The 111,630-nt window shown below is 73.9% G+C and carries 103 protein-coding genes, 5 pseudogenes and 1 riboswitch; of the genes and pseudogenes, 54 read left to right on the top strand and 54 right to left on the bottom strand.

The annotated features are described in order from the left end of the window. Positions 1-132 precede the first annotated feature (132 nt). Together ACVV2G_RS16335 and ACVV2G_RS16330 are read left to right on the top strand one after the other, a co-directional pair. Positions 133-1,313, top strand: a pseudogene (locus tag ACVV2G_RS16335) (aminotransferase class I/II-fold pyridoxal phosphate-dependent enzyme). A gap of 58 nt (positions 1,314-1,371) precedes the next feature. After that, positions 1,372-1,758 (top strand): PPOX class F420-dependent oxidoreductase, encoded by a 387-nt coding sequence (locus ACVV2G_RS16330; protein WP_453843409.1) that lies wholly within the window; start codon positions 1,372-1,374, stop codon positions 1,756-1,758. Between the two features lie 7 nt (positions 1,759-1,765). On the opposite strand, the gene ACVV2G_RS16325 is transcribed toward ACVV2G_RS16330, so the two are convergent. Together ACVV2G_RS16325 and ACVV2G_RS16320 are read right to left on the bottom strand one after the other, a co-directional pair. Further along, positions 1,766-2,179 (bottom strand): Zn-ribbon domain-containing OB-fold protein, encoded by a 414-nt coding sequence (locus ACVV2G_RS16325; protein ID WP_453843408.1) that lies wholly within the window; start codon positions 2,177-2,179, stop codon positions 1,766-1,768. A gap of 162 nt (positions 2,180-2,341) precedes the next feature. Then, on the bottom strand, positions 2,342-3,079 hold the full coding sequence (locus ACVV2G_RS16320; protein ID WP_453843407.1) for a TetR family transcriptional regulator: 738 nt from the start codon (positions 3,077-3,079) through the stop codon (positions 2,342-2,344). Between the two features lie 129 nt (positions 3,080-3,208). On the opposite strand from ACVV2G_RS16320, the gene ACVV2G_RS16315 reads away from it, so the two are divergent. Then, positions 3,209-4,069, top strand: coding sequence for an ATP-grasp domain-containing protein (locus ACVV2G_RS16315; RefSeq protein WP_453843406.1), 861 nt, complete (start codon positions 3,209-3,211; stop codon positions 4,067-4,069). Position 4,070: 1 nt separating this feature from the next. Beyond that, positions 4,071-4,559 (top strand): flavin reductase family protein, encoded by a 489-nt coding sequence (locus tag ACVV2G_RS16310; protein WP_453843405.1) that lies wholly within the window; start codon positions 4,071-4,073, stop codon positions 4,557-4,559. Between the two features lie 75 nt (positions 4,560-4,634). Here ACVV2G_RS16310 and ACVV2G_RS16305 read toward each other — a convergent pair whose 3' ends face one another. After that, positions 4,635-5,018 carry a hypothetical protein gene (locus ACVV2G_RS16305; protein WP_453843404.1) on the bottom strand — a complete coding sequence of 128 codons (384 nt, stop codon included), beginning with the start codon at positions 5,016-5,018 and terminating at the stop codon, positions 4,635-4,637. A 321-nt stretch (positions 5,019-5,339) separates the two neighbouring features. After that, positions 5,340-6,257, bottom strand: a complete 918-nt coding sequence (locus ACVV2G_RS16300; protein ID WP_453843403.1) for a MurR/RpiR family transcriptional regulator — start codon at positions 6,255-6,257, stop codon at positions 5,340-5,342. Between the two features lie 205 nt (positions 6,258-6,462). Here ACVV2G_RS16300 and ACVV2G_RS16295 point away from each other — a divergent pair, with 205 nt between their 5' ends. Both ACVV2G_RS16295 and ACVV2G_RS16290 read left to right on the top strand, forming a co-directional pair. After that, positions 6,463-6,624: a hypothetical protein gene (locus tag ACVV2G_RS16295; protein ID WP_453843402.1), complete on the top strand. Its 162-nt coding sequence runs from the start codon at positions 6,463-6,465 to the stop codon at positions 6,622-6,624. A gap of 248 nt (positions 6,625-6,872) precedes the next feature. Further along, positions 6,873-6,956 (top strand): annotated as a pseudogene (locus tag ACVV2G_RS16290) (ABC transporter); the annotation flags it as partial. 48 nt (positions 6,957-7,004) lie between these two features. Here ACVV2G_RS16290 and ACVV2G_RS16285 read toward each other — a convergent pair. Continuing rightward, on the bottom strand, positions 7,005-7,676 hold the full coding sequence (locus tag ACVV2G_RS16285) for a nucleoside/nucleotide kinase family protein (protein ID WP_453843523.1): 672 nt from the start codon (positions 7,674-7,676) through the stop codon (positions 7,005-7,007). A gap of 54 nt (positions 7,677-7,730) precedes the next feature. Between ACVV2G_RS16285 and ACVV2G_RS16280 the strand changes: the two genes are divergently transcribed. The 4 genes from ACVV2G_RS16280 to ACVV2G_RS16265 all read left to right on the top strand — a co-directional run bounded on the left by ACVV2G_RS16280 (position 7,731) and on the right by ACVV2G_RS16265 (position 13,068). Then, positions 7,731-8,471 (top strand): beta-phosphoglucomutase family hydrolase, encoded by a 741-nt coding sequence (locus ACVV2G_RS16280; protein WP_453843522.1) that lies wholly within the window; start codon positions 7,731-7,733, stop codon positions 8,469-8,471. Next, positions 8,468-10,822 (top strand): glycoside hydrolase family 65 protein, encoded by a 2,355-nt coding sequence (locus tag ACVV2G_RS16275; RefSeq protein WP_453843401.1) that lies wholly within the window; start codon positions 8,468-8,470, stop codon positions 10,820-10,822. Before ACVV2G_RS16280 ends, ACVV2G_RS16275 begins: the two co-directional genes overlap by 4 nt. Positions 10,823-10,987: 165 nt before the next feature. Then, positions 10,988-12,463, top strand: coding sequence for a hypothetical protein (locus ACVV2G_RS16270; protein ID WP_453843400.1), 1,476 nt, complete (start codon positions 10,988-10,990; stop codon positions 12,461-12,463). A 95-nt stretch (positions 12,464-12,558) separates the two neighbouring features. Further along, a complete protein-coding gene (locus ACVV2G_RS16265; RefSeq protein WP_453843399.1) occupies positions 12,559-13,068 on the top strand; it encodes a DUF5709 domain-containing protein in 510 nt (169 codons plus the stop codon). An 85-nt stretch (positions 13,069-13,153) separates the two neighbouring features. On the opposite strand, the gene ACVV2G_RS16260 is transcribed toward ACVV2G_RS16265, so the two are convergent. The 3 genes from ACVV2G_RS16260 to ACVV2G_RS16250 form a co-directional block, all read right to left on the bottom strand. Beyond that, entirely contained in the window at positions 13,154-13,375 is a 222-nt protein-coding gene (locus tag ACVV2G_RS16260; protein ID WP_453843398.1) for a hypothetical protein, read from the bottom strand. A 364-nt stretch (positions 13,376-13,739) separates the two neighbouring features. Continuing rightward, positions 13,740-14,912, bottom strand: a complete 1,173-nt coding sequence (locus ACVV2G_RS16255) for a PP2C family protein-serine/threonine phosphatase (RefSeq protein WP_453843397.1) — start codon at positions 14,910-14,912, stop codon at positions 13,740-13,742. 63 nt (positions 14,913-14,975) lie between these two features. Then, positions 14,976-16,187: a glycoside hydrolase family 64 protein gene (locus ACVV2G_RS16250; RefSeq protein ID WP_453843396.1), complete on the bottom strand. Its 1,212-nt coding sequence runs from the start codon at positions 16,185-16,187 to the stop codon at positions 14,976-14,978. A gap of 218 nt (positions 16,188-16,405) precedes the next feature. Here ACVV2G_RS16250 and ACVV2G_RS16245 point away from each other — a divergent pair. Together ACVV2G_RS16245 and ACVV2G_RS16240 are read left to right on the top strand one after the other, a co-directional pair. Beyond that, positions 16,406-16,645 (top strand): annotated as a pseudogene (locus ACVV2G_RS16245) (GNAT family N-acetyltransferase); the annotation flags it as partial. A gap of 75 nt (positions 16,646-16,720) precedes the next feature. After that, the gene (locus ACVV2G_RS16240; RefSeq protein WP_453843521.1) at positions 16,721-17,131 is read left to right on the top strand and encodes a hypothetical protein; all 411 of its coding nucleotides are present in this window, start codon (positions 16,721-16,723) and stop codon (positions 17,129-17,131) included. 10 nt (positions 17,132-17,141) lie between these two features. On the opposite strand, the gene ACVV2G_RS16235 is transcribed toward ACVV2G_RS16240, so the two are convergent. Beyond that, positions 17,142-18,023: a Gfo/Idh/MocA family protein gene (locus ACVV2G_RS16235; protein WP_453843395.1), complete on the bottom strand. Its 882-nt coding sequence runs from the start codon at positions 18,021-18,023 to the stop codon at positions 17,142-17,144. A 534-nt stretch (positions 18,024-18,557) separates the two neighbouring features. Between ACVV2G_RS16235 and bdeA the strand changes: the two genes are divergently transcribed. From bdeA to ACVV2G_RS16190, 9 genes are all read left to right on the top strand, one after another. Next, complete coding sequence (gene bdeA / locus ACVV2G_RS16230) at positions 18,558-19,478, top strand: bis(hydroxyethyl) terephthalate hydrolase (RefSeq protein WP_453843394.1); 921 nt, start codon at positions 18,558-18,560, stop codon at positions 19,476-19,478. A gap of 231 nt (positions 19,479-19,709) precedes the next feature. Beyond that, positions 19,710-22,598, top strand: coding sequence for a helix-turn-helix transcriptional regulator (locus tag ACVV2G_RS16225; protein WP_453843393.1), 2,889 nt, complete (start codon positions 19,710-19,712; stop codon positions 22,596-22,598). A gap of 118 nt (positions 22,599-22,716) precedes the next feature. Further along, complete coding sequence (locus ACVV2G_RS16220; RefSeq protein WP_453843392.1) at positions 22,717-24,003, top strand: RsbRD N-terminal domain-containing protein; 1,287 nt, start codon at positions 22,717-22,719, stop codon at positions 24,001-24,003. Positions 24,004-24,948: 945 nt separating this feature from the next. After that, entirely contained in the window at positions 24,949-25,731 is a 783-nt protein-coding gene (locus tag ACVV2G_RS16215) for an ABC transporter ATP-binding protein (RefSeq protein ID WP_453843391.1), read from the top strand. Then, entirely contained in the window at positions 25,728-26,528 is an 801-nt protein-coding gene (locus tag ACVV2G_RS16210; protein ID WP_453843390.1) for an ABC transporter ATP-binding protein, read from the top strand. The genes ACVV2G_RS16215 and ACVV2G_RS16210 overlap by 4 nt, the downstream gene beginning before the upstream one ends. Then, on the top strand, positions 26,525-27,424 hold the full coding sequence (locus ACVV2G_RS16205; RefSeq protein ID WP_453843389.1) for a branched-chain amino acid ABC transporter permease: 900 nt from the start codon (positions 26,525-26,527) through the stop codon (positions 27,422-27,424). The genes ACVV2G_RS16210 and ACVV2G_RS16205 overlap by 4 nt, the downstream gene beginning before the upstream one ends. Next, complete coding sequence (locus tag ACVV2G_RS16200) at positions 27,417-28,565, top strand: branched-chain amino acid ABC transporter permease (RefSeq protein ID WP_453843388.1); 1,149 nt, start codon at positions 27,417-27,419, stop codon at positions 28,563-28,565. Before ACVV2G_RS16205 ends, ACVV2G_RS16200 begins: the two co-directional genes overlap by 8 nt. After that, positions 28,562-29,842 (top strand): ABC transporter substrate-binding protein, encoded by a 1,281-nt coding sequence (locus ACVV2G_RS16195; protein ID WP_453843387.1) that lies wholly within the window; start codon positions 28,562-28,564, stop codon positions 29,840-29,842. The genes ACVV2G_RS16200 and ACVV2G_RS16195 overlap by 4 nt, the downstream gene beginning before the upstream one ends. A 147-nt stretch (positions 29,843-29,989) precedes the next feature. Then, complete coding sequence (locus ACVV2G_RS16190; RefSeq protein WP_453843386.1) at positions 29,990-30,808, top strand: SAM-dependent methyltransferase; 819 nt, start codon at positions 29,990-29,992, stop codon at positions 30,806-30,808. A 76-nt stretch (positions 30,809-30,884) separates the two neighbouring features. On the opposite strand, the gene ACVV2G_RS16185 is transcribed toward ACVV2G_RS16190, so the two are convergent. Continuing rightward, entirely contained in the window at positions 30,885-31,814 is a 930-nt protein-coding gene (locus tag ACVV2G_RS16185) for a helix-turn-helix domain-containing protein (protein WP_453843385.1), read from the bottom strand. Positions 31,815-31,958: 144 nt separating this feature from the next. Further along, positions 31,959-32,186: a DUF397 domain-containing protein gene (locus ACVV2G_RS16180; RefSeq protein WP_453843384.1), complete on the bottom strand. Its 228-nt coding sequence runs from the start codon at positions 32,184-32,186 to the stop codon at positions 31,959-31,961. Positions 32,187-32,542: 356 nt separating this feature from the next. On the opposite strand from ACVV2G_RS16180, the gene ACVV2G_RS16175 reads away from it, so the two are divergent. The 4 genes from ACVV2G_RS16175 to ACVV2G_RS16160 all read left to right on the top strand — a co-directional run bounded on the left by ACVV2G_RS16175 (position 32,543) and on the right by ACVV2G_RS16160 (position 35,986). Further along, positions 32,543-32,941, top strand: coding sequence for an ATP-binding protein (locus ACVV2G_RS16175; protein ID WP_453843383.1), 399 nt, complete (start codon positions 32,543-32,545; stop codon positions 32,939-32,941). A 28-nt stretch (positions 32,942-32,969) separates the two neighbouring features. Then, positions 32,970-33,515 carry a hypothetical protein gene (locus ACVV2G_RS16170; RefSeq protein ID WP_453843382.1) on the top strand — a complete coding sequence of 182 codons (546 nt, stop codon included), beginning with the start codon at positions 32,970-32,972 and terminating at the stop codon, positions 33,513-33,515. 152 nt (positions 33,516-33,667) lie between these two features. Beyond that, positions 33,668-35,437 (top strand): ABC transporter ATP-binding protein, encoded by a 1,770-nt coding sequence (locus ACVV2G_RS16165; protein WP_453843381.1) that lies wholly within the window; start codon positions 33,668-33,670, stop codon positions 35,435-35,437. Positions 35,438-35,722: 285 nt separating this feature from the next. Next, positions 35,723-35,986: a DUF5133 domain-containing protein gene (locus tag ACVV2G_RS16160; protein ID WP_453843380.1), complete on the top strand. Its 264-nt coding sequence runs from the start codon at positions 35,723-35,725 to the stop codon at positions 35,984-35,986. 68 nt (positions 35,987-36,054) lie between these two features. Here the strand turns inward: ACVV2G_RS16160 and ACVV2G_RS16155 are convergent, their stop codons facing one another. Next, on the bottom strand, positions 36,055-37,023 hold the full coding sequence (locus tag ACVV2G_RS16155; protein WP_453843379.1) for a GlxA family transcriptional regulator: 969 nt from the start codon (positions 37,021-37,023) through the stop codon (positions 36,055-36,057). Positions 37,024-37,278: 255 nt separating this feature from the next. Between ACVV2G_RS16155 and ACVV2G_RS16150 the strand changes: the two genes are divergently transcribed. After that, positions 37,279-37,791, top strand: coding sequence for a hypothetical protein (locus ACVV2G_RS16150; RefSeq protein WP_453843378.1), 513 nt, complete (start codon positions 37,279-37,281; stop codon positions 37,789-37,791). Between the two features lie 108 nt (positions 37,792-37,899). Next, the gene (locus ACVV2G_RS16145; protein ID WP_453843377.1) at positions 37,900-38,115 is read left to right on the top strand and encodes a hypothetical protein; all 216 of its coding nucleotides are present in this window, start codon (positions 37,900-37,902) and stop codon (positions 38,113-38,115) included. 49 nt (positions 38,116-38,164) lie between these two features. Here ACVV2G_RS16145 and tgmB read toward each other — a convergent pair whose 3' ends face one another. The 3 genes from tgmB to ACVV2G_RS16130 all read right to left on the bottom strand — a co-directional run bounded on the left by tgmB (position 38,165) and on the right by ACVV2G_RS16130 (position 39,811). Next, positions 38,165-39,160 (bottom strand): ATP-grasp ribosomal peptide maturase, encoded by a 996-nt coding sequence (gene tgmB, locus ACVV2G_RS16140; RefSeq protein WP_453843376.1) that lies wholly within the window; start codon positions 39,158-39,160, stop codon positions 38,165-38,167. 16 nt (positions 39,161-39,176) lie between these two features. After that, complete coding sequence (gene tgmA / locus ACVV2G_RS16135; RefSeq protein ID WP_453843375.1) at positions 39,177-39,368, bottom strand: putative ATP-grasp-modified RiPP; 192 nt, start codon at positions 39,366-39,368, stop codon at positions 39,177-39,179. A 119-nt stretch (positions 39,369-39,487) separates the two neighbouring features. Beyond that, a complete protein-coding gene (locus tag ACVV2G_RS16130) occupies positions 39,488-39,811 on the bottom strand; it encodes a YkvA family protein (RefSeq protein WP_453843374.1) in 324 nt (107 codons plus the stop codon). 207 nt (positions 39,812-40,018) lie between these two features. On the opposite strand from ACVV2G_RS16130, the gene ACVV2G_RS16125 reads away from it, so the two are divergent. Next, on the top strand, positions 40,019-41,509 hold the full coding sequence (locus ACVV2G_RS16125) for a hypothetical protein (protein WP_453843373.1): 1,491 nt from the start codon (positions 40,019-40,021) through the stop codon (positions 41,507-41,509). Between the two features lie 95 nt (positions 41,510-41,604). On the opposite strand, the gene ACVV2G_RS16120 is transcribed toward ACVV2G_RS16125, so the two are convergent. From ACVV2G_RS16120 to ACVV2G_RS16105, 4 genes are all read right to left on the bottom strand, one after another. Next, positions 41,605-43,734 (bottom strand): xanthine dehydrogenase family protein molybdopterin-binding subunit, encoded by a 2,130-nt coding sequence (locus ACVV2G_RS16120; protein ID WP_453843372.1) that lies wholly within the window; start codon positions 43,732-43,734, stop codon positions 41,605-41,607. Positions 43,735-43,759: 25 nt separating this feature from the next. After that, positions 43,760-44,752 (bottom strand): FAD binding domain-containing protein, encoded by a 993-nt coding sequence (locus ACVV2G_RS16115; protein WP_453843371.1) that lies wholly within the window; start codon positions 44,750-44,752, stop codon positions 43,760-43,762. Continuing rightward, positions 44,753-45,313 carry a (2Fe-2S)-binding protein gene (locus tag ACVV2G_RS16110; protein ID WP_453843370.1) on the bottom strand — a complete coding sequence of 187 codons (561 nt, stop codon included), beginning with the start codon at positions 45,311-45,313 and terminating at the stop codon, positions 44,753-44,755. It lies immediately after the preceding gene. 144 nt (positions 45,314-45,457) lie between these two features. Next, positions 45,458-46,606 carry a hypothetical protein gene (locus ACVV2G_RS16105; protein WP_453843369.1) on the bottom strand — a complete coding sequence of 383 codons (1,149 nt, stop codon included), beginning with the start codon at positions 46,604-46,606 and terminating at the stop codon, positions 45,458-45,460. On the opposite strand from ACVV2G_RS16105, the pseudogene ACVV2G_RS16100 reads away from it, so the two are divergent. Then, positions 46,605-47,240, top strand: a pseudogene (locus tag ACVV2G_RS16100) (SDR family oxidoreductase); the annotation flags it as partial. The gene ACVV2G_RS16105 and the pseudogene ACVV2G_RS16100 overlap by 2 nt on opposite strands. A gap of 117 nt (positions 47,241-47,357) precedes the next feature. Here the strand turns inward: ACVV2G_RS16100 and ACVV2G_RS16095 are convergent. Then, positions 47,358-48,428, bottom strand: coding sequence for a YihY/virulence factor BrkB family protein (locus ACVV2G_RS16095; protein ID WP_453843368.1), 1,071 nt, complete (start codon positions 48,426-48,428; stop codon positions 47,358-47,360). Positions 48,429-48,818: 390 nt separating this feature from the next. Between ACVV2G_RS16095 and ACVV2G_RS16090 the strand changes: the two genes are divergently transcribed. The 4 genes from ACVV2G_RS16090 to ACVV2G_RS16075 all read left to right on the top strand — a co-directional run bounded on the left by ACVV2G_RS16090 (position 48,819) and on the right by ACVV2G_RS16075 (position 51,076). After that, positions 48,819-49,220 (top strand): hypothetical protein, encoded by a 402-nt coding sequence (locus ACVV2G_RS16090; RefSeq protein ID WP_453843367.1) that lies wholly within the window; start codon positions 48,819-48,821, stop codon positions 49,218-49,220. A gap of 5 nt (positions 49,221-49,225) precedes the next feature. Continuing rightward, positions 49,226-49,996: a hypothetical protein gene (locus ACVV2G_RS16085; RefSeq protein ID WP_453843520.1), complete on the top strand. Its 771-nt coding sequence runs from the start codon at positions 49,226-49,228 to the stop codon at positions 49,994-49,996. A gap of 38 nt (positions 49,997-50,034) precedes the next feature. Then, complete coding sequence (locus tag ACVV2G_RS16080; protein WP_453843366.1) at positions 50,035-50,559, top strand: roadblock/LC7 domain-containing protein; 525 nt, start codon at positions 50,035-50,037, stop codon at positions 50,557-50,559. 142 nt (positions 50,560-50,701) lie between these two features. Further along, the gene (locus ACVV2G_RS16075; protein ID WP_453843365.1) at positions 50,702-51,076 is read left to right on the top strand and encodes a roadblock/LC7 domain-containing protein; all 375 of its coding nucleotides are present in this window, start codon (positions 50,702-50,704) and stop codon (positions 51,074-51,076) included. Positions 51,077-51,281: 205 nt separating this feature from the next. Here ACVV2G_RS16075 and ACVV2G_RS16070 read toward each other — a convergent pair whose 3' ends face one another. Beyond that, positions 51,282-52,646: an FAD-dependent oxidoreductase gene (locus ACVV2G_RS16070; protein WP_453843364.1), complete on the bottom strand. Its 1,365-nt coding sequence runs from the start codon at positions 52,644-52,646 to the stop codon at positions 51,282-51,284. A gap of 225 nt (positions 52,647-52,871) precedes the next feature. Between ACVV2G_RS16070 and ACVV2G_RS16065 the strand changes: the two genes are divergently transcribed. Then, positions 52,872-54,338 carry an MFS transporter gene (locus ACVV2G_RS16065; RefSeq protein WP_453843363.1) on the top strand — a complete coding sequence of 489 codons (1,467 nt, stop codon included), beginning with the start codon at positions 52,872-52,874 and terminating at the stop codon, positions 54,336-54,338. A gap of 32 nt (positions 54,339-54,370) precedes the next feature. Here ACVV2G_RS16065 and ACVV2G_RS16060 read toward each other — a convergent pair whose 3' ends face one another. Continuing rightward, positions 54,371-54,517, bottom strand: a complete 147-nt coding sequence (locus ACVV2G_RS16060; protein WP_453843362.1) for a hypothetical protein — start codon at positions 54,515-54,517, stop codon at positions 54,371-54,373. 155 nt (positions 54,518-54,672) lie between these two features. Here ACVV2G_RS16060 and ACVV2G_RS16055 point away from each other — a divergent pair, with 155 nt between their 5' ends. Further along, on the top strand, positions 54,673-54,846 hold the full coding sequence (locus tag ACVV2G_RS16055; RefSeq protein WP_453843361.1) for a CsbD family protein: 174 nt from the start codon (positions 54,673-54,675) through the stop codon (positions 54,844-54,846). Positions 54,847-55,131: 285 nt separating this feature from the next. On the opposite strand, the gene ACVV2G_RS16050 is transcribed toward ACVV2G_RS16055, so the two are convergent. Continuing rightward, entirely contained in the window at positions 55,132-57,882 is a 2,751-nt protein-coding gene (locus tag ACVV2G_RS16050) for a SpoIIE family protein phosphatase (protein WP_453843360.1), read from the bottom strand. Between the two features lie 88 nt (positions 57,883-57,970). Next, positions 57,971-60,520 carry a SpoIIE family protein phosphatase gene (locus ACVV2G_RS16045; protein WP_453843359.1) on the bottom strand — a complete coding sequence of 850 codons (2,550 nt, stop codon included), beginning with the start codon at positions 60,518-60,520 and terminating at the stop codon, positions 57,971-57,973. A gap of 225 nt (positions 60,521-60,745) precedes the next feature. Here ACVV2G_RS16045 and ACVV2G_RS16040 point away from each other — a divergent pair, with 225 nt between their 5' ends. Continuing rightward, the gene (locus tag ACVV2G_RS16040) at positions 60,746-62,086 is read left to right on the top strand and encodes an endo-1,4-beta-xylanase (RefSeq protein WP_453843358.1); all 1,341 of its coding nucleotides are present in this window, start codon (positions 60,746-60,748) and stop codon (positions 62,084-62,086) included. A 285-nt stretch (positions 62,087-62,371) separates the two neighbouring features. Next, entirely contained in the window at positions 62,372-62,758 is a 387-nt protein-coding gene (locus ACVV2G_RS16035; protein ID WP_453843357.1) for an ATP-binding protein, read from the top strand. A gap of 11 nt (positions 62,759-62,769) precedes the next feature. Here ACVV2G_RS16035 and ACVV2G_RS16030 read toward each other — a convergent pair whose 3' ends face one another. After that, a complete protein-coding gene (locus tag ACVV2G_RS16030) occupies positions 62,770-63,135 on the bottom strand; it encodes an STAS domain-containing protein (RefSeq protein WP_453843356.1) in 366 nt (121 codons plus the stop codon). Between the two features lie 162 nt (positions 63,136-63,297). Between ACVV2G_RS16030 and ACVV2G_RS16025 the strand changes: the two genes are divergently transcribed. After that, the gene (locus tag ACVV2G_RS16025; protein ID WP_453843519.1) at positions 63,298-63,564 is read left to right on the top strand and encodes a hypothetical protein; all 267 of its coding nucleotides are present in this window, start codon (positions 63,298-63,300) and stop codon (positions 63,562-63,564) included. A gap of 40 nt (positions 63,565-63,604) precedes the next feature. Here the strand turns inward: ACVV2G_RS16025 and ACVV2G_RS16020 are convergent, their stop codons facing one another. Both ACVV2G_RS16020 and ACVV2G_RS16015 read right to left on the bottom strand, forming a co-directional pair. Next, entirely contained in the window at positions 63,605-65,185 is a 1,581-nt protein-coding gene (locus ACVV2G_RS16020; protein WP_453843355.1) for a glycerol-3-phosphate dehydrogenase/oxidase, read from the bottom strand. Beyond that, entirely contained in the window at positions 65,182-65,799 is a 618-nt protein-coding gene (locus tag ACVV2G_RS16015) for a TetR/AcrR family transcriptional regulator (protein WP_453843354.1), read from the bottom strand. Before ACVV2G_RS16015 ends, ACVV2G_RS16020 begins: the two co-directional genes overlap by 4 nt. A gap of 69 nt (positions 65,800-65,868) precedes the next feature. On the opposite strand from ACVV2G_RS16015, the gene ACVV2G_RS16010 reads away from it, so the two are divergent. Beyond that, positions 65,869-67,464 (top strand): FAD-binding oxidoreductase, encoded by a 1,596-nt coding sequence (locus tag ACVV2G_RS16010; protein ID WP_453843353.1) that lies wholly within the window; start codon positions 65,869-65,871, stop codon positions 67,462-67,464. A 131-nt stretch (positions 67,465-67,595) separates the two neighbouring features. Next, the gene (locus ACVV2G_RS16005; protein ID WP_453843352.1) at positions 67,596-68,507 is read left to right on the top strand and encodes a diacylglycerol kinase family protein; all 912 of its coding nucleotides are present in this window, start codon (positions 67,596-67,598) and stop codon (positions 68,505-68,507) included. Between the two features lie 149 nt (positions 68,508-68,656). Here the strand turns inward: ACVV2G_RS16005 and ACVV2G_RS16000 are convergent, their stop codons facing one another. From ACVV2G_RS16000 to ACVV2G_RS15950, 11 genes and pseudogenes are all read right to left on the bottom strand, one after another. Then, entirely contained in the window at positions 68,657-70,936 is a 2,280-nt protein-coding gene (locus tag ACVV2G_RS16000; protein WP_453843351.1) for a catalase, read from the bottom strand. Between the two features lie 138 nt (positions 70,937-71,074). Continuing rightward, positions 71,075-71,332, bottom strand: coding sequence for a hypothetical protein (locus ACVV2G_RS15995; RefSeq protein WP_453843350.1), 258 nt, complete (start codon positions 71,330-71,332; stop codon positions 71,075-71,077). 179 nt (positions 71,333-71,511) lie between these two features. Then, a complete protein-coding gene (locus tag ACVV2G_RS15990; protein ID WP_453843349.1) occupies positions 71,512-73,404 on the bottom strand; it encodes a DUF2264 domain-containing protein in 1,893 nt (630 codons plus the stop codon). Further along, positions 73,401-74,381, bottom strand: a complete 981-nt coding sequence (locus ACVV2G_RS15985; protein ID WP_453843518.1) for a hydroxyacid dehydrogenase — start codon at positions 74,379-74,381, stop codon at positions 73,401-73,403. Before ACVV2G_RS15985 ends, ACVV2G_RS15990 begins: the two co-directional genes overlap by 4 nt. Positions 74,382-74,446: 65 nt before the next feature. Further along, the gene (locus tag ACVV2G_RS15980; RefSeq protein ID WP_453843348.1) at positions 74,447-75,310 is read right to left on the bottom strand and encodes a carbohydrate ABC transporter permease; all 864 of its coding nucleotides are present in this window, start codon (positions 75,308-75,310) and stop codon (positions 74,447-74,449) included. Continuing rightward, positions 75,307-76,293, bottom strand: coding sequence for a carbohydrate ABC transporter permease (locus ACVV2G_RS15975; protein ID WP_453843347.1), 987 nt, complete (start codon positions 76,291-76,293; stop codon positions 75,307-75,309). Before ACVV2G_RS15975 ends, ACVV2G_RS15980 begins: the two co-directional genes overlap by 4 nt. A gap of 25 nt (positions 76,294-76,318) precedes the next feature. Then, entirely contained in the window at positions 76,319-77,653 is a 1,335-nt protein-coding gene (locus ACVV2G_RS15970; protein ID WP_453843346.1) for an ABC transporter substrate-binding protein, read from the bottom strand. A 128-nt stretch (positions 77,654-77,781) separates the two neighbouring features. Then, on the bottom strand, positions 77,782-78,891 hold the full coding sequence (locus ACVV2G_RS15965) for a substrate-binding domain-containing protein (protein ID WP_453843517.1): 1,110 nt from the start codon (positions 78,889-78,891) through the stop codon (positions 77,782-77,784). 162 nt (positions 78,892-79,053) lie between these two features. Beyond that, positions 79,054-79,168: pseudogene (locus ACVV2G_RS15960) on the bottom strand (gas vesicle structural protein GvpA); the annotation flags it as partial. Between the two features lie 36 nt (positions 79,169-79,204). Then, positions 79,205-79,462 (bottom strand): gas vesicle protein GvpO, encoded by a 258-nt coding sequence (gvpO, locus tag ACVV2G_RS15955; RefSeq protein WP_453843345.1) that lies wholly within the window; start codon positions 79,460-79,462, stop codon positions 79,205-79,207. Positions 79,463-79,672: 210 nt separating this feature from the next. After that, a complete protein-coding gene (locus ACVV2G_RS15950; RefSeq protein ID WP_453843344.1) occupies positions 79,673-80,365 on the bottom strand; it encodes a class I SAM-dependent methyltransferase in 693 nt (230 codons plus the stop codon). Positions 80,366-80,806: 441 nt separating this feature from the next. Between ACVV2G_RS15950 and ACVV2G_RS15945 the strand changes: the two genes are divergently transcribed. From ACVV2G_RS15945 to ACVV2G_RS15915, 7 genes are all read left to right on the top strand, one after another. Next, on the top strand, positions 80,807-83,005 hold the full coding sequence (locus ACVV2G_RS15945; RefSeq protein WP_453843343.1) for a DUF1996 domain-containing protein: 2,199 nt from the start codon (positions 80,807-80,809) through the stop codon (positions 83,003-83,005). Positions 83,006-83,273: 268 nt separating this feature from the next. Further along, positions 83,274-83,954 carry a lytic polysaccharide monooxygenase auxiliary activity family 9 protein gene (locus tag ACVV2G_RS15940; RefSeq protein ID WP_453843342.1) on the top strand — a complete coding sequence of 227 codons (681 nt, stop codon included), beginning with the start codon at positions 83,274-83,276 and terminating at the stop codon, positions 83,952-83,954. A 166-nt stretch (positions 83,955-84,120) separates the two neighbouring features. Further along, positions 84,121-84,501, top strand: coding sequence for a BlaI/MecI/CopY family transcriptional regulator (locus ACVV2G_RS15935; RefSeq protein ID WP_453843341.1), 381 nt, complete (start codon positions 84,121-84,123; stop codon positions 84,499-84,501). A gap of 6 nt (positions 84,502-84,507) precedes the next feature. Continuing rightward, the gene (locus ACVV2G_RS15930) at positions 84,508-85,440 is read left to right on the top strand and encodes a M56 family metallopeptidase (RefSeq protein ID WP_453843340.1); all 933 of its coding nucleotides are present in this window, start codon (positions 84,508-84,510) and stop codon (positions 85,438-85,440) included. Positions 85,441-85,522: 82 nt separating this feature from the next. Next, positions 85,523-85,708, top strand: a riboswitch (cobalamin riboswitch). A 64-nt stretch (positions 85,709-85,772) separates the two neighbouring features. Continuing rightward, entirely contained in the window at positions 85,773-86,831 is a 1,059-nt protein-coding gene (locus ACVV2G_RS15925; RefSeq protein WP_453843339.1) for an ABC transporter substrate-binding protein, read from the top strand. A 314-nt stretch (positions 86,832-87,145) separates the two neighbouring features. Further along, positions 87,146-88,174, top strand: coding sequence for a FecCD family ABC transporter permease (locus ACVV2G_RS15920; protein ID WP_453843516.1), 1,029 nt, complete (start codon positions 87,146-87,148; stop codon positions 88,172-88,174). Next, complete coding sequence (locus ACVV2G_RS15915) at positions 88,171-88,986, top strand: ABC transporter ATP-binding protein (RefSeq protein WP_453843338.1); 816 nt, start codon at positions 88,171-88,173, stop codon at positions 88,984-88,986. Before ACVV2G_RS15920 ends, ACVV2G_RS15915 begins: the two co-directional genes overlap by 4 nt. A 49-nt stretch (positions 88,987-89,035) precedes the next feature. Here the strand turns inward: ACVV2G_RS15915 and ACVV2G_RS15910 are convergent, their stop codons facing one another. Further along, complete coding sequence (locus ACVV2G_RS15910) at positions 89,036-89,491, bottom strand: flavodoxin family protein (protein ID WP_453843337.1); 456 nt, start codon at positions 89,489-89,491, stop codon at positions 89,036-89,038. A 332-nt stretch (positions 89,492-89,823) separates the two neighbouring features. On the opposite strand from ACVV2G_RS15910, the gene ACVV2G_RS15905 reads away from it, so the two are divergent. Continuing rightward, complete coding sequence (locus tag ACVV2G_RS15905; protein ID WP_453843336.1) at positions 89,824-91,047, top strand: phospholipase D-like domain-containing protein; 1,224 nt, start codon at positions 89,824-89,826, stop codon at positions 91,045-91,047. Between the two features lie 324 nt (positions 91,048-91,371). Here the strand turns inward: ACVV2G_RS15905 and ACVV2G_RS15900 are convergent, their stop codons facing one another. Continuing rightward, positions 91,372-92,994 (bottom strand): MDR family MFS transporter, encoded by a 1,623-nt coding sequence (locus tag ACVV2G_RS15900; protein ID WP_453843515.1) that lies wholly within the window; start codon positions 92,992-92,994, stop codon positions 91,372-91,374. Between the two features lie 184 nt (positions 92,995-93,178). Next, positions 93,179-93,877 (bottom strand): TetR/AcrR family transcriptional regulator, encoded by a 699-nt coding sequence (locus tag ACVV2G_RS15895; RefSeq protein WP_453843335.1) that lies wholly within the window; start codon positions 93,875-93,877, stop codon positions 93,179-93,181. A 302-nt stretch (positions 93,878-94,179) separates the two neighbouring features. Between ACVV2G_RS15895 and ACVV2G_RS15890 the strand changes: the two genes are divergently transcribed. Further along, complete coding sequence (locus ACVV2G_RS15890; RefSeq protein WP_453843334.1) at positions 94,180-96,564, top strand: phosphoketolase family protein; 2,385 nt, start codon at positions 94,180-94,182, stop codon at positions 96,562-96,564. 123 nt (positions 96,565-96,687) lie between these two features. On the opposite strand, the gene ACVV2G_RS15885 is transcribed toward ACVV2G_RS15890, so the two are convergent. The 9 genes from ACVV2G_RS15885 to ACVV2G_RS15845 all read right to left on the bottom strand — a co-directional run bounded on the left by ACVV2G_RS15885 (position 96,688) and on the right by ACVV2G_RS15845 (position 104,327). Then, complete coding sequence (locus ACVV2G_RS15885; protein WP_453843333.1) at positions 96,688-97,140, bottom strand: hypothetical protein; 453 nt, start codon at positions 97,138-97,140, stop codon at positions 96,688-96,690. A gap of 240 nt (positions 97,141-97,380) precedes the next feature. Beyond that, the gene (locus tag ACVV2G_RS15880; RefSeq protein ID WP_453843332.1) at positions 97,381-98,643 is read right to left on the bottom strand and encodes an arginine deiminase; all 1,263 of its coding nucleotides are present in this window, start codon (positions 98,641-98,643) and stop codon (positions 97,381-97,383) included. Between the two features lie 51 nt (positions 98,644-98,694). Then, positions 98,695-100,149: a basic amino acid/polyamine antiporter gene (locus ACVV2G_RS15875; RefSeq protein ID WP_453843331.1), complete on the bottom strand. Its 1,455-nt coding sequence runs from the start codon at positions 100,147-100,149 to the stop codon at positions 98,695-98,697. A gap of 139 nt (positions 100,150-100,288) precedes the next feature. Further along, a complete protein-coding gene (locus ACVV2G_RS15870) occupies positions 100,289-101,152 on the bottom strand; it encodes a DMT family transporter (protein WP_453843330.1) in 864 nt (287 codons plus the stop codon). A 94-nt stretch (positions 101,153-101,246) separates the two neighbouring features. Then, positions 101,247-102,068 (bottom strand): hypothetical protein, encoded by an 822-nt coding sequence (locus tag ACVV2G_RS15865; RefSeq protein WP_453843329.1) that lies wholly within the window; start codon positions 102,066-102,068, stop codon positions 101,247-101,249. Positions 102,069-102,335: 267 nt separating this feature from the next. Continuing rightward, a complete protein-coding gene (locus ACVV2G_RS15860; protein ID WP_453843328.1) occupies positions 102,336-102,677 on the bottom strand; it encodes an SCO0607 family lipoprotein in 342 nt (113 codons plus the stop codon). Positions 102,678-102,754: 77 nt separating this feature from the next. Next, positions 102,755-103,048, bottom strand: a complete 294-nt coding sequence (locus tag ACVV2G_RS15855) for a hypothetical protein (protein ID WP_453843327.1) — start codon at positions 103,046-103,048, stop codon at positions 102,755-102,757. A gap of 93 nt (positions 103,049-103,141) precedes the next feature. After that, a complete protein-coding gene (locus ACVV2G_RS15850) occupies positions 103,142-103,708 on the bottom strand; it encodes a DUF488 domain-containing protein (protein WP_453843326.1) in 567 nt (188 codons plus the stop codon). Between the two features lie 127 nt (positions 103,709-103,835). Then, a complete protein-coding gene (locus tag ACVV2G_RS15845; RefSeq protein WP_453843325.1) occupies positions 103,836-104,327 on the bottom strand; it encodes an FBP domain-containing protein in 492 nt (163 codons plus the stop codon). 71 nt (positions 104,328-104,398) lie between these two features. On the opposite strand from ACVV2G_RS15845, the gene ACVV2G_RS15840 reads away from it, so the two are divergent. The 3 genes from ACVV2G_RS15840 (at position 104,399) to ACVV2G_RS15830 (ending at position 107,084) form a co-directional block, all read left to right on the top strand. After that, positions 104,399-104,968, top strand: a complete 570-nt coding sequence (locus tag ACVV2G_RS15840) for a TetR/AcrR family transcriptional regulator (RefSeq protein WP_453843324.1) — start codon at positions 104,399-104,401, stop codon at positions 104,966-104,968. 59 nt (positions 104,969-105,027) lie between these two features. Continuing rightward, entirely contained in the window at positions 105,028-106,218 is a 1,191-nt protein-coding gene (locus ACVV2G_RS15835; RefSeq protein WP_453843323.1) for a GDSL-type esterase/lipase family protein, read from the top strand. A gap of 125 nt (positions 106,219-106,343) precedes the next feature. Then, positions 106,344-107,084, top strand: a complete 741-nt coding sequence (locus ACVV2G_RS15830) for a class I SAM-dependent DNA methyltransferase (protein WP_453843322.1) — start codon at positions 106,344-106,346, stop codon at positions 107,082-107,084. A gap of 19 nt (positions 107,085-107,103) precedes the next feature. Here the strand turns inward: ACVV2G_RS15830 and ACVV2G_RS15825 are convergent, their stop codons facing one another. From ACVV2G_RS15825 to ACVV2G_RS15810, 4 genes are all read right to left on the bottom strand, one after another. Next, positions 107,104-108,225, bottom strand: coding sequence for a lipid II:glycine glycyltransferase FemX (locus tag ACVV2G_RS15825; RefSeq protein WP_453843321.1), 1,122 nt, complete (start codon positions 108,223-108,225; stop codon positions 107,104-107,106). A 319-nt stretch (positions 108,226-108,544) separates the two neighbouring features. Next, the gene (locus tag ACVV2G_RS15820) at positions 108,545-109,390 is read right to left on the bottom strand and encodes an RNA polymerase sigma factor SigF (RefSeq protein ID WP_453843320.1); all 846 of its coding nucleotides are present in this window, start codon (positions 109,388-109,390) and stop codon (positions 108,545-108,547) included. Between the two features lie 138 nt (positions 109,391-109,528). After that, entirely contained in the window at positions 109,529-110,458 is a 930-nt protein-coding gene (locus ACVV2G_RS15815) for an anti-sigma factor RsbA family regulatory protein (protein ID WP_453843319.1), read from the bottom strand. Next, positions 110,455-110,808, bottom strand: coding sequence for an STAS domain-containing protein (locus ACVV2G_RS15810; RefSeq protein WP_453843318.1), 354 nt, complete (start codon positions 110,806-110,808; stop codon positions 110,455-110,457). Before ACVV2G_RS15810 ends, ACVV2G_RS15815 begins: the two co-directional genes overlap by 4 nt. Positions 110,809-110,979: 171 nt before the next feature. Here ACVV2G_RS15810 and ACVV2G_RS15805 point away from each other — a divergent pair, with 171 nt between their 5' ends. Together ACVV2G_RS15805 and ACVV2G_RS15800 are read left to right on the top strand one after the other, a co-directional pair. Then, positions 110,980-111,336 (top strand): PRC-barrel domain-containing protein, encoded by a 357-nt coding sequence (locus ACVV2G_RS15805; protein WP_453843317.1) that lies wholly within the window; start codon positions 110,980-110,982, stop codon positions 111,334-111,336. Positions 111,337-111,368: 32 nt separating this feature from the next. Beyond that, entirely contained in the window at positions 111,369-111,536 is a 168-nt protein-coding gene (locus ACVV2G_RS15800) for a hypothetical protein (RefSeq protein WP_453843316.1), read from the top strand. Positions 111,537-111,630: the final 94 nt, after the last annotated feature.

Here is a 111,630-nt window from a genome sequence, read left to right as displayed (position 1 = left end):
TTCACCGGACCGGAGGTCCCGTACGGCCCGGGGCGGACGCGGCGGCCCCCACGGCACCGGCCCCGGCGACGGAGGCCGCCGTGCGCCGGCATGCCGTTCCCCGGCCGCCCCGGGGGCCCTGTCTTGTGCCCCATGACCAGCACCCCGCAGCCCCGGCACGGCGGACCGAACCCCCTGCGCGCACTCACCCTCGACCAGCTGCGCCGCCGTACGAGCATGAAGTGGCGCACCCACCCCGCGGACGTGCCGCCGTTGTGGGTGGCCGAGATGGACGTGCTGCTCGCCGAACCCGCCGTACGCGCCGTCACCGACGCCCTGCGGCTCGGTGACACCGGTTGCCCCGCCGGCACCGCCTACGCCGAGGCCCTGGCCGCCTTCGCCGCCGAGCGGCGGGGGCTGGAACGACCTCGCCGTGGAGCGCACCGCCCTCGTGCCGCACGTGATGCTGGGCGTCGTCGAGATGCTCGCGCTGGTCACCGGGGCCGGCGACCCGGTGGTCGTGACCCCCCCCGGTGTACCCGCCGTTCCACCAGTTCGTGGGGCACAGGAGCCGGCGGGTCGTCGAAGCGCCGCTCGGCGCGGACCTGTGGATCGACCCCGTGGCGCTGGAGGAGGCGTTCCGGCGGGCCGCCGGCGACGGCGGGCGCGCCGCCTACCTGCTGTCCAGCCCGCACAACCCGACCGGCACGGTGCACACCGCCGAAGAGCCGGCCGCCGTGGCCGCCCTCGCGGAGCGGTACGGCGTGCGGGTCGTCGCCGACGAGATCCACGCGCCGGTCGTCACCGGAAACGTGCGGTTCGTGCCGTACCCGAGCGTGCCCGGTGCCGAGCGCGGCCTCGCGCTGATGTCGGCGTCCAAGGGGTGGAACCTGGCCGGACTCAAGGCGTCGCTGGCCCTCGCCGGGCCCGGGGCCGCAGCCGACCTGGCCCGGATGCCCGAGGAGGTCGGCCACGGGGCGAGCCACGTCGGCGTCCTCGCCCACACGGCCGCCCTGCGCGCCGGCACCGCCTGGCTGAACGCGGTGCCGACCGGCCTCGACGAGAACCGGCGGCTGCTCTCCGGCCTGCCGGCCGCGCACCTGCCCGGGGCCGTGCACCGCCCCGGGGAGGCGACCTGCCTCGCCTGGCTCGACTGCCGCGCGCTCGGCCTCGGCGACGACCCGGCGGACGTCTTCCTCCGTCGCGGCCGGGTGGACCTCGGCTCCGGCATCCCCTTCGGCACTGGCGGGGCGGGACACGTGCGCCTCGACCTGGCGGCTTCGCCGGAGGTGGTCACGGAGGCGGTACGGAGGATGACGGCCGCCCTCGGCTGAGACGACCGGAGGCGAGGCGGACCCGTCGCGTACCGGGATCCGCCTAGACTGCCGGATCATGGACGACGCCCCACTGGACCGGCTCGGCGCCGGCACATACCTGTTGGTCACCACCTACCGGAAGAACGGCACCCCGGTCGCCACCCCGGTGTGGGTCGTCCGGGACGGGGACGCGCTCGGCGTCTGGACGGCGGCCGACTCCTGGAAGGTCAAGCGCGTCCGCAAGCGCTCCGGCGTCCTGGTCGGCCCCTGCGACGTGCGCGGCAGGGCGACCGGCGACCAGATCCCGGCGACGGCGGAGATCTGCGACCCGGCCACCACCGCCCGCTACCGCCGGCTCATCGCCCGCAAGTACGGCGTCCTCGGCCGGCTCACCCTGCTCGGCAGCCGGCTGCGCCGGGGCGTGGACGGCACGGTGGGGATCAGGATCACCCCGACGCCCTGACCGGCGCTCAGGTCCAGGCGCGGTACGGCTCGTCGACCAGCTGGAAGACCGGTTCGCCCCGCACCGGGTCCTTGGCCGTGGACAGTCGCACCCGGTCGCCGCTGTGGATGCCGATGAGCGGGCCCATCACCCGGCCGCGCAGCACGAAACCCTCGGCCATCTCGATCAGGGAGACGTTGCGCGCGGCGGGGGTGTTGCGGTGCACCACCGTGGCGTGGCGCACCGTCCCCGCGCCCGCGCTGCGCTCCGTCCGCAGGTCGCTGCCGCGGCAGACCGGGCACAGCACCCGGTGGTACATGGTCGTGCCGCACCAGGTGCAGCGCTGGAAGACGATGGCCTCGGTGTCCGGGGCTGCCGGGTCGAGCACGCCCGTCGCGGAGCCCGCTGCCTGCTGAGCGACGGTTCCTGAGTGGTGGTACACGCTGGTCAACTCCCTGCACTCGGGCCGGAATCACGCGTGCGCGAGGGGCGGGGCACGCGAGTGCGCGGTCGCCGTGCCACCGTGCACGCCGACAGGGTATGGCACTGAGTGTCAGTCGTAAAGGCACTCCGTACCCTCGATTTCGGGGCCGTCGGCTTCCCGTCAGCCGCGGGTGAGGGCGGTCTCGACCTCCCGCACGACCTGCCACAGGGGCGTCCCGCGCCGCGAGACGACGACCACCACGTCGTCGTCCGCCCCCTCGGCCGGGGCAAGGACGGGCGCGTCGCCGAACGTGGACTGGGCGAACCGCAGCGCGTGGTCCACCGCGGCGACCGCGTCGTCCCGTCCCTCCGAACGCAGCCAGGAACGCAGGGCGTTGTTGTGCGCCGCGACCACCGCGGCCGCTATCACGTCGGCCCGCAGGATGCCGTCCGGCAGTCCTCCCAGGCGCCCGCGCAGGAAGTCGGCGAGGGCGCGCTCGTAGCGCCACACCACCGAGAGCTCGTACGCGCGGAGCCCGGACACCTTTTTGGTGAGGTGGTACCGCTGCACCGAGAAGGCCGGGTTCTCGGCGTACATGCGCACCACGAGCCGGGCCGCGTCGCAGACCCGTCGCACCGGGTCGGCGTCCTGCGGGGAGGCGGCCAGGAAGGCCGTCATGTCGGCCAGGCACCGCTCGTGGTCGGGGAAGACCACGTCCTCCTTGGAGGGGAAGTAGCGGAAGAACGACCGCCGTCCGACGCCGGCGAGCGCGACGATGTCGTCGACGGTCGTCTGTTCGTAGCCCCGCTCCAGGAACAGCCGGAAGGCCGCCGCGACCAGTGCGTCCCGCATCGGCGGCCGGGTGTCCGCCGCGTCCGCACGGTCCCCGCGGCGGGGCGCCGCGCTGCTGGAACTCATGGAGGGGAACGTAGCAGCTCACCGGGGTCGATGGCACTCAGTGCAGCCCCCGGAGGGAACTGAGTGCACCCGCCGTTCCACCGCACCGGTCGCATACGATCGCCTCCGGTCAGCCCCGAGGAGTTCCCCATGCCGTCCGCCCGCCCCCGCCTCCTGTACGTCACCGACCTGTCCTACGAGGCTCGCGGGCGGCGGTACTGCGACGAGGACATCCTCCTGACCGCCCGACTGCGCGAGGACTTCGACCTGGCCCTGTGCCACCCCGGGCAGGCCGCGGCGCTGCTGGACGGCTTCGACGCCGTCGTCGTCCGCAACAGCGGCCCCGTGCTGGGCCACCGGGACGCCTACGACGCCTTCCGCGAGCGCGCGGCCGAGCGGGGGACCCGCGTCTACAACCAGCTCACCGGCCGGGCGGACATGGCCGGCAAGCAGTACCTGATCGACCTCACCGAAGCGGGTTACCCGGTCATCCCCACCGTCGGCGGTGCCGCGGACCTGCACCGGCTGCCCCCGGCGGACGAGTACGTCGTCAAGCCCAGGCTCGGCGCGGACTCGACGGGCCTGCGGACCGTGGCCGCCGAGCGCGTCCACGAGGCGGTGCGCGCCGGCGCCGGGGACCTCCTCGTCCAGCCGCGCGTCCACTTCGCCCACGAGATCTCCTTCTACTTCGTCGACCACGACTTCCAGTACGCCCTCTACGCGCCGCGTCCCGACCGGCGCTGGGAGCTGGTGCCGTACGACGCCACCCCGTCGGACCTGGCGTTCGCGCGGCGGTTCATCGAGTGGAACGGCATCGAGCACGGCATCCAGCGTGTCGACGCCTGCCGGGCTCCCGGCGGGGAGCTGCTCCTGGTCGAGTTGGAGGACCTGAACCCCTACCTGTCCCTGGACGCCCTGGACGAGGCGGGCCGGAGCGCGTTCGTCACCGCCCTGCGGGCCGCCCTGTGGCGGCTGCTGGCCGCCCGTCCCGCCCGGACCGACAGCCCCTAGCATGGCCGCCATGGACGCCTTCCTCACCCGGCTCGATCCGGACATGTGCGTGGTGACGGCCGCAGCGGGCGGGGAGCGGGCGGGCTGTCTGGTCGGCTTCTCCTCGCAGTGCTCCCTCGATCCCGTGCGCTTCGTCGTGTGGATCTCCGAGGTGAACCGGACCTTCCGGGTGGCCCGGTCCGCCGAGGTCCTGGCCGTCCACCTGCTCGCCCGCGACCAGCGCGCGACGGCCGAACTCTTCGGCGGGCGGACCGGCGACCGGGTGGACAAGTTCCAGCGGGCCCGCTGGCGTCCGGGACACGGCGGGGCCGTGGTGCTGGAGGACGCCGAGGCGTGGTTCGTGGGCCGCGTCGTGGAGCGGCTGCCCGGAGGGGACCACGTCGGGTTCGTCCTCGAACCGGTCGAGTGGGGCGGACGGGAGGCGTCCGGCGCACCGCTGCTCCGGCTCGCCGACGCCCACACCATCCGGCCGGGCCATCCGGCCGGCTGACGCCCGCTCGCGGCGCGGGCCGCGCGGCGCGAACGCACCGGTCGGGTGCCTGCCGGTGCCGCGGGAGCCGTCGGGTCAGCGCCCGGCGGCTCCCCGCCCGACCAGGGCCTCGGTGACCGCCCGCACGCTGCGCGCGATGTGCTGCAACTGCAGGACCTCCGCCGCGTACAGCTTGATGGTGTGCTCGATGACCGACTCGGGCAGACCCAGCCGGGGCAGGTCCGCCCGGGCGGTCTGCAGCGCGGTGCGGGCCACCCGGACCTCGTGCTGCACCTGGATCTGCGCATGGCGGGCGAGCAGCACGGGGTGGCGCATCAGCGCCGGGTACCCGGCGTACCGGGCCGGCACCAGTTCACGCAGCCACTTGGCCGCCGAGCGCTCCCAGTCGTAACTGCCGGGGGCCTTGACCTGGCAGGGCCAGTCGGGGCTGATGCGCGTGGTCGTGAGGGGCATGATCATCGCTTCCGTGTGCGGCGTCGTCGGGTGGGGCGACGGGTGGGGCGGTCCCGGTCCAGGGGACGACCGGGACCGCCGCGGGCGCTCGCGCAGGCGATGCCCGTCGGAACACCCCGGGCGCGCCGGAGCGGGCAGGAATCGGCGGCCAGGGATGTTCGCGCAGGTATGGACGCGCTCCGGGACGACCGGGTCGCGATCCGTGAGCAGTATTTATATATGCCATCCGCTTTGCAAGACGTATGAAAACATTCATGCCTGCTCTGTTGCGAGAGGTTCCGTTTGCACCACCCCACGGCGTGCCCGCTCCCGAGCCGAGGGGGCGGCTCAGTCCCGCAGGAAGAACTGGTGCTGGTCGGCGACCTGCTCGTACTCCTCCAGGCGGGCCTGCGTCCGCTCGGGATCGGCGTCGGTCATGGCCTGGAGCAGGGCCGCGCACATCACGCCCGGCGCCGCGTAGGAGTCGAAGACCAGACGCGACCCCGTGCCGGTGGCGAAGGTGACGTCGGCCTCGTCGACCAGGGGGCCGAGCGCCAGGTCGGTGATCAGCGCCACCTTCAGTCCGGCACCGCGTGCCACCCGGACGGCGCCCAGGGTCTCGTGGGCGTGCCGGGGCATGGAGAAGGCCAGCACCCAGGTGCCCCCCGCCTCCCGGGACTGGAGCAGGGCGTCGTAGGCGACGCTGCCGCCCAGGGTCACCAGACGCACGTCGGGGTGGATGCGGCGGGCGGCGTAGGCGAAGTACTCGGCGAGCGAGACGGAGATGCGCAGCCCGAGGACGGTCAGCGGCGCCGAGGCGGCCAGCTTGCGGCCGACGTCGATCACCCGGTCGGCGTCGGCGAAGTCGCGCCGCAGGTTCTCCAGGTTCTCGATCTCGGCGTCGACGGCCGCCTGGAGTTCGTTGCCCCGGTTCTCCTCGGCCGTGACTCCGCCGCGGGAGCCCAGCGCGATCGACTGGAGCCGCTCCCGCAGCGCCGGGTAGCCGCTGAAGCCGACCGCCGAGGCGAACCGCGTCACCGACGGCTGGCTCACGCCCACCCGGTCCGCGAGGTCGGTGATCGACAGGAACGCCGCCTCGGGGAGGTGCTCGATGAGGTACTGCGCGATACGCCGCTGTCCCGGGGAGAGGCGGGGCCGGTCGAACAGCGTCCTGAGCCGGGACGTGGCGGAGACCTCCGATTCCGGCGCCGCCCGTCCCGAAGTGATCGCCGATGCCTGCGCGCGTGTCTGCTGCGGCGATGGCACGGGTGCGCCTCCTTTGTCTCCCACGGAGGTCAACATAGCCCACCCTCCGGGTCCGTCAGAGCGGCGTCACAGGCCATTCCGGAGCCCGTGCGCACCGGAATCCGGCCCGCACGGAACCGGCGTCCGCGCCCGCGGGGATAGCGCCGCGCCGACCGGGAACCCGCGTTCCGGAACGCATTCGCAGCACGCACGAGGAGTGGCAGTCATGACCGTCCCGGAAGAGAACCGGCCGAAGACCGACACCACCGACGACGTTCTCGGCCGGCACGAGGACGACGCCCCCCGTCAGCCGGGGGGCACCGGCCGGACCCTGCGCGAAGCCCTGGAGGAGGCGCACGTCCGCCCCGACGACTACGACGAGAAGTGAGCACCCGGTAGCGGCTCCGCCCCGCGCCGCCCTCGGGCGATCGCCCCCGAGCCCCCTCGGCGGGCGACACCGCGCGGGCGCCGTCAGCGGCTGCTTTCCGGCCGTGCGCATCACCACGTCGGACGACGTCCCCGACGGCCGCTGCGACGAGGCGAGCAGCGTGGCCGGCGGCGGCAGGCGGTTCCTCCCGACGGCGTGCGCCCCGGCCTGGAACCGGTCGAGGAGCGTGCCTCCGCAGCGGGGACTCGGTGAACGCCCTCTCCGGCGGCCGGCACCAGCGGGTACTGATCACCCGCGCGCTCGCCGCCGGACCCGAGTTGCTGATCATGGACGAGCCGATGGCAGGCGTCGGCCTGGCCAGCCGGGACCTGACCCGCGCGCTAGCGGACCCGCCGAGCCGCGCCGGGCGGCAACGCCCCCGCCGGCACCACGAGGTCGGCGCGGCCCCGGGTCGCGGCGACCAGGCCGGCGTTGCGCTGGTCGGTGCCGAGCGCCCAGGCGACCGCGTCCTCGTGGGACTTGCCGTACCGCTCGTGCCGCGCCACCAGCCGGCGGACCCGCTCCGGCTCCGGCAGCTCGCAGAACCACACCTCGTCGAGCCGGGAGCGCACCCGCGCCCAGGCGCCGGTCTCCAGCAGCAGGTAGTTGCCCTCCGTCACCACCAGCCGCGCCGACGCCGGCACCGGTACCGCCCCGGCGACCGGCTGCTCCAGCACCCGTTCGAAGCCGGGCGCGTAGACGGGGTCGTCGTCCTCGTCCTCCTCGCGCAGGCGGCGCAGGAGCGCGGCGTAACCGGCGGCGTCGAAGGTGTCGGGCGCTCCCTTGCGGTCCCGGCGGCCGAGCCGGTCCAGTTCGGCGTCGGCCAGGTGGAAGCCGTCCATGGGCACATGCGCCGCCCAGGGCTCGCCGCTCCCGTTCAGCTCCCGCACCAGACTCACGGCCAGTGTCGACTTCCCCGCGCCGGGACCGCCGGCGATGCCGAGGATCGCGCGCCGCCCGCCCTTCGGAAGGGCGCGGGCACGGGTGACGAGGTCGCGGAAGGTCAGTGGCACGCCGACCAGTGTGTCACCCGGTCGGACCCGCCCCGGCGGGGAACTGTGTGGGGTATGACGACGAAGCTCGGTCTTCCCGACGACATCCAGGCCTGCCTCTTCGACCTCGACGGGGTCGTCACCAGGACGGCGGTGGTGCACGCCGCCGCCTGGAAGGAGACGTTCGACGCCCTCCTGCGCGAGCGGGACGGCGCGGACTTCCGCCCCTTCACCGACTCGGACTACGGCGAGTACGTCGACGGCCGCCCCCGCGCGGACGGCGTGCGCACCTTCCTCGCCTCCCGCGGCGTCGAGCTGCCCGAGGGCGGCCCCGACGACCCGCCGGACGCGCGGACGGTGAACGGGATCGGCAACCGCAAGAACGAGCTGGTCCTGGCGAAGATCCGCACCGACGGGGTCGAGGCGTACGAGGGAACGCTGCGCTACGTCGAGGCGGTCCGTGCCGCGGGCCTCGCCACCGCGATCGTCTCCTCCAGCGCCAACACCCGGGACGTGCTGCGCTCCATCGACGCCGAGCGCCTGTTCGACGTACGGATCGACGGCGTGGTGGCCCGGGAGCGCGACCTGCCGGGCAAGCCGCACCCCGGCACCTTCCTGGCCGCCGCCCGCGACCTCGGGGTCGCACCCGCCCGTGCCGCCGTCTTCGAGGACGCGCTCGCCGGCATGGACGCGGGACGCTCCGGTCACTTCGGCTACGTCGTCGGCGTCGACCGCGTGGGCCAGACCGACGCCCTCTACGCCCACGGCGCCGACCGCGTCGTCCAGGACCTCGCCGAACTGGAGGGCCGGGCGTGATCACCAACCGGACGTACACCGTCGAGCCCTGGTCCGTGCGCGAGACGGCCCTCAACCTCGACCTGCTCGCCCAGAGCGAGTCCGTCTTCGCCCTGTCCAACGGGCACATCGGCTGGCGCGGCAACCTCGACGAGGGCGAACCGCACGGCCTGCCCGGCAGCTACCTCAACGGCGTCCACGAACTGCACCCGCTGCCGTACGCCGAAGCGGGCTACGGATACCCCGAGTCCGGCCAGACCGTCATCAACGTCACCAACGGCAAGCTGCTGCGGCTGCTGGTCGACGACGAACCCTTCGACCTGCGCTACGGGCGGCTCGTCGAGCACGAACGCCACCTCGACCTGCGACGCGGTGTGCTGGAGCGGACCTGCGAGTGGACCTCCCCGGCCGGTACGACCGTCCGGGTGCACTCCACCCGGCTCGTCTCCCTCACCCAGCGGGCCATCGCCGCCGTGTCGTACGAGGTCGAGGCCGTCGACAGCCGGACCCGGGTCGTCATCCAGTCGGAACTGGTCGCCAACGAGAGCCTCCCCGACCCCGACGGCGACCCCCGGACGGCCAAGGCGCTCCAGTCCCCGCTGGAGCCGGAGGAGGACATGGCCGTCGGCTCCCGGCTGCGGCTGGTCCACCGCACGCGGCGCAGTGGATTGAGGGTCGCCGTGGCCGCCGACCACGTGGTCGACGGCCCGGGGGAGATCACCACCAGCAGCGAGAGCAACACCGACGTGGCCCGTCTGACCCTCACCTCCGTGCTGGAGCCGGGACAGCGGCTGAGGGTGTGCAAGACGGTCGCCCACGGCTGGTCGGGAGCCCGTTCCCGGCCCGCGATGAGCGACCAGGTCGAGGCCGCGCTGGCCGCCGCCGCTCACGGCGGCTGGGACGGCCTGGTGGCCGAGCAGCGCGCCTACCTCGACGACTTCTGGGCCCGGGCGGACGTCGAGGTGCACGGCGACGAGGAGATCCAGCAGGCGGTGCGCTTCGCCCTGTTCCACGTGCTGCAGGCCGGTGCCCGCGCCGAGCAGCGGGCTATTCCGGCCAAGGGACTCACCGGCTCCGGGTACGACGGCCACGCGTTCTGGGACACGGAGATGTTCGTCCTGCCCGTGCTCACCTACACCGAGCCCAGGGCCGTCGCCGAGGCGCTGCGCTGGCGGCAGGACACCCTGCCCGCCGCCCGGGACCGTGCCACCCAGCTCGGCCTGCGCGGCGCCGCCTTCCCGTGGCGGACCATCGACGGCTCCGAGGGCTCCGCCTACTGGCCGGCCGGCACGGCCGCCTTCCACGTGGCCGCCGACATCGCGCACGCCGCGGTCCGGTACACGGCGGCGACCGGCGACACCGACTTCGAACGCGACACCGCCCTCGAACTCCTGGTGGAGACGGCCCGGCTGTGGCGCTCCCTCGGCCACCACGACCACCACGGCGTCTTCCACATCGACGGCGTCACCGGCCCGGACGAGTACAGCGCCATCGCCGACGACAACACGTACACCAACCTCATGGCCCGCTCGAACCTCCTGGCCGCGGCCGACGCCTGCGAACGCCACCCCGTCGAGGCGTCCCGGCTCGGCGTCGACGACGAGGAGAGCGCCGCCTGGCGGGACGCGGCCGAGTCGGTGCACATCCCCTACAACGAGGAACTCGGCGTCCACGAGCAGCACTCGGGCTTCACCCGCCACCAGCGCTGGGACTTCGCCCGCACCGGCGCCGACCAGTACCCGCTGATGCTGCACTTCCCCTACTTCGACCTCTACCGCAAGCAGGTGATCAAGCAGTCCGACCTCGTGCTGGCGATGTACACCTGCGGCAGCTGGTTCGACGCCCACTGCGACGAGGACCAGATCGCCCGCAACTTCGCCTACTACGAGCCGCTGACCGTGCGGGACTCCTCCCTGTCCGCGTGCTGCCAGGCCGTCGTCGCCGCCCAGACGGGACATCTGCGCCTGGCCTACGACTACGCCGCCGAGGCCGCCCTGATGGATCTGGCGGACCTGGAGCACAACACCCGCGACGGACTGCACATCGCCTCACTGGCCGGTACGTGGATGGCGCTGGTCGCCGGGTTCGGCGGCACCCGCCGGGAGCGCGACAGCCTGCGGTTCACGCCGCGCCTGCCCGAGAAGTTCAGCCGTCTCGCGTTCCGGCTCCAGTTCCGGGGACGGTGCCTGCGGGTGGAGATCGGCCCGGACAGGGCGACGTACACGCTGCTGAAGGGCGAACCCCTGACGATCCATCACCACGGGACCGCCCTGGCCGTGAACGGGGACGGCCCCGTCACCCGCGCCATCCCCGCGCCCAAGCAGCGCCCCACGCCCGAGCAGCCCCCGCACCGCCGTCCCAACGCCCGCTGACCGGCCGGACGGGGGCGGGATGGTGCGACTGGCCGAGTTCCGCCCTGCGCCTCGGTGGCGCGCGGGTTAGTTTGACCGTGTTTTCCGGGTTTCCGGACTCCCGCCACCGGCGGCAGGAGGTGAGGACCGAGCGGCTCCGCGACGCGCGGGGGTGAGGGGTGCACGATGGCCGACGGCGCGCACACCCTGCCGGCCGGCGGACGCCGGGACGAGGCGGTCCCGGCGCCCGGCGCCTCGCGGCGCCCCGGCGGTGACGCCCTGCTCGCGGCGGTGGCCGCCGTCTTCACCGCGACCCAGCTGATCCTCGTCCACCCAGGGATGGGGCTCGGCTGGGACGAGACGGTGTACGTCAGCCAGGTCACCTCCCACCACCCCGCCGCCTTCTTCAGCGCACCGCGCTCCCGGGGCGTCTCCCTGCTGGTGGCGCCCGTCGCGTCCTGGTCGTCGTCCACCGAACTGCTGCGCGGCTACCTCGCGGTGCTGTCCGGTCTCGGCCTGTATCTCGCCCTGCGGGCCTGGAAGGGCCTCTTCCCGGCCCGGGTCCTGGCCACGGCCGGCGCGTTCTTCGCGACCCTGTGGGTGACCCTCTTCTACGGGCCGCAGGCCATGCCCAACTACTGGGTCGCCGTCGGTGCCCTGATCTGCGTCGGCTGCTTCCTGCGGGCCCGGCGGCTGCCCGGGCGGGCCGCGCCGTGGGGTGTGGTGGCCGGTGCGGCGCTGATGGCGTGGATGCGGCCCACCGACGCCGTGTGGGTGACCCTGCCGCTGCTGGTGCTCGTCCTCGCACGCCGCCACTGGCCGCTGCTGCTCGCGCTCGTGGGGGGCCTCGCGGCCGGGGGAGTGGAGTGGGTGATCGAGGCGTACGGCTGGTACGGCGGCCTCGGGGAGCGGCTGTCCCGGGCCTCCGAGATCCAGGGCGGCCTCGGCTGGAACCTCGCCGTCGACGACCAGATGCGCAGCCTGGGCGGGCGGGGCCTGTGCCGCCCGTGCACCGGGCCGATGCCCCACCCGGTGGTGACCGCGTGGTGGATCGCCCTGCCGGTCCTCGCCGTCCTCGGAGCGGTCGTCGCGGTGCGGGCCCGGCGCGCCGCCCGCACGCTGGTCCCGCTCGCGTGCGCCGCGACGGCCGCGCTGCCGTACCTGTTCATGATCGGCTACGCGGCGCCCCGCTTCCTGCAGCCCGCCTACGCCCTGCTGGCCGCTCCCCTCGCCGACGCGCTGTGGCACCTGGTCCGTACGGAAGGCGGCCGGTGGCGGCCGGTGGCGGCGGCCCTGGTCGCGCTCGCGCTCGCCGGGCACCTGGCGGTGCAGTTCGCCGTCCTCGCGGGCACCGTGGACCGCAACGTCGAAAGCCGCCGCGACTGGTCCCGGGTCGCCGACGAACTGCACCGGCGCGGTGTCCGCCCGCCCTGTCTGGTCACCGGGCACGAATCCATCCCGATCGGCTACTACGCCGGCTGCTCCTCCGGCGCGACCAGCGGCAACAACGAGAACACCACCGCCGCCGAGATCCTGGACACCGCCCGCCGTATCCCGGTGGCCGCCGTCACGGGCCCGGGCGGCACCGTGCCCGGGTACGCCCGCGGCTGGACCCCGCACCGCGTCACCGACCTGACCGTCCGGGTGGCGCCCCGGGGCTGAAGATCCCGGGGCCGGACCGGGTTAAAGATCGCGTATCGGGAAACGCGAACCGGACACCGAGACCACCGACGACGCAGCTTGAGAGGGAGGCAGCGATGGGCACGGACCCGATGGCCGACGACGCCTACCAGCCCACCGGAACCAACGAGGAGCAGGAGGACGCCGCGCCCCTCGACCTCCAGGACGCCGTCGGCGAGCGGACCTACGACGACATGCTCGACGAGGGCTACTCCCCGCCGGAGAAGCCCCTCGGAGTGACCAAGCACGGCACCACGGCCGCCGAGCAGCACGACGGCGAGAGCCTCGACGAACGGCTGTCCCAGGAGGTGCCGGACGTGTCGGCACCCGCCGGGGACGGCGTGGGCGACAAGCCCGACGGCGAGGGCGAACCGGTCGACCCCGAGGCGGGGACCGAGCGCTCCGGCCGGCTGGTCGCCCCCGACGAGGGCGCCCGCGCCGACACGACCAAGGAGACCGTCGCCCAGGACGTCGGCATCGACGGCGGAGCCGCGGGTGCCGAGGAGGCCGCCATGCACGTCGTGGAGGACGAGACGGTGCTGCCGGACCGGGAGGACGACCAGGCGAGTCCCGGCCGGACCCGCTGACCCGCCCGGCGGGGCGCACCCGCCACCCGGCCCGGGCCGGTGCCGTGGGCACCGGCCCGGGCCTCGTGCCGCCGGGGGCGCCGGGTCAGGGCAGCAGCTTGTCGAGGGCGGCGGGACCCTCCTCGTCCAGCTTGCGCCGGGCCCATTCGAGGTTCTTCGCCGTGACGTCCCGCCCGGCCGCGAGGACCAGGTCCTCCGGCGAGACGTCGGTGCCGTTGCGGGTGTGGAGCAGGTCGTCCGGGGTGGTGCGGTCGTCGCCCGTGGGGGCTTGGGGCGGCCGCGAGGCGTCGGGCTGTGACGTCGACATGATCAGTGCTCCTCGGATCCGGGTCGCTGCTTCGGTGCCGTGCTGTTGTCGGTCCCGAATGTCCCGATAACACCATTCAACGCGGAAGCGGCCCGCGCATCCGGAGGACCGCCGGGTCCGTCCCGCCGCGCGGGGCACCATGACGGGTGAGCGGGCCTGCCGGGCGTCTTCCGTCCGGCAGAAGGACCAGGTCGTGGCATGCCCGCACACCCGCGGAGGGGGAGCGGGGAGGCGGGCCCCGGGCGGACGGGGCGAGGGCGTGCCCAAGCACGGGGCGGTCGGTCGTGCAGCGGTGGCGCCCGGCACGGCGGCACGGAACGGGCCGGCGGCTGCGGCGGCGCGGGCGGCGCGATCCCCGGCGGCCTCAGTGAGCCGTCGGGGGCGAAGGACTGAGGACGAGCATCGTGACGTCGTCCTCCACGTCCGGGCAGAAGCGCACGAGGTCGGCCCAGACCCGCTCGGGAAGCCCCGCGGACTCCCCGCCCTCCCCGTCCTGCTCATCCGCCCCGTCCTCCCCGTCCTGCTCATCCGCCCCGTCCTCCCCGGCGGCGAGCGCGGCCAGCCGGCCGGCCAGCGGATAGAACGCGCCGCTGCCGTCCCTGGCCTCGACCACTCCGTCGGAGGCGAGGAAGAGCCGGTCACCGGGGCGCAGGGCCACCGTGCGCGTCTCGATCGCGCCGGCGTCCGCGAGGCCGAGCCCGAGAGGCGTCCACGGCGAGACCTCCAGCTCGGTGGCCCCGCCGTCCCGCAGCAGGAGGGGAGGCGGGTTGCCGCAGACGACGACACGCACCTCCAGGGCGTCAGCGGAGAACTCCAGCAGCGCGGCCGTCGCGAACAGCTCGGTGTGCCGCGCGTCCGCCGCGTCCACCACCAGCCGCCGGTCGAGCCGCCCCGCCACCGACGCGAGGTCCGGCTGGTCGAGCACCGCCTCCCGGAACGCCCCCAGCAGCGAGGCGACCGTCGACACCGCGGACAGCCCGTGCCCCTGCACGTCGCCCGTGACGACCCGTACGCCGAAGGGACCGTTCCGCACGTCGAAGAAGTCGCCCCCGACGAGTGTCCCGCGCTGCGCCGCCCGGTACAGCCCCGTCAGGCGCACCGCCCCGACCCGCTCGGGCAGCGGAGGCACGACGGCGCGCTGAGCGGCCTCGGCGACCGTGCGCTCCAGATCCAGCTGGGCGTCACGGCGACTGCGGACGAAGGACACGAACACGCTGAGGGCGGCGACGAAGGCGACGGTCAGCAGATCGGTCTCGCCGGGGCTGTCGAGCTGGAAGGCCGGGACCTTCAGCAGCACGACCCCGACGCCGCCCAGCAGGGCGGTCGCGAGGGGACTGTACGACAGCACGGCCAGCGGCGGGACGGCACCCAGCAGGAAGCCGACGTCGAGCGGATCGTGGCTGACGAGCGTCGCCGCACAGATCACCACGAGCAGGACCGGCGGCAGCATCCGCACCCAACGGGGCGGCGGAGCCCCGCTCAGCCAGCTCCGCCGGTCCTCGCCCCGGCGCGGAGGCAGGACCGACACCTTTCGCACACCACCACGCTCCTACGCCGCCCCGGCTCCCGCACGCCGAACCGGGGCGGTTCGCGGGGTGTCCTAGAACGCGGTGAGCGTCAGGCGGATGCCGGTGGGCGCGGTGTCCTGGATGTAGGAGGCGAAGTCGGCCACGTCGTCGAAGGCGAATCCGTACGCCCGGCCGTCCTCGGTCGCCGCGTGCACCGCCTTCGCGTAGTGGTTGGTCAGGACGGTCCCGTAGAACGTCGCCGGGTCGGTCGTCGGCTGGTCGGGCGAGGAGATCAGCGTGGAGCGGTTGAACCCGGCGCCCAGCACCGCGGCGACCGGACCGGTCGTCCCGTCGTTGGGCGCGGCGAGGGCGCCGTCGCAGAACAGCACGTCCCGGGTGGAGGGCTTGGCGAAGGACACCTGGGCGGGCCCGTCGAAGGTCAGCCGGTCCCCGCGCACCCGGCCGGTGAAGACGCCGGCGTTGGTGGTGATCCTGAGATCCCTGCCGGTGTAGGTGCTCCACACCTCGTCGATGTAGGGGGCGAGGTAGTTCCCGGGGAACAGTCCGGCGTCCAGGCCGTGACCGGGCGCGATCACCCGCAGGTCGTCCACGGCCAGCGGCGCGAACTCCTCCACCCGGCGCACGGCCTCGAAGACGGCCGCCCGCCCGCCCGGGCGCACGGTGCCGGTCGTCTGGTCCTTGGCGCCGGTCAGCCGGATGGCGAGCGGCACGCTGAACATGTCGACCATGGTGGTGTTGCAGAACATCCCGGCGGAGTTGTGGGTGAACTCGGCGCAGTCGTGCAGCACTCCGTAGTTGGGGTCCGACTTCACCCAGCCCGCCGGGTACTGCAGTGCCGGGTTCCCGGCGCCGTCGGCGACCACCTTGAACTTCAGCTTCGCGCCCAGGGACACGTAGATCCGGCCGGAGAGGTACGGCAGTGACAGCGTTGTCGCCCCGCTGCCGGAGAGGCTGATCGCGTAGTCGGTGAAGCCGTCGGCACCGTTGTCCGACAGCGCCACCGGCACGACGGTCCCGTCGGCCGTGAGGCGCACCTGACGGCCGTCCTGGTTGCCGACGACGTAGACGTGCACGTCGGCGTTGCCGAAGGAACCGGTGCTGTTGACGATCGTCAGCGGCAGGGCACCCGCCGCTTCGGCCCGGGGAGCCTCGGAGTCTTCCGACCCGACGCCCGCGAGGGCGTGCGGGGCGACGGCGGCGGCGACCGGCGCGGCCACGACCGCTCCACCGAGGGCGACGAGCAGCTTGCGGCGGCCGAGCGGGCGCTGGTGACGAGAAGTCATGTGGGGGGTCTCCAGAGTGTTTCGGGGCATGGCAGGTGAGGGCGGGGAGTAGGAGAGCGCTCTCACGTCCGGCCGATGCTACGCAGAACGCATGGCTCGTCCAACCGGCTCCACACGGCCCCAAAGCCCATGATGCGCCCCCGACTTGGGATGATCCGGCACCGCACGGAACACGCTTAACCGGCGTTTAAGGCCCCCTTAATCCCTGCCGGAAATCAGCGGGCATCCATGTCCCCGCGCACAACCCCTCCGGACCCTGCGTGGGCTTCGTCGGCGTCCTGCCCGAACACCCCGGCCACGGGTACGCCTTCGACCGGCTCGCCGAGTGCACCCACGTCCTGGCCGGCCAGGACGCCGAGTTCATCTCCGCCGCGACCGACCGGGGGAACACGCCCACGGCTGTCGTCTTCGCCCGGGCCGGTCAACCGGTGGTGCGGGAACGGATCACCTTCCGTCCCCGGCGACCGGCCGGTGGCGCGTACCGCGCCGGGCCGGGACCTCCGGTGCCGGTGCCGGCGCCGGTGCCGGATGGCATGCTGTCCCGCACAGTGATCACCGGCGTTGGCGGAGGCGACGTCAGGTTCGAGGGCGAGGTCTGGCACGTGCGTGAGGCGCCGGCCGCCGGTGAGGCGGGGGAGGGCGGCCGGGAGATCGGGGAGATCCTGATCGACGACGCGGACTTCCCCTGGCTGTCGGGCCGGTTCGGCGCCGGCCCGGCGTTCGGCGCCGTCCAGGAGCTGTTCGCCCGCGAACTCGACCTCGCGGAACGGGACGACGAAGACCACCGGGTCCGGTGGGAAGCGGTCCACGCCGAGATCGAACGGCGTGTGCGGCTGGTCTCCCCCGACGGGCCCGTCGCCGAGTTCCTGCTGCGCATCCAGGGCGACCGGGCCTGGTTCCGGTGGAGCGACGAACCGTTCGAACGGGAACGGGCCGGCGGCTGACCCCCGGTCCCTACCGTTCGGGCAGCAGGGCCTCCGCCTCGGCCAGGATCTCGGTGACCCGCAGGCCGAACGCGGCGTCGCACGGATGCGGGTGCCCGCCCCCGGCCGAGGCGAGGAGAGCGTCCGCGGCCCGCACCAGAGCGGGCACCGGACCCTGCGTGCCGTCCGGGAGGACCGTCACGCCGGCCTTGCCGCGCAGCTCCACCGTCGCGCCCGCCGCGGCGGGCGGCGCCGTCAGGCTGAGCGTGAGGGTGCTGGACGCGCCGCCGGTGTGTTCGAGGACCAGGTGGACGGTGTCCCCGGGTCCCGGTGCCGCGGCCACCACGCGGCGGGCGTCGCCGAGAACCGGCAGCAGCACGGACAGCGCGTGCGGCCCCACGTCCCACAGGGCGCCCTTCTCCCGCCGCCACGGTGAACCGGCGAACGGGCTGTCGCCGCCGAACACCGCGCCGAGCCAATGCGCCCGGGCCGTGAACCAGCCCTTCGTCGCGGCCTGTTCGGCGATCCACCCCTCGGCCCCCGGCTGGAACCGGGTGGTGAAGAAGACGACCGAGGCGACGCCGTTCTCCCGCACCGCCTCGACCACCGCCCGTCCCTGCACCACCGTCACCGCGAGCGGCTTGTCGAGCAGCAGATGGCACCCGGACCGCGCCGCGCGCACCGCCGCCTCGGCCTGCACCGCCGGAGGCAGCGCGATCGCGACCGCCTCCACGTCGGCGAGCAGGGCGTCGACGTCGTCGTAGGCGCGCGTGCCGTGCCGGTCCGCCAGCTCCTTGGCGGCCTCCGGGCGGCGGCCCCACGCCCCCACGAAGTCCAGGTCGTCGTGCCGGCGCAGGGCGGGGGCGTGCGCCATGTCCGCCCAGGGGCCGGTGCCGAGCAGTCCGATCCGCATTGCCGTCGCCTCTCCACGCTGCCGGACCCGACGTCAGGGCCCGGATGTTCCTTCCGGACGGCCGGCGTACGCCACCCCGGCCGAGGCCGAGCGTGTCACACCGGCCGGAGGCCCGGGCAAGGCCACCCGGCTCCCGAGTCGCCCACCGCGCCTGAGCCGCCCCGCCGGAGTCGCCCCGTCGGGTGCGCGGCACCGGGGCGTCATGCCGTCCGCCCTTCCGCCCCCGCCCCGCCCTTCCCCCGTCTCCGTTCTTTCGCCCCCCGTTTCCTGTCTTCCGCCGCCCGTCTCCCGCCCCCGCCCGTCTCCCGCCCCCTTCCCGCCGCCTGCCTCCCGTCTCCCGCCGTCCACCGTCCCCCCGCCGCACGAGACCGGTGATATTGCCGATCCCCCCGGCCGCCCCGCCCGCCGACAGTGGCACGGCCAGCTCATCGGCGAAGCCCCTCCGGCGGATGTTCCGGGAAGCGACCCCACGTTTCCCGGTCGTGTGCGATCACCCGGACGGCCCCCTCGCCACGACAGAGAGGACCACTCCTCGTGCAGCAGAACCCCCACACCCACGCCGCGCGTCCGGCATTCCGCGGAACGCGGCGGCGGCTGGCCGGCCTGTCGGCGGCGGTCGCGGCCGTCATCGGCCTCAGCACCCTCGCCAGCCCGGGCGCCCAGGCCGCGGACAACCCCTACGAGCGGGGCCCGGCACCGACCCAGTCCAGCATCGAGGCACTGCGCGGCCCGTACTCCGTGGCGGACACCAGCGTCTCCTCGCTCGCGGTGACCGGCTTCGGCGGCGGCACGATCTACTACCCGACCAGCACCAGCGACGGCACGTTCGGCGCCGTGGCCGTCGCGCCCGGGTTCACCGCGTACCAGTCCTCCATGGCCTGGCTCGGTCCGCGGCTGGCCTCCCAGGGCTTCGTCGTGTTCACCATCGACACCAACACCACGCTGGACCAGCCCGACTCCCGCGGCCGGCAGCTGCTGGCGGCTCTGGACTACCTCACCGAGCGCAGCTCCGTCCGCGGGCGGATCGACAGCAGCCGACTGGGTGTCATGGGCCACTCGATGGGCGGAGGCGGCACCCTGGAGGCCGTGAAGTCCCGTCCCTCCCTCCAGGCCGCGATCCCCCTCACGCCCTGGAACATCGACAAGACCTGGCCCGAGGTCACCACCCCGACGCTGATCGTGGGGGCCGACGGCGACACGATCGCCCCGGTCTCCTCCCACGCCGAGCCGTTCTACTCCAGCCTGCCGTCCAGGACGGACCGCGCGTACCTGGAGCTGAACAGCGCGACCCACTTCTCGCCGAACTCGCAGAACACGACGATCGCGAAGTACAGCATCTCCTGGCTCAAGCGGTTCATCGACAACGACACCCGCTACGAGCAGTTCCTGTGTCCGCTGCCGCGGGCGAGCCTGACCATCGAGGAGTACCGGGGCAACTGCCCGCACACTTCCTGACACTCCTCACGGCACCATCCGGCGGCGGTCGCGGGCACCTCGCGACCGCCGCCGGCGCGTTGTGCCGACGCACGGCCCCGGGCCGGGACCCCTGGGCGCCGGCACAGTGCGTGGCACCGGCCGCGCGGTACACACCCGCAGGTGACACGCCCGACACCCTAGGCCCGGCGGGCCGGGCCGGGGCGGACCGGTGGCTTCCGCGTCAGGTTACGCGCGCGTAACCTCCCGGGAATGACCGGAGAGACGACCGTACCCACGGCCGTGCGGATCCACGGCCGGAACACCCAACGGCAGGCGGTGCGCTCCCTGCTGGACGGGTTGCGCACCCACAGCGGCCACCTCGTCGTGAGCGGCGAGCCCGGACTCGGCCGGACCGCCCTCCTCCAGTGGGCCGCCCGCTCCTTCCGCGCCGGTCCCGTACTCCACCTCGGGACCGGCCGGCGGGGGCGCGCGCACGGCACGGCCGAGGAACTGCTCGACACGCTGCGGGCGGCGGCGCGCGGGGCGCCCGCGCTCGTCTGCGTCGACGACGCGCACCTGTGGGACGCCCCGGCCCGGGCCGCCCTCGGCCGCGCGGCCGGACGGCTGCACGCCGCGGACCGCATCGGGCTGCTCCTCTCCGTCGCCGGACACCGTGCCGTCGACCCGGAGTACGCCCACCTGCCCGTCATCCGCCTCGACCCGCTCACGCGGCCCCAGGCCGACGCCCTGCTCGACGACGTGACCGACGGCGCCGCCGATCCGGCCGTCCGCGAGGAACTGCTGGCCGGGGCGGAGGGGAACCCGGCCCTGCTCCTCGCCCTCGTCCGCCGGCTGTCGCCCGCCGAACTGCGCGGACACCGGCCCCTGCCCAGCCCCCTGGTCGACGCCGGGATCCTGGCGGAGGTGGCGGGCGGTGCGCTGACCGGCCTGTCCGCGGACGCGCGGGACCTGCTGCTGACGGTCGCGGCGGCCACCCGGGCGTCGGACGGACCGGACGCCGACACCGGCGTGGTCCTCGACGCCGTACGGCGCCTGCGGCCGAAGACCGCGCCGCCCCTCTCCCCGGAACCCCTCCCCGCCCTCCTCGCCCCGGCCGGCGACCGGCTCCGCTTCCCCGGGCCGCTGGTCGCACGCACCGTCCACGCCACCGCCCCGCCGGACCGGCGCCGCGCCGCGCACCGCGCGCTGGCCGACACGCTGGAGGCCGGCGGTCACCGGCTCCCGGCGCTGCTGCACCGCTCCTGGTCCCTGACCGGCCCGGCGCCCGACCCGGCGCTCGCGGACCGGCTGGCGACGGTGGCCGCCGACGACACGGTGCCCGCCTCCCACCGGCTGCGCACGACGGCGTACGCCCGTGCCGCCGAGCTGACGGCCGACGGGCCGGCCCGCGCGGAGCGGTACACGGCCGCGGCCGAGCAGGCCCTGCTCGCCGGCCGGCCCGACCGGGCACGTCCCCTGCTCGCCGCCGCCCGCGGCTGCGCCGCACCGGCCCGGGTGAGGGGGCGGGCCGAGCTGGTACGCGGTCTGGCGGAACTGCGGGACGGACCCGTCGGCGACGCCCACCAGTCCCTGTTGCTGGCCGCGTCCCTGCTCGCCGCCGACGCTCCCGCCGACGCCGCGACCGCGGCCCTGGCCGCCGTCGACGCGGCCTGGGCGGCGGGGGACCTGCCCGCCTGCCTGGCCACACTCGCCTCCGGGGCGCCGCAGGACCACGACGAGGCCCCGGCTCCCCGGCAGACGGCTGCCCCGCATCCCTCCGGACACCCGGCGTCCGCCGCCGCGCCGCGGCCGGCGGAAGGGCCGCCGGGAGCCGAGGAGCCCACCGCCGCACCGGCCGGGCCGCCGGACCCCGCGGCCGGCACCCGGCACGAAGGGCGGGCCGCGCCGTCCGTGCCGCATGCCGACCCGGTGCGCGACCACCGCGTCGGCATGCGGGCGCTGCTCGAAGGGCGCCTCGACCGGGCCGTCATACCGCTCGGGCACGTGGTGGCGCGGGCCCGGACCGACGACCGGCCCGAGGAGCTGCTGCGCTCGGCCGCCGCCGCCCTGCTGCTCGGCGACGTGGACGCCGCCCGCAGCGCCGGCGCGCGGGCGCTGGCCGCCGCCCGGCAGCTGCGCTCGGACGCGCTGGTCCCGCAGGCACTGGAGTACCTCTCCTACGCCGAACTGCGCGCCGGGCGGCACCCGCAGGCCCGCACCCACGCCGAGGAGGGGCTGCGCACCGCGCTGCGGACCGGACAGCGCAACAAGGCCGCCCATCACCGCGCCGTCCTGGCCCTCGCGGCGTCGATCGAGGAGGAACCGGACGTCGTCGCCGGGCACGTGGCCGCCGCGCTCGCCACGGCCCGGCGGCACGGACTGGCCCAGGTGGCCACCCTGGCCGAGTGGGCCGCGGCCCGGGCCGACCTCGGCCGGGGGCGCCCGGTCGACGCCGCCGACCGGCTCGGCCTCCTGGTGCTCCCCGGGCCCGGGCGCGGGCACTTCGCGGTGTGGCGGCTCGCCGTGCCGTGCTTCGTGGAGGCCGCCGTCCTCGCCGGACGCCACGAGGACACCCGCGCCGTCCTCACCGACTTCGCCGACTGGGCGGCGTTCGGCGCCGATCCGCAGGCCGCCGCACAGCTCGCCCGCTGCCACGCCCTCCTCGCCCCGCCGGAGCTGGCCGACGACCTCTACCGGCGTGCGCTGGACCGGCACGAGGAGGCGGGCGGCGACTTCGAACGGGCCCGTACCGCACTGCTGTACGGCAAGTGGCTGCGCCGGCGGCGCAGGCCGCGCGAGGCCCGCGGTCGTCTCGGCACCGCGCTGGCCGGCTTCGACCGCTGCGGCGCCGGAGTCTGGGCGGCGCAGGCACGCGGCGAACTGCGGGCGCTCGGGGCGGCGCCGCAGGCTGGAGGCGCCGGAGCGCTGACCGGGCTGACGCCGCAGCAACTGCGCATCGCGCGGCACGTCGCCGAGGGCGCCACCAACCGCGAGGTCGCACTGACCCTCGCGGTGAGCACCCGCACCGTCGACTACCACCTCCGCAAGGTCTTCGCCGCGCTCGGCGTACGCTCCCGGCTGGAGCTGGCCCGCATGGTCGAGCACGCGGAACAGGCCGGACAGGCCGAACAGGCCGAAAAGACCGGTGCACAACCCTAGGGACCGACCGGACGGTATGCCATCCTTCGGGGCAGGACGAGCCAGGGGGCATGCCCGGCGCGGGCGTACAGCCCGTCGCGGGGGCGCCTCCGCAAGCCCTGACCCGGGGAGGACCGCGATGCAGCACGCCGTACGGTCACGAGCAGCGATCCGCATCGGGCTGACGCCCGTTCCACGCCCACGGACGCCGAGCGTCGCGTCGTTGATGGACGCCGACGCCCTCCACGTCCTGCACCGGGCCGCCCGCGCCCTGCTCGACGACCTGCCCGGCCTCACCGACCGGCTGGTGGCGCTGCTGCAGGAGCAGGAACCGGCCTACCGCGCGGCCATCACGAAAGACCCCACGGTCACCTGGCAGGAGGCTCACCGCTCGCTGCGGCACAGCGTCGCCTCGCTGCTCGACCCCCGTGGGGCGCGGGACGCGGCCCGCCGCTGCTCCTGGCGGATCGGCACCACCCGCGCCGAGCAGGGGCTCCCGCTGGACGCCCTGCTGCACGCCTTCCGCCTCGGCGGGTCCCTGGTGTGGCAGGGGCTGGTCGAGGAGACCTCCAGGACCGCCCCCGAGGACGTCCGCCTCCTCGTACACGTGGCCGCCGACGTGTGGAACTTCGTGGACGAGCACTGCACCCTCGTGGCCGACGCCTACCGGCAGACCGAGTGGCAGCTGAACCGGCGCCGCGAGAACCGGGCCCGGCTGCTGGCCGCCGGCCTGCTGGACGGCACCAGCCGCATCGCCGACCTGCCCGAGGCCGCGCAGGCGCTGGGCCTGCCGGAACAGGGACGGTACGTCGTCGTCGCCGTCACCGGCGGACACTCCGCCCGCCCCGACGCCGCCCGCGCCGCCGCCGTACCGCCCGGCACCCGGGTCCACTGGCACGCCGGGGCGGAGAACGACTACGGCATCGTCCTGGTCGGCGCGGACCAGGACGGACTCCCGGAGCCGCCCGGGCCCGGGACCGGGCAGGACGCCCGGCTCCCCGGCCTCCGGATCGGCATCGGCAGCCCCGTCGACGGACTCGCCGCCGTCGGTGACGCGCGCAGGTCCGCCGACACCGCCCTGGACATCTGTCCCGGGACGGGCGGCACGGTCAGGCTCGCGGACCACCTCCCCGCCGCCCTGGTGGTCTCCAGCCCCGACCTCGGCCGTGCCCTCGCCGAGAAGGTGCTCGGCCCACTGCTGCGCCTGGAGCCCGCCGACCGTGAGGTCCTGCTGGACACCCTCACCACCTGGCTCGACTGCGACGGCTCGGCGCAACGGGCGGGCGAACGCCTCTACTGCCACCGCAACACGGTCCTGAACCGTCTGCGCCGCTGCGAGCAACTCACCGGCCGCTCCCTGGCCCGCCCGGCCGACGTGGTCGAGATGAGCCTGGCCCTGACCGCCCGCCGGGTCCTGGGCGCCTGAGGACCGTCCGCTCCCGGCACCCACCTCGGTCTCCGCCGGGCGCGGCGGGACGGCACCCGCCGCGCCCGTCCCGCCCGTGCGGCGGGCTCGGGACGGACCCCCGCCCTCACGGCACGGCCGCGCGCCCGTACGGCGCTACCGTGACCCCCGAGGCCGCGGGGGCCGGGGCCGTCTCCCCGCGCCGCGCGGAGCCCCCGCCGCTCGGCACGCGGGGCTGCCGCCCCGTGCCCCGGGCGCCCCACCGCTCCCGGCGCCCGCTCGGGGGCTTCCCCGCCTCGCCGAGCCACCGTGCCCCCGCCTCCGGCGTCTGCCGGCGGGCCTCCGCGGGCGCCCGTGCCCCCGCCGCTCACCGTGACTGCCCCGCCGTGGCCCGGGACGCCCGCACGAGGGCCTGGCCCGCACGAGGGCCGCCTCCACGCCGTCCGCTCCGAGCCACCGCCACCGCCACCGCCACCGGCGCCCGTGGCGGGGCGTCCCGTTGCCTCGGCCTACGGCTCCCGGCTTCCGGCTTCCGGCCTTCGGCCCCCGGCCCCCGGCCCCCGGCTCCCGGCTCCCGGCCTTCGGCTCCCGGCTCCCGGCCGCTGGTCTTCGGCTCCGGCTCCCGGCCTTCGGTCCCACCTCCCGCCTCCCGCCTCCCGGCCTCCGGCCCCGGCCCCAGCGCCTGGCCTTCGGCCTCCGGCTGCCCCACCCCTCCGGCCGCCCGGCCCACCCCTCATCGCCCCGGCATCCCCCTACGCCCCGCCCTTCTCCACCCCACCTCCGCCCCCGGGGGTCCCGACGTGCCCCGCCGCCCGGGGCTGGGCATCCGCACAGAGTCTCCGGCCCGGGACTGGGACGCCGCAGCGACCCGGGCCGCAGCTCTGTACCGTCACCGGCCCGCGTGCTGTCGTGAGCTCCCCCTTTCCCGTCACCGTGCCGTTCCCGGCACGGTCCCAAGGAGCCGTGATGCCCGCAGCACCACCGGACGGCGAGCCCGCGCTGCACGTCGACAGCCTCGACGTGACGTACGGGCGCGCACTGTCCGCCCTCCGTTCCGTGTCCCTGACCGTCCCGTACGGCGGCGTCGTCACGCTGCTCGGTGCCAACGGCGCCGGCAAGACGACGCTGCTGCGGGCCGTGTCGGGCACACTGCGCCTGCACCGCGGCGCGATCACGGCCGGCCGCGTCCGCTACGGCGACACGGTCCTCGACGGCCGGGACCCGGTCGCCGCCGTACGCGCCGGTGTCGTACAGGTGCCCGAGGGCAGGCGGGTGTTCGCCGGACTCACCGTCGACGAGAACCTGCGGGCCGGCGGCCTCGGTCTCAACCGGCGCGCCCCGGCGCAGGTCCGCGAGGCGCGGGACCGCGTCTTCACCCTCTTCCCGCGGCTCGCCGAGCGCACCCGCCAGGCAGCCGGCCTGCTGTCCGGCGGCGAGCAGCAGATGCTGGCCATCGGCCGCGCCCTGATGGCCGCGCCCCGCCTGCTCCTCCTCGACGAACCCTCCCTCGGCCTCGCCCCGCTGATGGTGGACCGCATCGCCGAGGTCGTCCGGGAGATCAACACCCAGGGCACCGCCGTCCTCCTGGTCGAGCAGAACGCCGGCATGGCGCTGTCCCTCGCCGAACACGCCTACGTACTGGAGGTCGGCGAGATCCGTCTGTCCGGGCCGGCCGGCGAACTCGCGCGGACGGACGCCGTACGCCGCCTGTACCTGGGCGACACCGCCGAAGACCAGGGGGCCGCGTGACCACCCCCGCCGCTCCGCGCGCACTCGAGGTGCGGAACGTGACCGTGCGCTTCGCCGGACTCGTCGCCCTCGACGACGTCTCCTTCACCGTCGCCCCGGGCACCGTGCACGCCGTCATCGGCCCGAACGGGGCCGGCAAGTCCACCTGCTTCAACGTCCTGTCGGGCCTGTACCGGCCCACCGCCGGCACCGTCCGGCTCGGTGACGCCGAACTGACCCGCCTCGCCCCGCACAAGATCGCCGCCCTCGGGGTGGCCCGCACCTTCCAGAACATCGTCACCACCCAGGGCACCGTCGCCGACAACCTGATGCTCGGCCGCCACGCCCTGTCCCACGCCGGTTTCGCCGCCAGCGCCCTGCGTCTGCCGAGCGCCGTGCGCGAACAGCGCCAACACCTCGCCAAGGCCCGCGAGGTCGCCGAACTCACCGGCCTGGGAGCCCACTTCGACTCGCCCGTCGCCCTGCTGTCCTACGGCGACCGCAAACGGGTCGAACTCGCCCGTGCCCTCTGTCTGGAGCCCCGTGTACTGCTGCTCGACGAACCCGTGGCCGGCATGAACGCCGCCGAACGCACCCGCATGACCCAGGTCGTCGGGGAGATCCGCGCCGAACTCGGCCTGTCCGTCGTGCTGGTCGAGCACGACATGGGCCTGGTCATGCGGCTCGCCGACGAGGTCACCGTCCTCGACTTCGGCAAGGCCATCGCCCACGGCACCCCGGACGAGGTCCGGCGCGACCCCGAGGTGCTGCGCGCCTACCTCGGTACCGGAACCACCGCCGGGGAGGACGCGGCATGACCGACCTCCTCGACAATCTCCTCAACGGCCTCGCCCTGGGGTCCGTGTACGCCCTGATCGCCCTCGGCTTCGTCACCATCTTCAAGGCCTCCGGCGTCCTGAGCTTCACCCACGGCTCGCTCCTGCTGCTCGGCGGCTACCTCGTCGCCGTGCTCCACGACGACATCGGCTTCGCCGGGGCGCTGGCCGTCGCGGTCCTCGTGACGGCCGCCGTCGCCGGTGTGCTGGACCGGCTGGTGCTCCAGCGGGTCGGGGGCACCGACCCGCACGCCTCCCACGTGCAGACCATCGTCACCATCGGCATCGACATCGTCCTGGTGACCGACCTCGCCCGGCGCATCGGCGGCGACCTGCTGCCGCTGGGCGACCCCTGGGGCGACTCGGTGACCGACCTGGGGCCGGTGACCGTCGCCGACAGCCGCCTCGCCGCGATCCTGGTGTCCGCCGTGGCCATCGGCGGCGCCTTCGCCCTCTTCCGCTTCACCCCTTGGGGCCTTTCGCTGCGCGCGGCGGCCGAGGACCGCGAGGCCGCGGCCCTCATGGGCGTACGCCTCACCCGCGTCCGCACCGTCGCCTGGTGCCTGGCCGGCGGACTCGCCGCGCTCGCCGCGGTCTTCCTGGTCGCCTTCCCGGCGCCGGGGCTGGAGCGCACCACCGGGCAGATCGCGCTGAAGGCCTTCCCGGCCGCCATCCTCGGCGGCATGGCCTCCCCGGTCGGCGCCCTGGTCGGGAGCGTGCTGATCGGCCTCACCGAGGCCTTCGTCGCCGGCTACCAGTCCGAACTGCACGTCCTCGGTGAGGGCTTCGGCGACGTCGCCCCGTACGCCGTGATGGTGCTGGTCCTCCTGGTGCGCCCCGCCGGACTCTTCGCGGCGAAGGGAGCGGCCCGTGTCTGACCTCCCCAAGGGAAACGCCCTCCTCAAACGCGGCGGACTCCTGCTGCCCGCCCTCCTCCTGTGCGCCCTGCCCTTCTACCTGGACGCCTTCTGGCTGCGCATCGGCCTGTTCTCCATGGCCGCCGCCATCGGCGCCGTCGGGCTCGGCCTGCTCAGCGGCACGGCGGGGCAGCTCTCCCTCGGGCACGCCTTCTTCCTCGCGGTCGGCGCCTACGGCTACGTGTGGCTGGCGGGGGAGCCCGGACCGGGGCTGCCCCCCGCCGTCGCCGCCGTCCTCGCCGTACTGCTCGCCGGGGCGGCCGGCGGCCTGTTCAGCCCGGTCGCCGGCCGGGTGAAGGGCGTCTACCTGGGCGTGGCCACCCTCGCCCTGGTCTTCCTCGGCCACCACGTCCTGCTCACCGCGGACTCCGTCACCGGCGGCTTCAACGGACGCTCGGTGCCGCCGCTGGAGATCGGCGGGTTCACCTTCGCCGAGTCCGACCCCGAACTGACCTTCCTGGGCGTCCCGTTCGGCGCCGAGGAACGGCTGTGGTACCTGGGCCTCGTCCTGTTCGCCCTCACCTGGTTCACCGCGCGCGGACTCCTGCGCGGGCGCCCCGGGCGCGCCCTGGTGGCGCTGCGCGACAGCGAGACCGCGGCGTCCGTGATGGGCGTGCACGTGGCCCGCTACCGTTCGGCCGCCTTCGTCGTCTCCTCGATGTACGCGGGCCTCGCGGGCGTCCTGCTCGCGCTCTCCTTCCGCCGCGTCGTGCCCGACTACTTCTCCCTCCTCCTCTCCGTCGACTACCTCGCCATGATCGTCATCGGCGGCCTCGGCTCGGTGGCCGGAGCCACCGCGGGAGCCGTCTTCGTCACCGCGCTGCCGCTGCTGATGACGCGCTACGCCGACCAGCTGCCGCTGGTCGCGACACCGGGATCCGGCGACGGCTCGATCGGCCCCACCGAGGCATCCCGCTACCTCTACGGCGCGGCGATCGTCGTCATCCTGCTGTACGCCCCGGACGGCCTGCACGGACTGGCCCGGCGCACCCGCGCCCGCCTGCGCCGCACACCGCCCGCCACCGACCCGCCCGGCACCGGGTCTTCCGCCCGGCCCGCCACCACCGCCACCACCGCACGAGCCAAGGAGCACACCCCGTGAACGTCACCCACCCCAGGCCCCGCACCACCCGGACCGCCGCCCTGGCCGCGGCGCTGGCCGCCGTGCTGCTCGCGGGCACCGCCTGCAGCTCCAAGGGGGACGGCGGGAACACCGACGAAGGCGCCGACGGCGTCAAGGCCGGCCCCGGAGTCACCGAGAAGACCGTCAAGCTGGGCGCGCTGACCGATCTGACCGGCCCCTACGCCACCCTCGGCAAGAGCATCGTGCAGGCCCAGCAGATGTGGGCGGACGAGACCAACGCCGCGGGCGGCGTCTGCGGACGCAAGGTCGAGATCGTCGTCAAGGACCACGGCTACGACGTGCAGAAGGCCGTCACCGCCTACGCCGACATCTCCCCGGACGTCGTGGCCATGCCCCAGGTGATCGGTTCGCCGGTGGTCTCCGCACTGCTCGACGACATCGAGCGGGACCACATGCTGACCTTCCCGCAGGCATGGGCCGCCTCCCTGCTCGGCATGGACTCCGTCCAGGTCCTCGGCACCACCTACGACCTCGACATGATCGCCGCCGTCGACTTCCTGACCCGCAGCAAGAAGGTCGCCAAGGGCGACACCATCGGCCACGTGTACTTCGAGGGCGACTACGGCACCAACGCGCTGGAGGGTTCCGAGTGGGCCGCCGAGCAGGCGGGGATGAAGGTGGCCGGGCAGAAGATCAAGGCCACGGACACCGATCTGTCCGCGCAGGTGTCGGCGCTGAGCAAGGCCGGGGTGAAGGCGATCCTGATCAGCGCGGGCCCCGCGCAGACCGCCTCGCTCGCCGGCGTGGCCGCCGCCCGCGGCCTCACGGTGCCGATCGTCAGCAGCGCTCCCGGCTACTCCCCGCAGCTGATGAAGACGCCTGCGGCACCGGCCCTGGAGGCCATGGTCCACGTCGTCAGCGCGGCACCGGCGACCAGCTCCGACCTGCCCGGCGTCAAGAAGATGGTCGCCTCCTACACCAAGAAGTACCCGGGCGAGCCGGTCGACTCGGGCGTGCTCTCCGGATACAACGCCGCCCAGCTCATCGGCGCGGACCTGAAGAAGGCCTGTGAGGGCGGCAGCCTCACCCGGGAGGACGTGGTCAAGGCGCACCGCTCGCAGAAGAACGCCGACACCGGCCTCGGCACCCCGCAGAACTTCTCCCTCGTGACCGAGCCGGCCAGCCGGTCCACCTACGTCCTCAAGCCCGACGCCAAGGCGGTCGGCGGCCTCGTCGGCGTGGAGGAGGCGCACAAGGCACCGGGCGTCGACGCATACCTGGCCGCCCGCGGCTGATTCGCCTGACCGGTCGTCAAGTCCGCTGTCGGGCGGCGAGCTTGACGACCGTTCGATTCACGTGCTGGTTTCCCTGACCACCGGGTCTCCAGGATGTACCCTCTGTCATGCCAGTCCAATTGGCGCCCGTACGGAGCTGGGGGAACGATGCAAGCCGAGAAGCGGCTGTCCACGGAGATCGACGCCAACGTGCCCACGGCCGCACGTATGTACGACTTCTACCTGGGCGGCAAGGACAACTACGCGGCCGACCGGGCGGCGGTCGGAGAGCTGGACAAGGTCGTCCCCAGCACCCGCCGGCTGGCGCTCAACAACCGGCGCTTCCTTCAGCGGGTGGTCAGGACTCTCGTGCAGGACTACGGCGTCCGTCAGTTCCTCGATCACGGCTCCGGTCTGCCCACGCAGGACAACGTGCACCAGATCGCCCAGCGCGTCGCCCCGGACTCCCGCGTCATCTACGTCGACAACGACCCGATGGTGCTCGTCCACGGCCGCGCGCTGCTGGACCAGAACGACCGGACCGCCGTCATACACGCCGACATGCGTGCGACGGAGGAGATATTCTCCCACCCCGACACCCGGCGTCTGCTCGACTTCTCGCAGCCGGTCGCGGTGCTGTTCAACTCGGTCTTCCACTGCATCCCGGACAGCGACACCGACGGCCCGACGGCGGTCGTCAAGCGCGTCACCGAGCGCCTGGCGCCCGGGAGCTACGCGGTGATGTGCCAGTTGGTCAGCGAGCAGGCCGAGGTGCGGGATTTCGTCACCGACTTCATGAACCGGGCCACGCAGGGGAACTGGGGCCGGGTCCGTGAGCCCAAGGACGTCGAGGCCTACTTCGAGGGCATGGAGATCCTGGAGCCGGGCCTGGTGGAGGTCTCCACCTGGCGTCCGGACACCGACGTCGTGCCCCGTCAGCTCACCGACGAGTGGATCGAGTTCGGCGGTCTGGGCCGCATCCGCTAGTGCGGGACGCACACACCGGCGGGCACGCGTTCGGGGCCGCACGCGTCGCGTGAGGCCCCTCGGTCCCGCTTCGCCGTCAGTTCTCCCGGTCCTCGGGGTAGCGCAGCGCCGCCGTCCGGCGCAGCAGCTCCCGTGACTCGCGCGGGGTCAGCGCCTCGTCGGCCAGGCGGTCCAGCGCGACCCGGTACTCCTCGGTCTCGTCGCGGTCCTCGATGAAGTTGGCGCTCTTGATGTGCTCCAGGTAGACCACGTCGGGCAGGTCGGCGCCACCGAAACGCAGATAGGTGACGGGGATCGCGGGCGCCGACGCGTTGGTCACGTCCAACGGCACGATCTGCAGCGTCACATGGGGCTGCTGGGCCATCGTGACCAGATGCGCGAGCTGTTCGCGCATGACGTCGCGGCTGCCCAGCACGCGCAGCAGCACGGACTCGTCGATGATCGCCCACAACTGCGGGGCGTCACCGCGGCCCAGCAGCTCCGCGCGGCGCATGCGCAATTCGACGCGCCGCCGCACCTCGGTGGCGGGCGCGTTCGGCAGCCCCCGCTCGACCACGGCCTGGGTGTACGCAGCCGTCTGGAGCAGGCCGGGGACGTACTGGATCTCGAAGGTCCGGATGGTGGTGGCGGCTTCCTGGAGGCCGACCAGGCGGTCGAACCACTCGGGCATGAGGCGCTTGTCGTACCGCTGCCACCACCCCGGTTCACCGGCGCGCTGCAGCAGCTTGAGCAGGATCGAGGCCTCGTAGGCGTCGGTGCCGTACCGCTCCAGCAGTGCGCGGACGTCGTGCTCGGCAGGGGGTTTGCGGCCCTTGCCCGACTCGATGCGCGAAAGCTTTGCCGGGCTGAACCCGAGAGCGCGGGCCGCCTGGTCCTGGGAGAGGCCGGCGTCCTCGCGGAAACCCGCCAGCTGGACACCGACCAGCATCTTCAGCAGGGTCGGGGCGGGCTCGGCCCCGTCCAGGTACGGTTCGAGACGGGAGATGCGATGCGGCGCGGCGGACATCCTGGCTCCCAGCAGACCGGCAGACTTGAGAAACCACACTATCGCATCCCGGTTATGCCCGGCGCATCAGCGTCTGGGAAATGGGTAGTTGGTCTCCGCTCGGCGGTGGTGCCCCCGTTCCGCCGGCCGCTTCCGACGCCCACTTCACAGCAGGTGGTCGAACTCGCCCTCCTTGGCCCCGGCCAGGAAGGCGGCCACCTCCGCGGAGGTGTAGACGAGTGCGGGACCGTCCGGGTCACGGGAGTTGCGCACCGCGATGCCTCCGTCCACGAGGGCGACCTCGACGCAGTTGCCCTCGGCGTTGCTGTGACGACTCTTCTTCCAGCAGGCGTCCAACGAGCTGGCCTGCACTCCGTTGCGCACTGGTGGCACCGCGGTCTCCTTGCCGTTCGGGGGAGCGGGCCGAGTCCCGTCGGTCCCCGTGCGCTCCCATCCGATTTTTTCGCGCAATTTCTCGTGCAATTGCACGCGAGCGCTGTCAGTGTGGATAATAGCCGGGACGTCAACCCCCCGGTTGGCGCCTTGTTCTGACGTAGCATCAGGGAGATGCCGTGTCGTCACCTGCGCATCCAACGCTCCGGTTGTCCGGTGAGTCCGTGCCGGAGGTGGACGCGGCGAGTCGGCTCGACGCACTCCCGTGCGTGGGACGACCGGCCGCCGGAAGCGACGAGTGGCCATTCCCCGCTCCGCACGCGCAACAAGCGCCGCGCCGCGGGCCCGCTTCCGCGGTGCTGCGCATCGCGTGCAGCGGGGAGGGCTTCGCCCGGGCCCGGTTCTTCACCCGGGACACGTTGAGCGACTGGTCCCTCGGCCGGTACGCCGACGACGCCGTCCTCGTGATCACCGAACTCGCCTCCAACGCCGTGTCGCACGCGGTGCCCTCCGTGACGGCCGGCGTACCGGAGGTCAGACTGGGGCTCGCCCTGGGCTCCGGACACCTCATGCTGACCGTCTCCGATCCCGGGGACAACGCACCCGTCCTCACCCCGTCCGGCGACTCCGCACTCCAGGAGCACGGACGCGGCCTGTGCATCGTCGACGCCCTCGCCGAGGAGTGGGGCTGGACCCCGAGGCCCCCGGCGGGCAAAACCGTCTGGGCCAAGCTGTCGACCCGCACCCCCACCTGACCCGACTGCCGCGGAAGGGCCCCACACCATGCGCAGCGCTCCGACCCCCGAGCCGAGCACCCAGCGCACCGACCGTCCGACACCGCCGTCCGGGTCGCCCCGGAACGCCCCCCTCGCCGGGCTGGACGGGGTGCCCTGGAGCGAGATCCAGGACTCCAGCGGTTCGGCCGCCGCCATTCCCGGGCTGCTGCACAAGGTTGCCTGGGGCGACGCCGACACCGCCCGCGCCGCCCTCGGCGATCTGCGGAAACGCATCTGCCAGTACGGCTTCGTCGTCGAACAGGCGACCGCCGCCACCGTGCCCTTCCTGTGGGAACTGGCGCAGTGGCCCCAGGTGAGCTGCCGTGCGCAGATCATCCAGCTGCTGAAGAACATCGCCGACGCCCGGCAGTGGGAGACCACGGCCACCGCCTACCCCAAGCTGCTCAACCACCGGGAGAACCCCGTGGCCTGGGAGCGGGCGGCGCGGCAGGCCGTCCGCGCCCGGCGGGACGAGCTGGGGCGGCTGCTGGCCGAAGGGGACAGCGAGATCAAGCGGGCCACCACCGAACTGGCCCGTACCCTCCGGGACTGAGGCCCCGCGCCCTCCGCGGGGGAGAGGGCGCGGAGCCTGTCTCCCTGCGACGTCCCGACGGCCGGGACGGTGTGGCGGGCGTCTGGCCGAAGGGGTAGGAAAGCGCGAGGAGTAAGCGCTTGCCCCACTCGGTCACCAGGAGGACCACGCCGATGGCGTCGCCGCACGAGAAGCCGCTCGACCACCGCTACCGGGGCGAACACCCGATACGCACGCTCGTCTACCTGTTCCGTGCCGACCGCCACCGCCTGGCCGGGGCGGTGGCGGTCTTCACCGTCAAGCACAGTCCGGTCTGGCTGCTGCCCCTCATCACCGCGTCCATCATCGACACGGTCGTCCAGCACGGCCCGATCGGCGACCTGTGGACCAGCACCGGGATCATCATGTTCATCCTGGTGGTCAACTACCCGCTGCACCTGCTCTACGTGCGCCTCCTGTACGGGAGCGTGCGCCGCATGGGCACCGCCCTGCGCTCCGCGCTGTGCACGCGGATGCAGCAGCTCTCCATCGGCTACCACTCGCGCGTCAGCGCCGGCGTCCTGCAGGCGAAGGTCGTGCGGGACGTGGAGACGGTGGAGCAGATGGTCCAACAGACCGCGGAGACGGGTCTCGGTGCGTTCACCGTTCTCACCGGCGGCCTCGTCATCATCGCCGTACGCACACCGGAGTTCCTGCCCGTCTTCCTCGTCGTGGTGCCCGCGGCCTCCCTCCTCGTGGCCCGGCTGCGCGCCCGGCTGCGATCCCACAACGAGCACTTCCGCCACGAGGTGGAGACGCTGTCGTCCCGGGTCACGGAGATGACCCGGCTGATCCCGGTCACCCGTGCCCACGGCCTGGAGGGCAAGGCACTGCGCCGCATGGACGGAACCCTGGAGCGCCTGCTGACCTCCGGAATGCGCCTGGACCTGGTCAACGGCCGTTTCGGCTCGCTGGCCTGGGTCGTGCTCAACGTGGTCGGCGTCCTGGTCCTCGCGGGCGCCGCGCTGATCTCGTACTACGGCGTCTGGGGCCTGACCGCCGGAGACGTCGTCATGCTCAGCGCCTTCCTGACCACCCTCACCAACTCCACGACAACGTTGGCAGGACTGGCCCCCGTCATCACCAAGGGGCTGGAGTCCGTCCGTTCGGTCGGCGAGGTGCTGCAGGCTCCCGAACTCGAGGACAACGAGGGCAAGACGGCACTCGTCTCCCTGCGCGGAGCCGTCGCGTTCGAGGAAGTCGGACATGCCTTCGAGGCCGGGGGCCGGCCCGCGGTGAGCGACTTCACGCTCACGGTGGAGCCCGGTGAGACCGTCGCCCTCGTCGGCGCGTCCGGCGCGGGCAAGTCCACCGTGCTCAACCTGGTCATCGGCTTCCTGCGGCCGACCTCGGGCCGACTGCTGCTCGACGGCGCCGACATGAGCACCCTGGACCTGCGCACCTACCGCCGGTTCGTCTCGGTGGTGCCGCAGGAGTCGATCCTGTTCGACGGCACGATCCGGGAGAACGTCGCCTACGGCATGGACGACGCCGACGAGGAGACGGTGCGCCGGGCCCTGCGCGACGCGAACGCGCTGGAGTTCGTCGACCGGCTGCCGCAGGGCCTCGGCACCCTGGTCGGGGAGCACGGCGCCCGGCTGTCCGGCGGGCAGCGCCAGCGGCTGGCCATCGCCCGCGCCCTGATCCGCGACCCCAGGGTGCTCATCCTGGACGAGGCCACCTCGGCGCTGGACACCCGCTCCGAAGCGCTGGTCCAGCAGGCGCTGGGCCGGTTGCTGCGCGGGCGCACCACGTTCGTCGTCGCGCACCGGCTGTCCACCGTGCGGGGCGCCGACCGGATCGTGGTGATGGAGGACGGGCGGATCCGGGAGACCGGTACCCACGAGGAACTGCTGAGCCGGGGAGGGGCGTACACGGCACTGCACGGCGGCCAGGTCGCCTGACCGTCCTCCGCCCCGCGGGACGCGAGGGGCCGGCCGGCCCGGCCCCCAGGACCCGGACGCCGCCGGCCGGCCCGGCGGCGGTTCGCGCGGTACGCGGCGAGGCGTGAGGGGCCCGGTGGGGTGAGGTGCCGTTCTGTTCCGGTTTCCACCAAGTCGGCGACGGCTCACGACAGGGGTCGGACAGGAAGCGGCAGGTTCTGGTCAATTGAGAGCAAGGGCGCGCAGGTTGTGAATGTTCCGACCCGGTTCGGGCATACGCAGCGAAAATCGAGAGAGGGGCGCTTCGTGCTCGAACCGGACCCGAGGGTCGTCAGGGAGTTGCTGACGCGGTACGCGTCGTTGCGGATCGCTCAGGCGGAGAGGGAGAAGCCGGCGACGGCGCGCGAACTGGCGGACGTCAGCTACACGCTGTGCGTGATGACGGCGACGACCAGCATCCACGACGCGGTGGCCAAGGCGGACGCACTGCTGCTCGCCAAGGGACGGACGGCGGACGCCGCCTGCGCGGCGGACCCGGACGAGGAGAACGGCCTGTCGCTGGCCGTGTGACACAGCCGCACCCGGGGCCCGCCTCGGGGATCGGGCCGTGAGCGCAGGGCTGATCCGCGAGGCGGGCCCTACACGCCCTCCGCCGGGGCGGCGGGCTTCCCGCGGAACGCCGCGCGATAGGCGTACGGAGTCGTCCCGACCACCCGGCGGAACCGCTCCCGCAAGGCCGTGGGGGAGCCGAACCCCGCCTGCCGCGCGATCCGTTCGACCGGGTGGTCGCCGTTCTCCAGCAGGTACTGGGCGCGCCGCACCCGCGCCCGCAGCAGCCACTGCAGCGGTGTCGTGCCGGTCTGCTCACGGAACCGCCGGCTGAGGGTGCGCTCGCTCAGGCCCGCCCGCGCCGCCATGGCCCCGAGGGTGACCTCCCCGGCCAGGTTGTCCTCGATCCACTCCAGCAGCGGCTCCAGCTCCGATCCCCGCGGCATCGGCGGATGCTCGTGCACGATGAACTGGGCCTGCCCGCCCTCCCGTTCCAGCGGTACGACGCACATCCGGGCGGCATGCGCGGCGACGGCCGACCCCAGGTCCCGGCGGATCATGTGCAGGCACATGTCCAGGCCGGCGGCGGCGCCCGCCGAGGTGAGGATCTGCCCGTTGTCGACGTAGAGCACGTCGGGCAGCACCTCCACGCGCGGATGGCGCCGGGCCAGCTCCGCCGCGGCGACCCAGTGGGTGGTGGCCCGCAGCCCGTCCAGCAGCCCCGCCTCGGCGAGGACGAACGCGCCCACGCACACCGACGCGATCCGCGTACCGGCGCCCGCCGCCCGCCGCAGCGCCTCGAGGACGCGCTCGGAGGGCGGGCCGGACTCCTCCGAGCGGCCCGGCACGATGATCGTGTCGGCGGACTCCAGCGCCTCCAGGCCCTGCTCGATGCGGAGGGCGAGCCCATCCGTGCGGACCTCGGGCGACTCCGCGCACAGACGGACGCGGTACGGTCTGCGCCCGTCGGGCAGCCGCGTCCAGTCGAACGTCTGCATGGGTGCCGCCATGTCGAACGGCACCACGCCGTCGAGGACCAGGATCGCAACGGAGTGCATGACCCACAGCCTAGGCGGGTTCCCGCCGGTCGCAGAAGCCCACGTCCAGCCGCTGAGCGCCCGGCAGCCCCTGGTGGGGGCGTTGGCGGAAATCCGTTGGAAGCTGTCGTTCCAGCCGCTGGGTGATCGCCCGCCGTTTTCCTAACGTGGCTCCCGGCGATGCCGAACGCCCCGCGCGACGGGGCGCGGCGCCGCACGCCGACCCTTGCCGTCCGGTCCCCGCATCGACCGACACAGCCCCCGGAGCCCCGACCGATGACCAAGATCCTGCTGTCCCTCCACGTCCTGGCCGCCATCGTCGCCGTCGGCCCCGTCACCGTCGCGGCCAGCATGTTCCCTCCGGCCGCCCGGCGGGTCGTGGTGGCCCTGCCCGGCGGGAGCGGTGTCCTGCCCGGCGGGAGCGAGGCCGCGGCCGGGAGCGGGGCCGGGGACGTGGGCACCGTCCGGCTGCTGCACCGCATCTGCCGCGTCTACGCGGGCCTCGGGGTCGCCGTGCCGGTCCTCGGCCTCGCCACCGGTGCGGCCATGGGTGTCCTGGGCGACGCGTGGCTCATCACGTCCATCGCCCTGACCGCGGCGGCCGCCGGCCTGCTGGTCGCGTTCGTTCTGCCCCGCCAGGAGGAGCTCCTGGAGCAGCTCACCGACCGGCAGCCCGTCGAGCGGGCCCGTACGGCCCGGCTCGCCATGTTCACCGGTGTGTTCAACCTGCTGTGGGCCACGGTGACGGTCCTCATGGTCGTCCGGCCCGGTTCCACCACCGGCGCCTGAGCCTTCGTCATCCCTTGGGGGGAATGCGCACGGCCGGGCCGGAGGACGCCTAGACTGCTCAGTCGCGCCTCCGTGCGGGGGCGGACGACACGAAAGGCACGTTGACGGGTGTTCCAGGATTCCCCCATCTACGACCGACTCGTCGCCGAACGCGGTGACGTCCCCGAGCAGGTGCGACGGGATGCCGAGCGCGTGAGCAGGGAGCTGGAGGTTGTCATGCGCCCCTTGCACTCACCCGGCCACCTGCCCGGCGCCGAACGGCAGGCGTCCCCCGGCGCCGGCTGGCAGCGCACCGCCCTGCTGCCCGGCCCGCGCCCGCACTGACGGGAGACGGGCCAGGAGCGCCCGTACCGAGGCGCGTGGACGCGTGACCTCACCCGACGGCCATCCAGCCCGGACCGCCGGGACCCTCCGGGTCCACCGGCTCATCCCGCGCGGGCCGAGCCAGCCACTCGGCGATGGTGCGGGCGATCGGCTGGCCGGTGTCCACCTCGACGAAGCCGAACTGCCCCGACTGGTTGCACTCCAGGAACCACCACGTCCCGTCGCCGTCCTCGGCGAAGTCGAGGGCCCCGTAGGTGAGCCCCGCCGCCCGCAGGTAGGCGCGGACCCCCTCGGCGACGCGCGGCGGCACCTCGGCCGGGCGCCACGGTTCGCGGGACGCCGAGAAACGGACGTCCACCTCTTCGGGGTCCGGACCCGCGAGGTTCTTCTTCCGGGCGGCCAGCAACGTGTCGCCCACGGCGGTGACGCGGACGTCGGCACGCTTGGCCACCCGCCGCTGCAGCAGCGTCGGGCCGTGCGCCACGGCGGAGAAGTCGGCCTCGGGCGGGACCCTGCTGGTCGGCACGGCCAGGGGCGGGTCCTGCGGATGGGCGCCCGAGACGGGCTTGACCACCAGATCCGGGTACCGCTCGGCGAACTCGCGCGCCGCCCGCGGAAACGTCGTGATCAGCGTCGCCGGCACGGGCAGCCCGCACCGCTGGGCCAGGCGCAGCTGCCAGGGCTTGTACCGGGCCCGATGGGCCGCGTCCGGCTGGTTCATCCAGCGCGCCCCGCAGTCGCGGAGCATGCCGTAGAGCGCCTGCCCGGCCTCCTCCGTCAGCCACGCGGAGGGCTCCGTCGCCCGGGTGGCCGCGCCGCCCGGCCTGCGCACCCATACGGACCGCAGCCCGCCGATGCTCACCAGCCGGTCCCCCGAGGACAGGTGTCCCCGGAAGGAGCCGTGCGCGAACTCGCCGGAGAGGGCCACGGAGTCGGTCAGATCGGCGGGGTCCAGCCGGACCACCGGCACTCCCGACGCGTTCAGGTGGACGACCACCATGTCCGCGGTGACGTCCTCTTCACAGGTCAGGATCAACACGGTCATTCTCGACGGCCCGTGTTCAGTCGTCGAAGTGGGTCTTCGACCCCGCGGTGGAGGTCGTCGTCCCCAGCTCTCTCAGCAGCGCGTGGTCACAGGCGGCCGCCCGTCCGTCCAAGAGCACGTTCAACTGCAGCCCGGAGTCGTAGACGTACGGAGTCTTGGCTTCCAACTCCACTGCGGGCCGTGCGTAGTTGAGCGCGAACGGTTGCATCGTCTCTCCCTAGTCGGTGCTGTGCCGATCAGGCGACGACCGCATCGCGCCGTCGCCTGGTCCGCCGACTTCCTTCGGCTTCCAGAGACTTATACGAATCGAACGGGTGATTGGTTTCCTTACGCTGCGTAGTCGCGGGGCGGAGTCGTCCCCCGCCGCCGGTCCCTGGCCCCCCGCCGCCCGCCGAGGGAGCCGCGCGCGGTGCGCAGGGCGAGAAGCAGTACGCCGACGTCGTCCAGGTAGACCGGATCGGGCACCAGGTCCGCCGGCAGCACCAAGTAGAGGACGGCGCCCCAGAAGACCCACCGCGGACCGGTGGGTAGCCCCGCCCGCCTGAGTTCCCGTCGGGTGCGCACCAGCCGCACCAGGACGCCGACCGCCACCGCGAGGACGGCCGCCGCGAGCAGTGCCGCCGTGATGATCACCACTGTGGTCGTGTCCACCCCGCCCCTCCTCCTGATGCGCGGCGCGCGCCTTGCCTCCCGGATTCCCGCTCGGGGCGGCGGCAAGTCTCCCGGGGCGGGTCTCTCATCCCTGTGGCCCACTCCGGTGGCACGGCGCCGAGGACGTGCTTAGTAATGGTCACCACACAGCGCGTGTCGCATGTCGGGGACGCAGGGCGGCCGCAACCCCCACCACACGGAGAGATCATGACCACCGGCTCTTCATCACCCCGTTCGCCCGAGTACGCCATATCCGCCGTGGACCTGCCCACCGGGGAGACGACCACGGCCACCGGCACGCACCTCGTGCGTCCGCCGGGCACGCCGGCCGAGGCCGACGCGCCAACCCCCCACGCCTCGTCCGCCCGTTCACCCGTCTCCCACGAGCCCCTCTCCTACGACCCCGTCTTCCGGGACCCGGGGCCGCGGGACTCCGGCCCGCGGGACCCCGCCCCGGGCCCGGCCCGCCACGAGCCCGCGCCCCGGGAGCCGGCGCCCCGGGAAGCCGCGTCCGCCCCGCGGGAGCCGTCCTTCGAGGATCCCTTCGCCCCGGACCCCGCCGCCCGCGGTGACGTGACCCACGACGGCGCGGCCCACGACGGCGTGGCGCACGAGTACGGCGATCCCGTGGGCGACCTGGTGCGCGCCGCCGTGGCCGACCGGCCGCTGGAGGAGGTCGTCGACCTGATCACGATGCTGGAGCGGTCTCCCCAGTACGCGCAGGCCACGATCGACGCGCTCCGCGCGGTCGGCGTGAACCGTTCCGTCGAGGACGTGACCCGGCTGGTCGGCCTGCTGACCCGGCCGCCGCGCCACTCGGACAGCGCGGACGAGGCGATCCGGGCCGCGGCCGAGTGCCGTTCGGTGGAGGACGTGACCCGGCTGATGGAGATGCTGCACCGCACGCCCCTCGAACCGCACTGCGGGCAGGAGGCCGTGCGGGCCGCCGCCACCGGCCGGCCCGTGGAGGAACTGGTCCAGCTGATCGGCCGACTGGCCGAGGACGGACGGGTGCGCCCCGACCGCCCCGACGCCCGGCGTCTGCGGGCGGCTCTGGACGGGGCCGGACAGGACGGTGAACCGGAGCCCGGCGCCCGCCCGGCGGGACTGGCCGGCGCGTTCGCCGCGGCGGACCGCCGCGGCCGGGAACGCCGGAAGGCACCGCGCCGGGCCCGTCCGGGACGCGCCGACGAAGCACGGCGCGCACCGCGCCGGGGCGACCGCGAGGGGGAGCGCGCACCGCGCGAGCGCGACCGTGCCGCGCGCCGGTCCGCCCGGGGTCCCGCCTGGCCGGCCTGGCTCACCGTCGCCGTGCTCGCCGGGTGTGGCGTGGCCCACTTCCCGCTGCACCAGAACGACGCCTCCGTCCGCGTCTACGGCGTCGCCCTCGGCCTGTCGGCACTCTGCCTGGTGCTGGCCCTGCTGCTGACCCTCCGGCCCGCCGTGCCGCTGCTCGTCGCGGCGGTCGTGGTACCGGCGGCGCTGGCCGCGGCCAGGCTCTACGGCAGCGTGACCCCCTCGTCGCGGGTCGCGAGAGCCGTGGATCTCACGCTGGCACCGACCTGGATCGCCGCCGGGGCCGCCGTACTGGCGTCACTGGTGGCCCTGACGGCGCTGTGCGCCCGGGTGGTCTCGCAGGTGCCCGCCAAGCGCTGGGCCGCCCCGCAGAGGGCCGGTGCGAGCCGCGCCGCGGACTGACCACCGTCCTCCCACGCACACCACGGCCCGCGCCGGGACACCCCGGCGCGGGCCTCGTGCACCCCGACGCGCGTCCTGCGTCCCGCGGGCCGTGTTCACGTCCCCAGCATGCCCGCGGGACGTTCGTGCTCGAGCAGCCCGGTGAGCACCCGGTCCGGCGTGAGCGGGAGTTCCCGGAAGCGGATGCCCGTCGCGTGGTGGACGGCGTTGCCGACGGCCGCCGCCGAGCCGACGATGCCGATCTCGCCGATCCCCTTGCTGCCCATGGGGTTGAGGCGGGTGTCCTCCTCGTCGATCCAGTGCGCCTCCACGGCGGCGACGTCCGCGTGCGCCGGCACGTGGTAGGAGGCCAGGTCGGACTCGGTGAAGTCGCCGAACGCCGGGTCCATCGTGCTGTCCTCGGTCAGCGCCATGCCCAGGCCCATCGTCATGCCCCCGACGAACTGGGAGCGGGCCGTACGGGGGTTGAGGATGCGCCCGGCCGCGAACACGCCCAGCATCCGCGTCACCCGTACCTCGCCGGTGACCGTGTCGACGGTCACCTCGGCGAAGTGCGCGCCGAAGGCGTGCCGTGCGAACGGGCTCTCGGCGTCGGCGGCGCCGGTGGTGTCGGCGTCGGCCGCGACCCCCTCGTCGGGCAGCGGCCCCGGGTGCTCGGCCAGGCGGCCGGTCAGCCGGACGCACGCCTCGTGCACGGCCCAGCCCCAGGAGGCGGTCCCGGCGGAGCCGCCGGCCATGGGCGCGTACCCGATGTCGCTGTCGGCGACGTCGACCCGGACCCGGTCCAGCGGGACGCCGAGGGCGTCGGCCGCGATCTGCGCGCAGACCGTACGGGCACCGGTGCCGATGTCGGTGGCATTGACGCGGACGAGGAAACCGCCGTCGGGCAGGGCGCGCGCACGCGCGGCGCACGGCGACACGAGCACCGGATACGTGGCCGCCGCCACCCCGCTGCCGGTCAGCAGGGGCCCGGCGGCGCGCGACCGGGGGCGCGGGTCGCGCTCCTGCCAGCCGAAGCGGCGGGCGCCCTCGCGCAGGCACTCCACCAGATGCCGGCTGCTGAAGGGCCTGCCGCTGTCGGGCTCGTTCTCCGGTTCGTTGCGGATGCGCAGCTCCACCGGATCGACGCCGGTCGCGCAGGCGAGTTCGTCCACCGCCGACTCCAGCGCGTACATGCCCGGGCACTCGCCCGGGGCGCGCATCCAGGACGGGGTGGGCACGTCCAGCGGGACCACGCGGTGGAGCGTGCGCAGGGCGGGGGCGGCGTACATGACGCGCGCGGGGACGGCCGCCTGCTCGACGAACTCCTTCACCCGGGAGGTGTGCGTCGTGACCTCGTGGACGAGGGAGGTGAGTCGGCCGTCGGCGTCGGCGCCCAGGCGCAGCCGGTGCAGGGTCGGCGCGCGGTGGCCGACGACGGCGGGCAGGTGGCGGCGCGGCAGCGCCACGGTGACCGGCCGGCCGGTCACGCGCGCCGCCATCACGGCCAGCACCACGTCGGGGCGGGGCGTGCCCTTCGACCCGAAGCCACCGCCCACGTGCTCGGCGAGGACCGTGATCCGGTCCTCGGGCAGCTCGAACATCCTGGCCAGCTCCGCGCGCACGGCGCTGGTGCCCTGGCTGGACGAGTGCACCGTCAGCCGCTCGCCGTCCCAGTGTGCCGTGCTGGCGTGCGGCTCCATCGGGTGGTTGTGCAGCGGCGGCACCCGGTACTCGACGTCCAGCCGGGCCGCCGAGGAGGCGAGGGCGCCGTCCGGGTCGCCGTGTTCGGTGACGGACGGGAACCCGCCGTTGGCCGACTCGGGGACGTACGCCCGAGGGTGGGCGGCGGTCAGCGTCACGTCGTGGTCCTCCGCCTCGTAGGTGATCCGGACGGCGGCGGCCCCGGCCCGGGCCGCTTCCAGCGTCTCGGCCACCACCAGGCCCGCGTACCAGCCCCGGTGCGGGACCCGCGGGCCCTGCAGTACGGCCAGGACCGGGTCCTGCGGTTCCGCGAGCCGGGGCGCGTTCTCGTGCGTGAGCACCGCGAGTACGCCGGGCAGCGCGAGGGCGGGGGCGGTGTCGACGCCGGTGACCCGGCCGCGTGCCACCGCCGCGGGGACGGGCCAGGCATGGGCGCGGCCGGGGGCGTCGTGCTCGGCGGCGTACCGGGCGGAGCCGGTGACCTTGTCCCGTCCCTCCCGGCGCTCGACCGGAGCGCCCAGTACGGTCTCGGTGCCGGTCATGAGGTCCTCCTCGTGGACGCCGGGTTCAGGTCGTGGCGGGCGGAGCGAGCCGGCCCAGTACGTCCAGGGCCAGCCGACGGGCGAGCGGCACCTTGTAGGCGTTGTCCCGCAGCGGCTCGGCGGCGGCCAGCTCCAGGTCGACGGCGTGCTCGAACGCCGCCGAGGTGGGCGCCGCGCCCAGCAGCGCCGCCTCGGCCCGCCGGGCCCTCCAGGGCCGGTGCGCGAGCGCCCCGAAGGCGATGCCGACCCGGTCCACCACCCCGTCCGTCAGGTGCAGGACGGCGGCGACGGAGGCCAGGGCGAAGGCGTACGAGGCCCGGTCGCGGGCCTTGCGGTACGCCGACGGCAGCCCGGCGGTGCCGGCCGGCAGGACCACGCCGGTGATCAGCTCGCCGGGACGGATCTCCGTGTCCCGCTCCGGGTGCCGGCCCGGCAGCCGGTGGAAGTCGGCGGCGGGCACACTCCGCGCCCCCTCGGGGCCGTGCAGCTCCACGCGCGCGTCGAGGGCGGAGAGCGCCACCGCCATGTCCGAGGGGTGCGTGGCGATGCACTGCTCGGAGTGCCCGAGCACCGCGTGGTCGCGGTGCACGCCCTCCAGCGCACCGCAGCCGGTGCCGGGCGCACGCTTGTTGCAGGGCTTGGACAGGTCCTGGAAGTAGGGGCATCGGGTGCGCTGGAGCAGGTTGCCGCCCGTGGTGGCGGCGTTGCGGAGCTGCCCCGAGGCGCCCGCCAGCAGGGCCTGCGAGAGCGCGGGGTAGCGGTCGCGGACGGCGGGGTGGGCCGCGAGGTCGCTGTTGCGGACCGTCGAGCCGACGCGCAGCGAGCCGTCGGGCAGCTCCTCCACCCCGTCCAGTGGGAGCCGGGTGACGTCCACGAGGGCGGCGGGCGCCTCCACCCCCAGCTTCATCAGGTCGACGAGGTTGGTGCCGCCGCCGAGGTAGCGCGCACCGGGATGGGCGGCGAACGCGTCGGTGGCCTCCTCGACACTGGCGGCCCGTACGTAGGCGAACGGCTGCACTCAGACCACGTCCTCGACGGCGTCGGCGATGCGCGGGTAGGCACCGCACCGGCACAGGTTTCCGCTCAACCGCTCCCGGATCTCCTCCCGGTCCAGCGGGACCGGTTCGCCACAGGGGGCCCCGGGAGCGGTGACGTGGGACGGGTGCCCGGCCGCGGCCTCGGCGAGCACGCCGACCGCGGAGCAGATCTGGCCCGGGGTGCAGTACCCGCACTGGAAGGCGTCGCGCTCCAGGAACGCCCGCTGCACCGGGTGCAGGTCCCCGCCGTCCCCGGCGAGACCCTCGACGGTGGTGACGTCGCAGCCGTCCAGGGCGACGGCCAACTGCAGGCAGCTGTTGACGCGCCGCCCGTCCACCAGGACCGTGCAGGCGCCGCACTGACCGTGGTCGCAGCCCTTCTTGGCCCCCGCGAGCCCCAGATCCTCCCGCAGCAGGTCCAGCAGGACCCGGCGGTGGTCGACGGTGAGGGTGTGCGGTGCGCCGTTGACGCGGAGCGTGGTCCGCGATCGTGTCGCCTCCGGCGGAGAAGCGTGGGCGGTGCCCTCGTACTGGCTGTCCATGGCGTCGATGACCTTCCGGGGCGGGCCGTGCTGCTGTGCCGTTCCGCGTATCCACCTCGCGCGGACTGACACGTGAGGGTGCCCTCAGTCGGCGGCGCCCCGGCGGTCGGCCGGTCGTGCCGGTCGTGCCGGTCGTGCCGCCGGTCAGTCGCCGCCTTCGGCCGCCGGGCGGGAGGCGTCCTCGCCGGGGGAGGGGCGCGGTGCCCGGATGACGCCCCTGAAGCGTTCGAGCGTGCGGGTCAGGCCGCGCAGCGGGGACGCCGGGGACGCCTGGGGCGGGGGCCCGGCCGGGGCGGAACCGGCCGGCTCCCGGTACGCGGCCAGGGCCTCGGCCGCGCGCTCGGCCGCCTCCCGGTACAGGTCCCGGGACTGCGTCATGGCCTCCAGCGCCTCGGCGTACATGGCCACCAGCTTGCGCTCGCGGTCCAGTTCCTCCGCCAGGGTCAGCAGCCGCCAGTCCTCCCGCAGCGCGGCGAGCGCCTCCTGCGCGTCCTCCGGCAGCGGCCTCGGCAGCGCGGCGAAGGAGGTCACCGCCGCGATCAGCTCGGTCGGCTCGGAACCGTCCAGGAAGACGGAGCGGACGGAGAAGTCCCCGGACGCGTAGGCGGACGGGGCCGGAGTGCCGGGCAGGACCACGGCGCCGCCGCGCGGGACCTGGACGCCGAAGTCCTCCAGGGCCCAGTTCACCACCCGCAGCTGCTGCGGCGCGGCGCGGTGCTCGACCACGCGGTGCCGCAGACCGGGCGGCAGCCGGTCCGCCAGCGGCACCCGGCCGCGGTGGTCGGGGGTCATCGCCTCGTGCACGACGACGTGGACGCCCCACGGGCTGCGCCCGGCGTCCTTGAGCAGCCGGCGTACGGCCTTGTCGTCGTCCGGCAGGGTGTTGATGCCCCGCAGCCGCAGCCCGGTGGCGGCGTCGCGGTCCCAGGTGACCTCGGGGTCGTCGGGCCAGAACATGGTGGCGGGCGAGGGCCAGGCGTCGTCCCAGGCTTCCTCGGCCTCGGCGAGGAGGGTCCACTCCCGGCCGCCCGCCGAGGCCGCCGCCAGGATCAGCCTGGCCCGTACGGTGACGGCCCCGGGGGCCTGCCAGCGGGCCTCGAAGACGCGTACACCGGTGGCTGCCTCGTCCGGCTGCTCCGTGGGCAGTTCCAGGAAGTCGTCGATGACGCGGTGGTCCTTCAGCCCCTCCAGGGTGTGCCGGACGGAGTCCTGTGCCGCGGATCCGACGTGGCGGCCGCGAGCGGCCCACACCGTGGGCGGAGTCGTGGGGCGTGCGGTGGCAGAGGTCGGCATGAGTCCATCGGGAGGCAGGAGAACGGGCGGGCGGGGGGCCTGTCCGGCGGATCACGCCGGAGCGCGGACCGGGCGCAGGCGCCCGCCCGCGACCCGATCCGCCGGACGGGCCCGAGGCCAGTATCGTCGCCGCAGGTCAGGGGTGAGCACGCGGGGGGCCGCCGACCGGGCGGGCCGCGGCACCGCGCACGGTGCGGGGTCCGGGGCGAGGGGCACGTGGGGGGTCAGGCCGACGCGCGCCCACCTCCCCCGGATGAGGGAACGGGGCTGGGGCCGGGTGCTGTACGTCGCGAGCGATCTCGGCCGTCGCCGTCCCGGCCGAGATGATCCACCACGGCGTGTCCAGACGGCGCTGCTCGGGGCCGGCCGCGGCTTCGCCGTGGAGGCGGCGGGCAGCGGCGTCACGGTGAACCGCGTCATCGCCGGACCCATGTACACGGAGGGCGTCGAGGACTTCGTGCACCAACGGGTCGACCGCGACCTGCCCTGGGACGCGGCCCAGCGCGCCTTCATGCGCGAACACCGTCCGCAGTCGCTGCTCCAGCGGCTGATCGGACCCGAGGAGGTCGCCAACCTCATGGTGTACCTCAGCTCCCCGCAGGCGTCCGCCACGACCGGCGCGGCCGTCCGGGTCGACGGGGGATACGGCGACTCGATCCTGCCGTGGCGGACCGGAGCGCGGACCGGCCCGCCGCCCGGTTCCACCGGCGAGATCCCCGGCGGCCTCCTCCGCCGTACGGCCCCGGCGGGGTCACGCGTCCGGTGCCGCGCGCCGCCGGTCCGCGTCGTCCCAGGCACGGGTGTCGCGCGGCTCCACGTACGGCTCCTCCTCGGGCGGATGGCCGCCGTCGATCACCCGCTGCCGGGCCAGCTCGGCGTCGAACTCCAGGCCGAGCAGAATGGCCAGGTTCGTCACCCACAGCCAGACCAGGAAGATGATGACGCCGGCCAGGGTGCCGTACGTCTTGTTGTACGAGCCGAAGTTGGCCACGTAGAAGGCGAACCCGGCGGAGGCGACCAGCCAGATCAGCAGGGCGAGCACGCTGCCCGGCGAGATCCACCTGAAGCCCTTGACCCGGGCGTTCGGCGTGGCCCAGTACAGGATCGCGATCATGAACGTGACGAGGACGACCAGCACCGGCCACTTGGCGATCGCCCACGCCGTCATCGCGGTGTCGCCGACGCCCAGTGCGGTGCCGACCTGCTCGGCCAGGCTGCCGGTGAACACGACGATGAGCGCGCTGACCACGGCGAGGACCAGCAGCACCACGGTCAGGGCCACCCGCAGCGGCAGTACCTTCCACACCGGCCGGCCCTCGGGCACGTCGTAGACCGCGTTCGCCGAGCGGATGAAGGCGGCCACGTACCCGGACGCCGACCAGACGGCACCGGCCAGGCCCACCACGGCGAGCACGGAGCCGAGGCCCGCCTTGGCCTGCAGTTGCTCCACCGCGTCGGTGATGATGTCCCGGGCCGCACCGGGCGTGAGCTTCTGGATGTTGTCCAGGACCTCCTGGGTGGCGGACTGCCCGGCGATGCCGAGCAGGGAGACCAGCACCAGCAGGGCCGGGAACAGCGACAGGATCCCGTAGTAGGTCAGGGCGGCGGCGCGGTCGGTCAGCTCGTCGTCCTTGAACTCGGAGATCACGCGCCGCAGCAGCGCGGTCCACGAGTGCTTCGGCAGGTCGGTGGGGGAGTCGGGAGCGGCGCGCTCGGCGGAGGCGTCCGGACCGTAGTCCTCGGTCGCCCTCCGGTCCGGTGTTCCGTCCGCCGGGTCGTCCTTCGGGTGCTTCCCGCGATGGGGGAGGTGCAGTCGGGCCATGGCCCCAGGGTTGCCCGTCCGGCCCGGTCCACGCTCCGGCCGGTCCACGCTCCGGCCGGTCCACGCTCCGGTGGGTCCGCGCCCCGGCCGCTCCACACCCCCGGCCGGTCCGGGCCGCGGTGCGCGGGACGCGCGTCCGGTGTGCGGCGGGTCACCCGGGCCGGCGCCCTCACCCACCACCGTCCGGCGGACGGGTCCCGCCCCTCATCCGCAGCGGGGCGGGCCGGCCCGTCCGACCCCGCCCCGGCCGGTGTCCGCCCGGCCGCCGGCAGTGTCCCGCGTCGCGCGCACGTTCCTCTGGAAAATGCCAAAGCGCTCACCGAACGCGTGCACATTCCGTAGTCTCAGCGTCACGTTCGCGGTACTGCCGTGCAGGGGAGGGGATCCGGCGTGCCCGGAATCGACGAGAGTCTGCTGGAAGCCATGCGACTGCCCGGCGCACGGGGCGCGTCGCTGGTCGACTGGATCAGCGGGCTCGTCCTGGGCGCGGTGGGGGACGCACCGGGCGGTGACTGGGAGGCGACGGCGGCGGAGACCGCGGAGCTGGCCCGGCACGTCGCGGAGAGCGGCTCCCTGGCGCCGGCGGGCGACAGCGGCGCCGGCCCGCGCAAGGAGCCGTCGGTCGAGGACATGATCGCCACCACGGCCGACGCCTACCACCTGCTCAGGTTCGTCAGCACCCCTTTCGACAGCACCGTCTTCCTCCACCTGTGGCTGGCCCGCAACGACGGAAACCTCGCGCTGGCCCGCATCCGGCTGGCCGAGATGGCCGATCGGCTGGTGCTCGGGTGACCGGGGTGACGACGGCCTGGGCCGGGTACGACACGACGTCGGCGGCCCTCACCGCACTCGCGGACGAAGGCGCGACCGGTGCCCTCTCGGGTGAGCGGGGCATCGTCTACCTGTCGTCGGGCCGGGTCGTGCACGTGGAGTCGGCCTTCACCCCGGACCTCGGCGCGCTGCTCACCCGCAGCGGCGCCGTCGCCCCGGACGGCTGGTGGGACGCGGTCGACCGGGGCGGAACGCAGCACCGGGTCGGGCACCGGCTCGTGGACAGCGGCCGGCTCACCGCCGGTGCGCTGGAACTCTGCCACCTCGGCGCGCTCTTCGACGCGGCGTACTTCGTCCTCGCCCACGACACGCGCGCGCACCGCTTCCGGCCCGGAGCCGCGCACTGGCTCGGTGCGGTCCGGTCCGTGCCCGTGGAGACCGTCGTACGCGAGTCCGCCCGACGGCGCGCCCTGCTGGACCGCATATGGCCGGACCCCGACATCGACACCGTCCCCCTCACCCGGGTGCCCGACGCCGGCCCCGTCGGCCTGCCGGTGCGGCGGGGACGGACCCTGACGCAGGTCGACGGCGTCCGCACCGCCGCGGAGATCGCCTCGGTGCTCGCCTGTCGCACGTACCACACCCTCGTCGAACTGCGCCGCCTGGCCGCCGACGGCCTCGTCACCGCCGCGCCGCCCGCGCCCCGCGCACCGGCCGCCCCGCCGCACGGTGTCGTGTGGGACGACCCGGACGCGGCCCTGCTGCGACGGCTTCGAGACGCCTTGGAGGCCCTGTGATCCGCGCGCGCCGCCAGCGTGCCGAAAGGAGACTGCTCATGGCCGTCGAGAGCGACGTCCTGGACGAACTGCACCGACTGCGCAACCGTGTGCCCCAGTTGACCGGATCGCTCGCGGCCACCGTCGACGGACTCGTCCTCGCCCACGACGCGCCGGGAACCGAACCCGAGGGACTCGCCGCGCTGACCGCCGCCGCCCTCGGCGTCGCCCACCGCATGGCCGAGGACACCGCGCGCGGCGGGTTCCGTGAGCTGCTGCTGCGCGGGGCCGACGGCTACGTCGCCGTCTACGCCGCAGGTCCGGCCGCCGTGCTCACCCTGCTCGCCGACGACCGGGTCAACGTGGGGCGGCTGCACCTGGAGGGCCGGCGCAGCGGCGCCCGGATAGGGGAACTCGTCGTGGCCCGCATCGGCCAGGAGCGTGGTCGCGCCCCGGCCGCCGAACACGTCGCGGCGCTCCCCGCGGACGCCCTGCGCCCCATCGGCACCCTGCCGGTGCGCACCCCGCAGCGGCCCACCCACCAACCGAGCCCCCGGGCCGGCGGCCACCGCCGGCCGACCTGACCCCACGACCGAGTGCCGGCCTCCTGACCGCGTACCGGCCTCGGGCCCCGACCACGTATCGACCCCACCACCGCGTACACACCCGACGACCGCGTACCGGTCCACCACCGCGTACTGATCACGTCCGGAAAGGAACCCACGCATGGCCAACCTGGAGACCTCGCTCAAGGAATGCCTCAGCTCCATCGACGGAGCGACCGCCGCCGCGCTGGTCGACTACACCAGCGGAATGGCCCTCGGCACGCTGGGCGGAGGCAAGGACTTCAACCTGGAGGTCGCCGCCGCCGGCAACACCGACGTCGTGCGGTCCAAGCTGCGCACCATGGAGCACCTCGGTCTGAAGGAGGAGATCGAGGACATCCTGATAACCCTGAGCACCCAGTACCACATGATCCGCCTGCTCAAGGGACGCGGCGGCAACGGGCTGTTCCTCTACCTGGTGCTCGACGCGAACCGTGCCAACCTGGCGATGGCCCGTCACCAACTGCGCCGGATCGAGACCGAACTGGAGGTCTGAGCCCGGACGGACCGCTCGACGGGGCGGGCGGGGGCGACACCCGCCCCCGCCCGCCCGTCGCGTCGGTCCGCCGCCGGGCGGGGCACCGATCGCTTCCAGAAACTGTCCGGCGGAGCCGTGGGCAGTACGGTCACCGTAGGAAAGCCACCGGAACGCGGCCGGTGCCGGTGCCTCGCGGTGAGACCCCGGCACCGGCCGCCGGAACTCAGGCGCCGCTCTCCCGGAGCATGTCCTCACGCTCGACGAGCTTCACGCGCGCACGCCCCTGCGGCTCGCCCAGCGCCCTCTCCGCGGCGTCCAGGCGGTACCAGCCGTCCCAGGTGGTGAAGCGGACGTTCCGCTCGGCGAGGAAGGCGTCCACCGCCTCCGGAGCGGGCGAGGCGGGCGTCTGCAGCCGGCCGTGCGCGTAGTCGTCCAGCAGGTTGGACACCGTCTCGTTGGCGTCGCCCTTGGTGTGCCCGATCAGACCGACCGGGCCGCGCCGGATCCAGCCGGTGACGTACGTCGACTGCAGGTGCTCGCCGGACTCCTGGACGACCCGGCCGCCCTCGTCCGGGACCGTGCCCGAGTCGATGTCCCAGGGCAGCTTGGGAAGCTGGTCGGACAGGTAGCCCACGGCCCGGTAGACCGCCTGGACGTCCCAGTCCTTGAACTCGCCGGTGCCCTTGACGTTGCCGGTGCCGTCCAGCGCGGTGCGCTCGGTGCGCAGGCCGACGACCCTGCCGTCCTCGCCGAGGATCTCGGAGGGCGACTCGAAGAAGTGCAGGAACAGCTTGTGCGGCCGGTCGCCGACGTCGCGGATCGCCCAGTTCTCCAGGGTCTTGGCGACCATGTCGGCCTGCTTGTTGCCGCGTCGGGTGGCGATCGAGCCGTCGTCGTAGTCGATGTCCTCGGGGTCGACGATGACCTCGATGTTCGGGGAGTGGTCCAGCTCCCGCAGCTCCATCGGGCTGAACTTCGCCTGTGCCGGACCGCGGCGGCCGAAGACGTGGATCTCCAGCGCCTTGTTGGCCTTGAGGCCCTCGTGGACGTTCGGCGGGATCTCGGTCGGCAGCAGTTCGTCCGCGGTCTTCGCCAGGACGCGGGCCACGTCGAGGGCGACGTTGCCGACACCGAGGACGGCGACCTTCTCCGCCTCGAGCGGCCAGGTGCGCGGCACGTCCGGGTGGCCGTCGTACCAGGAGACGAAGTCGGCCGCGCCGTAGGAGCCGTCGAGGTCGATGCCGGGGATGGACAGAGCGCGGTCGGCCGTGGCGCCGGTGGCGAAGATCACACCGTCGTAGAAGGTCCGCAGATCGTCCAGGCTCAGGTCGGTCGGGTAGTCCACATTGCCGAAGAGGCGGATCTGCGGCTTGTCGAGCACCTGGTGCAGGGCGGTGATGATGCCCTTGATCCGCGGGTGGTCGGGAGCGACGCCGTACCGGATCAGTCCGAACGGGGCGGGCATGCGCTCGAAGATGTCGATGGAGACGCCCGGGTCGGCGGCCACTTCGGACTTGAGCAGCGCGTCGGCGGCGTAGATCCCGGCGGGGCCGGATCCGACGATGGCGACCCGCAGAGGGCGGGGCATGTTCGATTCCCTTCGAGCGGCGACAGATCGACTCACCGGGAAGCCTAAACTAAGGCATGCCTAAGTCGGTACGCGGGTCCGGCCTATGAGGGCATAAGGCCGACTTATGAGATCTCACGGTTGTCCTTTGTGGCGCGGGTTTCAGATCTCCACCACGGGTGACGCAGGCGTGGGGCGCGGCGAGCGCGTCCCGCACCCGTCTCATGAGGAACGAGGGGAGCCCCCGTGCACCGTCCGGACGAACGCCCGGATCCCGACCGGTGGCGGGGCCTGTGGGTGACGCTGGTCGCCGGCTTCATGACGCTGCTGGACGTGACGATCGTCGCCGTCGCCCTGCCGTCCCTGCAGCGCGAACTGCACGCCTCGGCGGCGTCCGTGCAGTGGGTGGTGTCCGGCTACGCCCTCGCGTTCGCCCTGACCCTGGTCACGGCCGGCCGGATCGGCGACGCGTTCGGCAGACGCCGGGTCTTCCTCGCCGCGCTGGCCGCCTTCGTGGTCTGCAGCGCCGCGGCGGGGGCCGCGCCCGGCATCGAACTGCTGGTGGTCGCCCGCATCGCCCAGGGAGTCGCCGCGGGCAGCCTCGCGCCGCAGAACTCGGCGCTCATCCAGCAACTGTTCCGGGGCGCGGAGCGAGGACGGGCGTTCGGGCTCTTCGGTGCCACCGTGGGGGTGTCCAGCGCGGTGGGGCCGGTCGTCGGCGGCCTCATCCTGGCACTGGCGGGCCCCGGGGGCTGGCGGTGGATCTTCTACGTCAACGTGCCGGTCGGCGTGCTGGCGCTCCTGCTGGGCCTGCGCCTGCTGCCCCGGGTGGCGCCCGGCGGCCGGGGCCGGCTGGACCCGGTGGGTGTCGTGCTCCTCGGCGCCGGCATCCTGGCCCTGATGCTGCCCCTGGTGCTCGCCGAGGGTGGCGGGGTGGGCAGGGTGTGGTGGCTGTTTCCGGTGGGGGCGCTCGTCCTGGCCGCCTTCGCGCGCTGGGAGCGCCGCGTCGCCCACCGCGGCGGGGAGCCGCTGCTGGACCCCGCGCTGCTCACCGAGACCCGCGGCTACGCCACCGGCGCGGGCCTGGCCGCCCTGTACTTCGTTGGGTTCAGCGGCGTGTGGCTCGTCTTCGCGCTCTTCTTCCAGAACGGGCTGGGCTACTCGCCCCTCATGTCCGGACTGGCGGTGACCCCGTTCGCCGTGGGTTCCGCCGTCGCCGCGGCCGTGGCGGGCCGGCTCGTGGAACGTCTGGGGCGGCTGCTGACCGTCTGGGGGCTCGTCGGCGTGATGACCGGACTGGGCGTCACCACGCTGGTGCTGTGGCTCGCGCCCGCCGACCGTGCCGCCCTGCTCGCGGCTCCGGCCCTGCTGGTCGGGGGGCTCGGCAGCGGCTGTGTGATCTCCCCGAACATCACCATGACGCTGCGGGACGTCCCGGTGCGGATGGCGGGCGCCGCCGGGGGTGCCCTGCAGACGGGGCAGCGGCTGGGCGGCGCCGTGGGCACCGCCGCGCTGCCCGGGCTCTTCTACCTGACGCTCAACGCCCACGACGACTACCAGGACGCCGTGGCCCTGTCGGTCGGCTCCGGGGTCGCCGCCATGCTGTGCGCGCTGGCCGTCGCGGTCCTCGACTGGCGGCGGGACCGCTCCGGCGGTGACGGGCGCTGCCCGCCGGAGGCGTCCCACAGCCACACCCACGCGGGTCACGGCTGAGACGGGCCTCCGGCGGCACCGGCCCGGCGGGTTCAGCGGCGCTTGCCGAACCTGCGCAGCATCTGCTGGGCCTGCGCCCGACGGCGGGGGTCCGAGGCGGCCCGACGGGCCTGTTCGGTCACGCGACGGCCCTGGGGGCTGCGCGCGAACCGCTTGATCCGGTTCAGTACTCCGGCCATGACGTTCCTCCGAGTCGACGACGGATCTGCCTTGACGCTCCGCCTACCCCGCGGTCGTCCGGTCACCCCGGCGGCCGTCCGCGGGTTTGACGCCGGCGAGCCGGGCGACCCGTAGGGGCGGGACATCACAAGCCAACGCCGAGAGGTGGACCACTGTGGCCGGCAATCAGAAGTCCAAGGCCAAGACGGAGCAGGCCGAGGGGAAGGCCAAGGAAACGGTCGGCCGGGCCGTCGGCAACGAGAGGATGACGGCCGAGGGCCGCGCCGAGCAGTCCAAGGGCGATGCCCGGCAGGCCAAGGAGAAGGGCAAGGACGCGTTCCGGCACTGACACCGGAACGGACGGCGGCACATGGGCCGCGGAACCGGCACACGGCCGGTCCCGCGGCCCGCGTCGTGCCCGGTGGGGCCCGCGTCGTGCCCGGTGGAGCCCGCTCGGGGGCGGTGGGGCCGGTCGATGGGACAGCTGTCTCCGTACACGTGCCGGTCCGGCGGCGGGCCGGGGTCCGGGTCGCCGCCGCCCTCCCACAGGGGGACGCGCTGCGCCGTGCCGCCCCGGCCGGTGTCGCGGGGGGACTCCTCCTGTTCCGCGGTCCGGGAGCGGCGCCCGCCTCCGTCAGGGCACCGGCTGCTCGGCCCAGATGACCTTTCCGGCCGGTGTGTAACGCGTCCCCCAGCGCTCGGCGAGCTGCGCGACGAGGAAGAGTCCGCGTCCGCCCTCGTCCGTCATGGCCGCGTAGCGAAGGTGCGGCGAAGTACTGCTGCTGTCGAACACCTCGCAGATCAGGCTGCGGTCGTGCACCATCCTGACCTGCACGGTCTCCCCGCCGTACCGGATGGCGTTGGTGACCAGCTCGCTCAGGATCAGCTCCGTCGTGAACGCCAGCTCGTCCAGCCCCCACGCGGCCAGCCGCCGTGTGACCCGGGCCCGCACCTCGCCGACCGCCGCCGGGTCGTTCGGGACCTGCCACTCGGCGACCCGGTCGGGACCGAGCGCACGGGTGCGGGCGACCAGCAGGGCGATGTCGTCCCCCGGCCGGTCCGGGAGCCGGGCGTCGAGGACGGTCCGGCAGGTTTCCTCGGGTGACTCGCCGGCCGACTCCAGCGCCCGGCGCAGGTGCTCCAGGCCGACGTCGATGTCGTGCTCCCGGTCCTCGACCAGCCCGTCGGTGTACAGCACCAGCCGGCTGCCCTCCGCCAGGTGCAGCTCGGTCGTCTCGAACGGGAGGCCGCCCAGGCCCAGGGGCGGACCGGCGGGTACCTCGGGGAACTCCACGCTGCCGTCGGGCCGGATCAGCGCCGGCGGCGGGTGCCCCGCCCGGGCCGCCACACAGGTGCCGGAAACCGGGTCGTAGATCGCGTAGAGGCAGGTCGCGCCGGTGACCGGGGCGGTGCCGTCGTCGGCCGCCTCGTCCTGGTCGATGCGGCCGACCAGCTCGTCCAGCAGACCGAGCAGCTCGTCGGGCGGCAGGTCGAGGGCGGTGAAGTTGTGCACCGCCGTCCGCAGCCGCCCCATGGTGGCCGCGGCGTGCAACCCGTGACCGACGACGTCGCCGACCACGAGCGCGACACGGGCGCCCGACAGGGGCAGTACGTCGAACCAGTCCCCGCCGACCCCCGCCTGGGCGGGCAGGTACCGGTAGGCCACGTCCAGGGCGTTCTGTTCGGGCATCCTGCGGGGCAGCAGACTGCGCTGGAGGGTCACCGCCATGCTGTGCTCGCGCGTGTAGCGGCGCGCGTTGTCGATGGAGACCGCGGCGCGTGCGACCAGCTCCTCGGCCAGGGCCAGTTCGTCCTCGTCGAACGGCTCGGGCCTCTCCGAACGCCAGAAGCTGACCACCCCGAGCGTCAGGGTGCCCGCGCGCAGCGGCACGGTGATCAGCGAGTGGACGCCGTACGCCACGACCTGGGCGGAGCGTTCGAGGTCCTGGGCCTGCCAGCCCCGGGCCTTGCCGAGCCGGGGCTCCAGCACGGGCCGCCCGGTGTCCAGGGACCGGCCCTGCGGGGAGGTCGCCACGAAGCGCAGCTTCCGGCCCGCCGGGTAGAGCGGGACGTCCTCGCGGATGCCCCTGAGGGCCGTGCGGCGCAACGGGGTCACGCCCTCCGGCTGGCCGCCGGCCAGTACGGTGTCGAACAGGTCCACGCTCACGTAGTCCGCGAACCGGGGCACGGCCAGCTCCGCCAGCTCCTCGGCGGTCCGGCCGACGTCCAGTCCGGTGCCGACGGCCACGCCCGCGGCGTACAGGATGTCCAGGCGTTCGCGCGCGGTCTCGGCCCGGCCGGACAGGGACCGCAGCTCCGTGGAGTCGCGGAGGGTGGCGACGCTGCCGGCCGGGCCGCCCCGTACGTCCGTGGGCCGCTGGTTGACCGCCAGCAACCGGTCCTTGACCAGGTGGACCTCGTCGGTGGCGACCCGCCCGGAGGTCAGCAGCTCCGCCGTGTCGTCCGGGAGGCCGAGGCGCAGGACGTGCCGTCCCTCGGCGTCGGGCGGCAGGTCGAGCAGGCGCCGCGCCTCGTCGTTGGCGAGCAGCAGCCGGCCCTCCCCGCCGACGATGAGCACGCCTTCCCGGACGCTGTGCAGGACCGCGTCGTGGTGTTCGTACATCCGGGTCATCTCGTGCGGTCCCAGGCCGTGCGTCTGCCGCAGCAGGCGCCGGCTGACGAGCGCGGTGCCGCCGGTGGCCAGAGCGAGCCCGACGGCCGCGGCGGTCAGCACCAGCGGCAGCTGCCGGTCGGCGACGCCGCCCACGTTCTCCGTCGTGATGCCGGCCGAGACGAGGCCCACGACCTCTCCGTCGGCCGCCTCGACGGGGACCACCGCCTGGACCAGCGGGCCGATGGTCCCCTCGATCTCCTCGGTCACCGTCTCCCCGGCCAGCGCGGGGGCGATGTCCCCCACGAACTGCTTGCCGATCCGGTCGGGCTTGGGATGGGTGTAGCGGATCCCGTCGGTGTTCATGACGACGACGAAGTCCACGCCGGTCGCCTCGCGCGTCGCCTCCGCCCGCGGCTGGAGGACCGCGGTGGGGTCGGGGGCGCGCAGCGCCTCGCGGATGCCGGGGGAGTTCGCGAACGTCGCGGCCACGGAGACCGACCGGTTGCGGGCCTCCACGTCGCTGTCGTGCCGTACCTGGAGCACCAGCGCGACGGCCGCGGCGACCACGAGCAGCAGCACGATGACCACGTTCATGGCGAAGACCTGGCCGGCGACGCTGCGTCCGGACAGGGCCGAGCGCAGCGCCGCGGTGCGCCGCCGTCCCGCGTCCTCTCCCCGCCGTGGCCGGCCCGCGTCCCGCCGGTGCCGGACGGGCGGGACGCTGGGACGACGGGGTGACCGTTCTCCCGATCGACCCCTCAGTCGGACCATGTGCCCATGTCTACACTGCCGGGCCCGGGGAGGCGAGGGACGCCTTCGGTGACGGGACGGACCGCGGGGCCGGGGCCCGCAGGCGCGCTCACCGCGGCCCGCCGTGCCGGCGGCGGGTGGCGAGCAGCAGGGCGATGTCGTCGGGGCGGTCCGTGGCGTGGCGGGCGGTGACGATGAGCCGGTCGGCGATGCCCGCCAGCGGAGGGCCACCCGGCCGTGCGTCGGCCGCGCCGGCCTCGGACAGGGCCAGTCCGAGGGCGGTGATGCCCTCGTCGATGTCGGTGCCGGGCCGCTCCACCAGCCCGTCCGTGTACAGGGCGAGCACGGCGCCGGGGCCGATCCGGAACTCCGTCAGCGGGTACCGGGCGCCGGGGTCCACGCCGAGCACCACCCCGCCGGGCAGGTCCAGCGCCTCGGTGCGTCCGTCCGGGTGGCGCAGAAGGGGCGGCGGGTGTCCCGCGCGGGCCGCGCAGACCCGTCCGGTGGCCGGGTCCAGCCGGAGGTAGCAGCAGCTCGCGAAGAGACCCGGGTCCAGATCGGTCAGCAGGTGGTTGACGCCGCTCAGCACCTCGTCGGGCGGCCGGTCGCCGAGGGCGAAGGCGCGCACGGCGCTGCGCAGTTGCCCCATGGTGGCCGCCGCCTGCACCCCGTGCCCCTGTACGTCGCCGATGACCAGGGCCATGCCGTCCCCCGAGGCGACGACGTCGTACCAGTCCCCGCCCACGTCCATGCCCTGGGTCCCGGGCACATAGCGTCCCGCGGTCTCCAGCAGGGGGTGCGCCGGCAGCCGCCGGGGCAGGAGCACCCGTTGAAGCCCCCGGGCGAGTGCGGTCTCCGACTCGTAGCGCCGGGCCCTCTCCATCGCCTGCGCGATCACCCCGGCGAGGGCGGTGAGCACCGTGCGCTCCTCGGTGCCGAAGCTGCGGACGCGGTCGAAACCGAGGATGCACGAGCCGACCGGGCGTCCGGAGGCGATCAGCGGCAGGAAGGCGCGGGCGCCCTCCGCGGCGTCCAGCGGGATGCCGGGGTACGCGGCGGCCAGCGCCTGCATCGAGCCGAAGAAGAGCGGCCGGCCGCTGGTCAGCGTCTCCACCCCGGGCAGCCGGGCGTCCAGCGCCACCCCCTCGAAGGGCGCCAGGAAGCCGGGCGGGAAGCCGGTCTCCCAGGCCAGGTGCAGGTGCCGCTCCTGGAGCAGGTAGATGGCGAGCCGTCGGCCGCCGAACGCCGGGAGCAGTTCCCGCATGACCACGGCGGACACCTGGCGGGCGGTGACCGCCTCGGTGAGGGCCACGGCCAGGACGATCGGGCGGTACACGGGCGCCGTGACGGCGGCGGCGTCCGGCGCGGGGGCGTCGGCCGTCACCGCCCCCGGGGTGTCGTGGCCGGGGGTGAGACCGGCGGTCGCGTCCGCCACCCGGTTGGCCGGGCGGAGCGCGACGGTCAGCAGGTCCGGCCCGGGGTGCACGTCGACGGCGAGCCAGTCCCCCTCGTAAGGCTGCGGCGTGGTGCGGCGGCTGCCGTCGGGCGGGCGCCGGACGTGGAAGCGGACCGGCCCGGGGGTGAGCAGAGCGCCGCGCAGGTGGTCCTCGCAGGCGGCCTGGTCCAGCCAGGGCACGGCCTCCCAGAGGGAACGGCCGCGCAGCCGTGCCCGCGGCCGGCCCAGCAGTTCGGCGGCGCGCCGGTTGGCGTAGACGATCGTGCCCAGCCGGTCCATGCAGAACACGCCGTCCGGCAGCAGGTCGGCCGCCGCGTCGGCCACGGTGGTGGTGGACGGGTCGCGTACGACGCCCCGCACCGCTCCGCCGGCGCCCGGCGGGCCCTGGGGGCGCCACAGCTCCACCAGGAGCAGGGCGCCGTCCGCGGTCCGCACGTGCAGGGGGAGCGGGGCCGGCAGGCCGCCGGCCGTCTGGCGCAGGGCCGCGGCGATCCGGTGACCGTCGTCGGGAGCCAGGGTGCGGGTGAGGGCGTCGAGCGTGGTCGCGGCCTCCCCGGCGATCCGGTCCGGGCCGAGCAGGGCGCGCAGCGGCTCGTCGAGGAGGACGGCGCCGGTGGTCGGGTCCCAGGCGAAGCTTCCGGCGTGCTGCGGGTGCCGTACCGACGCGGGCGGCCGGACGCACAGGGGTTCGCCGTCCCAGAGGGCGGGCGGCGCGTCGGGACCGTCGCCCAGCCGTTCCAGTGCCGCGCCCAGCTCCCGCGCCAGCCGCTCCATCCGCTCCACGCCCTCGACCACCTCGGCGATGTCCGAGGCGGCGGGCCGCAGGACGGTCAGGACGCCGTACGTCCGCGCCGCGCCGACGACGGGCACGTACAGGGACCCGAAGGGGAACGGCAGGCCGGCCGCGAACTGCGGATAGCGGCGCATCGTCTCGGCGGCGTTGGCGAGCACCACCCGCACCCCCCGCCGGAAGGCGTCGGCCACGGGGAAGGGGCTGTCGGTGTGGAGCTGCCACCAGGGTCTGAACAGCGGTCCCGGCAGCCCGGCGAGGACGGCCAGCCGCAGCAGGCCGGGCGTGCGGGAGGGGAGGTAGACCCCGCCGGCGTGGCCGTCGGCGGCGCTGATCGCGTGGGCGGAGGCGTCGATCAGCAGCTCCGGCAGCCTCGCGGGCATCCGGTCTGCGTCGTCGGCGCCTGCAGTCATCGGCCCCACCTCGTCCGTGCGCCGTCACGCGGGCGACACACCAAGGATGCGCCACGGACCCGGGTGGCGCACGCGGTCGGGCCGTACGGGTGAGCGCGACGGGCGTTGACCTCGCGGGCCGGAGTCCGTAACCTCCTCCGCGACATTCGGAAAGCTGAACGAAACTTTCGAATGGTCTCGCCCTTCCGAACGGCCTCCGCACACCGATTCAGGGAACGGGATGACATGCGCATGACTCTGTTACGACTGGCGGGAGCCGCCACCGCCGGCCTCGTGGCCGCCGCGGCGCTCACGACCGCGGCCCACTCCGCCGAAGCCGCCGACACGCTCGGGTCGGCGGCGGCCGGCCAGGGCCGCTCCTTCGGTGCCGCCGTCGCCGCGAACCACCTCGACGAGGCCGGCTACACCGCCACGCTGAACCGCGAGTTCACCTCGGCGACCCCCGAGAACGAGATGAAGTGGGACGCCACCGAGCCCACCCGCGGCACCTTCACCTTCGCGGCCGCCGACCAAGTCGTGAACCACGCCCGCGGCCAGGGCATGGACGTCCGCGGTCACACCCTGGTCTGGCACTCCCAGCTGCCCCCCTGGGTGGGCGGTCTCGGCGCGGCCGACCTGCGCACCGCCATGAACGACCACATCAACCGCGTGATGGGTCACTACAAGGGCCGGATCCACAGCTGGGACGTGGTCAACGAGGCGTTCCAGGACGGCGGCAGCGGGGCCCGGCGCAGCTCGCCGTTCCAGGACAAGCTGGGCGACGGCTTCATCGAGGAGGCGTTCCGCACCGCCCGCGCCGCCGACCCGGCCGCCAAGCTCTGCTACAACGACTACAACACCGACGGCGTCAACGCGAAGAGCACCGCCGTCTACCGGATGGTCCAGGACTTCAGGTCCCGTGGCGTGCCCATCGACTGCGTCGGATTCCAGGGGCACTTCAACGGCAACTCCCCGGTCCCCGCCGACTTCCAGGCCAACCTCCAGCGCTTCGCCGACCTCGGCGTCGACGTCCAGATCACCGAGCTCGACATCGAGGGCTCCGGCACCGCCCAGGCCGACAGCTACGCCCGCGTGGTCACGGCCTGCCTCGCCGTGGACCGCTGCACCGGCATCACCGTCTGGGGCGTGACCGACAGGTACTCGTGGCGCAGCGCCGGCACCCCGCTGCTGTTCGACGGCGACTACCGTGCCAAGCCCGCCTACGGCGCCGTCCTCACGGCCCTCGGCGGTGACGGCGGCGGTGACCCGGGCGACGGCACGGCGTCCTGCACCGCCACGTACACCCGGACCGCGGACTGGAACGGCGGCTACAACGGCCAGGTCACCATCACCGCGGGCAGCGAGCCCATCGGCTCCTGGTCGACGACCGTCACCTTCCCCTCGCCGCAACGGGTCCAGGCGGCCTGGAACGCCACGACCACCTGGGACGGCGGCGGCAGCGTCATGACGGCCCGGCCGAGCTGGAACGGCCCCCTGGCGGCCGGCGCGTCGACCAGCTTCGGCTTCACCGTGACGAAGAACGGCAGCGACGCCGCGCCCGCGGTCGGAGCCTGCACCGCCTCCTGAACCGCCCGGCGCACCGGCCTTTCGGGCCCGACGAGGCCCGGCGGGCCGGTGCGCCCCCTCGCGTGCCCGACACCGACCGGGACGGCGCGCTGTACGGCACACTCGGCCCGAGCCTGTCCGAATAACGGCGAGTCCGGCGGAAGTTGGGGCAAAGAGATCGCGAGCAGCGCCCCGGTGCGTATCGTGAAGGGCCGGGGCCCGCGCTCTCCTCTATCGGCCCCGTACCGGACGGTGAGGCTCTGTATGACTCCGGCGCGCAGACCCGATGCCGCGGACGCACCGGTCGTGTCCACGGTGGTGGAGTTCAGGGGCGGTTCGGCGATGATCCCGGCCTCCCGGGACGTCGTGCACGGCTTCGTCGCGAGACTCGCCGCGCAGGGCGTGGAACCGGCCGACACCTTCCTGGACGCCGCCCGCCTGGTCGTCAGCGAGCTGGTGACCAACGCGCTCCGTCACGCTCCCGGCCCCTGCCGCCTGGAGCTGACGCTGGCGGAGGACGGCGTGGAGATCGCGGTGTCGGACACGGGGGAGGGCTATCCCACCTTCCTGCCCCGCGACCCCCTGCGGGTGGGCCGGCACGGTCTGGAGATCGTGACCCGGCTGTGCGACGAGGTCATCACCAAACCCAACGCCACGGGCAAGACCGTCCACGCGCGCCTGCCGCTGCGCTGACGCGCCCCGCCTCAGGAGGCCAGGGCCTGGTCGACGGTCGGGAAGCAGCTGATGAGCGTGTCGACGCCCACGAGCTGCAGCACGCGCTCCACGGCGTGCTGCGGCGCGGCGATCCGGAACCAGACGCCGCGGGACTCCGCGGCCCGGTGGGCGGTGATGAGCACGTTGATGCCGCTGGAGTCCAGGAAGCCCACCTCGCCGAAGTCGACGACCGTGCCCGGAGTCGTCTGCACGCAGGACAGCAGGACGTCGCTGAGCTGGCTGCTGCCGTCGAGATCGACCTCACCGGCGAGGGTGACGACGCTGACGCCGTCGCCCGTGGTGGTACGGGTGATCAGCAGCCGCTCCGGTACTGCCGCTCCCTCGATGTCCGCCACGTTTTCCTCACCTCTCGCATATGCCCGGCCGTCGTCGGTCGCTCGATGTTAAGGCTCTCGGGAGCCCGTGTGGACCACTTGTGACGGACCGGGGGCCACCGCGACCGGCGGTAACGGCCCCGACGCGCGCGAGAGCGCTCCTCTGACTACGGTCGAAGTGTGGTGGATCACACATTCGAGGAGCTCGTGCACAAGCGTCGCGCGGCGGATCTGGCGCGGCGCCGGGTCGAGGAACTGCGCGACTCGTACGGGCCTCCCACGCAGCACCGGTGGACCCCGCGGCAGTCGCACACCTACGAGACGGCCGTACGGGCCTGGCGCGACCTGGACCGGGACGCGCAGACCGCGATGACCGAGTACGTCAAGGAGGGGGGCCAGTCCCGGCACAAGATCGAGGCGAAGGTCCGCAAGGCCGTCCAGGACGGCTGACCGGCGCCCGCCGGCCCTGTGCCCGCTGCCCCGGCAGGTCTCAGCCCCGCCGGGCCCCGGCCCCGCCGACCAGGTCGCGTGCGGCCTCCAGCGCCGCCGCCCGGTCCTCGGGCACCAGACCGATGCGGGTGCGCCGGTCGAGCAGGTCGGCCTCGTCCAGGGCGCCCTCGTGGCGCAGCGCCCAGAGCAGCTCGGCCCGCGTGACGGGGTGGTCCGGCAGGACCCGCTCGCCGAGCCGGGCGTCCCGGGCGGCGAGGGCCTGTACGGCCGGTGCCTCGGTGCCGTAGCGCCGCACCAGGCGGCGCGGCGCCCGCAGCGCGGCCAGGACGTCGGGGGCGGCGGCGCCGACCAGGGGGAGCGCGGCGGTGGGGGACGGGCCGGCGCCGAGCCGGCGGGCGGCGACGGCGGCGTCCACGGCGTCCTCGGCCATGCGCCGGTACGTGGTGAGCTTGCCGCCGACCACGGTGATCACGCCCTGGAACGAGGTGAGCACCGCGTGCCGGCGCGAGACGTCCGCCGTGCGGGATCCCTCGGGCCGGCCGGCGGACGTGGTGTCCAGCAGGGGCCGCAGGCCCGCGAAGGCGCCCACCACGTCCTCGCGGTGGACCGGCACGTCCAGTACGGAACCGAGCACGTCGAGCAGGAAGCCGACGTCGGTCTCGGGCACCTCGGGCACGTCCGGGACGTCCCCGTCGACGGGTTCGTCGGTCAGCCCGACGTAGACGCGGCCGTCGCCCTGGGGGAGGACCAGCACGAAGCGGTTGGTCTCGCCGGGGACCGGCACGTGCAGACCCGCGGGGAGCGGGCCGAGCCGGTCGGAGCGCAGCACGAGGTGGGTGCCGCGGGAGGGCCGCACCCGGATGCCGTCCACGAGGCCGCCGGCCCACACGCCCGAGGCGTTGATGACCGCACGGGCGCGGATCACGCCCTCCTCACCGGTGAGTTCGTCGCGCACCCGCGCGCCGGAGGCGGTCAGCTCCAGCGCCCGGACGCGGGTCAGGACGCGGGCACCGCGGGCGGCGGCGGTCCGGGCGAGCGCGGTCACCAGCCGGGCGTCGTCGGTGAGCCGTCCGTCCCAGGACAGCAGCCCGCCGCGCAACCCGTGGGAGCGCACCGCCGGAGCGAGGTGGCGGGTCTCCACCGCCGACAGCCGGCGCGGCGCGGGCAGCGTGGACCGGGCCGTGCGCGCCGCCAGGCGCAGGGTGTCGCCGGCCCGGAACCCGGCCCACGCCAGCGCGGCCCGGCCGCGGGGGACCAGCGGCGTCAGCGGCAGCACGAACGGCTGGGCGTGTACCAGGTGCGGCGCGGTGCGTGCCATCAGCACACCGCGCTCCACCGCGCTCTCGTGGGCGACGTCGAGCTGGGCGGAGGCGAGATAGCGCAGACCGCCGTGGATGAGCTTGGAGCTCCAGCGCGAGGTGCCGAAGGCGAGGTCGTGGGCGTCCACCGCGACGACGCTCAGCCCGCGGGCCGCGGCGTCCAGCGCGGTGCCCGCGCCGGTGGCGCCGAGCCCGACGACCAGGACGTCCACGACCGGGCCGCCGACGGTGTCGCTCAGCTCGCGCGAGCGGCGTGCGGCGGACAGGGAGGACCCGGTGGCGGGGTCGCCGGCCGGGCTCATGGCGCGAGGGTCCTCTCCAGGATGGTCCGCAGCTCCGCGAGGAAGGCCGTGGAGGTCAGCTCGGCGTCGTCCTCGTCGGCCATGGTCCGCAGCGACAGGGCGAAGGACTGGACGATCAGCAGCACCGACCGTGCCTGCCGCCCGAGGTGGTCCGGTCGCACCGACCCGTCGGCGTGACCCTCGCCGAGCGCGTCGGCCAGCAGCTCCAGCAGGGCCTCCTGGCTGGCTCCGCGCCGGTCGAGCACGTAGGGCAGGAGCAGCTCGGGGTCGACGTCGACGATCTTGCGGAAGAGCGGGTGGGCGCGGAACGCCCCGACCCCGGTCACCAGCCCCTCGACGACGCGCAGGCGCGCGTGCGCACCCGGCCGGGACGCGGGGACGGCGTCGGTGGCCACGGCGATCCACTCCCGGGTCATCAGGTCGCCGACCAGGGACCGCACGTCGGGCCAGCGCCGGTACAGCGTCATCCGGGAGAGACCGGCGCGGCGGGCGACGTCGGTCATCGTGGTGCGGCGGACCCCGACGGCGAGCACGCAGTCGCGTACGGCGTCCAGCACCGTGTCGTTGTCCGCGGCGTTCGGCCGGCTCGCGTTGTTGTGACGGTTAGGCGTCATGTGTAACAGTGTAACGCCCGTGGGGCCGCGCAGCCGGCAACCCCGCACCGACCGTGAGGACGACAGGCGATGGACATGTTGTGGAACGGCTGGGGCGACCCGGCCAGGGCGACGCCGCTGCCCGACACGGTGACCGGGCTGCTGCGCGAACTGCTCGGCGTGCCGCCCCACGAGACCGCCGCCGTCCCGCTGGAGGAGATCGACGTACCGGTGTCACCGCCGGACGAGGCCGCCCGCCGCGCCCTGGAGGCCGCCGTCGGCGGTCCGGAGCACGTGCGTACGGACGTGGAGAGCCGCATCCGGCACACCCGCGGCAAGTCCACCCCCGACCTGCTGCGGATGCGAAGCGGCGACACCGCCGACGCCCCGGCCGCCGTCGTCCTCCCGGCCGGCCACGAGGACGTGCTCGCCGTCCTGCGGGCCTGCGCCGCGCACGGTCTGGCCCTGGTGCCCTTCGGCGGCGGCACCTCCGTCGTCGGCGGCCTCGCCCCCGGCCGCCGCGGCGGCTTCGTCGCCCTCGACCTGCGCCGCATGGACCGCCTGCTCGACCTCGACGAGACCTCCCGCACCGCGACCCTGCAACCCGGCCTGCGCGCACCCGAGGCCGAGGCGCTGCTCGCCGCACGGGGCTACACGCTCGGCCACTTCCCCCAGTCCTACGAGTGGGCCACCCTCGGCGGCTTCGCCGCGACCCGCTCCAGCGGCCAGGCCTCCGCCGGCTACGGACGCTTCGACGAGATGGTCCTGGGCCTCACCCTCGCCACCCCCGAGGGCACCCTCGACACCGGCCGCGCCCCGCGCTCGGCGGCCGGCCCCGACCTGCGCCAGCTCGTCCTGGGCTCGGAGGGCGCCTTCGGTGTCATCACGTCGGTCACCGTGCGGGTGCGGCCCGCTCCCGAGGTCCGCCGCTACGAGGGCTGGCGCTTCGCCTCCTTCGACCAGGGCGCCGCCGCGCTGCGCCGCCTCGCCCAGGACGGACCGCGCCCCACGGTGCTGCGGCTGTCCGACGAGACCGAGACGCTGGTCGGCCTCGCCCGGCCCGACGCCATCGGCGCCCCCCTCGCCGGGCAGGAGGCCGGGTGCCTGGCGGTCGTCGGCTTCGAGGGCACCCGGCAGGACACCACGCACCGCCGCGAGGGCGCCGCCGACGTGCTCGGCGCGTGCGGCGGCACCTTCGCCGGCGCGGAGCCGGGGGAACACTGGGCCCAGGGCCGCTACTCGGCGCCCTATCTGCGCGACTCCCTGCTCGACGCCGGGGCGCTCGCCGAGACCCTGGAGACGGCGGCCTACTGGTCCCGCGTCCCCGCGCTGTACGCCGCCGTGTGCGAGGCGCTCACCGGCACGCTCACCGGGGCCGGCACCCCGCCCCTGGTGATGTGCCACATCTCGCACGTCTACGAGAACGGCGCCTCCCTGTACTTCACCGTCGTCTCGGCCCGGGGCGACGACGCCGTGGCGCACTGGACCCGGGCCAAGCACGCGGCCAACGAGGCGATCCTCGCCGCGGGCGGCACCATCACCCACCACCACGGAGTCGGCACCGACCACCGCGACTGGTACGTCCGGGAGGCGGGCGCTCTCGGCGTAGCGGCCCTGCGCGCCGTCAAGCGGAGCCTGGACCCCGCCGGGCTGCTCAGCCCCGGCGTCCTCCTGCCCGCGCCCTGAGTCCTGGCGCCCGCTGCTGCCCGGTCCCGGACGGCAGGAGCCCCCGTGCCGACCGGCGCCCCGCCCGCCGAGGCGCCCCCGCCCCCGTGAGACAACAGTCCGGCACCACCCGTCAGCCCGGAGGCAGATCGATGCGACAGTTCACCGCCGTCGTCAACCCCACCGCGGGCGGCGCCACCTCGGCCGCCGCGCTGCTCGGGGTGGCGCGGCTGCTGCGGGAGGCGGGCGCGGAGCTGGAGACCGAGTACAGCCGCAGCCTCCCGCACGCCCGGGAACTCGCCCGGCGGGCCGGACGGCGGGGCCGGGTCGTGCTCGCCGTCGGCGGTGACGGCATGGCCGGTGCGATCGGCGGTGCCCTCAGCGGCACTGGTGCCCCGCTCGGGCTGGTCCCGGCCGGCCGCGGCAACGACTTCGCCCGCGCCCTGCGGCTGCCCACCGGGCCGGCGGCACTGGCCGGGGTGCTGCTGCACGGTGAGCCCCGTCCCGTCGACACCATCGAGGTCACCTCGGCCGTCCACGACCGCACCGTCGTGCTCGGCAGCGTCTACGCCGGTGTCGACGCGCTCGCCAACCACCACGCCAACCACGCGCGCCTGCTGCGCGGCACCGCCTCCTACTACACGGGCGCCCTGCGCGCCGTCGCCGGCTGGCGCGCGACACGCTACCGGGTCACCGTCGACGGCCGGGAGCACGCGTTCACCGGCTACACCGTGGTGGCCGCCAACTCGGGCTACTACGGCTCCAACCGCCTGATCGCCCCCTCCGCCCGGGTGGACGACGGCCTGCTGGAGGTGGTGATGATCCACGAGGCGCCGCGGCGGCTGTTCTTCGCCCTCATGAACGAGTTGGGGACGGGGGCCCACGTCCACAGGCCCCAGGTCCGGGTCCTGCGCGGCAGGGAGGTCCGTGTCGAGACCGACCGGGTCGTCCCCTACGGCGCCGACGGCGAGGTCGAGGCCGTCGTCCCCGTCACGGCCCGGGTGCTGCCGGGGGCACTGCGCGTCCTGGTCCCCCGGGGGGAGTCCGCGGGGCCGGCGGCGTGACCCGGGACCGGGCCCCGGCCTCCTCCCGTTCCCGGGGCGCCGCCGAGAGGCCGAGGAGGCCGCGACGGCCCCGGACACCGTCCCGTGCCGGGCACGCCGACGGGCCGGCCGCCGACCTCGGCGACCGGCCCGTCGGGCGTACGCGCGGATCAGCCCCGGGGGGTGGTGAAGCGTTCCCACACGCGGTGGGAGCCCATCAGCCGCGTGATCTGCTCCAGGGCCCCGGTACCGGAGTCGGCGACGACCACACCGGGAGCGTCCGCGGGCACGCCCGACGCGTCGAGCGCGGCCTCACCGCCCGCCCAGACGCCGATCGCCTTGCCGTGCCGGAACGCTTCCGACACCAGCAGGCTCACCCGCGGGTCGATCGTCCCCGGCCGGGCGGGAGTCGGAGCCGCCTTGTAGTCCCGCGGGGTGTGCGCGTCACCGCCCATGTCGGGCGTCCCCGCCAGCAGTACGGCGTCGAACTCGACGGACCGGGCGGTGACGTAGCTGCGCTGGACGGTCAGCGCCCCGTCGCCCGAGCCGATGGTGCCGCCGGTCGGTGCCACGACCAGCGGCACCATCCCCGCGTTCAGCACCGCCTCCCGCACCGCCGTGACGCCCTCCAGGTCGGCCCCGCCGGTCACGATGCCGACGACCCGGCCCTCGGTCGGCCAGACCCCGCCGACCTGGGACAGCGCCGGGCTGGGCTCGACGTCGGCCAGCGGCACGGTCGGCTGCGGGGCGGGCAGGCCGAGGCCCTCGGCGACGCCCGCGCACAGCTCGGGGTCGATGTTGGCCAGCACCTGGAGAGTCCGCTCCCTGATGGCCTGCTCGTAGCACTTGCCCAGCTCGAAGGTGTAGGCGCCGATGATGTGCTCGCGCTCCACCGGGCTCATGCTCAGCCAGAACCGGCGGGGCTGGCTGAAGTGGTCGGCGAACGACTCCGGAGCCTCGCGCACCTTCGTCGACTCCGGAACCCGCACCGGCGCCTCCATGAAGGCGCCCGCGTCCGCCCCGGCGGTGAACGGGCAGCCGCCGTCGAGGGAGTTGGGCCGGTAGGGCGCGACCCCGCGGTGCACGGCGGTCTGGTGCATGCCGTCGCGCAGCATGTCGTTGACCGGCGCCTGGGGGCGGTTGATCGGCAGCTGCGGGAAGTTGGGCCCGCCCAGACGCGTGATCTGCGTGTCGAGGTAGGAGAACAGCCGCCCCGCGAGCAGCGGGTCGTCGGTGACGTCGATACCGGGCACCAGGTGGCCGACGTGGAAGGCCACCTGCTCGGTCTCGGCGAAGTAGTTCGACGGGTTGCGGTTCAGCGTCAGCAGCCCGACGGGCTGCACCGGCGCGAGTTCCTCGGGGACCAGGTTCGTCGGGTCCAGCAGGTCGATGCCCTCGAAGGTCTGGTCCGGGGTGTCGGGGAAGGTCTGGATGCCCAGCTCCCACTGCGGGTGGGCGCCCGCCTCGATGGCGTCGGCGAGGTCCCGGCGGTGGAAGTCCGGGTCGACGCCGTTGATGAGCTGCGCCTCGTCCCAGACCAGGGAGTGCACGCCCAGCTTGGGCTTCCAGTGGAACTTCACCAGCGTCGTGGCACCCTCGGCGTTCACCAGCCGGAAGGTGTGGACGCCGAAGCCCTCCATCATCCGGTAGGAGCGCGGGATGCCGCGGTCACCCATGAAGAAGATGGTGTGGTGGGTGGCTTCGGTGTGCAGCGAGACGAAGTCCCAGAAGGTGTCGTGCGCGCTCTGCGCCTGCGGGATCTCCCGGTCGGGGTGCGGCTTCGCGGCGTGCACGACGTCCGGGAACTTGATGGCGTCCTGGATGAAGAAGACCGGGATGTTGTTGCCGACCAGGTCGAAGACGCCCTCGCTGGTGTAGAACTTCGTCGCGAAACCGCGCGTGTCCCGCACGGTGTCCGACGACCCGCGCGAGCCGACCACCGTGGAGAACCGCGTGAACACCGGCGTCTCCACGTCCGCGGCGAGGAACCCCGCCTTGGTCACGGAGGCCGCCGTGCCGTAGCTCTGGAAGACACCGTGCGCGCCCGCGCCCCGCGCGTGCACCACGCGCTCCGGGATGCGCTCGTGGTCGAAGTGCATGATCTTCTCGCGCAGGTGATGGTCCTGCAGCAGCACGGGCCCGCGCGGGCCGGCCTTGAGCGAGTGGTCGGTGTCGTGCAGCCTGGTGCCCTGGGCGTTGGTCAGGTAGCTGCCGGACTGCGCCACCCGGGCCTGGTCGGCTCCGGTGGGCTGACCGGTCGGCGACACGGTGTCCGGACCGCTCTGGTCCGGCTTCGGGGGCAGCGGCTCCCGGGGCTCGGTGGGTTCGGCGACGGAAGGCGTCGCGGAGTTGGGCTTGCCGGGAATCCCGTCCGCCGGTCCGCCTCCCTCGCCCTGCAGGCTCTCGGTGACCTTGTGGGCTGCTCGCTTGAGGGGGTTGGCCTCGCTCATCGACCTTTTCTCCGTTCTGGGCGGGCCGCTGCACGCGACCGGACATGTTCGAGTACCGAATGCCGTGATGGGCTGTGACCGCGTACCCAGTGAGCGGGACTCAAGGCATGGGGCGCGCGAGGAACGGCGGCGGACGGCTCAGACGACGGTCTCGCCGTCGTGGGTCCCGCCCTGGCAGCGCTTCGTGAAGGTGCCCGCCCCCGTCCCGTCGACCGAGACGATGATCACTCCGCCGCCCTGGATGCACTGGGCCGCCGTCACGTCGCCGGGGAGGCGCGCGGACCGGAGCGCGGCGGTGTCGGCCGGGCCGGAACGCGGCACGGCGGCCTCGGCGGGAACGACGCACAGTATCGACACGGTCAGGGCCGCGACCGCGGCCCACGACGACTCGCGCATGGGACAGCTCCTTTTCACCGGTGCCGTACCAGCGTCACCGGCCGCCGTCGGCCGCGCCACCGGAGGCGCGCGCACGGGGGGAGGGCCCCGGCCGGGGACACCGATGCTGCCGGCCGGATCGACCAACAGCACCGGGGACACCGGCCGGGGCCCTCGGGAGCCGCGGTTCCCGCCGGACGCTAGGCCACCGTGTGCGTCACGTGGACCGGCTCGAACGAGATGCGGGTGCGTCCACCGCCGTCCGCCCAGACCACCTCCACGGCGGCCCCGCCGGCCGTCACCTCCGTCACGGCCTCCGCCGCGACGGGCCCCGGCTCTCCGCCCAGCGCGGCCACGCAGACGTGCAGGGAGGTGCCGCCCGCGTCACCGGTCAGCCGGGGCAGCTCGGCCCACGGCGCGAACGCGGTGCCCTGCGGGGCGCGGACGGTCTCGGGTCCGGTGTGCCAGCCGTGCAGGCCGTGCAGCGCCGACACCAGCGGTTCACCGGGGCCGGTGGCCCATCCGGTCTGGGTGAGGCGTGCCCCGGCCGGCGCCCCCACCACCCGGTGCACCCGCAGCTCGTACGGCCCCCGCGCCACCGTCACGCTCTCGACCCGCAGCCCGGGCACCATCGGGGGCCCGCCGGCGAAGACCGGCCGGTGCCAGGAGGCCGCCCAGCCCCAGCCGTCACCGTGTCCCGCCCCGAGCGGGTGGATACGACGGCGCACACTGCGCCGGCCGCCGACCTCCACCGACAGGTGGTTGTCCGCGACGTTCGCCGTCGCCGTGGGACCCGTCCGGGTGGAATAGGCCTGGCGCCCGTAGTGCGGGTCGTCCTGGGCGGCCGACTCGCCCTCGTGCGGACGGACGTGGTCGCTGCCGTGGTTGTGCAGCCGCACGATCCCGTCGCCGCGGGTCGCCTGCACCAGCAGTCCGGGCGCGGGCAGGGCCAGCACCCGGTCGGCCTCCTCCACCGGGGCGGCCTCCTCCACGGCCGTCCACAGCGGGTGGCCGGCGGGGGCGAGGAGGGCCAGGAACGCCTTCGACGCCCAGTAGGGGGAGGCCGGCCCGGAGTACGACTGCAGGGTGGCCTCGTGCGGGCCGTACCAGCCCGCGCTGAGCAGCCCGTCGTCGGTCAGCGCGCCCCGCTCCAGGAAATGGCGCAGGGTGCCGCTGGCCAGCCGCCGCGAGACGCCCGGCGCCAGCGGTGTGTGCCCGGTGACCGCGCCCAGGCCCACGGCGGCCGACGCGGCGAACCGGTACGCGAGCGAGCGGCCGTAGTGCAGCGGCGCCCCGTCCGCGCCGAACGTCAGGGCGAAGCCCTCGAGGTGCGTGCGCAGCCGGTCGCCGTACCGGGCGGCCTGCCCGGTGTCGCCGGAGAGGTGCGCGTCGAGCACCGGGTAGAGGTGCAGCGCCCACCCGTTGTAGTGGTCGAAGGCGCGTCCGTCGCCGTCGGCGTACCAGCCGTCGCCCCGGTACCAGCCCTCCATCAGTTCCAGTGCCCGCTCCCGGGCCGCCGCGGTCTCGGCGTCGCCGCGGCCGACCGACTCCAGGAAGCCGGCGACGGCGTACGGGAACAGGTACCAGTTGTTCGGCGCCGGGACGTGCCGCAGGGCCCCACGCAGCCACTCCTCCACCCGGTCCCGCACCCCGGCGTCGAGGTGCTTCCACAGCCAGGGGGCGGTCAGCCGCAGCCCGAGGGCGACGGACGCCGACTCGACCATGGGCTGGCCCTGGACGTCGTGGTCGAGGATCACCGGCCAGGACTCGGTGTCGTCCCCGCCGGGGGAGCGGGTGCCCGACGCCAGCCCCCGCGCGTAGCGGTCCAGCCAGCCGTGCGGGTCGTCGCCGCCGGCCCCCGCGACGCGGAAGGCCGCCGCGAGGAAGGTCCGGGCGAAGCCTTCCAGGCCGTCGGAGCGCACCCCCGACCGCGAGGGCCTGCCCGGCAGGTCGAGCAGGGCGCAGCCCGGGGTGCTCCAGCGCCACGCCGCCCGCAGCAGCCCGTCCGCGACGGCTTCCCAGTGGGCGCGGGTGTACCCGGTGTACGGGCTCAGCGCACGGTCCTCCGTGGGCAGTTCGAACGGGATGCTCATGCCAGGAACGCCAGCCTTTCGCGTCGTACGGGATGGAGGAAGCCGGCGCCGGAGGCCCAGCGGGTGGTCTCGGCGAGCGCGAGGTCGGCCAGGCGGCGCCACTCGTTGCCCTCGGAGCCGGCGAGGTGCGGGGTGATCAGCGCGTTGTCGCAGTCCCACAACGGGTGGTCCGGCGGCAGGACCTCGGGGTCGGTGACGTCCAGCACCGCCCGGATCCGGCCGGCCAGGACGGCGTCGGTGAGCGCGTCCTGTTCGACGACGGCCCCGCGGGAGGTGTTGATCAGCACCGCGTCGGCCGGCATCGCGTCGATCAGCGCACGGCCGACCAGACCGCGGGTCGTGGGCAGCAACGGCGTGTGCACGCTGACGGTGTCGCAGCGGGCGAACAACTCGGGCAGCTCGACGCGTTCGACGCCGAGCCGGGTGGCCTCCGCGTCGCTCACGAACGGATCGTGCAGGAGGACGTGGACGTCGTGCGGCCGCAGCAGTTCCACCACCCGGCGGCCGATCAGCGAGGCCGACAGGATGCCGACCGTGCGGTGGTGGTTGCCGACGCTGCGCGGTGTGCGCAGCCAGTCGCCGCGCGACCGGGACGTCCGGTAGTCGCGGGCGCGCTCGAACACCCGCTTGCCGGTGAGCAGGATCATGCCGAGTGTGTACTCGGCCACCGGCAGCGCGTTGGCCGCGGCGGCCGAGGAGACCTCGATCCCCCGCTCCCAGCACGCGTCGGTGACGTGCCCGCGGACGCTGCCCGCCGTGTGCACGACGGCCCGCAGCCGAGGCGCCGCCCGCAGCACGTCCGCGTCCAGCGGCGGACAGCCCCAGCCGGTGATCAGCAGGTCGACGTCGGCCAGCACGGACCGGGCCCGCGGTGCGGACAGGTCGTCCAGCACCGGCAGCGGCGCGAGGTCGCAGACCCGGCGGAAGGCGTCGAGCGAATCCGGGTCGAGGACGGCCGAGGCGGCGTCCGGGGACATGGCCACGGCGGCACGGGGCCGGGGGCCGCGGTCGGGCGAGTCCGGGGAGTCGGGGTCGTACGGGGTCACTTGACGGCTCCGGCGGTCAGGCCGCTGCGCCAGAATCGCTGGAGCAGCACGAAGGCGAGGATGAGCGGCAGTACGGCGAGCAGCGATCCCGTGATCACCACCGGGTAGTACTCGGGCGAGACGGACGCCGCGCTGTTCCACTGGTACAGCCCGAGGCTGACGGGATACAGGTCCTGGTCGGACAGCATCACCATGGGCAGGAAGAAGTTGTTCCAGATCGTGGTCAGCTGGAAGAGGAAGACGGTGACCAGACCGGGGCCGAGCATTCTGAGTGCCACCCGGGCGTACGTGGTCAGCTCGCCCGCCCCGTCCACGCGCGCCGCCTCCAGCACCTCGTCGGGCACGTAGCCCCGTGCGAAGATGCGGCCGAGGTAGACGCCGAACGGATTGAACAGCACCGGGATGAACACCGACCAGAAGGTGTTGACCAGGCCGGCCTCGGACGCCATCAGGTACAGCGGCAGCGCGAGCACCGTCTGCGGGACCATGACGGCGGCCAGGACCAGGCCGAACAGCTTCTCCTTGTGCCGGAAGCGGTACTTGTCGAAGGCGTAGCCGCAGGCCACGCTCACCAGGGCGCCGACCGCCGCGCCCAGCACGGCGTACAGCAGGCTGTTGACGTACCAGCGGCCGTAAAGCCCGCCGTCCATGGCGAACAGGTCCCGGAGGTTGTGCAGGAAGGAGGAGTCGCCCAGGGACAGCAGGTCGCTGCTGAACAGCGCGTCCCGGTCCTTCGTCGCGGCGAGCACGAGCCACAGCACGGGCAGCAGGGTGTACAGGACAAAGATCGCGACGACCGCGTTGACCGTCGCCCGGCCCAGCATTCCGGAGCGCGGCCGGGAGGTGTCGGTGGCGCTCATCGGGTCTCCTCGGCGTCGGCGCGGCCGGTGAAGCGGGTGACGCCGTAGGACAGGGCGATCGTGCAGACGAGCAGGACGACCGAGGCGGCCGCCGCGAGACTGTAGTTGTTGCGGGTGAAGGCCGCGTCGTAGATGTACATGCTCGGCGAGAACCGGGAGCTGATCATCGGGGAGGACTGGCTGAGCAGCATCGGCTCGGTGAAGAGCTGGAGCGCCCAGATCAGGGTGAAGATCGACACCATGACGAGGGAGGCCCGCACCAGCGGGGTCTTGACCTGGAGCGCCGTGCGCACGGGCCCCGCGCCGTCCACGACGGACGCCTCGATCACCTCGCGCGGTACGGCCTGGAGCGCCGCGTAGAAGATCACCACGTTGTAGCCGAGGTTGCTCCACAGGGCGATGTTCACGATGGACGGGATCACCGTGTGCACGCCCAGGAAGTCGATCGTGACGTCACCCTGGGCGAGCAGTTCGATGACCGGGCTGATGCCGGGCGTGTACAGGTACAGCCAGATGAGCGCCGCGATGATGCCGGGCACCGCGTGGGGCAGGAACAGCGCGAGCTGGGCGAAGGCGCGCAGCCGGACCGCGCCGGAGTCCAGCAGCAGGGCGAGGAGGAGCGCGCCGGCGACCATCAGGGGGATGTAGATCAGGCAGTACAGCGCGACCGTGCCGAGCCCGCCGAGGAAGGTCGGGTCGGTGAGCACGGCCGCGTAGGAGCGCAGCCCGACGAAGATCGTGCGCTCGGGCCCGAAACCGAGGCCGGGCTGGTCTTCGCTGAAGAAGCTGAGGTGGACGGCCGTGCCGACGGGGATCAGGAAGACGGTGACCAGCAGGGCGAAGAACGGCGTCATGAGGACGCCGCAGGCGGTCAGCTGCCGGCGCTTCGCCGCTCTGCGGGCGCGCGGGCCGGACGCGGAGGGCGCCGGTCCGGTGGCGCGGGACGCGCCGGCCGGCACCCGTGGGCGGGTGGTCGTGGTCATGGGGTGTCACCTGCCTTTCGTCGGCTCAGGTGCTGTGCTGGGTGGTGGACAGGCCGAGGGCCTCGAGGTCGGGCATGGTGCCCTCCTGGGCGGCGCGCAGGGACTCGACGAGACTGCCCTGGCCACCGCCGACCCGGGCGAAGGAGTCCTGCATGACCTTCTGGGTCGCGCTCATCCTCGGACCCCACAGCCATTGCCCGCCGATCTTCCCGGCCTCCTGCTCGAACAGGGTGTAGATGTCCTGCCCGCCGTAGTACGACCGGTCGAAGGCGTCGCGGCCCACGGAGACCAGGTCCGGAGCGGCCGGGTACTGACTGCTGGTGCCGCTGGAGAGGCGGGCTCGCAGGGCGTCGGGGTGGGAGACCTGCCACTCGATGAACTCCATCGCGGCCTCGGGGTGGCGGCTGTCCTCGGTGACGGCGAAGGTGGAGCCGCCGTGCGTGCCGGCGGACGGGTTGCCGGGGTCCCACTGCGGCAGCGGCGCGATCCGCCACTGGCCCTTCTGCCCGGGCCGCGCGTTCATCTGCGCGCCGGCGTCCCAGGCGCCGGTGAGCCGGGTGAGGACCAGGCCGTTGCCGATCTGCGCGTCGGCCTGCCTGCTCTCGACGGCGTTCATGAAGACGTCGTCCCGGTCGACGAGGCGCTGCCAGTAGTCCGCGACCCGCCGGGAGGGCGCGTCGGCGAGGGACACGTTCCAGGCGCCGCGCGAGGTGTCGAACCACTGGGCGCCCGCCTGCCAGGCGTAGCAGGCGAACTGGGTCATCCCGTCGGTGGGGAACAGCACCAGGCGGCGGTCGGGTGCCTTGCGGCGCACGGTGGCGGCCTGTTCGGCGAATTCGTCCCACGTGCGCGCGACCCGCAGTCCGTAGTGCTCGAACAGGTCGGCGCGGTAGTGCATGACCATGGGCTCGACGTCCAGCGGCACGCTGTACACACGGCCCTCGAAGGTGGTCAGCCCGAGCGCCTGGGGGAGCAGGTGGCGGCGCAGGCGGTCGCCGACCAGGTCGGTGATGTCGCGGGCCACGCCGTCGATGGCGAACCCCGGTACCTGCGGGTACTCGATGGTGGCGACGTCGGGCGCGTTGCCGGCCCGGGCGGCGTTGCTGAGCTTGGCGTAGCCGCCCTGCCCGCCGGAGGGGATCTGCTGGAACTCCACCCGGACGTTGCGGTGCGTGCGGTTGAAGGCGTCGACCACCTCCTGGCTGCCGCGCAGGGCGGACCAGAAGGTGATGCGCGTGGTGGTGCCCGTGCGGGCCGACGATGCGCCGTTCCCCCCGGTGCAGGCGCTCACGGCTCCTGTCAGGGGTACGGCGGACATCGCGGCGAGCACGGACCGACGGCTGGGTGGTCGTCCGGGCATGGCGTCGCCTCCCGCGGCTCCTGCGGGTCCGCGGTGAGCGGACCCGGCTGTTCGGGACACGGGAATCCTGATCGCCCCGACTCAAACGGTCAAGAGATCGATCATAAGAAAATGAAACGATCAAACGATCAGTAGGTCGGAGGAGCCGTCGATCCCCGGACCATCAGCCGCGGCAGCAGCTCCACGCGCCGGGCCGGCCGGGCGCCGGGCGCCTCGGACAGCCGCTGGAGCAGCAGGTCGGCGGCCAGGCGCCCGACCTCGGTCTTCGGCGGCGACACGGCCGTCAACGGCGGGGAGCCGAGCCCGGCCACGACATCGTCGTACGCCACGACCGAGCAGTCCTCCGGCACCCGTACCGCTTCCTCCGCCATGCGCTGGACCACCATCAGCGCGTCCACGTCACCGTGCAGCACCACGGCGGTCGCCCCCAGCCCGCGCATCAGGGCGGGCAACTCGGCCGTCTCGTCCGCGGAGTAGGGCCCGTCGGCCCCGGCCTCCGGCGCGATGAGCGCCCACGCCCACCGCTCCACCAGGGGGTGCTCCCCGGCGATCCCGGAGAAGGCGGCACGCAGCGAACGCGCGGTCGGGCTGTCGTGGCGCGTGGCGAACAGGATGCGCCGGTGCCCGAGCCCCACCAGGTGCTCCACGGCCAGCTGCGCGCCGTACCAGTGGTCCGAGCACACCGAATCCAGGGCGTGCAGGGCGCTGCCGCGCCACGGGCGGCGCTCCATCAGCACCGTCGGCACCCCGAGCGCGGCGAGCCACTCGTGGTCGGCCTCCTCCTCGGCCCTGCCGCGCCAGCGCGGGGCGATCAGCAGCCCGTCCGCCCCCGCCGCCAGAGCCCGTTCCACCAGGGGTCGTTCGGCACCGGAGGCCTGCGGCGCGAGATGCAGGGCCACGCGCAGACCGGCCTCCTCCAGAACCGTGCGGGCGCCGTGCAGGGTCTCGTTCAGGTACGAGTGCCGTACGGGCACCACCACGGCCACCCGGTCCCCGGCCGCCCCCCGGTCCCCGGCCACCGCGCTCACCTCGGCGGCTGCCTCCTCGGCGGGCAGCGTCGAGCGCACGACGCCGTGTCCCCGGCGCAGTCTGCCCTCGCGCGTCAGCTCCTCCACGTCACGGCGCACCGTCACCACGGAGACCTGCAGTTCGTCGGCGAGATCGCGCACCCGCGCGGTCCCCCGCGTCCGGACCGCCGCCAGAATCCGCTGGCGCCTGAGATCGACCGGCTCGCGCATCAGTCTCCCCACCCGAAAATGTTCGTTTGAGCGTTTCGCCGTCATCATAGCGATCGCCCGTCCCGGGTGCGGGCCGCCGTCCGGACCGGCGGCCTCCTGGGGCTCGGGGTCCGCGAGGAGGGTGCCCAGCGGGCCCAGGTCGGGGTTCAGGTCGCCGCGGCTGAGGCCCTGCTGCGTGCAGAGGTCGTCCACCATGCCGCGGTCGGATGAGTTCGAGGACGGCGTAGAGGGTTCCGGTGCGAGGGGCGCAGACGACCTCGTCGTCGTACGTGGTCATGCGGTGGTCCTTCCGGGGGCGGTCCTCGCGGCCCGGTCACTGCTCCTGGGCACCGCGCCGGTAGCGGGCGACTCTGCGGTACTGGAGCAGGTCGCCCGCCGAGTCCAGCCCGACCTCGTAGGTGGCGAGCAGGCTGGTGGTGTCGGGGATGCGCGCCACTTCCAGCACGTCCACCCTGACGATCCAGCCGTCGTCCTCGCTCCGGCGCACCGCGGAGACCCTGTGCAGGCGGTGCCGGATCAGCTCGGCCAGGGCGTCCGCGGCGCGCTGGGCGGCGTCCCGGGCGCCCCGCACGGCACGCTCGCGCGTGGTCGTGGAAGTCGTGCGGCGCCGTCACTCGCCAGGTTCTGTCATGCTGCCCGCTCTCGTCGCGGGACCGGGTCCGCGCGTGCGCAGTTACCCCATCCGGGGGCTGCGCGGGGCGTACCGCCCGTGGGGGCGGGGGCGGGGGCGGGGGCGGGGGACGGGTGATGTATGACCGGTGACCGAGGGAAGGGTCGGGTGTCAGGTCCCCGGCGTGGTGGCGGCCCGGCGTCGGCAGTGCAGGAAGAGGTGGGGTTCCGGCCGAGCGTCCGGGTGGGCCGGGGTGAACAGCGACGCCTCCTGCGCCAGCACCTCCAGGCCGGCCTCCTCGGCCAGGGCGGTGAGATCCTGCGCGGTGAAGCTGGACACGCGCACCGGCTGCCCCATGAAGGTGGCGTCGACGTCCTCCACGTCCAGCGGCACGGTGGCCAGGACCAGGTGGCCCTCCGGTTTCAGCACGCCCACCAGGTGCCGGACGAGGTCGGCCTGCTCCCGCCGGTCCAGCTGGAGCAGCGAGAAGTACACGCACACCGCGTCGAACGACCCGTCTTCGAGCGGGACGTCACGGATGTCGGCGCACCGGAAGGAGGCGGCGGGTACCTGCCGGGTCGCCAGCTCCACCATCACGGGGGAGACGTCGACCCCCAGCACGTCGTGCCCGGCGTTCGCGAGCGTCTCGGCGGTGGGCCGGCCCGTCCCGCATCCCACGTCCAGCACCCGGCTGCCCGGCGCGAGTCGCCCGAGCAGCCACTCCAGCGAGCGCCGGTGTGTCCTCGACGCGGCGAACGCCTTTTCGTAGTCGGCACCCAGCGCGTCGAACGCGGCGGCGGGTGGCCGTTGCTGGTCGTCGGTCACGACGGTCCCTTCGGTGGGATGAGCCGGTGCCGGGGGCATCGTTCCATCACGAGGTTCCACCACCAGCGAGCCGCCGACAAGGGACCTCCGGACGATTGACCCGGACGGGCGGCCCCGGGTCACCTGCACGGGCCGCCTCACGGCACGGTTCCGCGACGCACCGGGGCCGACGACGTCTCGTACGCCGTGGCACCGGGCCGGGGGCCGACGTTCCGAGCGGCATGGGCCGCACCGGCGTACGTACGCGAGCGTCGCCCAGCGGTCGCCCGCCCCCAGGGCGAAGCACCCGCCCACCCCCGGAGCGAAGCACCCCGCCCGGCCGAGACAGGCACCCCACCGGTGGCGCGTCCCCGGTCCCACGGCTGGTCCCGTGCCCGTGTCCGTGCTCATGTCCGTGTCCGTGAGGTGAGGGATCACTGAGAATCTGCGAGAGGCGTGAACACTCCGGCCCCCGACTCCGTATGGAGCCGGGGGCATTTCATGTCCGAGTCCGTCACGACACTGGAGCACGCCTTGGGACACAACAGGCGCAGACGCCCTTCCGGGGCGCGCCGCGCGACCTTCGGAGCATTCGCGCTGATTCTGGGGGGCGGCGGCCTGGTGGCCGTGAACGTCTTCGCCTCCGCGACCGAAGCCGACACCGCGGTCCCCCTGGGAAGTTCCGGAGTGGCGGCCACCGTCGACTGCCCCGACCTGAGCGAGCGGCTCACGACGGTTCCGGAGCAGGCGCGGCCGGACGTCGACACCGAACTCGCCCAGCTCGACGAGCAGATCGCCAACGCCTACCGTCACCTGCAGGAAGCCGCCCGCACCGCGGACGACGGCAGGCTCGACGAGAGCGCCGTCCTCGACCCGTTGGAACAGGAGCGGACCGCGACGATCGAGCGCATCGTCACCGCCGTCGACAAGGCCGGCGCCCGCCCCGGGGGACTGGGCGCCCTGGCTCCGTGCACGCTGCGCCGCACCGAGGCCGCGCCGGCGGACGCGGGCGACGGTGGCGTCGTCGGGCAGGAAACCGCTGGGCAGGACGAGGAGCGGCAGGACGGCGGGAGCGCGGAGCCCGGAAGCGGTGCGGACGCCGAGAACGGCGGAGCCGCCGGTGAGGGGCAGCAGTCCGGCAACGGCGGGCAGGCGGGCAACGGGCCCGTGGCCGCGGACTACGCCGACATCGAGTCCGTCCAGCCCGACAGCGCCGGGGCGTCACGGCGGCAGAACGCCTCGCGCGGCTCCTTCACCACCAGCTGCGGCGTGAACGCGGAGGGTCTGTTCAACTCCGACAACATCATCGCCGCCCCCGGTGTCGGCAACGGCGCGCACCATTTCCACGACTACGTCGGCAACCAGGGCAACAACGCCCTCGCCAGCGACGAGGACCTGGCCGCCGCCGACACGAGCTGCGCGGACCAGGGTGACAAGTCCTCGTACTACTGGCCCGTGCTGCGGCTGCAGAACGGCACCGTCGAGCGGGACGCCGAGTCGCCCGGCGGTGGCATCGAGGGCAACGCGGGCGAGATCGTCACCCCCGCCGAGGTGACGCTGACGTTCGAGGGCAACGAACGGGGCGAGGTCGCGGAGATGCCGCGGCTGCTGCGCATCATCACCGGTGACGCGAAGGCGTTCGTCAATGGCGACGCCAACGCCAACGCCTCGTGGAGCTGCACCGGCTTCGAGGACCGGCAGCTCAAGGACAAGTACCCGCTCTGTCCCTCGGGCAGCGACGTGGTGCGCACCTTCACCTTCCAGAGCTGCTGGGACGGGCGCAACATCGACAGCGCCAACCACCGTACCCACGTGGCCTTCGCAGCCGCCGACGGCCGCTGCCCGGACGGGTTCCGGCCCATTCCGCGCCTGGTCCAGCGCGTCGTGTACGACGTCGACGCGCCCAGCCTCCAGGACGGAGGGGAGACCGTCCCGCTGTTCGCCGTCGACTCCTTCCCCGAGCAGTTGCACAAGCCGGTGACGGACCACAGTGACTTCATCAACGTCTTCGACGAGGACCTGATGCGGGAGATGACCGACTGCATCAACAGCGGTCGTGAATGCGGTCCGGACACGCCCCCGGGAGCGGACCCCGGCGAGGGGGAGGGCCCGCAGGAGCAGCCCACCGGCGCCCCCGGCGCCTCACAGCCCCCGGCCGAGGAGACCGCCACGGCCCCGCCACCCGCGGATTCCGGCCAGGACGGTCAGGACGACGGAGAGGGCGAGGGGCAGGACACGGGGAAGGGGGACGGGCAGGACGACGGTGAGAAGCCCAAGCCCCCAGCCCAGGACCAGGAGCGGGACCAAGGCCAGGACGAGACCGAGAACCAGGACCGGGGCCGGGACCAGAATCAGGGCCAGGACCAAGACCAAGACCAGGACCAAGACCAGGAACAGGCCGGGACCAAGGGCCAGGACCAGGTCTCCGGTAACGGAACCTCCCCGGGCGCCGAGCCCGGGGCCGCCACGACACCCGCCGACACCGCGGAGGACGCCGGCAGCACCGTGGCCGCACCGCGGGCGACGCAGGGCACGGGTGGTGGCGACGAGGCCGCCGGGGCGGCGACCGTGCCGCAGACGACGCAGGGCGGTCTCGCCGAGACGGGCTCCGGCCTCGGCCTGTGGCCCGCGGCGGCCGGAGGCGTCCTCTTCGCCGGTGGTTGTCTGCTGCTGATCCGCTCCAGGCGGCTCTCGCCGTGACATCGGCATGACGTCGTCATGAGGACGGGCGGGCGGGATCGGTACCCGCCCGCCCGTCGCCGTCCCGGTGCTCCCTCCCGCCGCACCGACCGCATCGACCATGCCGACCGATCGAACGCGTCACCACCACCCGGCATCTGGCGCATTCCGACTATTGCCATTCTGTTTGAGCGGGCGCAGCCTGGACTCCGACAGGAGTTGGGAGCGCTCCCATGCGCCTCCGTCTCCGACTCTCCATCGCTTTCCCCCCACGCGAAGGAAGGCTGTCATGACTTGTCATGATCACCTCAAAAAGGTCAGGAAGGTCAGGCGTACGTCCACCCTCACTCTCGGCACTCTGACCGCCGCCCTGCTCACCCTCATCCCCTGGAGCGGCACCGCCGTCGCCCACGGCTCGGTCGTCGACCCCGCTTCCCGCAACTACGGCTGCTGGCAGCGCTGGGGCAGCGACTTCCAGAACCCCGCCATGGCGCAGCAAGACCCCATGTGCTGGCAGGCCTGGCAGGACAATCCCAACGCCATGTGGAACTGGAACGGCCTGTACCGCAACGGTTCCGCCGGCAACTTCGAGGCCGTCGTCCCCGACGGGCAGTTGTGCAGCGGCGGCCGCACCGAAGGCGGGCGCTACAACTCCCTGGACACCGTGGGCGCGTGGCGGACCACGGCCGTCACCGACGACTTCACCGTCAAGCTGTACGACCAGGCCAGCCACGGCGCCGACTACTTCAAGGTCTACGTCACCCGGCAGGGCTTCGACCCCAGCACGCAGCCCATGGGCTGGGACGACCTCCAACTGGTCACGACCACGGGCAGCTACGCGCCCAGCCAGAACTACGAGATCCCGGTGAGCACGTCGGGTCTCAGCGGCCGGCACGTCGTCTACACGATCTGGCAGGCCTCGCACATGGACCAGACGTACTTCCTCTGCAGCGACGTCGACTTCGGCTGACCCGCGCGGTCACCCCCCACCCCCGCGGGACGCACCGCGTCCGGCGGGGGTGGGGGACACGGGGCCGCCGCGGCCGACCCGGACTGCGCCATGCCCACCGGGGCATCGCCTACGCCCTCTATACGATGTCGCTCCGGAAGGGCACTGCGGCGGAAGGAGGCGGGACGTGACGGATCACCGGCGTGCGCGGCGCGGGCAGGGTGAGCTGGAGGCGCTCGTGCTGTCGGCGCTGCGCGAGGCGGACGGCCCCGCGACGGCCGGCTGGGTCCAGGAGCGCCTGGGCGGCGATCTCGCCTACACCACGGTGATCACGATCCTGACCCGGTTGCTGGAGAAGGGCGCGGTCAGCCGGGAGCGCGCGGGCCGGTCCTTCGCCTGGACCCCCGCGGACCAGGCGGGCCTCGCCGCTCGGAAGATGCGCAAGGTCCTGGACGCGGAGAGCGACCGGGAAGCCGTGCTGGCCAGGTTCGTCACCGGCCTCGACCCGGACGACGAGCGGCTGCTGCGCGCACTGCTGGGGCACCCGGGCGACGCGGGGGACGGCTGACACCGCATGGGGGTCTTCGTCTTCCTGCCGCTCGTCCTGCCCTTGACGGCGTGGCCGGTCGCCCGGCTGGCCGAGCAGCATCTGCACCCGCGGACCGCGACCGGGCTGCTCACCGCCGTGGCCGCGGTGATGGCCCTGTGCAGCACGGTGTGCCTGGCCCTGGTCATGGTGGTCGGCACGGCGCAACTGCCGGGCAACCCCCTGCCCGACGGCTGGTCCGACCCCGAGGTACGGGCGGCGGTGCCCTACGACGAGGTCGTCGGCAAGGCGGCGATCCCCGCGCTGTGCGCGGTGGTCGCGGCCTCGGCGCGGGCCCTGTGGCGGCACGGCAGGATGCGCCGCCGCGCGCACCGCGCGCTGGCCGGACTGCCGGGCACCGGGGTGGCCGTGCTCCCCGACGACGTGCCGTACGCGTACGCGCTGCCCGGCGGGCGCCGGGACCGCGTGGTGGTGAGCACGGCTCTGCTCGACCGCCTCGAACCGGCCGAGCGGCGCGCGCTCTTCGCCCACGAACGGGCCCACCTGGCCGCCCGGCACCATCGCTTCCTGCTCACCGTCCGGCTCGCCGCGCTGGCCAACCCGTTCCTGCGGCCGCTGCGGACGGCCGTGTCCTACACGACGGAGCGGTGGGCGGACGAGGCGGCCGCGCGGGTGGTCGGTGACCGCCGTGCGGTGGCGACCGCGATCGGCAAGGCGGCCCTGGTCTCCCGGGCCTCTCCCGCCGCCACCCTCGCCGGCCTCGCCGCGCCCGGACCGGTGCCGCGCCGGGTGGCGGCCCTGCTGGGGCCCGCTCCCGCGCCCCGCGCCTGGCCCTCGCTGTTCACCTCGGTGGGTCTGGCGGCCTGGGCCGCGGCCGCCGGCACCGCCGTGTCCGCGATGTCGTCCGCGAACGCCGCCGTGACGATGTTCCTCATCCTCCGCGCCGCGACGCCTCTCTGAGTCCCTCCTGACGACCTCCGGAGTCCGAGGAGCGGGCCCGGAGGGCTTCCGGCGGCCGCCCCGGACCCGTCCGACGGCCCTGTGGTAGCTTGCGCAAGCCAGTCGAACCCACCTGGTGGGTCAGGGAATCCGGTGCGAATCCGGAGCTGACGCGCAGCGGTGAGGGGGACGGGCGGGGCACTGGCCACTGGACGGCGCGAGCCGGCCGGGAAGGCGTCCCGTCCGGTCGATCCCGAGTCCGAAGACCTGCTGGCAACCCGCGCCGTGTACGGCGCGGGCCGCACCGTACGGACGGGCTTCGCGCATGAGCCCTCGACGCCAGAGGATCTTCCTTGCCCACAGCACGCCCCGTCGGCCCCCGACGCTCGTTCCGCTGTCTCTTCCCGGTGCTGCTGTCCGGGGTCCTGCTGGCCTCCGCCTGCGGTACCGGATCGACCAGCGGCTCCACCGCGTCGGCCGATGCGGCCGGATACCCGCGCACCGTCAGCGACTGCGGGCACGACGTGGAGGTCACCGCCCCGCCCCGCCGGGCGGTCTCCCTCAACCAGGGCATCACGGAGATCCTGCTCGCGCTCGGCCTGGGCGACCGGCTGGCGGGCACCGCCACCTGGACCGACCCGGTCATGAAGGGCCTGGAGCAGGCGAACGCCGACGTGCCCCGGCTCGCCGACGACATGCCGTCCTTCGAGACGGTCCTGGACGCCGAACCGGACTTCGTCACCGCCTCCTTCGCCTCGACGCTCGGCCCCGGCGGGGTGGCCACGCGAGAGCGGTTCGCCGAACTCGGCGTGCCCGCCTACCTGTCACCGTCCGACTGCGCCGGCAAGGACAACAGCGGCGACGGCGACGGCGTCCGCAGCGAGCCCCTGACCATGGACACCGTCTACGGTGAAGTCCGCGACCTGGCCGAGGTGTTCGACGTGGAGCAGCGCGGCGAGGAACTGGTCGCCGGCCTCGAGGCCCGTGTCGAGAAGGCCACGTCGGACATCGACGCCTCCGGTGTCACCCTCATGTACTGGTTCGCCAACTCCACCTCGCCCTACCTGGCGGGCTGCTGCGGTGCCCCCGGCGTCATCACCCGCGCGGTCGGCGCGAAGAACGCCATGGACGACACCCGCGAGGAGTGGCCGCAGGTCGGCTGGGAGACGGTCGCCGACCGCGACCCCGACGTCCTGGTCGTCGGCGACCTGACCCGCAGGTCCCAGACGGCCGAGACCGCCGCCAAGAAGATCGAGTTCCTGGAGTCGAACCCCGTCACCAAGAACATGACAGCGGTCCGGAAGAAGCGGTACGTGCTGCTCAGCGGGCAGGCCATGAACCCGACCATCCGTACCGTCGAGGGCGTGGAGAAGGTCGCGGCGGCCCTGCGCGCGTACGGCCTCACCCGGTGACGCCCGCGAACCGGGTGACCCCCGAGGAACCGGTGTTCCCCGAGAAACCGGCGACCCCCGAGAAACCGGCGACCCCCGAGAAACCGGTGACCCCCGAGGTGCCGGTGACCCCCGAGGCACGAGTGACGACCGAGGAACCAGTGGCACCGGAGGCGCGGGTGACGCCCGAGGGTCAGGGGGCGCCCCAAGCGCGGGGGGCGCCCGCGAACCGGGTGCAGTCCGCGAACCGGGTGCAGTCCGCGAACCGGGCAACGCCACCGGGCCGGGCGACGCCGCCGGGCCGGGCGGTCTCCACGGCCCGGCCGGGCTCCGGCGTGCGCGCGGCCGGCCGACGGTATCCGGTGTGGGCGCTGACCGGGATCGTCGCCCTGTGCGCCTCCGTGGCCGTCGCGGTCACCATCGGCCCGGCCGACCTGGGCGTCGGCGAGGTGTGGTCCGTCGTCGTCGCCCACGTCGGCGGTGGCGGTGCGGCCGACGGCGTCACACCGATCCGCGACGGCATCGTCTGGGACCTGCGGCTGCCCCGCACCCTCCTCGCGGCGGTGTGCGGCGCGGGACTCGCCGTGTGCGGCGCCGTCCTGCAGTCCCTGCTGCGCAACCCGCTCGCCGACCCCTTCGTGCTGGGCGTGTCCTCCGGTGCCTCGACCGGTGCCGTCCTGGTCGTCGTGCTCGGCGTGGGCGGCGGCGCGCTGTCCGTGCCGGGCGGGGCGTTCGTCGGGGCGGTCTGCTCCTTCGCGCTCGTGATGCTGCTCAGCCACAGCCTCGGCGGCACCCCGGACCGGGTGGTGCTCGCGGGCGTGGCGGCGATGCAGCTGTTCTCCGCGCTCACCTCGTTCGTCGTGATGACCGCGGCCGACGCCGAGACCACCCGCGGCGTGCTGTTCTGGCTGCTCGGTTCGCTCGGCGGGGCGGGCTGGACGGACGTGTGGACCGGCACGGCGGCCCTGGTGCTGGTCCTGGCCGTCTGCCTCGGACACGCCAGGACGCTGGACGCCTTCGCCTTCGGTGAGGACGCGGCGGCCGCGCTCGGCGTGCACGTGGCCCGCACCCGGCTGGTGCTGCTGTGCGCCACCGCCCTGCTGACCGCGGTCCTGGTCGCCTCGGCCGGCGCCATCGGCTTCGTCGGGCTGGTGCTGCCGCACGCCGTACGGGCGCTGACCGGTTCCGGGCACGCCCGGCTGCTGCCGGTCTGCGCACTCGCCGGAGCGGTGTTCCTGGTGTGGGTCGAGACCCTGGCCCGTACCGTCCTCGAACCGCAGGAGGTCCCGGTGGGCGTGGTGACCGCCCTGATCGGCGTACCCGCCTTCGTCCTCGTCCTGTACCGCACCCGGAGGACACGGTGACGCTGAGCGCCGAGCGGGTCTCCCGCACTGCGGGCGGGCGGCTCGTCCTGGACGAGGTCACCCTGAGCCCCGGGCCCGGCGCCATGACCGGCCTGCTCGGTCCCAACGGCTCGGGCAAGTCCACCCTGCTGCGGCTGCTCGCCGGCGTACTCGCCCCGGACGGCGGCGTCGTCACCCTCGACGGCCGCCCGCTGGACCGGGTGGGCCGCCGGGACGTCGCCCGCCGCGTGGCCGTGGTCGAGCAGCAGGCGGACACGCAGGCCGAACTGTCCGTGCGGGACGTCGCCCGCCTCGGCCGGATCCCGCACCGCCGGGCCTGGGCACCGGCGTCCGCGGCCGACGAGGAGACGGTCAAGGACGCCCTGGCACGCACCGGCCTGACCGGGCAGGCGGACCGGCTCTGGCACACCCTCTCCGGCGGCGAACGCCAGCGCGCCCAGATCGCCCGCGCCCTCGCCCAGCAGCCGCGTGAACTCCTGCTGGACGAGCCGACCAACCACCTCGACATCCAGCACCAGCTCGACGTGCTGGCCCTCGTCGCGACCCTGCCCGTCACCAGTGTCGTCGCCCTGCACGACCTCAACCTGGCGGCGATGTACTGCGACCACCTCGTGGTCCTGTCCGAGGGGCGGGTCGTGGCCGCCGGCGATCCCGTCGAGATCCTGACCGTGGACCTGGTCGCCGAGGTGTACCGGGTGCGCGCGGAGATCGCCCACGGGGCGGACGGCCGTCCGCACGTCCGGTTCCTCGGCACACTGGCGGGAGGGGTCGCCGAGCAGTCCCCGGCGCGTTCGGCCGGCGGCGGGGCATGACCCGTGGGGCTCGCGGCCGGGCCGGTGCCCGACCGGGCGTCGGCCGGCGTCAGGCGGCCGTCAGTCCGGCGGCGAGCACGGCCCCCAGCTCCCAGCAGGCCTCCAGGTCCGCCTTGCCGGGTTCACCGGCCACGCTCACCGCCGGCGCCGCGCGCCGCCAGCCGAGCCCCGCGGTGACCGACTCGATGCCGCGTACCGCGCCGGTGGTGTCACTGCCGCCGTGCACGTAGTAGCCGAAGGGCCGCTCCCGCGTGCCGTCCAGGCAGGGGTAGTAGACCTGGTCGAAGAAGTGCTTCAGGGCGCCCGACATGTACCCGAGGTTGGCCGGAGTGCCCAGCAGGTACCCGTCGGCCTCCAGCACGTCGACCGCCGTGGCCGCCAGTGCCGCGCGCCGGACCACCCGTACGCCCTCGATCTCCGGCGCGGTCGCCCCGGACACGACGGACTCCAGCATCGCCTGGCAGTTCGGCGAGGGCGTGTGATGCACGATCAGCAAAGTGGCCACACCCGAAGCCTGCCGCCCCGCACCCGCCCACCGCAAGGAACGCGACCGCGGACCACGGCGCGGAGCCGCCGCGCGGACCTCGACGACCGTTTCGATGAACGATCAACGGCTTTTCCAGCGTAGCAGTCGGTGGCCGGCAGCCGTGAGGGAGCGGCCCGCGGCCACCGGTTCCGGTGCCGGTCGCACCGTCGCACCGTCTCGCCGGGGCCGGTCCGTGGACGGGATTCCCGCGGGCCCGGGGACCGGAGGTACAGTCGGCTGGCCGCTCAGCCCGTGCCGGACCGGGCGCCGCGGCCCGAGGTCCCTCGTCGCGTCCGGCGAGGGGATGTGCCATGACCAGTACACAGGAATCGTCCGAAGTGACGCCGCCGGCCCTTGCGGTGCGCGGCTCATCGTCCGTGGAGGAACGCGTCACGCGGATACGGCGGCGCCTGGAGCGACTGATCGGCATCGCGGCGACCGAGGGCAACTCGCTCACGGTCCTGCGCAACGGTGACGAGATCTTCGCGGCGATGCTGGCCGGTATCCACCGTGCCGAGCACACCGTGGACATGATGACGTTCGTGTACTGGAAAGGCGACATAGCCCGCCGCTTCGCCGAGGCCCTCGCGGAGCGGGCCCGTGCCGGGGTACGGGTGCGACTGCTGCTGGACGGGTTCGGCAGCAGGCTGATCGAGGCCGAGCAGCTGCGGACGATGGAGCGGGCCGGGGTGCAGGTGACCTGGTTCCGCAAGCCGTTGCATCTCTCCCCGCTGAAGCAGAACCACCGCTGCCACCGCAAGGTGCTCGTCGTCGACGAGGAGACCGCCTTCACCGGCGGGGTGGGGATCGCGGAGGAGTGGTGCGGCGACGCCCGCAACCCGCACGAGTGGCGCGACACCCACGTCGAGGTCCGCGGCCCCGCGGTGGACGGCATCGCCGCGGCGTTCGCGCAGAACTGGGCCGAGTGCCACGAGGACCTCTTCGACGACCGGGACCGGTTCGTCGAGCACCGCCCGCAGGGCGAGTCCGTCGTGCAGGTGGTGCGTGGCTCGGCCAGTTTCGGCTGGCAGGACATGCAGACGCTGATCCGCGTGATGCTGGACTCGGCGGAGGAACGGTTCCGTCTGGCCACCGCGTACTTCTCGCCGGACGCGTACTTCGTGGAGCTGCTGTGCGCCACGGCGCGGCGCGGGGTCGAGGTGGAGATCCTGCTGCCCGGGCCGTACACGGACAAGCGGGTCTGCCAGCTGGCCGGGCAGCACTACTACGAGGACCTCGTCGCCTGCGGGGTGAAGATATACCAGTACCAGCCGACGATGATGCACGCCAAGGTCGTCACCGTCGACCACGTCGCCGCCCTGATCGGCTCGACGAACTTCAACCGGCGCTCGCTCGACCACGACGAGGAGGTCATGCTCGCCGTCCTGGACCAGGAGTTCACCGCGACACTGGACCGGCACTTCGACGCGGACCTGGAGGTCAGCGAGCTGATCCGGGCCGGCAGGTGGAAGAGACGCTCCGCCGTGCAACGGGTCCGGGAAGTCGCCGTCCGGCCCATCCGCCGGTTCCTGTGACGCGTGTCCCGGCCGCCCCGCGGGCCCTGGCCTCCCGGGCCGGCCGCGGCGCGGGGCCGCCCGTCGGCGCGCGGGTGGGTTCGCTCACGTTCACTCGTGCTCGGCGAGTGCGGGCCGACGGCGAGGCCGGGCCGACGACCGTGCGCGCGAGCGCTGCACGCGGCGTCGGCGCCGACGGGGGAGTCCCCGCCTGATCCACGGGTCCGGTGAACGCCTGTCCGGTGCGGTCGCGGTCGCGCGCGGCCGGGCACCCGGCAGGTGAGGGGCCGCCCACCGTGCACGGTGGGCGGCCCCTCACGTCATGACGCGTCGTCGTCCGGCGGGTCAGCCGACCGGTGACGCCGGTCCGTTGCCCGCCTTCGCCGGGGCGTCACCCGAGCGCTGCGCGGGGATGGCGACCGGCTCGACGGCGGCCTCGCCGGCCTCCTCGGCCAGGCGTTCCATACCGCTGGTGGTCTTCAGCGGCTTCTCCTTGATGAAGACCACGGCGACCAGCGCGAGCAGCGCGAACGGGGTGGCGACGAGGAACAGGTCGGCGGTGGCGACGCCGTAGGCGTGCTGCACGATCTCCCGCATCGGGGCGGGGAGCGTGCTCATGTCCGGGACGCTGTGCGCGTCGCCGCCCGAGCCGCCTCCGGCCGCGCCGGCGGCGCCCGCCTTCTCCAGCCCCTTGGTCGTCTCGCTCGCGACCCGGTTGGCGAGGACGGCTCCGAGGACGCTGGTGCCGATCGTTCCGCCCATGCTGCGGAAGAAGGACAGCACGGACGTCGCGGCGCCCAGCTCCGCCGCCGGCACGTCGTTCTGCGCGGCGAGCACCAGGTTCTGCATCAGCATGCCGACGCCGGTGCCGAGGACGGCCATGTAGAGGCTGAGCAGCCCGAAGTGGGTGCCGGCGTCGATCAGGGACAGCAGCGCGAGGCCAGCGGTCATGATGACCGCGCCCGCCACCAGGTAGCCCTTCCACTTGCCGGTCCGGCTGATCAGCTGTCCGGCCACGGTGGACGACACCAGCAGGCCGAGGATCATCGGCAGGCTCATCAGACCCGCGACGGTCGGCGACTTGCCCAGGGAGACCTGGAAGTACTGGGAGAGGAAGACGGTCCCGCCGAACATGGCGACACCGACCAGGAGGCTGGCGACGGTGGTCAGGGTGACCGTGCGGTTCCTGAAGATGCCGAGCGGGATGACCGGCTCGTCGGTGCGGGCCTCGACGAGGACCGCCAGGCCGAGCAGCACCACGCCGCCGAGGACGAGGGCGGCGGTCTGCCAGGACGCCCAGTCGAACCGGTTGCCCGCCAGGGAGACCCAGACGAGGAGCGCGCAGACACCGGCGACGATCAGGAAGGCGCCGAGCCAGTCGATCTTCACCTCGCGTCGGACGGTGGGCAGCTTCAGCGTGCGCTGCAGCAGGAAGATGGCCAGCAGCGCGAACGGCACGCCGATGAAGAAGCACCAGCGCCAGCCCAGCCAGTCGGTGTCCACGAGCACGCCGCCGATCAGCGGACCCGCCACGGTACCGACGGCGAAGACGGCACCGAAGATGCCGGAGTACCTGCCCAGTTCCCGGGGCGGGATGATGGCGGCCATGACGACCTGCGCGAGCGCGGTCAGACCGCCCGCGCCGACACCCTGCACGACCCGGCTGAAGATCAGCAGCGTCGTGTCGTGCGAGAAGCCCGCCAGCAGCGAACCGAGCACGAACATCAGCAGGGAGAGCTGAAGCAGCAGCTTCTTGTTGAAGAGGTCGGACAGCTTGCCCCACAAGGGCACGGTGGCGGTCATCGCCAGCAGTTCGGCGGTGACGACCCAGGTGTAGGAGGACTGGCTCGCGCCGAGGTCGGCGATGATGGTCGGCAGCGCGTTGGACACGACCGTGCCCGCCAGGACGGCGACGAACATGCCGGCCATCAGGCCGGACATGGCCTGGAGTATCTGCCGTTGGCCCATGGAGGCGGGAGGCGCGTCGGCGGGCGCCTGAGCTGCGGTCACGACTTCTCTTTCGACGGTGGTGAGGGTGATCCGCGCGGGCCGGGCAGGGCCTCGGCACTCGGGTGCGCGGGTCGGACGGCGGGTGGCACCGCGCCGGCTCGGAGGCCGGGCGGCGAGGTGGGGCGCGACGGGGCGCGGTGGGTCAGGCGGGTGGCGCCGGCAGACCGGCGGCGAGGAGGGTGAACACCTCCTGGAACACGTCGCCGAAGGCACGCTCCTCCGGACGGGCGCACCAGTGGTCGATGCCGACCCGGACGGCGGTGACCGCCGCCGCGGCCAGCAACCGGGGGTAGAGGTCCAGCGCCCGGCGTCGCTCCTCGTCGGACGCGGCCGGTGGGGCGGGCGCGTCGCCGGGGTTGCCCGGGCCGGGGGAGCCGGGGCCGGAGCGGATCCGTTCGGCGATGGCCTCGGCCAGTTCGGTCTCGTCCGCCAGGTGGGCACCGAGGCTGCGTACGAAGAGGTGCGGGGCGGCGCGCAGCACCTGACCGTGCAGGCGCCACAGCTCGTGCTGCTGCTCGGCCTCGGCCAGCTCCGCCGCCAGGGCGTCGCGCAGGGCCTCCAGCGGGGTGAGACCGGCCGGTGCGCCGAGCAGCGCCCGGCGCACGTGCTCGCTGGTGTCGGCGCCGGTCAGGACGAAGACGTCGTCACGGGTGTCGAAGTAGTTGAAGAAGGTCCGCACCGACACCCCGGCCGCGGCGCTGATCGCCTCGACGGTGACCTTCTCCGCCCCGTGCTCGGCGGCCAGACGTACCGCGGCCTCGGTGAGGGCGGCGCGCGTGGCCCGCTTCTTGCGCTCCCGCAGACCGCCGCTCGCGGCATCCTTCTCCGACATGAGGTGCATGCTATGCAAAAATGCATGCCATGCAAAATCACCCGTGCCGGCCCCGGGAGACGCGGAACCCGCCGTGCGCCCACGACGGTGTGCCCGTCACAGTGGCCCGCGCGGCCGGGAGCGGTCACACGGAGGAGCGGCCCTCGAAGCGCCCCCGCGTGCGGGGTGCGCGCCGCCGGCCCCGTTCGAACCGTGACGTGACCCGGACGGCCTGGTCGGGTACCCGACCAGCCCACGCGAGGTTGGGGTGAGCACGGGCACGTCCCGTGTCCGCGCGGCCCATCGCTGTCCCGACACGGAAAGGACCCCCGATGTCCGTCGACACGCAGCAGGCGCCCCCCGGGCTCACGGACGAGGAGCTGGCCGGCCTGGACGCCCACTGGCGCGCCGCGAACTACCTCTCCGTCGGCCAGATCTACCTGATGGCCAACCCCCTGCTGACCGAGCCACTGCGCCCCGAGCACATCAAGCCGCGCCTGCTCGGCCACTGGGGCACCTCGCCCGGCCTCAACCTGGTCCACACCCACCTCAACCGGGTGATCAAGGCCCGCGAACTCGACGCCCTGTGCATCTGGGGTCCCGGCCACGGCGGACCCGCGGTCCTGGCCAACTCCTGGCTCGAGGGGTCGTACACCGAGACCTACCCGGACATCACCCGGGACGCCGCCGGCATGGCCCGGCTGTTCAAGCAGTTCTCGTTCCCCGGCGGCGTCCCGAGCCACGTCGCACCCGAGACGCCCGGCTCGATCCACGAAGGCGGCGAACTCGGCTACTCCCTCTCGCACGCCTACGGCGCCGCCTTCGACAACCCCGGCCTGGTGGTCGCCTGCGTGATCGGCGACGGCGAGGCGGAGACGGGCCCACTGGCCACCTCCTGGCACTCCAACAAGTTCCTCGACCCGGTGAACGACGGCGCCGTCCTGCCGATCCTGCACCTCAACGGCTACAAGATCGCCAACCCGACCGTGCTCGCCCGCCTCCCCGAGGCCGAACTCGACGAACTCCTGCGCGGCTACGGACACGACCCGATCCACGTCACCGGTGACGACCCGGCCGCCGTCCACCGCGCGATGGCCCACGCCCTGGACACCGCCCTCGACCGCATCGCCGCCGTCCAGCGTGCCGCCCGCCGGGACGGCCTGACCGGCCGGCCCCGCTGGCCCGTGATCGTGCTCCGTACGCCCAAGGGCTGGACCGGGCCGGCCGAGGTCGACGGCGTGCCCGTGGAGGGGACCTGGCGTGCCCACCAGGTCCCCCTGTCCGCCGTCCGGACCGACCCGGAACACCTGCGGCAACTGGAGCGGTGGCTGCGCTCCTACCGGCCCGAGGAACTCTTCGACGAGCGGGGCGCCCCGCGCCCCGCGGTCCTGGCCGCCGTCCCCGAGGGGGCGCGCAGGCTGGGCTCCACACCCTTCGCCAACGGCGGCCTGCTCCTGCGCGAACTGCCCCTGCCGCCGCTGGAGAAGTACGCCGTCCCCGTCGACGCACCCGGCACGCGCACGCACGAACCCACCCGGATCCTCGGCGACCTGCTGCGGGACGTCATGGACGCCACCGCCGACCGGCGCGACTTCCGCCTCGTCGGCCCGGACGAGACCGCCTCCAACCGCCTCCAGGCCGTCTACGCCGCCAGCGGCAAGGCCTGGCAGGGAGGCACCCTGCCCGTCGACGAGGACCTCGACCGGCACGGGCGGGTCATGGAGATCCTCTCCGAACACACCTGCCAGGGCTGGCTGGAGGGCTACCTCCTCACCGGCCGGCACGGACTGTTCTCCTGCTACGAGGCCTTCGTCCACATCGTCGACTCGATGGTCAACCAGCACGTCAAGTGGCTGCGCGTGACCCGCCGCCTGCCCTGGCGCGCCCCCATCGCCTCCCTCAACTACCTGCTCACCTCCCACGTCTGGCGCCAGGACCACAACGGCTTCTCCCACCAGGACCCCGGCTTCGTCGACCACATCCTCAACAAGAGCCCCGAAGCCGTACGGGTCTACCTGCCACCGGACGCCAACACCCTGCTCTCCGTCGCCGACCACGTCCTGCGCAGCAAGGACTACGTCAACGTCGTCGTCGCCGGCAAACAGCCCTGCTTCGACTGGCTGTCCATGGAAGAGGCCCGGGTGCACTGCGCGCGCGGTGCCGGTGTCTGGGACTGGGCCGGCACCGAGGACGGCACCCGCGAACCCGACGTGGTGCTCGCCTGCGCGGGCGACGTGCCGACCCAGGAGGTACTGGCCGCCGCCCAGCTCGTCCGCCGCCACCTGCCCGACCTCGTGGTACGCGTGGTCAACGTGGTCGACATCGCCCGGCTGCTGCCCAGCGGGGAACACCCGCACGCCATGAGCGACTTCGAGTACGACGGCCTGTTCACCAGCGACAAGCCGGTCGTCTTCGCCTACCACGGGTACCCCTGGCTGATCCACCGGCTCACCTACCGGCGCACCGGCCACGAGCATCTGCACGTGCGCGGCTACAAGGAGATCGGGACCACCACCACGCCCTTCGACATGGTGGTCGCCAACGACATGGACCGCTACCGCCTCGTCATGGACGTCATCGACCGCGTCCCCGGCCTCGCCGTGCGCGCGGCGGCGGTACGGCAGCGGATGGCGGACGCCCGGCTGCGCCACCACGACTGGATCCGCGAACACGGAGTCGACCTGCCCGAGGTCGCCGACTGGGCCTGGGACGGCTGAGAACGGACCGGGCACAACCGGCTCACCTCCACCGTCGCCGGACGCGAGGTGGAGGACGGGGAGGACGGGGAGGACGTGGAGGACGAGGACAGGGCCGGCCTCCCCGACTGACCGCCGGGGCCGTCAGTCCCACAGGGGGTAGGTCACCGTGCGGGGGAAGCCGTCCGGCCGGCCGTCGGTGTAGGTCAGGGTCATCCGGGTGTAGTGCCACTCTCCCGGGTCCTTGCCCCAGGTCCGCGGCTGGTCGAGCCGGACGGTCACGGGGTAGGAGCGGAACGAGCCCGCGGCGCAGTAGGGGACGCAGTCGTTGACGGCGTTGCTGCCCCGGCCCACCGCGGCGTCCGCGTCCCAGCGGGACCAGTGCAGCGAGACCAGGTGGCTGTTGCCGTCCCCGCAGGCGAGCACGAACGCCTCGGGCCGTACGTCGGGCCGTGAGGAGCAGTCGACCAGCACGGGGTCCCGGGTCCGCTGCGAGGCGTTTTCCGCGGACGGCGCGGCGGAGGCCGTGCCCAGGGGTACTGCGAGCGAGGCGGCGGCACAGAGCGTGACCGCTGCCTTCATCGGGTTCCTGCCCATGTCTGCTCCCAGCCGTCTCGGGATCGCTCGGCTCCGCTCTCCCCGTTCCGACCGTACGACCGTGTCCGGTCTCGCACCACTCGTGCGGAGTAGCCACCGGACGCGGCCGGCGCCCCGGGGCCACTCCGCCGTCGCACGGCTCGGTGGACTTCCCGCCGGCGTGCACGCGGCCCCGCACGGGCGGTTGGAGCAGGCGTGCGGCTGCCGCCGGTGACCCACGGCCGGGTGCGCGCGGGGCGCTCAGAAGTCGACCGGGTCGCGCACCAACGGGCAGGTCATGCAGTGGCCCCCGCCGCGGCCCCGGCCCAGTTCCGCGCCCACGATGGTGACGACCTCGATGCGGGCCTCGCGCAGCAGGGCGTTGGTCAGCGTGTTGCGGTCGTAGGTGAACACCACGCCCGGTTCCACCGCGACGGCGTTGTTGCCGCTGTCCCACTGCTGGCGCTCGGAGGCGTAGGCGTCGCCGCCCGTCTCCACCACCCGCAGCGAGGACAGGCCGAGCGCCTTGGCGACGACGTCGACGAAGGGCGTCGTGCCCTCGTCGACGACGTCGAAGCCGGGTGCCCGGTCACCGGGGCGCAGGGAGAAGGTGTGCACCCCGTCCATGATCCGCGGGTAGAGGGTGACCACGTCGCGGTCGGCGAAGGTGAAGACGGTGTCCAGGTGCATCGCGGACCGCAGCTTCGGCATCCCGGCGACGACGACGTGCTGGGCGGCGCCGCTGCGGAACAACGCGGCGGCGACCTGTGTGACGGCCTGCCGCGAGGTGCGCTCACTCATGCCCATGAGGACGACGCCGTTGCCGACCGGCATGATGTCGCCGCCCTCCAGGGTGGCCTGGCCCCAGTCGAGTTCGGGGTCGCCCCACCACACCCGGGAGCCCTTGAAGTCGGGGTGGAAGGTGTAGACCGCCTTCATCAGCAGCGTCTCGTCGTGCCGCGCCGGCCAGTACAGCGGGTTCAGGGTGAGCCCGCCGTACAGCCAGCTGGTGGTGTCGCGGGTGTACAGGGTGTTGGGCAGCGGCGGCATCAGGTACTCGCGTGCGCCGGTGGATTCGCGGGCGAGCGTGAGGTGGGGGGAGCGGAAGTCCTCGGGCAGGTCGCCGGTGGCGAACCCGCCGACGAGGTACTGGGCCAGTTCCCTGGGCGAAAGGGTCTCCAGGTAGGCGCGGGTGGCGTCGATGAGTCCGATGCCCACCTGATTGGCGACGATCTTCCGGTCCAGGAGCCAGGCCCTGGCCTCCGGGATCGCCATGATCTGCGCCAGCAGGTCGTGCAGATCCACCACCTCCACCCCGCGCCGCCGCAGTTCGCCGACGAACGCGGCATGGTCGCGCTGGGCGTTCTCCACCCACATCACGTCGTCGAAGAGCAGGTCACCGGAGTTGGTGGGGGTGAGCCGCCGGTGCGCGAGGCCGGGGGAGCACACCAGTACCTTGCGCAGCCTGCCGACCTCGGAGTGGACGCCGAGCGCGGGTTCGACGGTGCCTTCGTTGCTGGCCACACGGCCTCCCTTGAGGAGTGGGACGAGGAGGGGAAACGGAGGAGGCGCGGTTCACAGGCTGATCCACCCGGCCGCCAGGGCCACGACGCCGAGCACCGCGCCGGCCACGGAGACGGCCAGGACGACCAGTTCCCCCGGTGAGAACAGCCGCCGGCCCTGTTCCCGCCGGGCCATCACGAACAGGGCGGTCGCCGGGGCGTAGAGGACGAAGGAGACCAGCAGGAACTTCGGGCCCGCGGCGTACAGCAGGAACGCGGTGTACAGCGTGGCGGCGACGCCGACGGCCAGCTCGCGCCGGGAGGTCCGGCCGCCCTCGGTGCGCGGGTCGTCGCGGGCGCCGAGCCGCACGGCGAAGGCCGCCGCCAGCAGGTACGGGATCAGGGAGAGGGCGCTGGTCAGGTTGAGCGCGAAGGTGAAGGCGTCGTCCGAGAAACTGGTGGCGATCAGCACCACCTGGGTGAGCAGCGAGGTCATCAACAGGGCCGGCACGGGCACGTCGACGGCGTTGGCGCGGCGCAGGAAGCGCGGCATGTCGTCGTCCTTGGCCGCGACGAGGAGCACCTCCGCCGCCATCAGCGTCCAGGCCAGGTAGGCGCCCAGCACCGACACGATCAGGCCGACGCTGATGAACACCCTGCCCCAGGTCCCGACGGCCGACTCCAGCACACCCGCCACGGACGGCTGGCGAAGGCCGGCGATCTCGGCCATCGGCATGATGCCGTACGACACGATGGTCACCGACGCGAAGAGGGCGAACACGCTGAGGAAGCCGAGCACCGTCGCCCGGCCCACGTCGGAGCGGCGCCGCGCGTGCCGGGAGTAGACGCTGGCGCCCTCGACGCCGAGGAAGACGAAGACGGTGGCCAGCATGGTGCCGCGCACCTGTGAGAACAGGGAACCGGTGTGGTCCGCGCCACCGAAGTTCCCGGCGAACACGCTGGGCCTGAAGTGCACCAGGGCCAGGACGACGAAGATGACGATGGGGACGAGCTTGGCCACCGTGACGGCCTTGTTGATGGCCGTCGCCTCCTTCACACCGCGCCGGATCGTCCAGAAGAAGGCCCACAGCCCGATCGAGGACAGGACGACGGCGAGGGCGGTGTCGCCGTCGCCCAGCTCCGGCCAGATCGAGCCGACCGTCGACATGATGAGCACCCAGTAGGTCACGTTGCCCACACAGGTGCTGGCCCAGTAGCCGAAGGCCGCGAAGAAGCCCAGGTACTCGCCGAAGCCCGCCTTGGCGTACGCGTACACACCGGCGTCGAGGTCGGGCCTGCGGACGGCGAGGGACTGGAAGACGAAGGCCAGCATCAGCATGCCCGTACCGGCGATCGCCCAGGCGATCAGCGCTCCCGCGACCCCGGTCTCCTCGGCGAAGCGCCCCGGCAGCGAGAACACGCCGGCGCCCACCATCGACCCGACGACCAGGGCCGTCAGGGTGAGCAGTGGCAGTTTCGCGGCCGGCGGGGCCGGCCCGGCGGCGTCGGACGTAGCGGCCTGAGACATGCCGTCCCTCTGGGTCGCGGTGCGATTGCGACCACTGTGCCTCACGCGGGGGTGTCGGGCATCTCGTCCCCGTTCGGCGCGAGCGGCGCGGAGTCCGGGCCGGCGCACGGCCGGTCGCCGGTGCTCACGGGCCCGCCGCTCACTCCCCGGTGCGCAGATCGATCCCGCGCCGGGCGAGGGCGAGGACGCCCACGACGATCAGGGCGACGCCGAACGACTGCGGCACGACCCACCAGCCGGCCCGTACGTCCTCGCGGTAGAGCACCATGCCGAGCAGGAGGCTCACCGCCGCGTCCCCCAGCGTGAGGGCCGGCTGGGAGGCGACGAGGGGCCCGCCCTGCATCGCGTGCTCCAGGAGCAGCACCGCACCCACACCGGCCGCGGCGAACGCGTACGTCTGCCAGGTGGTCAGGAAGCCGGTCACACCGTCGGTGTCCAGGACACGCATCGAGTCCTTCAGCAGAGCGGCCGTCAGGGCGTAGCACACGGCCGTGGCCGCACCGAGGCAACCGGCGCGGGCCTTGCCGACGGGTCGCTTCAGGCCGGCCGCGGCCAGCAGCACGGCCGCTCCGGCACACGCCGCCAGCGCGAGCGCCCAGCGGTCCAGCGGCACATCGGCCTCGCCCCCGCCCGGAGCGGCCGCCGCGAGTGCGACACCGAGCCCGGCGACCACCCCGCCCACGGCCAGCCACATGGCGGGGGCCAGGTGGCGCCCGGTCATCAGCGAGGCCAGCAACAGGGCCAGCGGAAGCTCCAGCACGAACAACGGCTGAACGAGTGACAGCGGCCCCGTCGCGAGAGCCACCGCCTGCCCCACACCTGCGACGACGACGGCCAGCATGCCGCCGATCCAGACCGGTCGCCGCAACAGGTCGACGACGAGCCCCGGCCGGAACCCCTGGGACTGCGGGACGCTCAACGCGGCACGCCGCTGGAGCACGGTGGCCAGCGCGTTGCTGAACGCGGCGAGAAGTGCGAAGAGCACCGGCAGTGCAACACCCATCCACCGATCCTCGCCCTGTTCCCCTCCGGGCGCGCGCCGCATCGCGCCGGGTGCGGACGGAGCCGGCGCCCGTCGGCGCCGGGCGCGCCCGCGGTCAGTTGTCGCCCGGCGTGCCGGGTGTCTCCGTCCCGGTGTCCTGCTTCTGCTGCGTCTGCGGTGCCTCGGTGGCGGTGTAGTAGACCGAGGTGCCCTGCTTGGTGCGCTGCGCCAGGTTCTTGGCGACGAGCCCTTCGAGGGTGGTGCGGACCACCGTGGTCTTGATGGTCCGTCCGGAGTGGGCCTCGCTCAGCGCCGTGGTGACCTCGGCGGCGGAGCGCGGCTCCTTCTGACCGGCGAGGTGGTCGCGCACCAGCTCGACCAGGGTGGGCCGGCCCGCGGCCGGCTTCGCGGAGGAGCCGGAGGCGGCGGCCCCGGAAGCGGCCGGCGTCGACGCCTTCTTCGCCGCGGTCTTTCCGGCGCTCTTGCCGGCAGGCTTCGCCGCGGACTTGGGGGCGGCCTTGGCGGCCGACCCGGCGCCGGCCTCGGCGGTGGCCCCGGCGCCCGGCTTCGGTGCGGTGGTGCGCTTGGCCGCGGTGGCGGACTTCCCGCTGCGCGTCCGCCTGCCGGTGGCCGGCTCCGCGGCGGCACTGTCACGGGGAGCGGGCACGGCCGCGTCGGTGGCGGCCGGCTCCGGTGCGGCCGTCTGCGGTGCGGCCGCCTGCGGGGCCTGGGCCGACGGCGCGGCGATGCCGAGTGCCTGCTGCACGTTGACCAGCAGTGCGTGGTCGTGCTGCAGCGCGGCCAGCTGCTGTTGCAGCGCGGTGATCTCCGCGCTGACACGTTCCTGCTCCTTGACGTTGCGCTCCAGGTCGTCGTTGACCTGGACGCTGTACTGCGATGCCAGTTCGGTGGCGGCCTGCATCGTGCTCTCGGACATGGTGGTGACTCTCCTCGATTCGCGGCCGTGAAAGCTCGGGAGGAACAGTGGGACATCGGACGCGGGACGTGGTGACCCCGTCCCATCCGCGCCCGGCAGCGGAGAACAGGGGGAACTGTCGCCGACTGTGCTGACACAGATAGTACGGACGACAGGTGCCGGTCGTTCCCCTGTTTGCTGCCGGGCCGGTATACCACGTATGGCTGCCAACGTGGTATGTGCCGACGGTTCTTCGCGCGTGCGTTCGGGAGTGGGTGCGACCGGCACTCACCCGCCGTCGGGCACCTCGACGGTCCTTCCGTCCTCGTCGACCGTGTGAGTCTGCCAGTAGGTGTCCCACGTGTCGCCGACATGCTCGGGGACTTTGCCCTCCGGGTAGCGGGTGTAACCCTCGGGCGGCTCCTCGCCGTCGGGGACACAGGTGCTGCCGGTGCCGCCCCTGGTCATGACCGGGTACTCACCACCGCCGCAGACCGCGTCCGCCATGGAGCAGCCGGTCAGTACCACGGCGGCCGTCGCGCAGGCGAGGACCAGACACCGGACGGACCGGGTCGCGCGGTTGACGCCGGAGAGCGCGGCAGGTCGGTGAACTCGGCCGGTGGTACGCACGGTGGGCTCCTCCGATGGGGGGTGTGTGGACGGCCGGGGTTCCTCAGCGGCGGGACGTGGTTCATGAGTACGGGTACTCAGCCGGACGGGCCGGAACGGCTGAGCCGGGTGGCCGCGCGGTCCACCCGGCGCGCGGCCTCCCGGGCCTCACGCTCGGCCCGGGCCTGTGCGTCCGCGGCGGGGCGGCCCCGCACCACGGCCCCCCGCCGCTCCCGTTCGGCCCCGGTCGAACCTCTCCCGTGCCTGGCGCAGTTGCCGCTCGACGTCGGCCAACTCCGCCCGCGCCCGGTCGTGTGGCGGCCGCGGCGGGAGGCGAAGTCGGACGGCGGCGTGGTGTACAGCTCGTCCAGGACCGGCTCGACCGCGTCCACGCCGCGCTCCCCGCGCTTCCGGCTCTCCCGGCTCCGTCCGCTCCCGCTCCGCATGGCCCCCGGCCTCCCTCTCGTCGCCCATGACCGCCCCGGTCACGACGCGGTCGGCGGCGGCGCCGCCTCGTCGCCGTCATCGTCGTCGTAGACGAGCAGGCCGTCCGCCCGCAGCCGCGCGCCCGGGGTGGGGGAGTGGGCCGTCAGGCGGCCGTCGTGCATGAGGTGGTCGACGGGAGTGTCCCGGGCCAGCACGGCGAAGTCGGCGACGAGGCGTCGGTGGCAGCGCCACCACACCGCTTCGCTGCACATCACCGCGGTGCGTTCCCCCGACACCTGCTCCAGCAAGGCGTCCATGGCGACGACGAACTCCGGCGCGCGGGTGTGACCGGCGTAGCCCCGGAACGAGGCGTTGCGCCAGACGACGTCGGGCGAGTCCGGTGCAGGCCTGCGGAAGCCGCCCAGCCGCTGTTCCCACCGGTAGGCGAGGCCCTCCTCCGGCATCCACCGCGCCAGCCGGTCCCGCAGCAGGTCGGGGTCGCGGCGGGAGCCCGGCGCGGTCCTGACGTCGACCACGGCGGCCACGCCGGCTCCACGCAGCAGTCCGGCCAGCGCCGTGCGGCCCGCGGTGCCGTGCCCGAACGTGACCAGATGAGGCTGGGACATGTCCTCGGAGTCCCCTCGCTGCCCGCGCTCATGCCTGTGGCCGCCGTCCGCGCCATGCCGTCGGCCGCCGCGGGGTGCCGGCCTCGGGTTGCCGTGCGACCGGCGGGCGCAGGGTGTCGTACGACCGTCAGGCGACCACCTTGTCGACGAAGGCCGCGAGGTTCGCCACGGTGCGGCGGACCTTCTCCTCCAGCGTGATCGTCTCGTGCAGCCGCGCCCCGGCGCCCGCGTCCCGCAGGCCCCGCACGTACAGCGAACAGGCCAGGTCGTCGCAGAGGTAGGTGCCCACGGAGTTGCCCTGCTGCCCGGCCCGGCCCGCCTTCGGCGCGACCATCAGGCTGACACCGCCGGAGTGGGTGGTCAGGCACATCGAGCACATGCTGCGGCGCGTGTGCCCGAAGACGGCGCCGGTGGTGCGCAGTGCGAGTGCCGTCGGACGGCCGCCCAGCTCGGCCACGAGGTAGGCGCGGTCCGGTGCCTGGGGGTCCCGCCAGCCGAAGTAGTCCAGGTGGTCCCACGGGCGGTCGGCCAGGTCGCGCGGCACGGTCAGGCGCTTGGCGGCGCCCTTGGAGCAGTTCACGAAGGCGGCGCGGATCTCTTTGTCGGTCAACGGCTGCATACGACGCAGGCTAGGTTGCCTAAAAGCTTTAGGCAAATGCATAATGTTTTTAGGTGATCAGGAGGTGGGCAATGGCGCGTGTGGGGCTGACCACGGAGCGGCTGGTCCGAGCGGGTGCGGACCTGGCCGACGAGGTGGGGTTCGATCAGGTGACGGTCTCCGCGCTGGCGAGACGCTTCGACGTCAAGGTCGCGAGCCTGTACTCGCATGTGCGCAACTCCCAGGACCTCCGGACGCGGATCGCCCTGCTCGCCCTCGAGGAACTCGCCGACCGGGGGGCCGCGGCGCTGGCGGGACGGGCCGGCAAGGACGCCCTCTCCGCCTTCGCCGACGTCTACCGCGACTACGCCCGGGAGCACCCGGGCCGCTATGCCGCGGCCCGGCTGCGGCTCGACCCGGAGACGGCGGCGGCCAGTGCGGGCGTCCGCCACAGCCGGATGATCCGGGCCATCCTGCGCGGTTACCACCTGACGGAACCCGACGAGACCCACGCGGTCCGGCTGCTGGGCAGTGTCTTCCACGGCTACGTCAGCCTCGAGCTGGCCGGAGGCTTCAGCCACAGCGCTCCCGACAGCCAGGAGACGTGGTCCCGCATCGTGGACGCCCTCGACGCGCTGCTGCGCAACTGGCCCGCCCAGTGAACCGCGCGACCCGAAGCCCGGGCCGCGCACACCGACACACCCCATCGGCCGGAGGCGGCATGAAGACCGACAACGACTGGATCACCACGCCGATCACGCGGGACCTCCTGCGCGGCGCCCTCGACCTGGAACGCACCGAGCACGGCCTGCTGCCGCAGCGGCTGCCCGCCCGGGCCCGCGCCCAGAACACCGACCCGCAGCTGGCCATGGCCGCGTCCCAGCCCTCCGGCGTACGCCTGGCCCTGCGCACCCGGGCCACCGCGGTGGAACTGGACACCCTGCCCACCAAGCGGGTCTACGCCGGTGCCCCACCGCGCCCGGACGGCGTGTACGACCTGCTCGTCGACGGCCGCCCGGCCGGCCGGGGCAGTGTCGTGGGCGGCAACACCCTGACCATCGACATGACCACCGGCACGGCGGCCGTCGAGTCCGGCCCGGTGGGCACGCTCCGCTTCACGGACCTGCCCGCAGGCGACAAGGACATCGAGATCTGGCTGCCGCACAACGAGACCACCGAACTGGTCGCCCTGCGCACCGACGCTCCCGTCGCACCCGCCCCGGACCCGGGACGCAGGGTCTGGCTGCACCACGGCAGTTCCATCAGCCACGGCTCCGACGCCGCGAGCCCCACCACCACCTGGCCCGCACTGGCCGCATCCCTCGGCGGTGTCGAACTCGTCAACCTCGGCCTGGCCGGCAGCGCCCTGCTGGACCCGTTCACCGCGCGGGCCGTGCGCGACACCCCCGCCGACCTGATCAGCGTCAAGATCGGCATCAACGTGGTCAACCACGACGCCATGCGCCTGCGGGCCTTCGCCCCCGCGGTGCACGGCTTCCTCGACACCGTCCGCGAAGGCCACCCCACCGTCCCGCTGCTGGTCGTCTCGCCGCTCCTGTGCCCCATCCACGAGGACACCCCCGGCCCCCTCGCCCCCGACTTCTCCGGCCTCGGCGAGGGGCGGCTGCGCTTCGTGGCCACGGGCGACCCGGCGGAACGCGCGAGCGGGAAGCTGACCCTGAACGTCATCCGGGACGAGTTGGCCCGCATCGTCGCCGAGCGCGCGCCCGACGACCCGAACCTGCACCACCTCGACGGCCGCGACCTCTACGGCGAGGCCGACTTCGCCGAACTGCCCCTGCCGGACAACCTGCACCCGGATGCGGCGGCGCACCGCCGCATCGGCGCACGCTTCGCCCGGCTGGCCTTCACCGGCCGGGGGGCCTTCGCGGGCCCGGCCGGTACGGGCTGACACCGGAGCGGACGCCGGTCAGGACCGTCGAGTGGGGGCCGCCGCACAACCCTCCGGCCGCGTCGCGGACGCGCGCCGCGAAAAACCGAAGGCGCCGGGGCCCTCGCCGGAGATACCGTCCCCGCATGGCTGCTGAGGACGGCTACTTCGGAGAAAGCGTCGCCGCTCGGTACGACGAGTCGTCGGCGGACATGTTCACACCCGAGACGGTGGGCCCCGCGGTCGACCTCCTGGCCCGACTGGCGGGCGACGGGCGAGCGCTCGAGTTCGGCGTCGGCACCGGCCGGATCGCACTGCCCCTGGCGGGCCGCGGGGTGCCGGTGCACGGCATCGACATGTCCCGGGCGATGACCTCACGGCTGAGTGCCAAGCCGGGCGGTGACGCCGTCGGAGTGACCATCGGCGACTTCGCGGCGGCCCGTGCGCCCGGCACGTTCACGGTGGCCTACCTGGTTTTCAACACCATCAACAACCTGACGACGCAGGACGCCCAGGTCGACTGCTTCCGCAACGCCGCCGCCCACCTGGAACCCGGCGGCTGCTTCGTCGTCGAGGTGGGCGTGCCGGAACTGCGCCGCCTGCCCCCGGGGCAGACCGCCGTGCCGTCCGGCATCGGCCCGACCGAGTGGGCGTTCGACACCTACGACACCGCCACCCAGGCGATGAGCTCGAACTACGTCACCGTCGTGGACGGACGCGCCGAGCACTCGTCCATCCCGTTCCGCTACGTGTGGCCCGCCGAACTCGACCTGATGGCCCGGCTCGCCGGGCTGCGACTGCGCGACCGGTGGGAGGGCTGGGGCGGGGAACCGTTCACCCACGAGAGCCGCCGCCACGTCTCGGTGTGGGAGAAGTCCGCCGACTGACCGGACCGGGGGAGCGGGTTCAGCGCCGCGCCATGTAGAAACCCAGGGCCCTGTGCAGCACCTTGTTGAGCGGATAATCCCACTCGCCGAGGTACTCCACGGCCTCACCGCCCGCTCCGACCTTGAACCGGAGCAGCCCCAGCAGGTGGTTGTCCTCGTCCAGGGTGTCGGTGATGCCGCGGAAGTCGTAGACGGCCGCGCCGCGTTCATGGGCGTCGCACATCATCCGCCACTGGAGGGCGTTGTTGGGCCGCACTTCGCGCCGGCGGCTCGTGGAAGCGCCGTAGGAGTACCAGACGTGCTCGCCGACGGTCAGCATCGTGGCGGCGGCGAGCACCTCTCCGTCGTGGTGGGCGAGGTAGAGGCGCATGCGGTCCGGGTCCTCCGCCGTCAGCGCGGTCCACATGCGCTGGAAGTAGGCGAGGGGGCGCGGGACGAACCGGTCCCGTTCGGCCGTCTCGACGTACAACTCGTAGAAGGCCGGCAGGTCCTCCTGGTCGCCCCGCACCACCTTGACGCCGGCCTGGTCGGCCTTCTTGACGTTGCGGCGCCACTGCTGGTTGAAGCCGTTCCGCAGCTGTTCGAGGGACCGCCCGCCGAGCGGTACCTGGCACACGTAGCGCGGCTGGCCGGCGGCGAAGCCGCTCTCGCCGCCCGGCTCCGTCCGCCGCCAGCCCATCCGGCGCAGCCGCTCGGCGACGCCGTCGGCCCCGGACTCCCGTACGGTCGCCTCCACGTCGCCCAGCCGCCGGGCTTTCGGGTCGGCGATCGCCGCCTTGACCGCCTCGGCGCTCCAGCGCCGCGCCACCACCGGCGGTCCCATCCGCACCGAGAAGGCGCCCCGCCCCTTCAGGTACGCGAGCATCGGCTCCAGCCATCGCTCCAGATCCGTCGCGGCCCAGTCGACGACCGGACCCTCGGGCAGGTACGCCAGATACCGTTTCAGCTTCGGCAACGGTCGCAGCAGCACCAGACCGGCCCCCACCAGTTCGCCGGCCTCGTCGAACCAGCCCAGGCTCTCCGCGTGCCAGTCCGGCTTCACGTCTCCCCACGAGGGGACCTGCAGGTGACTCACGGAGGGCCGGGACGCGACGAAGCGCAGGTGCTCCTCGCGGGTGATCGCCTTCAGGTGACAGCTCATGGGTGGGCCCCTTCGTTCGGCTCGCTCGACGGAGGGGACGGGCCCGGACGCGGGCGCCGTCCCCCCTCACAGGGAATACCGACGGCGTCCGATGCGCGCGGGCTACCGGCTATTCGTGCGGTGCCGGTGCCGGCGCCGGCGCGTGCGAAGCGGCCCCGCCCTTGACCCGTGTGATCCGCAGACGAGCGAGGCGGAGCCCTGCCGGCCGGCCACCGGGCATGACGACGCCGGGCAGTCGAGGACGAGCCGCCTTCGGCTCATCGACGCCCTGCCCGGCGCGGGAAGCCGCCACCAGGGACGGCCGGCACCCGAACGGCGCTCAGTGCTCGGTGAGCATGCCCTCGCGCAGACGGGCCAGCAGGCGCGAGATCAGCCGGGACACGTGCATCTGGGAGACGCCGAGGCGCTCGCCGATGTCCTTCTGGGTCAGCTCCTCCACGAACCGCCAGTGGATGATCTGGCGGTCGCGCTCGTCGAGCTCGGCGATCATCGGCGCGAGCGCGTGGAAGTCGTCCACGAGGGCGAGGGCGGCGTCGTCGGTGCCGATGAAGTCGGCCAGGGCGGACTCGCCGTCCTCGCTGCCGTTGATGGCCGCGTCCAGGGAGGCGGAGTTGTAGCCGTTGGCCGCCAGGCGGGCCTCGACGACCTCGTCCTCCGGCAGGCTCATCAGCTCGGACAGCTCGGCGGTGGTGGGGTTGCGGCCCAGACGGCTGCGCAGTTCCTCGGTGGCCCGGGCCAGCTGGACGCGGGCCTCCTGGAGCCGGCGGGGGACGTGCACGGCCCACGAGGTGTCGCGGAAGAACCGCTTGATCTCACCGACGATGTACGGCACGGCGAAGGAGGTGAACTCGACCTCGCGCGTCAGCTCGAACCGGTCGATGGCCTTGATCAGGCCGATCATGCCGACCTGGACGATGTCCTCCATCTCCTCCGGTCCGCGGCTGCGGAACCGGCCGGCCGCGAAGCGGACCAGGGACATGTTCATCTCGATCAGCGTGTTGCGCGCGTACTGGTACTCGGGCGTGCCCTCTTCGAGCACCGTCAGCTGCTCGAAGAACAGCTTCGACAACTCCCGCGCGTCCTTGGGCGCCACCTTGGACGGGTCCGCTACCTCCGGCATGCCCGTGATGGTGTGCTCGGTGGTCTGTGCGGTCGTCGTCGCCATGATGTGTGCCCTCCCAGTCGATCGGCCCCCGTCACCGCCGGCCTGTCGCCCGGCGAGAGTGCGCCTACCCCGGCTCATCACCCTCATGCATGCTTTTCCCGGTCGGCCTGGCCGGATCGGACTCCGACGCGCGCGGCCTCACCGGCCGAGGTGGAAACGGACGAGGGTGCCGTCGTCCGTCGTGTGCACCCGCACCAGGTCCGCGACGTAGTGGACGAGGAGCAGGCCACGGCCGCCGATCTGCCCCGGCTCGGGGGGCCTGCGGCCGGCGAGCGGGTCCGTGAGCCGTCCCGTGTCGCGGACCTCGCACACCACCTGCCCCGCCTCGGCCCAGACCGCCAGGGTGCCGTGGCCGCCGCCATGGATGACGCTGTTGGTGGTCAGCTCCGACACCGCCAGCTCCACGTCCTGCAGCCGGCGCCCGGACAGACCGAGCGACGCGGCCCGGTCGACGGCGAAGCGGCGCACCTCGGGCAGTTCCCCGGCACCGAAGGCGAAGACGCCGGCATCCGCGCCGGGTTCCAGCGGCTCGTTGTAGCGGGCGACCACCGCGGGCCAGTCGTAGGCCTCGCTGATCCGCTCGCGCCCCGCGGTGATGACCGTCGGGTGCGTGACCCGGGCGTCGGCCAGGACGTCCGGGGCCAGCCGGGTCGCGTCGTACGGGCACAGGATCGTCACGGCACGGCCCGCGAAGGCCACGTTGATCAGCGCCTCGTGCTGGGCGCACGCCGGGTACTCCGCCGCGCTGCGCCCGGCCCAGATCGGCTCGCCGATGATGCGCGTCCGTTGCCCCGGGTGCGTGTCCGCGAATGCCCGGAGGACGCCGGGGATGATCCGCCCCGGATTGCGCCCGGCCTCGGTCATGTCCAGGAAGGTGACGTCGCGCGCGTCCGACTCCAGCCCCGCGCGGATCAGCTCCAGGTTCGGGCCGGGTACGGCGACCGCGACCGGTTCGCCGGCGACCAGCCCCTCCCGTACGAACGTCACCGTCCGGTCGGTGTACTCGGGTTCCGAGCGGTAGAACAGGGCCGGATGCGAGAAGGCCTCGTCGGGGGTCACCGTGCTCATCGCGGTGCCACCTCGATTCGGTTCAGGGACGGCCAGAAAAGATCCAGTACCCGGGGCAGCTGCGGCGGCGGCTGCTCCACCACCACCCGCCCGCCCGGCAGGTTCATGGCCGTGACGGCGAGCGCCGTCACGCCGGCGACGTCGACGAACCGTACACCGGACAGTTCCACGTAGGACACTTCGGCGTGCCGCCGCGACATCTCCGTGAGTGCGTTCTCCCAGGACCGGCGCGTGGTCACGCTGATCTCTCCGCTGGCCCGGATGCCCGGGCGTCCGGGCAGGGGGCCCACCTCCAGCACGGGGCCGCTCCGCACCTGGGGCGGACGGTCCGAGGGGCCTGGGGCATCCACACTCGCTCTCCTTCGGAACTCCGCCGGGTGCCGTCGCCTCCCGGGTCCTCCTCCGGTCCGGCAGCCTACCGTGACCGGGCCGCGCACATCCGGCTGGGAACACGACGTGCGACGCGGGCGCGATGCGGGGAACACGACAGGGAGCGCGTCCACGGAAGGGAAGACTGGGGCATGTTTGAAGCTGAGAACATTCGCGACTGGCGGGGCCATGACGTCGTCGACAGCGGCGGCCGGAAAATCGGGACTCTGGAGTCCGTCTACGTCGACACCGCCACCGACCTGCCGGCGTTCGCCGCGGTCACGATCGGCATGCCGACCCGCCGGCGTCTGGTGTTCGTCCCCGTGCACAAGGCCGTCGTCGGTCCGGACTACGTGAAGGTGACCTACGACAAGGGGCTGGTCAAGGACGCGCCCGGGATCGACCCGGACGGCGAGCTGGCGGCCGAGGACGAGGGCGCGGTCTTCGCCCACTACGAGCTGCCCTACGAGCAGGGAACCCGCGGCGAACGACGGCTCGGCCGCCGCTGAACCGTCCGACGACTCTCCGAAAGGAGGCGACCGTGAGCCTCTTCCTCCTGCTGCTGCTGGTGGCGCTCGTCCTGGGTGTGATCGGGGTGGCCGCCGAAGGGCTGTTCTACCTCTTCGTCATCGGTGCCGTGGTCCTGGTCCTCGACCTGGTCATCGTCGGGGTCCTCATCGGACGCCGCCGAAGCCGTCCCGCGCGCTGAGCACGTTCCGGCCGCACGGACACCCCGTGGCCGGCGCACGGCCGAGGGCCACGGCCGGAGCGCCGGCGGGGACCTCGGTCCCCGCCGGCGCTCC

The organism is Streptomyces sp. JK94, assembly GCF_053613315.1.
Note: the sequence above shows the minus strand (reverse complement) of the source record. Positions and strands in the feature narration are given on the sequence as shown.

Excerpts from the sequence above, each read along its gene's own strand:
- ACVV2G_RS16270 (WP_453843400.1), top strand. The coding sequence starts at position 10,988 with ATGGCCGACGGCGCGCACACCCTGCCGGCCGGCGGACGCCGGGACGAG.
- ACVV2G_RS16060 (WP_453843362.1), bottom strand. The coding sequence starts at position 54,517 with ATGGCCGGAGTACTGAACCGGATCAAGCGGTTCGCGCGCAGCCCCCAG.
- ACVV2G_RS16265 (WP_453843399.1), top strand. The coding sequence starts at position 12,559 with ATGGGCACGGACCCGATGGCCGACGACGCCTACCAGCCCACCGGAACC.
- ACVV2G_RS15900 (WP_453843515.1), bottom strand. The coding sequence starts at position 92,994 with ATGGGCCAACGGCAGATACTCCAGGCCATGTCCGGCCTGATGGCCGGC.
- ACVV2G_RS15970 (WP_453843346.1), bottom strand. The coding sequence starts at position 77,653 with ATGCCCGGACGACCACCCAGCCGTCGGTCCGTGCTCGCCGCGATGTCC.
- ACVV2G_RS15865 (WP_453843329.1), bottom strand. The coding sequence starts at position 102,068 with ATGTCCGAGAGCACGATGCAGGCCGCCACCGAACTGGCATCGCAGTAC.
- ACVV2G_RS16240 (WP_453843521.1), top strand. The coding sequence starts at position 16,721 with ATGCTGTCCCGCACAGTGATCACCGGCGTTGGCGGAGGCGACGTCAGG.
- ACVV2G_RS16170 (WP_453843382.1), top strand. The coding sequence starts at position 32,970 with ATGCGCAGCGCTCCGACCCCCGAGCCGAGCACCCAGCGCACCGACCGT.
- ACVV2G_RS16075 (WP_453843365.1), top strand. The coding sequence starts at position 50,702 with ATGGCCAACCTGGAGACCTCGCTCAAGGAATGCCTCAGCTCCATCGAC.
- ACVV2G_RS16000 (WP_453843351.1), bottom strand. The coding sequence starts at position 70,936 with ATGAGCGAGGCCAACCCCCTCAAGCGAGCAGCCCACAAGGTCACCGAG.
- ACVV2G_RS16260 (WP_453843398.1), bottom strand. The coding sequence starts at position 13,375 with ATGTCGACGTCACAGCCCGACGCCTCGCGGCCGCCCCAAGCCCCCACG.
- ACVV2G_RS16165 (WP_453843381.1), top strand. The coding sequence starts at position 33,668 with ATGGCGTCGCCGCACGAGAAGCCGCTCGACCACCGCTACCGGGGCGAA.
- ACVV2G_RS15995 (WP_453843350.1), bottom strand. The coding sequence starts at position 71,332 with ATGCGCGAGTCGTCGTGGGCCGCGGTCGCGGCCCTGACCGTGTCGATA.
- ACVV2G_RS16225 (WP_453843393.1), top strand. The coding sequence starts at position 19,710 with ATGACCGGAGAGACGACCGTACCCACGGCCGTGCGGATCCACGGCCGG.
- ACVV2G_RS16095 (WP_453843368.1), bottom strand. The coding sequence starts at position 48,428 with ATGGCCCGACTGCACCTCCCCCATCGCGGGAAGCACCCGAAGGACGAC.
- ACVV2G_RS15820 (WP_453843320.1), bottom strand. The coding sequence starts at position 109,390 with ATGGCGACGACGACCGCACAGACCACCGAGCACACCATCACGGGCATG.
- ACVV2G_RS15875 (WP_453843331.1), bottom strand. The coding sequence starts at position 100,149 with ATGTCTCAGGCCGCTACGTCCGACGCCGCCGGGCCGGCCCCGCCGGCC.
- ACVV2G_RS16305 (WP_453843404.1), bottom strand. The coding sequence starts at position 5,018 with ATGATCATGCCCCTCACGACCACGCGCATCAGCCCCGACTGGCCCTGC.
- ACVV2G_RS15905 (WP_453843336.1), top strand. The coding sequence starts at position 89,824 with ATGACCAGTACACAGGAATCGTCCGAAGTGACGCCGCCGGCCCTTGCG.
- ACVV2G_RS16105 (WP_453843369.1), bottom strand. The coding sequence starts at position 46,606 with ATGCCGACCTCTGCCACCGCACGCCCCACGACTCCGCCCACGGTGTGG.
- ACVV2G_RS16120 (WP_453843372.1), bottom strand. The coding sequence starts at position 43,734 with ATGACCGGCACCGAGACCGTACTGGGCGCTCCGGTCGAGCGCCGGGAG.
- ACVV2G_RS15840 (WP_453843324.1), top strand. The coding sequence starts at position 104,399 with ATGGCGCGTGTGGGGCTGACCACGGAGCGGCTGGTCCGAGCGGGTGCG.
- ACVV2G_RS16150 (WP_453843378.1), top strand. The coding sequence starts at position 37,279 with ATGACCAAGATCCTGCTGTCCCTCCACGTCCTGGCCGCCATCGTCGCC.
- ACVV2G_RS16050 (WP_453843360.1), bottom strand. The coding sequence starts at position 57,882 with ATGGTCCGACTGAGGGGTCGATCGGGAGAACGGTCACCCCGTCGTCCC.
- ACVV2G_RS16155 (WP_453843379.1), bottom strand. The coding sequence starts at position 37,023 with ATGCACTCCGTTGCGATCCTGGTCCTCGACGGCGTGGTGCCGTTCGAC.
- ACVV2G_RS16315 (WP_453843406.1), top strand. The coding sequence starts at position 3,209 with ATGCCGTCCGCCCGCCCCCGCCTCCTGTACGTCACCGACCTGTCCTAC.
- ACVV2G_RS16110 (WP_453843370.1), bottom strand. The coding sequence starts at position 45,313 with ATGGACAGCCAGTACGAGGGCACCGCCCACGCTTCTCCGCCGGAGGCG.
- ACVV2G_RS15870 (WP_453843330.1), bottom strand. The coding sequence starts at position 101,152 with ATGGGTGTTGCACTGCCGGTGCTCTTCGCACTTCTCGCCGCGTTCAGC.
- ACVV2G_RS16320 (WP_453843407.1), bottom strand. The coding sequence starts at position 3,079 with ATGAGTTCCAGCAGCGCGGCGCCCCGCCGCGGGGACCGTGCGGACGCG.
- ACVV2G_RS16295 (WP_453843402.1), top strand. The coding sequence starts at position 6,463 with ATGACCGTCCCGGAAGAGAACCGGCCGAAGACCGACACCACCGACGAC.
- ACVV2G_RS15895 (WP_453843335.1), bottom strand. The coding sequence starts at position 93,877 with ATGCACCTCATGTCGGAGAAGGATGCCGCGAGCGGCGGTCTGCGGGAG.
- ACVV2G_RS15845 (WP_453843325.1), bottom strand. The coding sequence starts at position 104,327 with ATGCAGCCGTTGACCGACAAAGAGATCCGCGCCGCCTTCGTGAACTGC.
- ACVV2G_RS15830 (WP_453843322.1), top strand. The coding sequence starts at position 106,344 with ATGGCTGCTGAGGACGGCTACTTCGGAGAAAGCGTCGCCGCTCGGTAC.
- ACVV2G_RS16010 (WP_453843353.1), top strand. The coding sequence starts at position 65,869 with ATGGACATGTTGTGGAACGGCTGGGGCGACCCGGCCAGGGCGACGCCG.
- ACVV2G_RS16070 (WP_453843364.1), bottom strand. The coding sequence starts at position 52,646 with ATGCCCCGCCCTCTGCGGGTCGCCATCGTCGGATCCGGCCCCGCCGGG.
- ACVV2G_RS16330 (WP_453843409.1), top strand. The coding sequence starts at position 1,372 with ATGGACGACGCCCCACTGGACCGGCTCGGCGCCGGCACATACCTGTTG.
- ACVV2G_RS16280 (WP_453843522.1), top strand. The coding sequence starts at position 7,731 with ATGACGACGAAGCTCGGTCTTCCCGACGACATCCAGGCCTGCCTCTTC.
- ACVV2G_RS15835 (WP_453843323.1), top strand. The coding sequence starts at position 105,028 with ATGAAGACCGACAACGACTGGATCACCACGCCGATCACGCGGGACCTC.
- ACVV2G_RS15890 (WP_453843334.1), top strand. The coding sequence starts at position 94,180 with ATGTCCGTCGACACGCAGCAGGCGCCCCCCGGGCTCACGGACGAGGAG.
- ACVV2G_RS15850 (WP_453843326.1), bottom strand. The coding sequence starts at position 103,708 with ATGTCCCAGCCTCATCTGGTCACGTTCGGGCACGGCACCGCGGGCCGC.
- ACVV2G_RS16235 (WP_453843395.1), bottom strand. The coding sequence starts at position 18,023 with ATGCGGATCGGACTGCTCGGCACCGGCCCCTGGGCGGACATGGCGCAC.
- ACVV2G_RS16005 (WP_453843352.1), top strand. The coding sequence starts at position 67,596 with ATGCGACAGTTCACCGCCGTCGTCAACCCCACCGCGGGCGGCGCCACC.
- ACVV2G_RS16250 (WP_453843396.1), bottom strand. The coding sequence starts at position 16,187 with ATGACTTCTCGTCACCAGCGCCCGCTCGGCCGCCGCAAGCTGCTCGTC.
- ACVV2G_RS16215 (WP_453843391.1), top strand. The coding sequence starts at position 24,949 with ATGCCCGCAGCACCACCGGACGGCGAGCCCGCGCTGCACGTCGACAGC.
- ACVV2G_RS15975 (WP_453843347.1), bottom strand. The coding sequence starts at position 76,293 with ATGACCACGACCACCCGCCCACGGGTGCCGGCCGGCGCGTCCCGCGCC.
- ACVV2G_RS15930 (WP_453843340.1), top strand. The coding sequence starts at position 84,508 with ATGGGGGTCTTCGTCTTCCTGCCGCTCGTCCTGCCCTTGACGGCGTGG.
- ACVV2G_RS15950 (WP_453843344.1), bottom strand. The coding sequence starts at position 80,365 with ATGCCCCCGGCACCGGCTCATCCCACCGAAGGGACCGTCGTGACCGAC.
- ACVV2G_RS15980 (WP_453843348.1), bottom strand. The coding sequence starts at position 75,310 with ATGAGCGCCACCGACACCTCCCGGCCGCGCTCCGGAATGCTGGGCCGG.
- ACVV2G_RS16015 (WP_453843354.1), bottom strand. The coding sequence starts at position 65,799 with ATGACGCCTAACCGTCACAACAACGCGAGCCGGCCGAACGCCGCGGAC.
- ACVV2G_RS16190 (WP_453843386.1), top strand. The coding sequence starts at position 29,990 with ATGCAAGCCGAGAAGCGGCTGTCCACGGAGATCGACGCCAACGTGCCC.
- ACVV2G_RS16310 (WP_453843405.1), top strand. The coding sequence starts at position 4,071 with ATGGCCGCCATGGACGCCTTCCTCACCCGGCTCGATCCGGACATGTGC.
- ACVV2G_RS16220 (WP_453843392.1), top strand. The coding sequence starts at position 22,717 with ATGCAGCACGCCGTACGGTCACGAGCAGCGATCCGCATCGGGCTGACG.
- ACVV2G_RS16020 (WP_453843355.1), bottom strand. The coding sequence starts at position 65,185 with ATGAGCCCGGCCGGCGACCCCGCCACCGGGTCCTCCCTGTCCGCCGCA.
- ACVV2G_RS16125 (WP_453843373.1), top strand. The coding sequence starts at position 40,019 with ATGACCACCGGCTCTTCATCACCCCGTTCGCCCGAGTACGCCATATCC.
- ACVV2G_RS15805 (WP_453843317.1), top strand. The coding sequence starts at position 110,980 with ATGTTTGAAGCTGAGAACATTCGCGACTGGCGGGGCCATGACGTCGTC.
- ACVV2G_RS16040 (WP_453843358.1), top strand. The coding sequence starts at position 60,746 with ATGCGCATGACTCTGTTACGACTGGCGGGAGCCGCCACCGCCGGCCTC.
- ACVV2G_RS15885 (WP_453843333.1), bottom strand. The coding sequence starts at position 97,140 with ATGGGCAGGAACCCGATGAAGGCAGCGGTCACGCTCTGTGCCGCCGCC.
- tgmA (WP_453843375.1), bottom strand. The coding sequence starts at position 39,368 with ATGCAACCGTTCGCGCTCAACTACGCACGGCCCGCAGTGGAGTTGGAA.
- ACVV2G_RS15965 (WP_453843517.1), bottom strand. The coding sequence starts at position 78,891 with ATGCGCGAGCCGGTCGATCTCAGGCGCCAGCGGATTCTGGCGGCGGTC.
- ACVV2G_RS15825 (WP_453843321.1), bottom strand. The coding sequence starts at position 108,225 with ATGAGCTGTCACCTGAAGGCGATCACCCGCGAGGAGCACCTGCGCTTC.
- ACVV2G_RS15815 (WP_453843319.1), bottom strand. The coding sequence starts at position 110,458 with ATGAGCACGGTGACCCCCGACGAGGCCTTCTCGCATCCGGCCCTGTTC.
- ACVV2G_RS15940 (WP_453843342.1), top strand. The coding sequence starts at position 83,274 with ATGACTTGTCATGATCACCTCAAAAAGGTCAGGAAGGTCAGGCGTACG.
- ACVV2G_RS16080 (WP_453843366.1), top strand. The coding sequence starts at position 50,035 with ATGGCCGTCGAGAGCGACGTCCTGGACGAACTGCACCGACTGCGCAAC.
- tgmB (WP_453843376.1), bottom strand. The coding sequence starts at position 39,160 with ATGACCGTGTTGATCCTGACCTGTGAAGAGGACGTCACCGCGGACATG.
- ACVV2G_RS15945 (WP_453843343.1), top strand. The coding sequence starts at position 80,807 with ATGTCCGAGTCCGTCACGACACTGGAGCACGCCTTGGGACACAACAGG.
- ACVV2G_RS15990 (WP_453843349.1), bottom strand. The coding sequence starts at position 73,404 with ATGAGCATCCCGTTCGAACTGCCCACGGAGGACCGTGCGCTGAGCCCG.
- ACVV2G_RS16045 (WP_453843359.1), bottom strand. The coding sequence starts at position 60,520 with ATGACTGCAGGCGCCGACGACGCAGACCGGATGCCCGCGAGGCTGCCG.
- ACVV2G_RS16205 (WP_453843389.1), top strand. The coding sequence starts at position 26,525 with ATGACCGACCTCCTCGACAATCTCCTCAACGGCCTCGCCCTGGGGTCC.
- ACVV2G_RS16185 (WP_453843385.1), bottom strand. The coding sequence starts at position 31,814 with ATGTCCGCCGCGCCGCATCGCATCTCCCGTCTCGAACCGTACCTGGAC.
- ACVV2G_RS15985 (WP_453843518.1), bottom strand. The coding sequence starts at position 74,381 with ATGTCCCCGGACGCCGCCTCGGCCGTCCTCGACCCGGATTCGCTCGAC.